This window comes from Bacillus yapensis, from assembly GCF_005280205.1.
In the GTDB taxonomy this organism is placed as follows: Bacteria; Bacillota; Bacilli; order Bacillales; family Cytobacillaceae; genus Robertmurraya; species Robertmurraya yapensis.
In genome coordinates this window covers 1-115343 of record NZ_SUND01000012.1, presented here as the reverse complement: position 1 = coordinate 115343, position 115343 = coordinate 1, and the positions used below count along the sequence as shown (strand labels likewise).

General features: G+C 38.8%; 112 protein-coding genes, 20 tRNA genes, 2 rRNA genes, 1 riboswitch and 2 other annotated features (1 of these 137 running past the window's edge). Of the genes, 31 read left to right on the top strand and 103 right to left on the bottom strand.

Features of this window, described 5'->3' with window-relative positions; translation table 11 throughout:
- Window positions 1–140, top strand: the 3' end of a protein-coding gene (locus FAR12_RS15060; RefSeq protein WP_126409595.1) for a universal stress protein. Its footprint begins 310 nt before the window's first position; the window shows 140 of its 450 coding nt (coding positions 311–450); its start codon lies beyond the left edge, outside the window; the stop codon is at window positions 138–140.
- 52 nt (window positions 141–192) lie between these two features.
- Here FAR12_RS15060 and argH read toward each other — a convergent pair whose 3' ends face one another.
- On the bottom strand, window positions 193–1566 hold the full coding sequence (gene argH, locus FAR12_RS15055) for an argininosuccinate lyase (protein WP_126409594.1): 1374 nt from the start codon (window positions 1564–1566) through the stop codon (window positions 193–195).
- Window positions 1563–2768: an argininosuccinate synthase gene (locus FAR12_RS15050; RefSeq protein WP_126409593.1), complete on the bottom strand. Its 1206-nt coding sequence runs from the start codon at window positions 2766–2768 to the stop codon at window positions 1563–1565. Before FAR12_RS15050 ends, argH begins: the two co-directional genes overlap by 4 nt.
- A 246-nt stretch (window positions 2769–3014) precedes the next feature.
- Between FAR12_RS15050 and FAR12_RS15045 the strand changes: the two genes are divergently transcribed.
- The gene (locus tag FAR12_RS15045) at window positions 3015–3329 is read left to right on the top strand and encodes a hypothetical protein (RefSeq protein WP_126409592.1); all 315 of its coding nucleotides are present in this window, start codon (window positions 3015–3017) and stop codon (window positions 3327–3329) included.
- 54 nt (window positions 3330–3383) lie between these two features.
- Here the strand turns inward: FAR12_RS15045 and FAR12_RS15040 are convergent, their stop codons facing one another.
- The 11 genes from FAR12_RS15040 to sppA all read right to left on the bottom strand — a co-directional run bounded on the left by FAR12_RS15040 (window position 3384) and on the right by sppA (window position 11874).
- Window positions 3384–3896, bottom strand: coding sequence for a MogA/MoaB family molybdenum cofactor biosynthesis protein (locus FAR12_RS15040; RefSeq protein WP_126409591.1), 513 nt, complete (start codon window positions 3894–3896; stop codon window positions 3384–3386).
- Between the two features lie 2 nt (window positions 3897–3898).
- Window positions 3899–4729 (bottom strand): EcsC family protein, encoded by an 831-nt coding sequence (locus FAR12_RS15035; protein ID WP_126409590.1) that lies wholly within the window; start codon window positions 4727–4729, stop codon window positions 3899–3901.
- Between the two features lie 119 nt (window positions 4730–4848).
- On the bottom strand, window positions 4849–5130 hold the full coding sequence (locus FAR12_RS15030) for a hypothetical protein (RefSeq protein ID WP_126409589.1): 282 nt from the start codon (window positions 5128–5130) through the stop codon (window positions 4849–4851).
- 40 nt (window positions 5131–5170) lie between these two features.
- Complete coding sequence (locus FAR12_RS15025; RefSeq protein WP_126409588.1) at window positions 5171–5674, bottom strand: hypothetical protein; 504 nt, start codon at window positions 5672–5674, stop codon at window positions 5171–5173.
- Between the two features lie 154 nt (window positions 5675–5828).
- Window positions 5829–7016, bottom strand: a complete 1188-nt coding sequence (locus tag FAR12_RS15020) for an acetate kinase (RefSeq protein ID WP_126409587.1) — start codon at window positions 7014–7016, stop codon at window positions 5829–5831.
- A gap of 250 nt (window positions 7017–7266) precedes the next feature.
- Entirely contained in the window at window positions 7267–8250 is a 984-nt protein-coding gene (locus tag FAR12_RS15015) for a class I SAM-dependent methyltransferase (protein WP_126409586.1), read from the bottom strand.
- Window positions 8251–8394: 144 nt separating this feature from the next.
- Window positions 8395–8895, bottom strand: a complete 501-nt coding sequence (gene tpx, locus FAR12_RS15010) for a thiol peroxidase (protein ID WP_126409585.1) — start codon at window positions 8893–8895, stop codon at window positions 8395–8397.
- 133 nt (window positions 8896–9028) lie between these two features.
- Window positions 9029–9532 (bottom strand): GerW family sporulation protein, encoded by a 504-nt coding sequence (gene ytfJ / locus FAR12_RS15005; RefSeq protein ID WP_126409584.1) that lies wholly within the window; start codon window positions 9530–9532, stop codon window positions 9029–9031.
- Between the two features lie 14 nt (window positions 9533–9546).
- Window positions 9547–10248 (bottom strand): DUF2953 domain-containing protein, encoded by a 702-nt coding sequence (locus tag FAR12_RS15000; protein WP_126409583.1) that lies wholly within the window; start codon window positions 10246–10248, stop codon window positions 9547–9549.
- Window positions 10249–10365: 117 nt separating this feature from the next.
- Window positions 10366–10815, bottom strand: coding sequence for an RDD family protein (locus tag FAR12_RS14995; protein ID WP_246010407.1), 450 nt, complete (start codon window positions 10813–10815; stop codon window positions 10366–10368).
- Window positions 10816–10863: 48 nt separating this feature from the next.
- Window positions 10864–11874 carry a signal peptide peptidase SppA gene (gene sppA / locus FAR12_RS14990; protein WP_126409581.1) on the bottom strand — a complete coding sequence of 337 codons (1011 nt, stop codon included), beginning with the start codon at window positions 11872–11874 and terminating at the stop codon, window positions 10864–10866.
- Window positions 11875–12275: 401 nt separating this feature from the next.
- On the opposite strand from sppA, the gene FAR12_RS14985 reads away from it, so the two are divergent.
- A complete protein-coding gene (locus tag FAR12_RS14985; RefSeq protein WP_126409580.1) occupies window positions 12276–13076 on the top strand; it encodes an NAD kinase in 801 nt (266 codons plus the stop codon).
- A 41-nt stretch (window positions 13077–13117) separates the two neighbouring features.
- On the opposite strand, the gene rarD is transcribed toward FAR12_RS14985, so the two are convergent.
- The 7 genes from rarD to ezrA all read right to left on the bottom strand — a co-directional run bounded on the left by rarD (window position 13118) and on the right by ezrA (window position 22105).
- On the bottom strand, window positions 13118–14050 hold the full coding sequence (gene rarD / locus FAR12_RS14980) for an EamA family transporter RarD (RefSeq protein WP_126409579.1): 933 nt from the start codon (window positions 14048–14050) through the stop codon (window positions 13118–13120).
- Between the two features lie 110 nt (window positions 14051–14160).
- Complete coding sequence (locus tag FAR12_RS14975; RefSeq protein ID WP_126409578.1) at window positions 14161–15750, bottom strand: amidohydrolase; 1590 nt, start codon at window positions 15748–15750, stop codon at window positions 14161–14163.
- Between the two features lie 76 nt (window positions 15751–15826).
- Window positions 15827–17413, bottom strand: a complete 1587-nt coding sequence (mbcS, locus tag FAR12_RS14970) for an acyl-CoA synthetase MbcS (protein ID WP_126409577.1) — start codon at window positions 17411–17413, stop codon at window positions 15827–15829.
- Window positions 17414–17598: 185 nt separating this feature from the next.
- On the bottom strand, window positions 17599–17802 hold the full coding sequence (locus tag FAR12_RS14965) for an alpha/beta-type small acid-soluble spore protein (protein WP_126409576.1): 204 nt from the start codon (window positions 17800–17802) through the stop codon (window positions 17599–17601).
- Window positions 17803–17942: 140 nt separating this feature from the next.
- Window positions 17943–19145: a tRNA uracil 4-sulfurtransferase ThiI gene (gene thiI, locus FAR12_RS14960; protein WP_126409575.1), complete on the bottom strand. Its 1203-nt coding sequence runs from the start codon at window positions 19143–19145 to the stop codon at window positions 17943–17945.
- A gap of 1 nt (window position 19146) precedes the next feature.
- Window positions 19147–20283: a cysteine desulfurase family protein gene (locus FAR12_RS14955; RefSeq protein WP_126409574.1), complete on the bottom strand. Its 1137-nt coding sequence runs from the start codon at window positions 20281–20283 to the stop codon at window positions 19147–19149.
- Between the two features lie 127 nt (window positions 20284–20410).
- Entirely contained in the window at window positions 20411–22105 is a 1695-nt protein-coding gene (ezrA, locus tag FAR12_RS14950; RefSeq protein WP_126409573.1) for a septation ring formation regulator EzrA, read from the bottom strand.
- 278 nt (window positions 22106–22383) lie between these two features.
- On the opposite strand from ezrA, the gene hisJ reads away from it, so the two are divergent.
- Entirely contained in the window at window positions 22384–23196 is an 813-nt protein-coding gene (gene hisJ / locus FAR12_RS14945; protein ID WP_126409572.1) for a histidinol-phosphatase HisJ, read from the top strand.
- 129 nt (window positions 23197–23325) lie between these two features.
- Here the strand turns inward: hisJ and refZ are convergent, their stop codons facing one another.
- A complete protein-coding gene (refZ, locus tag FAR12_RS14940; RefSeq protein ID WP_126409571.1) occupies window positions 23326–23958 on the bottom strand; it encodes a forespore capture DNA-binding protein RefZ in 633 nt (210 codons plus the stop codon).
- Between the two features lie 143 nt (window positions 23959–24101).
- On the opposite strand from refZ, the gene FAR12_RS14935 reads away from it, so the two are divergent.
- Window positions 24102–24581 (top strand): GAF domain-containing protein, encoded by a 480-nt coding sequence (locus FAR12_RS14935; protein WP_126409570.1) that lies wholly within the window; start codon window positions 24102–24104, stop codon window positions 24579–24581.
- Between the two features lie 109 nt (window positions 24582–24690).
- Here FAR12_RS14935 and FAR12_RS14930 read toward each other — a convergent pair whose 3' ends face one another.
- Window positions 24691–26556 (bottom strand): sensor domain-containing diguanylate cyclase, encoded by a 1866-nt coding sequence (locus FAR12_RS14930; RefSeq protein WP_126409569.1) that lies wholly within the window; start codon window positions 26554–26556, stop codon window positions 24691–24693.
- A gap of 540 nt (window positions 26557–27096) precedes the next feature.
- Here FAR12_RS14930 and rpsD point away from each other — a divergent pair.
- Window positions 27097–27699, top strand: coding sequence for a 30S ribosomal protein S4 (rpsD, locus tag FAR12_RS14925; protein ID WP_126409568.1), 603 nt, complete (start codon window positions 27097–27099; stop codon window positions 27697–27699).
- Window positions 27700–27740: 41 nt separating this feature from the next.
- On the opposite strand, the gene FAR12_RS14920 is transcribed toward rpsD, so the two are convergent.
- The 6 genes from FAR12_RS14920 to tyrS all read right to left on the bottom strand — a co-directional run bounded on the left by FAR12_RS14920 (window position 27741) and on the right by tyrS (window position 33188).
- Entirely contained in the window at window positions 27741–28022 is a 282-nt protein-coding gene (locus FAR12_RS14920) for a hypothetical protein (protein WP_126409567.1), read from the bottom strand.
- A 314-nt stretch (window positions 28023–28336) separates the two neighbouring features.
- Entirely contained in the window at window positions 28337–28534 is a 198-nt protein-coding gene (locus FAR12_RS14915; RefSeq protein WP_126409566.1) for a hypothetical protein, read from the bottom strand.
- Window positions 28535–28570: 36 nt separating this feature from the next.
- A complete protein-coding gene (locus tag FAR12_RS14910; protein ID WP_126409565.1) occupies window positions 28571–29461 on the bottom strand; it encodes a tetratricopeptide repeat protein in 891 nt (296 codons plus the stop codon).
- A 153-nt stretch (window positions 29462–29614) separates the two neighbouring features.
- Window positions 29615–31144: a flotillin lipid rafts scaffold protein FloT gene (gene floT, locus FAR12_RS14905; protein ID WP_126409564.1), complete on the bottom strand. Its 1530-nt coding sequence runs from the start codon at window positions 31142–31144 to the stop codon at window positions 29615–29617.
- Window positions 31145–31212: 68 nt separating this feature from the next.
- The gene (locus FAR12_RS14900) at window positions 31213–31752 is read right to left on the bottom strand and encodes an NfeD family membrane protein (RefSeq protein WP_126409563.1); all 540 of its coding nucleotides are present in this window, start codon (window positions 31750–31752) and stop codon (window positions 31213–31215) included.
- Window positions 31753–31931: 179 nt separating this feature from the next.
- The gene (gene tyrS, locus FAR12_RS14895; RefSeq protein ID WP_126409562.1) at window positions 31932–33188 is read right to left on the bottom strand and encodes a tyrosine--tRNA ligase; all 1257 of its coding nucleotides are present in this window, start codon (window positions 33186–33188) and stop codon (window positions 31932–31934) included.
- Window positions 33189–33238: 50 nt separating this feature from the next.
- Window positions 33239–33469 (bottom strand) — a binding site (T-box leader).
- 135 nt (window positions 33470–33604) lie between these two features.
- On the opposite strand from tyrS, the gene FAR12_RS14890 reads away from it, so the two are divergent.
- On the top strand, window positions 33605–36478 hold the full coding sequence (locus FAR12_RS14890) for a transglycosylase domain-containing protein (protein ID WP_126409561.1): 2874 nt from the start codon (window positions 33605–33607) through the stop codon (window positions 36476–36478).
- A 53-nt stretch (window positions 36479–36531) separates the two neighbouring features.
- Here the strand turns inward: FAR12_RS14890 and FAR12_RS14885 are convergent, their stop codons facing one another.
- The 4 genes from FAR12_RS14885 to FAR12_RS14870 form a co-directional block, all read right to left on the bottom strand.
- The gene (locus tag FAR12_RS14885) at window positions 36532–37374 is read right to left on the bottom strand and encodes a DUF2268 domain-containing putative Zn-dependent protease (RefSeq protein WP_246010406.1); all 843 of its coding nucleotides are present in this window, start codon (window positions 37372–37374) and stop codon (window positions 36532–36534) included.
- A 118-nt stretch (window positions 37375–37492) separates the two neighbouring features.
- Window positions 37493–38665, bottom strand: coding sequence for an acetoin utilization protein AcuC (locus tag FAR12_RS14880; RefSeq protein ID WP_126409559.1), 1173 nt, complete (start codon window positions 38663–38665; stop codon window positions 37493–37495).
- Window positions 38662–39309, bottom strand: a complete 648-nt coding sequence (locus FAR12_RS14875) for an acetoin utilization AcuB family protein (RefSeq protein ID WP_126409558.1) — start codon at window positions 39307–39309, stop codon at window positions 38662–38664. Before FAR12_RS14875 ends, FAR12_RS14880 begins: the two co-directional genes overlap by 4 nt.
- A gap of 40 nt (window positions 39310–39349) precedes the next feature.
- Window positions 39350–39982, bottom strand: a complete 633-nt coding sequence (locus FAR12_RS14870) for a GNAT family N-acetyltransferase (RefSeq protein ID WP_126409557.1) — start codon at window positions 39980–39982, stop codon at window positions 39350–39352.
- A 207-nt stretch (window positions 39983–40189) separates the two neighbouring features.
- Here FAR12_RS14870 and acsA point away from each other — a divergent pair, with 207 nt between their 5' ends.
- Window positions 40190–41908 carry an acetate--CoA ligase gene (gene acsA / locus FAR12_RS14865; RefSeq protein ID WP_126409556.1) on the top strand — a complete coding sequence of 573 codons (1719 nt, stop codon included), beginning with the start codon at window positions 40190–40192 and terminating at the stop codon, window positions 41906–41908.
- A gap of 55 nt (window positions 41909–41963) precedes the next feature.
- Here the strand turns inward: acsA and ccpA are convergent, their stop codons facing one another.
- Window positions 41964–42962, bottom strand: coding sequence for a catabolite control protein A (gene ccpA, locus FAR12_RS14860; RefSeq protein ID WP_126409555.1), 999 nt, complete (start codon window positions 42960–42962; stop codon window positions 41964–41966).
- 398 nt (window positions 42963–43360) lie between these two features.
- Window positions 43361–44437, bottom strand: a complete 1077-nt coding sequence (locus FAR12_RS14855) for a bifunctional 3-deoxy-7-phosphoheptulonate synthase/chorismate mutase (RefSeq protein WP_126409643.1) — start codon at window positions 44435–44437, stop codon at window positions 43361–43363.
- A gap of 232 nt (window positions 44438–44669) precedes the next feature.
- Between FAR12_RS14855 and FAR12_RS14850 the strand changes: the two genes are divergently transcribed.
- Window positions 44670–46832, top strand: coding sequence for a cell division protein FtsA (locus FAR12_RS14850; RefSeq protein WP_126409554.1), 2163 nt, complete (start codon window positions 44670–44672; stop codon window positions 46830–46832).
- 44 nt (window positions 46833–46876) lie between these two features.
- On the opposite strand, the gene ytxJ is transcribed toward FAR12_RS14850, so the two are convergent.
- From ytxJ to FAR12_RS14835, 3 genes are read right to left on the bottom strand one after another with little or no spacing between them, the layout of a single operon-like run.
- Window positions 46877–47200 (bottom strand): bacillithiol system redox-active protein YtxJ, encoded by a 324-nt coding sequence (gene ytxJ / locus FAR12_RS14845; RefSeq protein ID WP_126409553.1) that lies wholly within the window; start codon window positions 47198–47200, stop codon window positions 46877–46879.
- A 28-nt stretch (window positions 47201–47228) separates the two neighbouring features.
- Complete coding sequence (locus tag FAR12_RS14840; protein ID WP_126409552.1) at window positions 47229–47672, bottom strand: YtxH domain-containing protein; 444 nt, start codon at window positions 47670–47672, stop codon at window positions 47229–47231.
- Window positions 47673–47697: 25 nt separating this feature from the next.
- Window positions 47698–48162 (bottom strand): DUF948 domain-containing protein, encoded by a 465-nt coding sequence (locus FAR12_RS14835; protein WP_126409551.1) that lies wholly within the window; start codon window positions 48160–48162, stop codon window positions 47698–47700.
- 203 nt (window positions 48163–48365) lie between these two features.
- On the opposite strand from FAR12_RS14835, the gene FAR12_RS14830 reads away from it, so the two are divergent.
- Window positions 48366–49481: an aminopeptidase gene (locus tag FAR12_RS14830; RefSeq protein ID WP_126409550.1), complete on the top strand. Its 1116-nt coding sequence runs from the start codon at window positions 48366–48368 to the stop codon at window positions 49479–49481.
- A gap of 79 nt (window positions 49482–49560) precedes the next feature.
- Here FAR12_RS14830 and murC read toward each other — a convergent pair whose 3' ends face one another.
- From murC to FAR12_RS14790, 8 genes are all read right to left on the bottom strand, one after another.
- The gene (gene murC, locus FAR12_RS14825; protein WP_126409549.1) at window positions 49561–50868 is read right to left on the bottom strand and encodes a UDP-N-acetylmuramate--L-alanine ligase; all 1308 of its coding nucleotides are present in this window, start codon (window positions 50866–50868) and stop codon (window positions 49561–49563) included.
- A 552-nt stretch (window positions 50869–51420) separates the two neighbouring features.
- The gene (locus FAR12_RS14820) at window positions 51421–54144 is read right to left on the bottom strand and encodes a DNA translocase FtsK (RefSeq protein WP_126409548.1); all 2724 of its coding nucleotides are present in this window, start codon (window positions 54142–54144) and stop codon (window positions 51421–51423) included.
- Between the two features lie 172 nt (window positions 54145–54316).
- Window positions 54317–55111 (bottom strand): DUF1444 domain-containing protein, encoded by a 795-nt coding sequence (locus tag FAR12_RS14815; RefSeq protein WP_126409642.1) that lies wholly within the window; start codon window positions 55109–55111, stop codon window positions 54317–54319.
- A gap of 107 nt (window positions 55112–55218) precedes the next feature.
- Window positions 55219–55530 carry a thioredoxin family protein gene (locus FAR12_RS14810; protein ID WP_126409547.1) on the bottom strand — a complete coding sequence of 104 codons (312 nt, stop codon included), beginning with the start codon at window positions 55528–55530 and terminating at the stop codon, window positions 55219–55221.
- On the bottom strand, window positions 55527–56549 hold the full coding sequence (locus FAR12_RS14805) for a PTS sugar transporter subunit IIC (protein ID WP_126409546.1): 1023 nt from the start codon (window positions 56547–56549) through the stop codon (window positions 55527–55529). The genes FAR12_RS14810 and FAR12_RS14805 overlap by 4 nt, the downstream gene beginning before the upstream one ends.
- A gap of 179 nt (window positions 56550–56728) precedes the next feature.
- Window positions 56729–57238, bottom strand: a complete 510-nt coding sequence (locus FAR12_RS14800) for a hypothetical protein (protein WP_126409545.1) — start codon at window positions 57236–57238, stop codon at window positions 56729–56731.
- A 172-nt stretch (window positions 57239–57410) separates the two neighbouring features.
- Complete coding sequence (locus FAR12_RS14795) at window positions 57411–57917, bottom strand: DUF84 family protein (RefSeq protein ID WP_126409544.1); 507 nt, start codon at window positions 57915–57917, stop codon at window positions 57411–57413.
- 218 nt (window positions 57918–58135) lie between these two features.
- Window positions 58136–59203 carry a M42 family metallopeptidase gene (locus tag FAR12_RS14790; RefSeq protein ID WP_126409543.1) on the bottom strand — a complete coding sequence of 356 codons (1068 nt, stop codon included), beginning with the start codon at window positions 59201–59203 and terminating at the stop codon, window positions 58136–58138.
- A gap of 172 nt (window positions 59204–59375) precedes the next feature.
- Here FAR12_RS14790 and FAR12_RS14785 point away from each other — a divergent pair, with 172 nt between their 5' ends.
- Window positions 59376–59690, top strand: coding sequence for a PepSY domain-containing protein (locus FAR12_RS14785; RefSeq protein WP_126409542.1), 315 nt, complete (start codon window positions 59376–59378; stop codon window positions 59688–59690).
- Between the two features lie 377 nt (window positions 59691–60067).
- Here FAR12_RS14785 and FAR12_RS14780 read toward each other — a convergent pair whose 3' ends face one another.
- Both FAR12_RS14780 and trmB read right to left on the bottom strand, forming a co-directional pair.
- Window positions 60068–60907 carry a YtnP family quorum-quenching lactonase gene (locus tag FAR12_RS14780; protein WP_126409541.1) on the bottom strand — a complete coding sequence of 280 codons (840 nt, stop codon included), beginning with the start codon at window positions 60905–60907 and terminating at the stop codon, window positions 60068–60070.
- Window positions 60908–61179: 272 nt separating this feature from the next.
- Complete coding sequence (gene trmB / locus FAR12_RS14775) at window positions 61180–61818, bottom strand: tRNA (guanosine(46)-N7)-methyltransferase TrmB (protein ID WP_126409540.1); 639 nt, start codon at window positions 61816–61818, stop codon at window positions 61180–61182.
- A gap of 157 nt (window positions 61819–61975) precedes the next feature.
- Here trmB and FAR12_RS14770 point away from each other — a divergent pair, with 157 nt between their 5' ends.
- Complete coding sequence (locus FAR12_RS14770; protein WP_126409539.1) at window positions 61976–62245, top strand: YtzH-like family protein; 270 nt, start codon at window positions 61976–61978, stop codon at window positions 62243–62245.
- Here FAR12_RS14770 and FAR12_RS14765 read toward each other — a convergent pair.
- The 4 genes from FAR12_RS14765 to thpR all read right to left on the bottom strand — a co-directional run bounded on the left by FAR12_RS14765 (window position 62242) and on the right by thpR (window position 65768).
- A complete protein-coding gene (locus tag FAR12_RS14765) occupies window positions 62242–63024 on the bottom strand; it encodes a phosphotransferase family protein (RefSeq protein ID WP_126409538.1) in 783 nt (260 codons plus the stop codon). The two genes, FAR12_RS14770 and FAR12_RS14765, sit on opposite strands and share 4 nt — an antisense overlap.
- 242 nt (window positions 63025–63266) lie before the next feature.
- Window positions 63267–64214 carry a diacylglycerol/lipid kinase family protein gene (locus FAR12_RS14760; protein WP_126409537.1) on the bottom strand — a complete coding sequence of 316 codons (948 nt, stop codon included), beginning with the start codon at window positions 64212–64214 and terminating at the stop codon, window positions 63267–63269.
- 15 nt (window positions 64215–64229) lie between these two features.
- Window positions 64230–65183 (bottom strand): nuclease-related domain-containing protein, encoded by a 954-nt coding sequence (locus tag FAR12_RS14755; RefSeq protein WP_126409536.1) that lies wholly within the window; start codon window positions 65181–65183, stop codon window positions 64230–64232.
- 24 nt (window positions 65184–65207) lie between these two features.
- A complete protein-coding gene (gene thpR, locus FAR12_RS14750; RefSeq protein ID WP_126409535.1) occupies window positions 65208–65768 on the bottom strand; it encodes an RNA 2',3'-cyclic phosphodiesterase in 561 nt (186 codons plus the stop codon).
- A 185-nt stretch (window positions 65769–65953) separates the two neighbouring features.
- Between thpR and cysK the strand changes: the two genes are divergently transcribed.
- Window positions 65954–66889 (top strand): cysteine synthase A, encoded by a 936-nt coding sequence (cysK, locus tag FAR12_RS14745; protein ID WP_126409534.1) that lies wholly within the window; start codon window positions 65954–65956, stop codon window positions 66887–66889.
- Between the two features lie 227 nt (window positions 66890–67116).
- Here the strand turns inward: cysK and FAR12_RS14740 are convergent, their stop codons facing one another.
- From FAR12_RS14740 to FAR12_RS14720, 5 genes are all read right to left on the bottom strand, one after another.
- The gene (locus FAR12_RS14740) at window positions 67117–67893 is read right to left on the bottom strand and encodes a hypothetical protein (protein ID WP_126409533.1); all 777 of its coding nucleotides are present in this window, start codon (window positions 67891–67893) and stop codon (window positions 67117–67119) included.
- A gap of 217 nt (window positions 67894–68110) precedes the next feature.
- Complete coding sequence (pepV, locus tag FAR12_RS14735) at window positions 68111–69508, bottom strand: dipeptidase PepV (protein ID WP_126409532.1); 1398 nt, start codon at window positions 69506–69508, stop codon at window positions 68111–68113.
- Between the two features lie 80 nt (window positions 69509–69588).
- Window positions 69589–70770 carry an ABC transporter permease gene (locus FAR12_RS14730; protein ID WP_170972217.1) on the bottom strand — a complete coding sequence of 394 codons (1182 nt, stop codon included), beginning with the start codon at window positions 70768–70770 and terminating at the stop codon, window positions 69589–69591.
- Window positions 70763–71476 carry an ABC transporter ATP-binding protein gene (locus FAR12_RS14725; protein WP_126409528.1) on the bottom strand — a complete coding sequence of 238 codons (714 nt, stop codon included), beginning with the start codon at window positions 71474–71476 and terminating at the stop codon, window positions 70763–70765. Before FAR12_RS14725 ends, FAR12_RS14730 begins: the two co-directional genes overlap by 8 nt.
- Before the next feature lie 92 nt (window positions 71477–71568).
- Window positions 71569–72846 carry a M48 family metallopeptidase gene (locus tag FAR12_RS14720; RefSeq protein WP_126409526.1) on the bottom strand — a complete coding sequence of 426 codons (1278 nt, stop codon included), beginning with the start codon at window positions 72844–72846 and terminating at the stop codon, window positions 71569–71571.
- A gap of 388 nt (window positions 72847–73234) precedes the next feature.
- Here FAR12_RS14720 and FAR12_RS14715 point away from each other — a divergent pair, with 388 nt between their 5' ends.
- Window positions 73235–73456 (top strand): DeoR family transcriptional regulator, encoded by a 222-nt coding sequence (locus tag FAR12_RS14715; RefSeq protein WP_126409524.1) that lies wholly within the window; start codon window positions 73235–73237, stop codon window positions 73454–73456.
- A 130-nt stretch (window positions 73457–73586) separates the two neighbouring features.
- On the opposite strand, the gene FAR12_RS14710 is transcribed toward FAR12_RS14715, so the two are convergent.
- Window positions 73587–74306: a pseudouridine synthase gene (locus FAR12_RS14710; RefSeq protein ID WP_126409522.1), complete on the bottom strand. Its 720-nt coding sequence runs from the start codon at window positions 74304–74306 to the stop codon at window positions 73587–73589.
- Between the two features lie 149 nt (window positions 74307–74455).
- On the opposite strand from FAR12_RS14710, the gene FAR12_RS14705 reads away from it, so the two are divergent.
- Window positions 74456–74650 (top strand): hypothetical protein, encoded by a 195-nt coding sequence (locus tag FAR12_RS14705; RefSeq protein ID WP_246010404.1) that lies wholly within the window; start codon window positions 74456–74458, stop codon window positions 74648–74650.
- A 45-nt stretch (window positions 74651–74695) separates the two neighbouring features.
- Here FAR12_RS14705 and FAR12_RS14700 read toward each other — a convergent pair whose 3' ends face one another.
- Window positions 74696–76315, bottom strand: a complete 1620-nt coding sequence (locus FAR12_RS14700; protein ID WP_126409518.1) for a putative polysaccharide biosynthesis protein — start codon at window positions 76313–76315, stop codon at window positions 74696–74698.
- A 210-nt stretch (window positions 76316–76525) separates the two neighbouring features.
- Between FAR12_RS14700 and FAR12_RS14695 the strand changes: the two genes are divergently transcribed.
- Window positions 76526–77800, top strand: a complete 1275-nt coding sequence (locus FAR12_RS14695; protein WP_126409516.1) for a BaiN/RdsA family NAD(P)/FAD-dependent oxidoreductase — start codon at window positions 76526–76528, stop codon at window positions 77798–77800.
- Window positions 77801–77817: 17 nt separating this feature from the next.
- Here FAR12_RS14695 and FAR12_RS14690 read toward each other — a convergent pair whose 3' ends face one another.
- The 6 genes from FAR12_RS14690 to FAR12_RS14665 all read right to left on the bottom strand — a co-directional run bounded on the left by FAR12_RS14690 (window position 77818) and on the right by FAR12_RS14665 (window position 83439).
- Window positions 77818–78006: a sporulation protein Cse60 gene (locus FAR12_RS14690; protein ID WP_126409514.1), complete on the bottom strand. Its 189-nt coding sequence runs from the start codon at window positions 78004–78006 to the stop codon at window positions 77818–77820.
- A gap of 255 nt (window positions 78007–78261) precedes the next feature.
- A complete protein-coding gene (locus tag FAR12_RS14685; RefSeq protein WP_126409512.1) occupies window positions 78262–78570 on the bottom strand; it encodes a rhodanese-like domain-containing protein in 309 nt (102 codons plus the stop codon).
- A gap of 162 nt (window positions 78571–78732) precedes the next feature.
- Window positions 78733–81147, bottom strand: coding sequence for a leucine--tRNA ligase (gene leuS / locus FAR12_RS14680; RefSeq protein ID WP_126409510.1), 2415 nt, complete (start codon window positions 81145–81147; stop codon window positions 78733–78735).
- A 104-nt stretch (window positions 81148–81251) separates the two neighbouring features.
- Window positions 81252–81473, bottom strand: a binding site (T-box leader).
- Window positions 81474–81621: 148 nt separating this feature from the next.
- A complete protein-coding gene (locus FAR12_RS14675; RefSeq protein ID WP_126409508.1) occupies window positions 81622–82815 on the bottom strand; it encodes an MDR family MFS transporter in 1194 nt (397 codons plus the stop codon).
- A gap of 168 nt (window positions 82816–82983) precedes the next feature.
- Entirely contained in the window at window positions 82984–83160 is a 177-nt protein-coding gene (locus FAR12_RS14670) for a glycogen biosynthesis protein GlgD (protein ID WP_126409506.1), read from the bottom strand.
- Window positions 83161–83175: 15 nt separating this feature from the next.
- Complete coding sequence (locus FAR12_RS14665) at window positions 83176–83439, bottom strand: YtzC family protein (protein ID WP_126409504.1); 264 nt, start codon at window positions 83437–83439, stop codon at window positions 83176–83178.
- Between the two features lie 173 nt (window positions 83440–83612).
- Between FAR12_RS14665 and mnmL the strand changes: the two genes are divergently transcribed.
- The 4 genes from mnmL (at window position 83613) to FAR12_RS14645 (ending at window position 86710) form a co-directional block, all read left to right on the top strand.
- Window positions 83613–84575, top strand: a complete 963-nt coding sequence (gene mnmL, locus FAR12_RS14660) for a tRNA modification radical SAM protein MnmL/YtqA (protein WP_126409502.1) — start codon at window positions 83613–83615, stop codon at window positions 84573–84575.
- A complete protein-coding gene (gene mnmM, locus FAR12_RS14655; protein ID WP_126409500.1) occupies window positions 84572–85144 on the top strand; it encodes a tRNA 5-(aminomethyl)-2-thiouridylate-methyltransferase MnmM in 573 nt (190 codons plus the stop codon). The genes mnmL and mnmM overlap by 4 nt, the downstream gene beginning before the upstream one ends.
- Window positions 85145–85262: 118 nt before the next feature.
- Window positions 85263–85838 (top strand): phosphoglycerate mutase family protein, encoded by a 576-nt coding sequence (locus FAR12_RS14650; protein WP_126409498.1) that lies wholly within the window; start codon window positions 85263–85265, stop codon window positions 85836–85838.
- Window positions 85839–85915: 77 nt separating this feature from the next.
- Window positions 85916–86710, top strand: a complete 795-nt coding sequence (locus FAR12_RS14645) for a GNAT family N-acetyltransferase (protein WP_126409496.1) — start codon at window positions 85916–85918, stop codon at window positions 86708–86710.
- 27 nt (window positions 86711–86737) lie between these two features.
- Here FAR12_RS14645 and FAR12_RS14640 read toward each other — a convergent pair whose 3' ends face one another.
- Window positions 86738–87814 carry a tetraprenyl-beta-curcumene synthase family protein gene (locus FAR12_RS14640; protein WP_126409494.1) on the bottom strand — a complete coding sequence of 359 codons (1077 nt, stop codon included), beginning with the start codon at window positions 87812–87814 and terminating at the stop codon, window positions 86738–86740.
- Between the two features lie 13 nt (window positions 87815–87827).
- Window positions 87828–88631 (bottom strand): alpha/beta hydrolase, encoded by an 804-nt coding sequence (locus FAR12_RS14635; protein ID WP_126409492.1) that lies wholly within the window; start codon window positions 88629–88631, stop codon window positions 87828–87830.
- Between the two features lie 277 nt (window positions 88632–88908).
- On the opposite strand from FAR12_RS14635, the gene FAR12_RS14630 reads away from it, so the two are divergent.
- Window positions 88909–89424, top strand: a complete 516-nt coding sequence (locus FAR12_RS14630; RefSeq protein ID WP_126409490.1) for a gamma carbonic anhydrase — start codon at window positions 88909–88911, stop codon at window positions 89422–89424.
- Window positions 89425–89461: 37 nt separating this feature from the next.
- Here the strand turns inward: FAR12_RS14630 and metK are convergent, their stop codons facing one another.
- Both metK and FAR12_RS14620 read right to left on the bottom strand, forming a co-directional pair.
- The gene (metK, locus tag FAR12_RS14625) at window positions 89462–90661 is read right to left on the bottom strand and encodes a methionine adenosyltransferase (RefSeq protein WP_126409488.1); all 1200 of its coding nucleotides are present in this window, start codon (window positions 90659–90661) and stop codon (window positions 89462–89464) included.
- Window positions 90662–90842: 181 nt separating this feature from the next.
- Window positions 90843–90988, bottom strand: a riboswitch (SAM riboswitch).
- A 68-nt stretch (window positions 90989–91056) separates the two neighbouring features.
- On the bottom strand, window positions 91057–91431 hold the full coding sequence (locus FAR12_RS14620) for a thiol-disulfide oxidoreductase DCC family protein (RefSeq protein ID WP_126409486.1): 375 nt from the start codon (window positions 91429–91431) through the stop codon (window positions 91057–91059).
- Window positions 91432–91590: 159 nt separating this feature from the next.
- Here FAR12_RS14620 and pckA point away from each other — a divergent pair, with 159 nt between their 5' ends.
- Complete coding sequence (gene pckA, locus FAR12_RS14615; RefSeq protein WP_126409484.1) at window positions 91591–93177, top strand: phosphoenolpyruvate carboxykinase (ATP); 1587 nt, start codon at window positions 91591–91593, stop codon at window positions 93175–93177.
- A 399-nt stretch (window positions 93178–93576) separates the two neighbouring features.
- Here the strand turns inward: pckA and FAR12_RS14610 are convergent, their stop codons facing one another.
- Entirely contained in the window at window positions 93577–93819 is a 243-nt protein-coding gene (locus FAR12_RS14610; RefSeq protein WP_126409482.1) for a DUF2584 domain-containing protein, read from the bottom strand.
- A 52-nt stretch (window positions 93820–93871) separates the two neighbouring features.
- Window positions 93872–94654 (bottom strand): alpha/beta hydrolase family protein, encoded by a 783-nt coding sequence (locus FAR12_RS14605; protein WP_126409480.1) that lies wholly within the window; start codon window positions 94652–94654, stop codon window positions 93872–93874.
- Between the two features lie 129 nt (window positions 94655–94783).
- Between FAR12_RS14605 and FAR12_RS14600 the strand changes: the two genes are divergently transcribed.
- The 3 genes from FAR12_RS14600 to FAR12_RS14590 are packed head-to-tail and all read left to right on the top strand — an operon-like array spanning window position 94784 to window position 97397.
- Complete coding sequence (locus tag FAR12_RS14600) at window positions 94784–95779, top strand: ABC transporter substrate-binding protein (protein WP_126409479.1); 996 nt, start codon at window positions 94784–94786, stop codon at window positions 95777–95779.
- 51 nt (window positions 95780–95830) lie between these two features.
- On the top strand, window positions 95831–96604 hold the full coding sequence (locus FAR12_RS14595) for an ABC transporter ATP-binding protein (protein ID WP_126409477.1): 774 nt from the start codon (window positions 95831–95833) through the stop codon (window positions 96602–96604).
- A complete protein-coding gene (locus FAR12_RS14590; RefSeq protein WP_246010403.1) occupies window positions 96588–97397 on the top strand; it encodes an ABC transporter permease in 810 nt (269 codons plus the stop codon). Before FAR12_RS14595 ends, FAR12_RS14590 begins: the two co-directional genes overlap by 17 nt.
- Window positions 97398–97411: 14 nt before the next feature.
- Here FAR12_RS14590 and ytkD read toward each other — a convergent pair whose 3' ends face one another.
- Complete coding sequence (gene ytkD / locus FAR12_RS14585; RefSeq protein ID WP_126409473.1) at window positions 97412–97888, bottom strand: RNA deprotection pyrophosphohydrolase; 477 nt, start codon at window positions 97886–97888, stop codon at window positions 97412–97414.
- 102 nt (window positions 97889–97990) lie between these two features.
- Window positions 97991–98305, bottom strand: coding sequence for a hydrolase (locus FAR12_RS14580; protein ID WP_126409471.1), 315 nt, complete (start codon window positions 98303–98305; stop codon window positions 97991–97993).
- A 122-nt stretch (window positions 98306–98427) separates the two neighbouring features.
- Between FAR12_RS14580 and FAR12_RS14575 the strand changes: the two genes are divergently transcribed.
- Window positions 98428–98685, top strand: a complete 258-nt coding sequence (locus tag FAR12_RS14575) for a DUF6154 family protein (protein ID WP_126409469.1) — start codon at window positions 98428–98430, stop codon at window positions 98683–98685.
- A 273-nt stretch (window positions 98686–98958) separates the two neighbouring features.
- Here FAR12_RS14575 and FAR12_RS14570 read toward each other — a convergent pair whose 3' ends face one another.
- Complete coding sequence (locus FAR12_RS14570) at window positions 98959–99399, bottom strand: Dps family protein (RefSeq protein ID WP_126409467.1); 441 nt, start codon at window positions 99397–99399, stop codon at window positions 98959–98961.
- Window positions 99400–99534: 135 nt separating this feature from the next.
- Between FAR12_RS14570 and ytzI the strand changes: the two genes are divergently transcribed.
- Together ytzI and cls are read left to right on the top strand one after the other, a co-directional pair.
- The gene (gene ytzI / locus FAR12_RS14565; RefSeq protein ID WP_126409465.1) at window positions 99535–99699 is read left to right on the top strand and encodes a YtzI protein; all 165 of its coding nucleotides are present in this window, start codon (window positions 99535–99537) and stop codon (window positions 99697–99699) included.
- 13 nt (window positions 99700–99712) lie between these two features.
- On the top strand, window positions 99713–101161 hold the full coding sequence (cls, locus tag FAR12_RS14560) for a cardiolipin synthase (protein ID WP_126409463.1): 1449 nt from the start codon (window positions 99713–99715) through the stop codon (window positions 101159–101161).
- Window positions 101162–101254: 93 nt separating this feature from the next.
- Here cls and FAR12_RS14555 read toward each other — a convergent pair whose 3' ends face one another.
- Window positions 101255–101728, bottom strand: coding sequence for an S-ribosylhomocysteine lyase (locus tag FAR12_RS14555; protein WP_126409461.1), 474 nt, complete (start codon window positions 101726–101728; stop codon window positions 101255–101257).
- Window positions 101729–101886: 158 nt separating this feature from the next.
- Between FAR12_RS14555 and yidD the strand changes: the two genes are divergently transcribed.
- The gene (gene yidD / locus FAR12_RS14550) at window positions 101887–102120 is read left to right on the top strand and encodes a membrane protein insertion efficiency factor YidD (RefSeq protein ID WP_126409459.1); all 234 of its coding nucleotides are present in this window, start codon (window positions 101887–101889) and stop codon (window positions 102118–102120) included.
- A 192-nt stretch (window positions 102121–102312) separates the two neighbouring features.
- On the opposite strand, the gene FAR12_RS14545 is transcribed toward yidD, so the two are convergent.
- Window positions 102313–102873 carry a beta-class carbonic anhydrase gene (locus tag FAR12_RS14545; protein ID WP_126409457.1) on the bottom strand — a complete coding sequence of 187 codons (561 nt, stop codon included), beginning with the start codon at window positions 102871–102873 and terminating at the stop codon, window positions 102313–102315.
- Between the two features lie 189 nt (window positions 102874–103062).
- Here FAR12_RS14545 and FAR12_RS14540 point away from each other — a divergent pair, with 189 nt between their 5' ends.
- Complete coding sequence (locus FAR12_RS14540) at window positions 103063–104079, top strand: metal ABC transporter solute-binding protein, Zn/Mn family (protein ID WP_170972215.1); 1017 nt, start codon at window positions 103063–103065, stop codon at window positions 104077–104079.
- 204 nt (window positions 104080–104283) lie between these two features.
- Here the strand turns inward: FAR12_RS14540 and FAR12_RS14535 are convergent, their stop codons facing one another.
- The 5 genes from FAR12_RS14535 to FAR12_RS14515 form a co-directional block, all read right to left on the bottom strand.
- Window positions 104284–105747, bottom strand: coding sequence for an o-succinylbenzoate--CoA ligase (locus FAR12_RS14535; protein ID WP_126409455.1), 1464 nt, complete (start codon window positions 105745–105747; stop codon window positions 104284–104286).
- Between the two features lie 78 nt (window positions 105748–105825).
- Complete coding sequence (gene menB / locus FAR12_RS14530; RefSeq protein WP_126409453.1) at window positions 105826–106644, bottom strand: 1,4-dihydroxy-2-naphthoyl-CoA synthase; 819 nt, start codon at window positions 106642–106644, stop codon at window positions 105826–105828.
- Between the two features lie 34 nt (window positions 106645–106678).
- Window positions 106679–107485 (bottom strand): 2-succinyl-6-hydroxy-2,4-cyclohexadiene-1-carboxylate synthase, encoded by an 807-nt coding sequence (menH, locus tag FAR12_RS14525; RefSeq protein WP_126409451.1) that lies wholly within the window; start codon window positions 107483–107485, stop codon window positions 106679–106681.
- Between the two features lie 6 nt (window positions 107486–107491).
- Complete coding sequence (menD, locus tag FAR12_RS14520; RefSeq protein ID WP_126409449.1) at window positions 107492–109237, bottom strand: 2-succinyl-5-enolpyruvyl-6-hydroxy-3-cyclohexene-1-carboxylic-acid synthase; 1746 nt, start codon at window positions 109235–109237, stop codon at window positions 107492–107494.
- The gene (locus tag FAR12_RS14515; protein ID WP_246010402.1) at window positions 109234–110643 is read right to left on the bottom strand and encodes an isochorismate synthase; all 1410 of its coding nucleotides are present in this window, start codon (window positions 110641–110643) and stop codon (window positions 109234–109236) included. The genes menD and FAR12_RS14515 overlap by 4 nt, the downstream gene beginning before the upstream one ends.
- Window positions 110644–111051: 408 nt before the next feature.
- Here FAR12_RS14515 and FAR12_RS14510 point away from each other — a divergent pair, with 408 nt between their 5' ends.
- Window positions 111052–111987: a 1,4-dihydroxy-2-naphthoate polyprenyltransferase gene (locus FAR12_RS14510; protein ID WP_126409447.1), complete on the top strand. Its 936-nt coding sequence runs from the start codon at window positions 111052–111054 to the stop codon at window positions 111985–111987.
- Window positions 111988–112041: 54 nt separating this feature from the next.
- Here the strand turns inward: FAR12_RS14510 and FAR12_RS14505 are convergent, their stop codons facing one another.
- The 23 genes from FAR12_RS14505 to FAR12_RS14395 all read right to left on the bottom strand — a co-directional run.
- Entirely contained in the window at window positions 112042–112470 is a 429-nt protein-coding gene (locus tag FAR12_RS14505; RefSeq protein WP_126409445.1) for a DUF1801 domain-containing protein, read from the bottom strand.
- 160 nt (window positions 112471–112630) lie between these two features.
- Window positions 112631–112702: transfer RNA gene (locus FAR12_RS14500), tRNA-Glu, on the bottom strand.
- 4 nt (window positions 112703–112706) lie between these two features.
- Window positions 112707–112797 (bottom strand) — tRNA-Ser (locus FAR12_RS14495).
- Between the two features lie 5 nt (window positions 112798–112802).
- Window positions 112803–112877 (bottom strand) — tRNA-Asn (locus FAR12_RS14490).
- A gap of 17 nt (window positions 112878–112894) precedes the next feature.
- Window positions 112895–112971, bottom strand: a tRNA-Ile gene (locus FAR12_RS14485).
- 6 nt (window positions 112972–112977) lie between these two features.
- Window positions 112978–113051: transfer RNA gene (locus tag FAR12_RS14480), tRNA-Gly, on the bottom strand.
- A gap of 81 nt (window positions 113052–113132) precedes the next feature.
- Window positions 113133–113205 (bottom strand) — tRNA-Phe (locus FAR12_RS14475).
- 165 nt (window positions 113206–113370) lie between these two features.
- Window positions 113371–113447, bottom strand: a tRNA-Asp gene (locus tag FAR12_RS14470).
- 64 nt (window positions 113448–113511) lie between these two features.
- Window positions 113512–113585, bottom strand: a tRNA-Met gene (locus tag FAR12_RS14465).
- An 18-nt stretch (window positions 113586–113603) separates the two neighbouring features.
- Window positions 113604–113696, bottom strand: a tRNA-Ser gene (locus tag FAR12_RS14460).
- A 13-nt stretch (window positions 113697–113709) separates the two neighbouring features.
- Window positions 113710–113786: transfer RNA gene (locus FAR12_RS14455), tRNA-Ile, on the bottom strand.
- A gap of 24 nt (window positions 113787–113810) precedes the next feature.
- Window positions 113811–113887 (bottom strand) — tRNA-Met (locus FAR12_RS14450).
- Between the two features lie 28 nt (window positions 113888–113915).
- A tRNA-Ala gene (locus FAR12_RS14445) sits at window positions 113916–113988 on the bottom strand.
- 22 nt (window positions 113989–114010) lie between these two features.
- Window positions 114011–114087 (bottom strand) — tRNA-Pro (locus tag FAR12_RS14440).
- A gap of 8 nt (window positions 114088–114095) precedes the next feature.
- Window positions 114096–114172, bottom strand: a tRNA-Arg gene (locus FAR12_RS14435).
- 68 nt (window positions 114173–114240) lie between these two features.
- Window positions 114241–114329: transfer RNA gene (locus FAR12_RS14430), tRNA-Leu, on the bottom strand.
- A gap of 7 nt (window positions 114330–114336) precedes the next feature.
- Window positions 114337–114411 (bottom strand) — tRNA-Gly (locus FAR12_RS14425).
- Window positions 114412–114430: 19 nt separating this feature from the next.
- Window positions 114431–114515 (bottom strand) — tRNA-Leu (locus FAR12_RS14420).
- A gap of 20 nt (window positions 114516–114535) precedes the next feature.
- Window positions 114536–114611, bottom strand: a tRNA-Lys gene (locus tag FAR12_RS14415).
- A 36-nt stretch (window positions 114612–114647) separates the two neighbouring features.
- Window positions 114648–114723 (bottom strand) — tRNA-Thr (locus tag FAR12_RS14410).
- A gap of 75 nt (window positions 114724–114798) precedes the next feature.
- Window positions 114799–114874: transfer RNA gene (locus FAR12_RS14405), tRNA-Val, on the bottom strand.
- 21 nt (window positions 114875–114895) lie between these two features.
- Window positions 114896–115012 (bottom strand): 5S ribosomal RNA (gene rrf / locus FAR12_RS14400).
- Between the two features lie 211 nt (window positions 115013–115223).
- A 23S ribosomal RNA gene (locus FAR12_RS14395) occupies window positions 115224–115343 on the bottom strand; the annotation flags it as partial.

Genomic DNA, 115343 nt, shown 5'->3' with positions numbered 1-115343 from the left:
AACAAAATATTGATTTGATTATTTGTGGAGCAACAGGACTAAATGCAGTAGAACGGTTCCTGATTGGAAGCGTTTCCGAACACATTGTTCGCTATGCATCCTGTGATGTGATGATAATACGAACAGAAAAAGATGAGTAAATTTTAGTATATAAATAAGCACACTGCAGATTTCTTGCAGTGTGCTTTTTCTCTAGTTCATTTTTGCTTCTGCTTTTTGTAGTGCCAATTTAATTTGCTCAAAACCAGTTCCACCTGCACTATTTCTTCTTTGAACAGCAGTTACTGGATTTAATACTTCGTAAATATCCGCTTCAAAAAGAGGATGCGCCTCTTTAAACTCGTCAAGCGACAAATCCGCTAAATAGCATTGCTTCTTCACGCAAGTTAATACAAGCTGACCCACAATTTCGTGACTTTCACGGAAAGGAATTCCTTTTCCAGATAAATAGTCGGCTAACTCGGTTGCATTCGAAAAATCATTTTTAGTTGCAGTCTCCATCTGGTTTGTATTAACCTTCATCGACTCAATCATCCCAGCAAAAATTTTCAGAGAGCCTGTTACAGTTTTCACTGTATCAAACATACCTTCCTTATCCTCCTGCATGTCCTTATTATAAGCAAGAGGAAGCCCTTTTAAGACGGTAAGGAGTCCCATCAAATTTCCGTACACTCGACCCGTTTTTCCACGGATTAACTCGGCCATATCTGGATTCTTTTTTTGCGGCATGATACTTGAACCGGTGGAAAAAGCATCATCTAACTCGATAAAACGAAATTCCTGCGAAGACCAAAGAATGATTTCTTCACCTAAGCGCGACAAATGCATCATCAACATAGAGCTCGCAGATAAAAATTCCAAGATAAAATCTCGATCACTTACAGCATCCAGGCTATTCTCGTAGATCCCTTGGAAACCAAGAAGTTCCGCTGTTAATTCACGATCAATCGGGAAAGTTGTCCCAGCTAACGCCCCAGCACCCAAAGGGGAAACATTGATACGCTTTTGTGATTCTTGGAATCTTTCCTTATCCCGCTCTAGCATCCAAAAATAGGCCATGAGATGATGAGCGAAGGAGATTGGCTGTGCTCTTTGTAAATGCGTGTATCCTGGCATAATGGTCTCAACGTGAGCTTTTGCTTGTGTAAGCAAAGCATTTTGCATTTCATTTATAAGCTGAATGACTGTAGACGTTTGTTTACGTAAATAGAGATGCATATCGGTTGCAACCTGGTCATTTCGGCTTCGACCTGTGTGAAGTTTCCCTCCCACAGGACCGATCATGTCTGTCAGCTTGCTCTCTAAATTAAGATGAATGTCTTCTAGCTTCACAGAATATTCTAATTCATTGTTATTCGCTTTTTCTTGAAGGGCCAGTAAACCCTTCTTAATTAATTCAGAATCCTCGTTGGAAATAATTCCACATTGTCCGAGCATTGTCACATGGGCGATGCTTCCTTCCAAATCCTCTAACACGAGCTCCTGATCAAATGAGATGGAAGCACCGAATTCATCTACCCATTCTTCTGCTGTTTTGGTGAATCTTCCACCCCAAAGCTTTTTCACACTGTCACCTTCTTGTTTTGCACCATACTTTGAACCTTTGTTGGTAATCCATATAATTGAATGAAGCCAACAGCAGCACTATGATCAAACTCATCCTCTTTTGTATACGTAGCTAATTTTTCATCATATAAGGAGTAAGGAGACTTTCTTCCTTCAACAATCGCATGACCTTTGAAGAACTTCACTCTAACCGTACCCGTCACATATTTTTGCGTATCCTTTAAGAACGCAAGTAGGGCTGACGTTAACGGAGAGAACCATAGAGCTTCATAAATAACCTCAGTGATTTTCTTTTCGATAACTGGTTTAAAATGTGCCACTTCTTTCACAAGTGTTAAATCCTCAAGCTCTTTATGGGCTTTAATAAGAGTCATTGCACCAGGACATTCATAGACCTCACGAGATTTAATCCCTACTAAACGATTTTCTACGTGGTCGATACGTCCGACTCCATGTTTCCCTGCAATAATATTCATTTCTAAAATTAATTCAGAAAGAGGGTAAGACTTTCCGTTGATTTTAACTGGAACGCCTTGCTCAAATTCAATTTCCACAAACTCTGGTGTGTCTGGTGTATATTCTAAGCTAGTTGTTAAGTCATAAGCATCTTCTGGTGGAGCTGCCCAAGGATCCTCTAGCACACCACATTCATTGCTGCGTCCCCATAAATTTTGGTCAATTGAATATGGGCTATCTAAGTTAATTGGAATCGGAATTCCGTTATTTTTTGCATATTCAATTTCTTCTTCACGTGACCAGCTCCACTCACGAACAGGAGCAAGTACCTTTAAATCAGGATTTAATGCATTGATCGAAACTTCAAATCTCACTTGGTCGTTTCCTTTACCTGTACAACCGTGAGCAACCGCGACTGCTCCTTCTTTCTCTGCCACTTCTACAAGCTTTTTTGCAATAAGTGGACGAGATAGAGCGGAAACTAAAGGATATTTTCCTTCGTAAAGTGCATGAGCTTGAAGTGCAACTAATGCATAATCATTAGCAAACTCTTCTTTTACATCAAGAACGTATGAGCTAACTGCTCCAACCTGCAACGCTTTTTCTTTGATGAAGTCTAAGTCCTTTCCTTCTCCCACATCCAGGCAGCATGCTACTACTGCGTATCCTTGTTCCTGTAACCATTTAATTGCAACAGAGGTATCTAAACCTCCAGAGTAAGCTAACACGATTTTTTGATTTGCCATTTTAAAATGTCCTCCCTTAAGTACTAAACTTGTAGCTTTATAGATTCCTTTAGATATGAATAAATATTCATTGAGATATATTTTTATTCTTTTTCCTTGATTACCAATTTAACAAGATTCTTTTCATTTTTCAATACTTATTCGTTATTTTGTATAAAAATTAATTGATGAAGGCATTTTCTAAGTGTAGTAGAATAAAAGCAAATACAACCGGTTTAATCGGGACTTACCTTTGGGGGCATTTTTATGAGTGAACATTTTATCAATGATGAGAGATTAGGAATAGCCATCCCACGCTTACACCTGGATTGGGACGAGTACTCTGAGGAAACACAACAGTCGATTTTATTACGATGGGAAATCATTCGTGGGAGAATTCCTGACCGCATTGCTGAAATAGAGGGAGTAATCAACAAAAAGCAGGATGAACTTTCAGACGAAGCCGATTTTGTGCGCTCTTGTAGACTAAATAGCGAAATTGCCGATTTGGCATCGGTTATAAATGATTTATGGCTTTGGTATCGGACCAATCAAAATATTTCTGGAAAAATGCATCAATGAGGGAAATAAAGGAGGACAGAGATTAATCCAATCTCTGTCCTCTTCCGTTCAATCTTATAAATCTTTCTTCAATTCTCTCACGACATGCCCGATTTCAGGGATAATTAAGCGATTCATCGCAAGCTTTACTGCTCCTGTAGAACCAGGGGTAGAGAACACTGCTTTATCGTTCACAACACCTGCTATGGCACGAGATAAAATTGCGGCCGAGCCGATATCTTCTTGATAACTTAACATGCGAAAGAGTTCACCGAAGCCAGATATCTCTTTATCAAACAAGCTTTGAACGGTTTCGATCGTAACATCTCTTTTCGCTATTCCAGTCCCTCCATTGGTTAATACAACTTCAATTTCGGGATTCTCACAGCCTTTTACGACTGCCTCTCGAATAGCTTCTTTCTCATCCTTCACAATGACATAGTCGCCAATCACATGACCGGCAGCCTCTAATAAAGATATCATTGTCTGACCACTTTTATCCGTTTCCTTTGTTCGGGTATCACTCACTGTGATAACCATACAAGCGACTTGCTGGGGTGCCTCTTTTTTATGTTCTGTTGTACTCACGTCTATTGCTCCTTTTCAAGCAAATATCTCATTTGATAATAATTATGGGCAAATTCCGTTACTTTTCTCGTTAATTGATAGTTCATCCCAGCACCGAGTGCCATACTTACAACAGGGATTCCTTGAATCTTTCTATTTTTGAATAAAAGAATCGTCCACCCTTTAATGATTTGTTTTAAGGGTTGCTCCAGCCAAGATGTATCCGTGAGTTTATCCTCACCATCATAAAAATAAAACTCATCTGTAGCATGTAATTCATCCATTAACTGTTCCCAACCTTGACCGAGTAATCTTTTTGGAAGAGTAGCAGCATGAAAAACCTTCAACGAAGTCATCATTTCAAATGGATTATTCACTTCATAGCCATAAGTCATGGCAATTAATTGGACTACTCGAAGATTGATCACAATGATGGCAGGTATATCTGCACCAAGAACTAGTGGCCCACCAGTACCTGAAAGTCCCCCTTGTGCAAATGAATATAAACGATGGCGAGCGATTTGTTGTTTGGCTATGTATTGAAGCTGATCAATGGATAGGTTTTTTAAATCGTCTAGTTGGCTAATGTCTTCATTAAATACTCGGCCGGCAGCCAGAATTCGTTCTTTTGCATCGTGCTGGAGACTGCTTCCTTGAATTAGAGCATGCAGATGAAAGAGCCATGTATCGAGAACAGATAAGAACTCCTCTTGGGTTTGTTCAGGTAAGAGTGCAAAAGCACGTTCCAAATATTTTTCATATGTCAAAACTAAATCATTGGGCTCGTAGCTATAAAGACTTTGCTCCCAATCTTTAATCTCTAAAAACAGCTTATTTTCTCTATCCGTTAACATTTAACAATCCTCCTCGCAGGACTATACTCTACTGTTTAGTATAGCATATGAAGGAGTTGAATAAGAAAATGTGGAAAGACCTCATATATCTCGTTCAATTAACTCAGGTACTCGGAAGCCTATTTGTATTTACCTTTTAGCAACAATAGAACAATAAGGTCGATGATGCCTATTCCACCCATCGCAATACAATAGTACAATCCCCCTAGCCCTTGACTAATTCCATCTGTTTCCGTCAAAATCCACCAAATACTTCCTAATCCCAGGATAAAAACGGTTAAGAGAAAACTTATTATGAACGCAATCCACAATTTCTTTGTTTTTCTCAGTAAAAACCGTCCAAAAAAAATCGAAACAAATAATGAAATAATCATCAGCCCAAAATATATAACTAATTTCATTTCGCCCACCCATATTCGTTTTAAAGTATATTACTATCTTTCAGTAGTGATAGAACCACTTCGTGGGTAATAAAAAAGTCCATGGTGTTGTAATGATCACAATGGTAAGTGCAACTTTTACCCTCAATGCTTTTTCTACAATTAGTGATCTAAAGGTGAAATGATAATTAAATAAAAAGATAAAAAAAGACGTGATTACCATAGAAATAATGATGATAACTACAGCCATTGAAGAACTAAAGGGATCATAGGCGATTCCTGCTTCGATCTCATAAGGAAGTCCTAGGCCACTCCCAACAATCAAAACCAAGAACAAAAATACTGCACCGATAATATCAGCCAAAAATCCGAACAGCCACACTTTTAGTATGCTTTTTTTATAGAACGTTTTAAGGCCAAGACCTTGATTGGTTAGCTTAAACAAAAAGAAGCAAACGATAATCACTAATGAATCAATTACAAAATTTCCTGCTAAGGCAATAAAAATGACTGGTGGAAAAAACAGCAGCATCCAAATTGGAAAAATAACATTATATACTTTCATACTCTTTTATTTCTCCCCTCTTTTTTTAATAAAAAGTGTAATTTTACACTAATTATAACAAATGATACCTTTATTGCAAATATTTTCTTAAAAACAAAAAAGCAATCTTTCCCCTGCTAATCCATAGCAAGGAAAAGATTGCTTAATAAAATGATTAATGAGCCAATCTCACAACGTCACGAGCAATCATTACTTCTTCGTTTGTTGGAATGACTAATACTTTTACAGGAGAATGTGGGAAGCTGATAAACGCTTCTTCTCCATGCACTTCGTTTAATGCTGGGTCAAAATAAACACCCATGAATTCTAAACCTCTAAGAACTCTTTCACGAATAGCTGAGCTATTTTCACCGATACCAGCTGTGAAGATAATCGCATCTACTCCGTACATGCGCGCTGCATAAGAACCGATGTATTTATGGATACGGTCTCCGAATACTTGTAATGCTAGTTCAGCACGCTCATTTCCTTTTTCGGCTTCTTGCGTAATATCTCTTAAATCACTTGAGAATCCAGAAATCGCAAGCATACCACTTTCCTTATTCAATACATCTAAAACTTCATCAGCCGTTTTATTTGTTTTTTCCATGATATAAGGAATTAACGCTGGGTCAATATTTCCAGAACGAGTTCCCATTGTCACACCTGCAAGTGGCGTGAAGCCCATAGATGTGTCAATTGATTTTCCGCCTTGGATGGCAGCGATACTTGCACCGTTTCCTAGGTGACAAGAAAGTAAACGCAGCTGCTCTAATGGACGACCAAGCATTTCCGCTGCACGTTGGGATACATATTTATGTGAAGTTCCGTGGAAACCATACTTACGAATTCCGTACTTCTCATAATATTCATATGGCAAGCTATATAAGTAAGAGTTCGCTGGCATTGTTTGATGGAACGCAGTATCAAACACAGCTACCGCCGGAACGTTTGGAAGTACTTCCTGGAACGCTTTAATCCCTGTTAAGTTAGCTGGATTATGAAGTGGTGCTAATTCAGATAGAGCTTCAATCTTTTGTAAAACATCTTCTGTAATTAAAACAGAATCTGCGAATTCTTCTCCACCGTGAACCACACGATGACCAATACCTTCGATTTCATCTAAGGATTTGATGATTCCTTCAGTAGTTAATTTATCAAGTAGCATTTTAACTGCTACGCTATGATTCGGAATATCAGTAGTTTCTGTTTTCTTTTCCCCGTTCACAGAAATAGTGAAAATTGAATCCTTTAAGCCAATTCTTTCGATCAAGCCTTTTGTAATAACATCTTCAGAAGGCATTTCAAATAATTGGAATTTCAAAGATGAACTTCCTGCATTAATTGCAATTACTTTTGCCATGATTTCCGCTCCTTTAGACTAACTGAAAATATGTATTGATAATCCTTACTTATTTTGTTCAAGTAAGGCAATTTCTATCTCTCAATTTCTCATTTAATCACTGTCATATCGACAATTCAAGACAAAGGACATTTTGTTACCGTTTTCAGCGCAAAGTAATTATTTTCTGATTTTTAAAGACATGTTCAGAATATCACAATCTTAAGGATTAAAAAACCGCTACTTTGACGTAGCGGAATTATTTAAGAGACTATTTATTCTCAGCCATCCAGACATCAATTTTACTAAGAATACTTTCGACTTGTACTCCATTTGAAAGACTAGGTAGATTAACGAGTAACACCTGCTTAGGAGCTTTTACATCCTCGCCCTTTTTTTGCAAAATCAAGATACTCTTGGCCGCATTTTGCTGGCGGAACATTGACAATGGAAGCTGTAAAATCCCTTGAATATAAGCTGTTTCTTTTAAATATTGATGAAGCTTCGGTGCTTCTTCACTTTCAAAAAGTCCATTCGGAATAATAAAGAATAAATAACCACCGGGTTTTGTATAGTTTAAACTTTGTTCAATAAACAAATGGTGGGCATAGGAGTGACCTTTTTCAGATTTAAGCTGAAAATCATTCGCGCGAACATCATTCGGATAAAATCCAACGGGAAGGTCACTTACTACCGCATCTGCAAGCTCAATAAACAATGGCTCAAGACTATCTTGATTAAATAACTCGACTGGGTGCTGTTGTAAATTCGCGTTGACATACGCCAGTTTAATCAACAAATCATCGATATCGATTCCCATACCATCAATTTCTTTTTCTAGCTGTTGATTCATCACAGTTGTTAATAGATTTCCCGTACCTACAGCTGGGTCAAACAAACGATAGGTAGACTTCGTGACAAATTTATTCACTAAGTAACCTACGAGTAATCCGACCGCATCTGGAGTCATTTGGTGGTTAGGTTGAGCACTTTCCTTCATGCCTTTTAAGATGGCTAATTGAAAGGATTTGCGAATTTCTTCAGCAGTATGCGAGTTAAGCTGAAGGGACTCATAGCTTTTTTTCAACCTTTTCTCCGTTAATTCACTCAAGTCCTCTTGAAGGATGGAATTTTGAAATATATTTTCTCCTGTTTCTGCCAAAGCTTCTAGAAACGTAATGGATAATTCCTCTTGTAAAATTATTGCTGTATCATTAATCACTGAAAATAAATCTTCAACTGGAGATATCTTCACTACACATTCCTCCTCATTCTATTTTTATATTCTAGCGGGATTATTCACCTTGTACAAGTGGAGTGAATCGATTAGAGGGAATTAGAGAAAGGGAAGCATAAAAGAAGAAAGACCCAGGGAATAATCCCAAGGCCTTGTCCGTTCTTATTTCGCTGCTTTTGCTGCTTCAAGAGCTGCTTCGTAATTTGGATGATCTGTACCTTCACCTACATACTCTACATATGTAACTGTATCAGTAGAATCTACAACAAATACGGAACGAGCTAATAATCTTAACTCTTGCATGACAACTCCGTATGCTTCTCCAAATGATAAATCGCGATGATCGGATACAGTCTGAACATTTTCAATGCCAGCTGCTGCACACCAACGTTTTTGTGCAAACGGTAAGTCAACACTTACAGTTAATACCTTCACGTTATCAAGCTTCGCTGCTTCTTCGTTAAAACGACGAGTTTGAGCGTCACATACTCCTGTGTCGATAGAAGGTACGACGCTTATTAGACGTACTTGACCTTTTGTATCCTCAAGTGTTACTGGAGATAAATCATTTGCTAAAACTGTGAAGTTTGGTGCTTTGTCGCCAACCTTCACTTCTGTTCCAACTAGGGTTACAGGGTTTCCTTTAAAAGTTACTGATGCCATCTCAGCTCATCCTCCTTAACATCATATGTACAGTGTAAATCATAACCATTCAACACTTATATTGCAAATATTAAATCTTTTTTCTCCACAAAAAAGTTAGCCCTCGAGATAAAGAGAGCTAACCTTCGATGAGCTACATATCAAGTTCCTCTTTCGCTCCACCATATTCTGGGTTCTGATACTGATTTTGCTTCTGTTGGCCATTGCTTTGGCTGTTTTGATTTTGAGCATTTTTACTAGATAGCATTTGTTGAATCTTTTCAACAGCTTGCGGTGCTAAGTCTAGAATTTTTTCATATAGATGGGTACTTTCATCTAAATGAACCATTTTTACTTCTTTAGAATTAACGATGAGAAAGGCGATTGGCGTGATGGAAACACCGCCACCACTACCACCACCAAAAGGGTGCTTGGACTGATTGTTGCCATCTTTAGAGCTTGATCCACTATTGGAACCACCATCTAAGATGAATTCACTTCCTCCAGCCGCAAAGCCGAAACCCACTTTCGACACGGTTAAGATGACACTACCATCAGGTGTCTCCACTGGATCGCCAATGATCGTGTTCACATCGATCATTTCTTTTAGATTTTCCATTGCAGTTGTCATTAAGCCTTGTATTGGATGCTCAGACACTTTGGTTCCTCCCTTTAAACGGATTTAGTCTTATTGCCAAATATACTAGATAGAGGCTTTGTCTTAAATTGCGGGATGCCACCCTTCCAGTATTTGAATAGTTTAATTCCTGCAAAAATAGCATGCCCGATCCGAAAATGAATCATACATTTTAATGAGGTTTGACTTATTGGCCTGTTAAAATCTGGCGTAATCATAATTTGTGGAATTTCAGGCACCCTCATCATTGAACAAATAAGCCCAATAATACTTCCTTTTACCGTCCAAATAACTCCAGTTATCATCCCGGTATATGCCGCATCTCCTACTCCAACAACCGTATTCCACTCAATTTTAGAGACTGTGACTTTTTTCAGAAAGGAACGAATAATTCTATGTAAACCACCAACATGTTTTAAAAGCACCTTCATATCCTTCAAACTAGCTAACAATTCATCTACTGTGAATTTCTCTTTTCCCTTTTTTTGCTCATTTTCTTGTGGCCCCACTTTCATTTCTACATTTTCCTTCACAACAATGGCAGGGGAGTCCTTATCCATTTTGATGACGGGGATATTGATTTTATATCTAAGGAGTCCAAATAATGCCTTCAATGTAATCTTCAAATGGTCATCATCATTTCCATGGTAATAATCAATGATTACGCTAAGTTTCATAATCAAGACCACTATGATTAGTAAAATTATCGCGACTACTGCGATTGCAACCCACATCATCTAAATTCACTACCTTTCAGCCTATCATTATCGACGAAGGACAAAAAAAATAAACCTGTCTCATCGACAGGTTTATTCAGGCTGTTCCAAAGAAAAAAAACACTCTCCATACAACCCTTATCTTTCATGGATCACCGATGTATCCGAAAATAGATCATGTAATCCTTGTTTTTTCGGTAAAAACGCAACTATTGCATATGAAATCCATACGGTCGTTGAAATAAAGCGACCAATCCATTCTCTAAATAGGATTGTGCCCCAGGATAATTTATTTCCTTTTAACGGCACCACTTTTAAGCCAAATACCATTTTCCCTAATGTTTGACCAAAGTACTTTGTCATAAGAACAAAGTAGGCATAGAACGTAATTGCTGTTGCAATCGTTACAGGCGCGAAAATGCTAAATGCATTTAAATCGATGTCTAGGGCACGAAAGGCTGGGTTAATCAAGAGACGATTGATGCTTCCGATCACAACTAAATCAAGGAGATAAGCCCAAAACCTCATCCAAAATCCAGCAAACTTTAGGTTTTCTTGCTGACTCAGTTGCAGATGAGTCTCTTCCATACTTCTTTCCTGCTCAAATTGAGTTGTATCTTCCATTATGCTCCCTCCTTATTCCGCATACATATACATAAGGCGCGGAGAATGGGTTTGAGATAGTATGTTAATTAAGCTCGAAATTTCTTGATCCCCACCCATAAATTTTTGTGCACCCATGCTTAAGAACGAACCAATGCCAAAGTTTTCTGTGTAACTGACCACTTGAGCATCAGAGATTTTTTGCTCCTTCTTCACTGCCTCAACAACATCTTCAAAGTAGCCAAAATCATCAATTAAGCCAAGTTCTTTTGCCTGTCTTCCATCATAAATTCTTCCATCCGCGATTTTCTTTACTTGTTCCTCTGTCATATCTCTTCCTTCAGCAATAACATCCACAAAGCCTTCATAGGAATTCGAAATCATCGATTGAAGAATTCCTTTTTCTTCCTCAGTCATGTCTCTTGTTGCGCTCATAATGTCTTTGTATGGTCCACTTTTGATTGTGACAAATTCGACGCCATACTTTTCAGCAAGCCCTGCAAAATTATAGCCCTGCATAATAACGCCAAGAGAACCGGTTAATGTTTCAGGACTAGCGAAAATTTTATGAGCCGGTGCAGAAACATAATAGCCTCCAGAAGCTGCCATCGATCCCATTGAAATATACACTGGTTTCTTCGCTTCCGTTTGGATTTCGACGATTTTGTCATGGATTTCCGCACTTTCCACAACCCCACCACCTGGTGTATTCACTCGTATAACAACAGCCTTAACCGTATCGTCTTCTTTCACCTGTTCAAGTTTCTCCATGAATGTACGGTGATTATATCCCTCACTAGCAAATAACGAAGTCACATTCCCTGTATCTTGGATCGTCCCATTTATATCTAAAACGGCAATCCGATTAAAGGCATCTCCTTCCTCAATCACTTCTTCCATAAACAACTCATCGGTAGCACCAAACATTTCATCAAAAGATTTTTCTAAATCACTGAATGCAAATATTGAAAATGTATTCACCGCGATAGAGAAGAATAATAACACAGCTGCTATTCCTAAAGCGGCCCAGCGTTTTCCAGTCAAGTAGTCGTCCTCCTTTTTCTCTAAGCATGTTTTTCGTGAAAATTGTTGTTAAAATCCTAATGCCGATTTTAACGTAGAAATAGCCAGCTTGTGCATCGTATCTAGTTTGCATGTTTTTTTCTATGAAAAAAACTGGCTATTTTCTCAGTGATTTTCGACCAGTTATCATTGAAAACAAAGATAACTTCATTGAACTTTTGCTTCAATAGCAACAAGTTTTTTTCGTAAGAAAATAAACAAAGGTTGAGAAAAGAGCTATCTCTAAAATGGCAATTCCTGCCTTAAAATGGACACAAATTATTTACGGCTTATCTTTAAAAATGTTTCAAATATTTATACACTATAAATATAAGATCTATGTTAGCGTTATCAAGTTTCTTTAGAAATAGGAGGTATCCTTAATGCCTAGTCGAAAAAATGTCTACTTATTCCACAGAAATGATCCTGAAATGCTTGAACATGTTCGTCCCTTATATGAACGTGCAGAAATCTATGGATTTACCATCGTAAAAGATTTTACCAAGGCGAATATTATCGTGAGTATCGGAAGCGATAGTACTTTCTTGCAAGCTGTAAGAAAAACAGGTTTCCGTGAAGATGTTTTGTATGCTGGGATATCTACAGAAGAAAAGCTTAACATTTACTGCGATTTCTATATTGGCGATAAAGGAAAAATTATTGAGGCGGTGTCTAATGAACTAATCGAAGTAAGACGCTATCCAACCATTGAAGTGACGATTGACAATGAATTTTCATTCCAATGCCTCAGTGAATTTAGTGTCCGTTCGTCCATCATCAAGGCAATCGTATTAGAAATAAATATCGATGAATTACCTTTTGAAACCTTCAGAGGAGATGGGATTATCGTTTCAACTCCTACTGGTAGCACAGCTTACAATAAATCTGCTCACGGTGCAATCGTGGATCCGCTCCTTCCGTCCATACAAGTGAGTGAACTAGCCTCTTACAACAATAATCAATATCGGACACTTGGCTCTCCCTTTATTCTAAGTGGGGAACGTGAGCTTGTTATTAGAGTTGTCCAAGATGGAAACGACTATCCAACAATGGGAATGGATAACGAAGCCCTAAGCATCCAGCATGTAGAAAACATTCGCGTGAAATTAACCGATAAAAAAATCAAGACGGTCAAACTCAAAGACAACTCCTTCTGGGAAAAAGTAAAAAGAACGTTTCTATAAATAAAAAATCGAGTGAATCGCTCACTCGATTTTTTTAATCGTTATACTCCAAGCCCGCTGCCTTTTTTCGATTTCAAGCCAAGATTCACAAATAACTTTGTCTTGGACAATGAATAAATTGCTAGGGCTCCCCAAATAAATATGAATGCTAGAAGATGAGCCTTTGAGAACGTCTCATTATAAAGAAATACCCCTAGTATTAAAGTAAGTGTTGGCGCAATATATTGGATGAATCCAAGCATCGACAACGGAATCTTTTGCGCGCCTTTGGCAAAATACAAAAGTGGTAGAGCTGTCGCTAACCCAGAACCGATTAACAATAAGTCTGTCGAAATCGAAACGGATAGAAAAGCTTGGTTTCCTTGCACAAATAAGAAAATAATATAAGCAAGTGCAATTGGCGTAACAACCATGGTTTCCAAGGTTAAACCAATAGAAGAGTCTACCTTAATTAATTTTTTCGCTAAGCCATAGAAGCCAAATGAAAAAGCTAAAGCAAGAGAAATCCACGGAATCTCACCATAAGATATACTCAAGATTACTACCCCAACAATCGCCATGAAAAACGATACATATTGAGCAGGAGAAAGCTTTTCTTTTAAGAATAAAACTCCTAACAATACACTAACTAAAGGATTAATATAATAGCCAAGGCTAGCCTGAATCATTTGGTCATGATTGACTGCCCAAATATAAACGAACCAGTTCCCACTTATTAATAGCGAAGCAATCACCAATGCCCATAGCCGCTTTTGATTATCCTTCAACCCTTTTAAAGTCGTAATGAATGGGGACCATTTTTTTGTGATAAGAAGTAATAAGACCATTAATACAAATGCCCACACAATTCTACTTGCCAAAATTTCATCGGCACTAACTTCACCAAGGAACTTCCAATAAATCGGTAAAAGTCCCCAAATTACATAAGAGATCCCCGCTTGAATCGCCCCTGATTTAATTTCATTATCTTTCATCTAGTTTGCCTCGATTCTTTCTATTCTCGAAATAAATCCATTATAACGAGTCTAGGCTGATTTCTCCATTCCTTTTGCTCGAAAAAGGCAAACTATTTTTTGGCATATTTCTAAGGCCTTGCGAATACGACTTCTCCGCCGATAACCGTCATGTCGACTTGAATGCGTGAAATATCATAAGAATCAATGTTAAAAATATTTTCAGCAAGAATCGTAAAGTCTGCTAAAAAGCCTTCTTTTATCATTCCTCGGTCTTCCTCATGGCATGAAGCCATTGCACTTCCTTTCGTATATAAGCAAACCGCATCATAAACGGAGAGTGCTTCTTCTGGTAGATAGCTTTTTCTTTCCAAGTCAAAAGGATTTGTCCTTGTAACAGCTGCCTGAATACCGAGCAGTGGCGCTATATCTTCGACGGGTGCATCTGAACCACCTGCACAAGGGATATGCTCGTTTAAGGTTTTCCAGGCATAACAGTATTCCATATGGTCTTCACCGACTCGCTCTATTACCCAAGGAAAGTCAGAGGCAACAAAGCTCGGCTGGATATCTAAGATCACTGGAAGCTTTTTTGCCCTCTCAATAAGATCTAATCTTAGTATTTGAGCATGAATCAAGCGGTCTATTCCCGCTCCTTTTAACGGATGTTCTTCAATTGCCTGAAGTGCCATTTCAAATGCCAAATCACCAATCGCATGGATAGCTACCGGCATATTCATTCTTCTCGCTCTTGCCACAAGCTCATTTAGTTCAATTTGCGGAAATATCGCGACTCCATTGGTTGTCAGGTCATCTGCGTAAGGATGGCTAAGCAACGCCGTTCTTCCACCCAATGAACCATCTGTGAAAATCTTGATAGCACCGAACTCTACCCATTTGCTCCCCTTTAAAAAGGCTCCTCCGGACGATTTGAAATCATTCATGACTTCATGGTTAACCAGCAAGTGAGCCCGAAGCTTACTCCCTTCTCCTTCAATTACATGTTGAAAAAGATTGTAGGTATCTTCAAATCCGTTATAATAGGCGAGATCCTCCGTATGTACTCCTGTTAACCCTTTTTGATGAGCATCTGCTATTGCTGTCCGCAATGCTTTTCTTAAATACTCCTCTGAAGAATTTGGCATAGCATTCAACATTAAATCTTGAGCATTTTCCTTGAAGATTCCGTTCAGTTCGCCATCCTTATCCTTTCCAAGCACTCCTCCAGGAGGACATTCTGTATGCTTACCAATGGAAGCTGTCTTTAACGCTACTGAGTTGACCACCATCGCATGACGGCATACCCTTTTTAACAAGACAGGACGATCGGAAACAATTTCATCAAGCTCTTTTCGGACAATTGGAGCTGGCTCGTCCCATTGATTTTCGTTCCAGCCTTCGCCAATAACCCATTCACCATCTTCTAAGTTCACTGCGTATTCTTTAACCGCTTGTAAAACTTCCTGCTTAGAGCGATAGGAAGACAAATCCAGCCGCACCAACTTTTCGCCGTGACCAATTAAATGAATATGGCTATCGACAAAACCTGGGATCATCGTACTTCCATTTAAGTTATGTTTGATTGTGATTTTAAAAGAGTTCCCTAGCTCTTCAATCGAACCAAGCCCAATGATTTTATCTCCTTCGGTTACTATCGCTTCAACGAGATGCCCTTCTTCCTGAAGTGTATAAATAGGACCGCCATACCAAAGTGTAGCCATTTTCGCATTACTCCTTTGTATTCGAAATAAGAAAGAATGCAGACGAAAAATCTCGTCTGCATGTAGGTTTTCTATTTTAATTCTGCTCAGCTAGTTCTAATTCCTTCTGTCTTAATTCAACTCTTCTAATTTTACCTGAAGTCGTTTTCGGTAAGTCTGAGACAAATTCTATTTTTCGAGGATACTTGTAAGGAGCTGTTAAGCTTTTAACATGGTCTTGTAATTCTTGAACAAGATTTGGATTTTCCGTGTCCACTCCGTCTTTTAAAATGATAAAGGCTTTTACTACATTACCCCTTGTTTCGTCCGGACTCGCCACAACCGCGCATTCCTTAACAGACGGATGTTTGACAAGGGCATCTTCTACCTCAAACGGTCCGATTGTATAGCCAGAGCTAATGATAATGTCGTCGCCACGACCTTCAAACCAGAAATAGCCTTCTTCATCCTTCTTCGCTCTATCTCCCGTAATATAGTAGTCGCCACGGAACTGCATCGATGTTCGCTCAGGGTCCTTATAATAATGCTTAAATAATGCTGGAGTTTCGATATGAACTGCAATATCGCCCACTACACCAGGAGCACATGGCTTTCCGGTTTCGTCGATGATTTCCACTGTATTTCCAGGAATCGGTTTGCCCATTGAGCCAGCTTTAAGCTCCATTCCTTTCGTGATCCCGACTAACAATGTATTCTCCGTTTGGCCATAGCCATCTCGAACCTCTAAATTGAAATATTTTTTGAATGTATCAATAACGTTTCTGTTTAAAGGTTCCCCTGCAGATACAGCACTGCGGAGATGCGATAATGTATATTCTTCTAGATTTTCAACTTTTGCCATTAAACGATATTCCGTTGGGGTACAACAAAGGACATTCACCGAATATTTTTCAAGGAGCTGTAAATATTTATTTGGTTCAAATTTTCCATGATAGACAAAGCCAGTTGCTCCCGAACCAAGCACAGATAAGAACGGACTCCAAATCCACTTTTGCCAGCCTGGACCTGCTGTTGCCCAAACCGTATCCCCTTCTTCAATGCAAAGCCAGTTTGGAGCAGCTGCTCTTAAATGAGCATATGCCCAGCCATGCGTGTGAACAACTCCTTTTGGATTCCCAGTCGTTCCAGAAGTATAAGAAAGAAACGCCATATCCTCTTTATCGGTATTAGCAAGTGCTAATTCAGATGACGCCAGTTCCATTTCTTTATCTAAATGAATCCATCCAGGAGCTTGCCCCCCTACTACGAATTTTGGTAGCTGGTCTACTCCATCAATATCCTTCATTTGATCCACATAAAGATGATAGCTTATAATCGCTTTCACATCGCCATGTGTGACCCGATATTGGAGATCCTTTGTCCTTAGCATCTCAGAGCTCGGAATCACAACAAGACCACTTTTCAAAGCTGCTATGTACACTTGGTAAGCCTCAATTAATCTCGGGACTATAATTAAAACGACATCCCCTTTTTCTAGACCACTATTTAAGAAGACATTTCCAATTCGATTGGCATTCTCAATCAACTGTTTGTAAGTTATTTCTTGTGTAGCCCCTTCTTCCGATTCCCATTTTAGAGCAAGGCGATTTGGATCCTCTGCAAACTTTTCCATTTCTGAGACGAGATTATAATTACTGGGTGCTAAAAGGTCTTCTCTCTTCATCATGATTCCCCCGTTCATTTTGAATTAAGTAGGCTAAACAATTATTATCTAGTCATAATAGTTAGTTGTAATACTATCTTACATTTTTTTAAATAGATTTTCTATAATTAATTTTCTGAATATAGAGGGTTTAAAAAAAGAAGCGGGACGAAACCCGCTTCTTGTAGCCATTTTATTTATTTGTATTATTTGAAGCCTCCACCTAATTGTGATTCAGCCATTGAAACAAGACGCTTTGTAATTTCTCCCCCAACTGAACCGTTAGCACGAGAAGTTGTGTCAGCTCCAAGACTTACGCCGAATTCAGAAGCAATCTCATACTTCATTTGGTCAAGAGCTTGTTGAGCACCAGCAACTACTAATTGATTTGAGCTTGAGCTGTTTGCCATAGGATATCACCTCCTTGTGAATATAGAATGTGTTATCCGTATGACCTTCATTCAATTTGAACGTTGGTAATTGTTCACAAAAAAGGTTTTTATTTATTGCATAGTTTTTTATAGTGCTGGACTTCTCTCAAATCCTCTTTTTAAAAGAGATCTTCTATCTCTTCCTTCACTTTTGGACTAATATGAATCGTTTCTGTTCCTTCGACTGCGTCCTTAATAAGTGGTTCAAAATCAACAAAGCTTTCGTAAAACTCAACCTTTTCCTTTTTCGGTTTCGTTTTTGGTGAAGCTGGAACAAATACCGTACAGCAGTCCTCAAATGGTTGGATCGAAATATCATGTGTATCGATATCCTGCGCAATTTTGATGATGTCCGTTTTATCCATCATAATCAACGGACGTAAAATCGGCGTTGCGGTCACATCATTAATCGTAAACATGCTTTCTAACGTCTGACTAGCCACCTGACCTAAGCTTTCTCCTGTGACAATTGCTAGAGCCTCATGTCTTTCTCGCAAAGCGTCTGTGATACGCAACATTAATCTTCTAGTTGTCGTCATTGTGTAATTTTCAGGGACTTGCTTATGAATTAATTGCTGTGTCGCCGTAAATGGGACAACATGGAGGGTAAAATAGCCTCCGTTTGCTTTCGCCAATTTTTCAGCTAGTTCAACAACCTTTTGTTTGGAACGTTCACTTGTAAAAGGCGGGCTAAAGAAATGAACCGCTTCAATCTCTAATCCTCGCTTCATTGCTAAAAATCCTGCAACCGGGCTATCGATTCCACCTGAAAGCATAAGCATTGCCTTTCCACTTGAACCAATTGGAAGTCCGCCAGCTCCAGGGATATTTTCGCAAGATAAATAGGTCGCTTCTTCCCTAACTTCCACACGAAGATCGATATCTGGATTTTTCACATCCACTTTCAAATTCGGAATATTTTTTAGCAAATGAGCACCAAATTCTCTATTCAACTCATTTGTATCAAGCGCATAGGTTTTATCCGCTCTTCTTGCAGAAATTTTGAAGGTTTTACCTTCTTCATACACGTCTCGAAATAATTGAAGAGCCGCTTCCTTCATTTCCTCCATATCCTTACTTGTTTTTACTGCCGGACTGAAGGATGAAATTCCGAATATCCCTTTGATTCGCTCGATAATTTCCTCGCCATTATCACCATTCAAGACGATATACATTCGTTCGCGCTGACCTTGGACCTTCGCATTTGGAAAATCACTAATGGCCCTCTGAATGCTTTTTTTCATTTTATCGACAAAATGATTTCGATTTCTTCCTTTTGTGGAAATTTCACCGTAACGTATTAAAATCCGATCATAGTTCATCTTAATTCATAACCTCTTTCAACTTATTTACCGTTTCTTTAATGGCCTTCACAACAAAGATTGCTTCCTCGATCGTATTTTCATACGTCAGGCTGATTCTTATCGCACTTTTAGCTATTTCTTCAGGTACGCCCATCGAGAGTAACGTACTGCTCGTTGTATGTTTTTTGGAGGAGCAAGCACTTGTTGTAGAGACGTATATGTCCTTCTCCTCAAGGGCATGTAAGAATACCTCCGCCTTAAACCCTTTAATTGAAAAATTAACAATATGTGGTGCTGAACCACGTGCTGGTGTATGAATTGTGATCTCTTCCAATTCATTAATACCCTGGATAATTGTTTCTTTTATTTTCACGATATTACCAAGAAACTTTTTCTCGTTTTCCAAAGTCATACGTAGGGCTTTTGCGAGTGCAACAAATCCTGCCACATTCTCCGTTCCACTACGATATTTTCTTTCCTGTCCTCCTCCTGTTAGTAAAGGAGAAATTTGAATTCCTTCATGAATATACAAGAGGCCGGTTCCTTTTAGACCATGAAATTTATGAGCTGAGAATGAACATAAATCAACAAGATTCAAGTCTAATGGAACTTTCCCAACTCCTTGGACGTGGTCCACATGGAAAAGAACTTTCGGATAGTTTTTAAGAAGACGACCTATTTCCTCAATCGGCTGAATGGTCCCTACCTCATTATTGACATGCATCACAGAAACTAAGATCGTATTTCGTGAAATAGCTTTCTCCATGTCAGCAACATTAATTCTGCCTTCCTCATCAACAGGGAGATATGTAACTTCAAAGCCTAACTCCTCAAGCTGCTCGAATGTTTCACGAACCGATGGATGTTCAATGTCTGTCGTAATAATATGTTTTCCTCGGTTTTTATACATAAGGGCTGCACCCTTAATAGCTAGGTTATTGCTTTCTGTTCCACCAGAAGTGAAAATAATTTCATTCGCTTTGATATTTAGAAGGTCAGCAATTTGCTTTCTTGCTTTCATCAGTAGTTTATCTGCTTCCCCACCGATACGATGTAGGGAAGAGGGGTTTCCGAAAAAATCAGTGGTCACTTTTACAAAGGAATCAACCACTTCTTTATACGGTTTGGTGGTCGCGCTGTTATCGAAATAAATCATTTCAAAATCCCCCTAGGAAAATCACTTTCGCTAACAGTAAATGTTAACATATATCGAATCAATTGAAAATGAACGAGGTTTTTGACAAAACGAAAGGCTCGCAAATTTGATTGCGAGCCTCTTCTCTTTATAGCACTTGTTCTTCTAGCATTGCCTCGATTCGTTTTAGAGCGCCTGGCTCTATTTCCTCAATAGCGGTAGCTGCTTGCTCTAATGCAGCTTGGTAGTCATAGCCTCTGAAGGATTTCTCTGCTTCTCTTAAGCCTCTATCTACTGAAGCGTAACGACTACGATAACGATTTCCATACTGGATGACCTTTTCAACCAACATGACCGTTTCGATCATATCATTCGTTATATCGTAAGTTTTTTCAACATTTATTACCGCCAACTCAAGTGCATTTTGCACAGTTGGGATATCTAATGGCTTTTCTTCAAGTCTTTCCTTGACTTCACTGATGCTTTCCTTTGATTCTTGGATCATCACCAAGTAGTCTTCTGGTACACCAGGAATATTATTTTTAGATGCAAGCTTAATCGTTTCCGCCATTTTCCGAGCTAGCTCCTGCACCTTTTCTCTCGCTGCAAGTTCATCTTTTCTTAACATTTGTAGCATTTCAAAGAATGTAGCAAATTCACTGTTTACCTGTTCAAGCTCTGCCTTAAGATTGCTTAACTCAATTTTTAAAAGTGAATGCGCCGTCTCATCATTTTCAATTCTCGTTTCTAAAAGCTCATAACGCTTCATCAATTGCTGCAACAGCTTCTCTAGCTTACTTTGCTCTTCCAACTTACTTTCCGATAAATGATAGCTATGCTTGATTTCTTCAATTTCAGACTTAAGTGTTTCATCTGCTTGTTGAGTGAGTTCAAGCAATTGCTTAGTTTGGTCCTGATTCTCTTTTAGGAACTGCTTCGCATTGACTTCCTCTTCTAATAAATCATAGAGAAGCTCAATACCTTCCTTTAATTCCACAAGTCCGTTTTCTACTTCTTCTGTTTCTGTTTTTTCGAGGAATTGTTTATATGTATCGAGTACAGTTTCAATTCTCTCTATTTCTTTATCCAGTTGGATATGATCTAAAATGTATCCCTGTTTGACCATTTCATCATGTCCTTCTTTTAGCTCCTGAAGCTGTGAAGGAATCTTGGACTGGCACTCTAGCAGAAGTTCCGGAATAATCTCTAGTTTATTACTTATTTCCTCGAGCTTTGCTTTAATCGATAGGACAATCTCTCTTGCATTTAAATAATTCCCATTGCTCGTTAGCTCATCGAATTGTTGAAAGTTTACAATGATTTCATCAAGCTGTAATTCTAAATTTTTCTCCGCAATGCCATAGTTATGGTGATGAGTGAGGAGTTTCTTTTTACTCACTCGATATAAATCTTTTAATTCATCAATTTCGTTACGGCTTTTTTCTTCACTTCCAACTAGGTCTTTAATTTCATCAATCAAAGCTTGAACATTCTCTTCTGTTTCGGTCAAATCTTTTTCAATCGCGTTCAAGATTTGTTTTGCTTTATTGAATCGATATTTATCAATATATTCCTCTGCGTCAAAAAGATATTCTTCCACATCAGGAAGACCCTTCGTGACAATCTCGTCCCATTCTCTACGCCATTTTTCAAAAAGCTCTTCTGTCTGTCCGGTCATATTTAATTTCTTGACCTTAGACATCTCATCCAATACAGGACGATTCATCACATCAATTTTCCATGCTTCCAACCGGTCAATGTCTTTATAATATTTTTTCTTCATTACATAACCGGTTATATATAAAATAAGAATTAAAACTAATCCGACGATAATAAATTCCATTTTTAAGCCCCCTGTCCAGCTCCAATAACTTTAGTTTTTTAGTGAACTAAATTTCATTATTGTGCCTCAACCGAACATACATATTTTATAGTAATATATCATTTATAAATTCTAGTATTTTTTCTCTTTGTTAAAACCGTTTTATAATGTGCATTTCAATGTTTTTATGATACCATGTAAACGACATTTTTTGACTATTAATTTCAAAATTTTTGTATTCCAACCAGTATTTTTTCTTTTTTCGAACGGAAATTCGACTGTACGGGGAGGGACTATAGGTGAAAAAGGATGGGCATATCCATACCCCATTTTGTCCTCATGGTACAAAGGATGCATTTGAAGAATATATCGAAAAAGCAATTCAGCTAGGTTTTTCGGAAATATCCTTTACTGAACATGCACCATTACCAGAAGGCTTTGTCGATACGACTCCAAATCAGGATAGTAGTATGAAGCTTGAGGAACTAGATACGTATTTTGAGCAGATCAACCAATTAAAGCTGATTTATGAGGATAAAATTCGCATCAACTGTGGACTAGAAGTGGATTATATCGAAGGGTTCGAAGCACAAACGAAGGATTTCCTCAATCATTACGGGAGTAAGCTCGATGACGCAGTACTCTCTGTTCATTTCTTGAAGCATGAGGATACTTACGCTTGTCTTGATTATAGTCCGAATGTATTTGAACAAATGATCGAAAAATACGGTTCCCTTGAAAACGTCTATGAGAATTATTTTCGGACTCTTCTAAAATCGATTCATGCTGATTTAGGACTATTTAAACCAAGACGAATCGGCCACATGACCTTAGTAAAGAAGTTTCAAAAAAAATTCCCAATGACACATGACTTTCGGAGTGAAATTTTACAAATTCTACAAGCGATTAAAAAGGGAAGTTTGGAGCTTGATTATAACGGAGCCGGCATATCAAAACCGTTGTGTGGGGAAACGTATCCTCCGAAATGGGTTGCAATAGAAGCCTCGAAGCTGAAAATTCCCCTCATTTATGGCTCGGATGCACATCAAGTGAAAGAATTGAAGCAAGGATATACTGCCCTTATAGATAGCAGTTACTTTCAGGCTGATTGAAAACGTTTGTCGCATCACAGCGTGAAGCTTTGGGAGGAGCGGAGTTACCATTATAGGTAATGAGCACCAAGAAAGCGAGCGTTTGTCAACAGCATGAAGCTGTCCCATTATCGCTTGGGACAGCTTTTCTTAAGTACTTACCAGTGCTAGCTTTTGCTGCTCATGATTGCACACTACATTCTCTAACCACACATTGACTTCTTTTACATACTTTTTAATAAAGTAAGCTTCATTCGTGAACACTTGCAGTACCTCAGCTAAATAATACGTATTTAAGAACGGCATTGCTAACAAGCTTTTATATTGAATAATCATGTAATTGATCGAAAATGATTGGAACTCCTTTGTACGAATCCCTTCTTCAAAAGCTTTCTTAAAGAAGTACCGTTCTTTTACGCAATAAGTCGACATAATCTCTCTAATCATTTGCGAATCGATAGAGATTTCACGTAAGACAAGCCTTGTTAAATGGATATTCTCACATTGAAACTGAAGAATCTTCTCTGTAATTTTCTTAATTCGACCTAAAGCTCCTTCTTCCGTAAAGTTAAAGCCTGATTCAATTTGATGTAAATAGGCCTCAAAATACTCCGTAAAGCAATGCTCGAGAAGTCCTCTTTTATTTTCAAAATAATAGGCGATATTAGAGACATTCACATTCGCTTTCTTGGCAATATCTCTAATGGAGGTACCGTTAAAACCGTGTTCATTGAATAATAAAATTGCGGCTTCCACTATTGCATCCTTTGTACTCTGCACCATGATTGGACCTCCTTTTTCTTTCTCTCTTAATACTTCTTTTCATTCCTTCGTTTTCCTCTATAAAAAAGTAGACAAAGTCTCCTATTTTTCTTCTTAATTTGATACAATACTAAGTACCATTTAGAAAAGTCAGGTGAAAAAACATGTTTAAAGTCGAATCATATGGTGAAAATCGACAAGACCAATACAATATGCTTCGTAAACAGCTTGTTGCGTTGCTAGAAGATGAAACAAACCAAATCGCTAATTTAAGCAATGCTTCTGCATTATTGAATCAGTTTTTCGATAGAGTGAACTGGGTAGGATTTTATTTATCAGAAGGAAATGAACTTGTTCTAGGGCCATTCCAAGGACTCCCTGCATGCGTAAGAATTCCGTATGGAAAAGGGGTTTGCGGAACAAGTGCCAGCGAAAAGAAGACGCTTCGTGTTGAAGATGTTCATCAATTTCCTGGACATATTGCCTGTGATGCTGCTTCACAATCTGAAATAGTCGTTCCGATGATAAAGAATGGCGAAGTTATCGGGGTCCTTGATATCGATTCTCCAGAGAAAAATCGCTTTGATGAAATCGATCAAGAAAATCTCGAAGAATTTGTTCGAGAATTAATGCGGTTTATATAAATTATATAAATATTAAAGGCGTGAGATTTTGATCTCACGCCTTTTTTATCAATAATTGCGAGAAGGCCTCCTCACTCAAAAATCCATTAGGATTTTAGGTGGGGGGAGGTCAACCAATTACCTCTTGAACGATCACTCTGTTTTTACCTGTTTCTTTCGCCACGTAAAGGGCCTGGTCCGCTCTTTTAAACAACTTCGTGAAGTTATCATCATCATGCTCTTTCGTCCAATTGGATACCCCACACGAAATCGTAATAGGCGGATGTGTTAATTCACTTACTTTTCGAACCAAACGTTCCGCGATAACCACCGCAACATCAAGCTGAATTTTCGGAAGGTACAACGCTAATTCTTCTCCTCCCCATCTAGCTCCGATATCCGCATCTCGAATATTATCCTGAAGAACGGAAGATACTTGAACAAGGACCTCGTCACCTACCTGGTGCCCATACGAATCATTAATTTGTTTAAAATTGTCAATATCAATTAAAATGAACGTTCCAAAGGCATCTTCAGACATGGAACGTTGAATTTTTTCTGTCAGGAAATTACGTGAATGCAATTTTGTTAAATGATCCGTTATAACCATTTTTTCTAATTCTTCTCGAAGCATTGAATTCGTAAAAGCTAATGTTGAATGATGAATTAACGATTGCATCAATTTAAATGTTTCAAAGGAAAAATGATACGGCAAACGATGCATGACCAATGCAAAGCCCATTATTTTTTCCGTTTGTACCATTGGCACAGCCATGACTGATTTGAACTTAGTAAGAAGATATTCAATGTTTAAATCTCCCAAAAAGATGGAGTCTCTCTCATTTTTAATTTTATTTGAAATATACTGTAGATAGGCTGAGGCTCCTTCAGAATAGAAAAATGAGGTGCTCCCTTTGATGACCTTCCATTGTTCAAAATCGTCAGATACAAGAACGAATCCTACTTCTTCTGCATCGAAAGAAGACTGAAAATGCTCTGTCATAAAGCTGATCGTATCCGAAAGTCGAAGATTTGAATTTAATCGATGAGATGTTTCATTGATCAATTGGAGATCTGAAATCAGCTTTCGCGATTGTTGGTATAACTGAGCATTTTCCATAGCAGTACCCGCCGTATTGGCAAGTAAGGTAATAAATTCTATTTCTCTGTTAGGGAAGGTCATGGCATTTGGTGCAATTACCTGAAGAACACCATAGACACCTTGCTTCCCTTTTAAAGGTGCATAAAGTATCGATCTTTTCTCTTGTATAGAATCCTCTAATTGAATCGTTCCTGTCAGGTATGCTTGCATTGCCGAAATATTCTCGTTGTCGTATTCCAAATCCTTGATCGGCAAATTTTTATGACTATTATTATCATGCGATAGCATCAAATAATAGGTAAAGGTTGGATAAACTTCTTGCAAAGTATCAATAATTTCTTCGAGGACGGCGTCCATGTCCATCGAAGAATGAAATTTTTCCGTGACACGAAATAATTGTTTATAGCGTTTTTCTTCAAAAATGACATCACATAGTCCTCGTGCCTTATGGAGAAAACTGCAGCATTCCTTAGCAATTTCCACAAGTAAGGCATCAGAACAATTACAATTGGCTATTCCTCTAAAAGCTAGGTAACCAAATACTTCTTGATTTCTTTTTAAAGGAATTAATAGTTCATACTGTTCAAAGTTCTTAAAAGGAATGGGCTGATGGATGATAGACTTACTTGAAACATAGTCCTGAAACTCGTCATATAACAATGTGAATTGTTTGTTCGTATTAAGCTCCTCATTCGTCGAAGCTTCAATAAACAGTTCTCTACTCCAATGATTGCAATTGAAAGTAGTCAATTCATCTACTCCGATGAAGCTTTTCACCGCATAGAGCATTTCCTTTAAAAACTGTTCATAGTATAATAAGCCTTTCTCTGTATCTATTAGATCAAAGAAGCGACTTTTGAGGTTTGCTATTAATTGTTTCTCGAGCACTTCCATTGCCATCATCACCTATTATCATCACGTTTTCTTAGACGAGCTATTATATTTTAATTATATAATAATGTGTATAAAAAGTTTGTCGAAACTTTGTATATTTCGTTTCAAGGATGTAAACTTATTTACGAATAGATACTTTTTATCCAAATAGTTTCATTTATTCCATTTATCTGACATTTTAAGTCTTAACTCTGCCTCGATGCCATGTATAATCAGTGTTTTTTCGACACATACAAACGTACACCTCATTAAAACAACCATTGTCTATTATATCACATTCCTTTTATAAAGCTTCATTAATTTTTCTCTTTTTTATAGAATTTCTTGACTTTATTTCTCTAATATAGTTATAATAGTCTTTGTGTAAAATATCGCAGCTTATGTGAACATCTTTTGTGTTTCATTTTGTTCCTCAACTTGATGGGGTACTGCGTAACCCTCTGCTGCGAGGGCGAAGGTACATGAAAACAAAATGATCATAATTGTTCTGTCACGTCTGTTTTTATTTTACCCAAATAAAAACACAAGGAGGAGTCATCAATGGCTCGTTATACAGGTCCAAGCTGGAAATTATCTCGCCGTCTTGGTATTTCATTAAGCGGTACAGGTAAAGAATTAGAGAAGCGTCCTTACGCTCCAGGACAACATGGTCCAAACCAACGTAAAAAATTATCAGAATACGGTTTACAATTACAAGAGAAGCAAAAGCTTCGTCATATGTATGGCGTAAACGAGCGTCAATTCCGTAACCTATTCGACAAAGCTGGCAAAATGTCAGGTGTACATGGTGAAAACTTCATGGCTCTACTTGAGTCACGTTTAGATAACGTTGTTTACCGTTTAGGTTTAGCACGTACTCGTCGTCAAGCTCGTCAGCTTGTAAACCATGGTCATATCCTAGTTGATGGTAAGCGTGTAGATATCCCATCTTACCGCGTAGCTGCTGGTCAAACAATCGGCGTTCGCGAAAAGTCACGTAACCTAGACATCATCAAAGAAGCTATTGAAGTAAACAACTTCGTACCTGACTTCTTAACTTTCGATGCTGATAAGCTAGAAGGTACATTCACTCGTCTTCCAGAGCGTTCTGAACTTCCTGCTGAAGTTAACGAATCTCTAATCGTCGAGTTCTACTCTCGTTAATAGTTTAACGATAAAAACCCTAGAGAAATTCTCTAGGGTTTTTATTTTGTCTTTTCATAGGGGTACTCAACCTTAGTTTGATTCTTAAGGAACAGTTTTGGATGCAGAAAAATCTGATCATTGCTAGACGGTAAAATCAAAGTAAAAATACGTTCATCCTCTACCTTCTTCTCCAAATAGACACCCTCATCACTTGAGTTAATAACCACTTTGTCCACATCTGGATTTTGGACTACACCTAAGAAAAGCACATTATTATCGTTTAGATTTACTACACGGTAGTCAAAGTATAATCTAGGATTATTAGAGTATACTGGGCTCATCTGGACTTTTTTATCCCATAATAGCAAGCGTTTTTTTACTAAAGTAGGAGAATAAGTATCCTCATTTCCGTATAAATTTAATGAGAATCCAGGAACAATGTTAAAAACAAAGGCAGGTTCTTTCTTATTTGTAAACGAGAGCAAAAACAATAGAAAAAATAAAACTAGTATTCCTCCAAGCAGTATTTGCTTCTTTATAGTCTCACCTTCTTTTTTAATTCATTCTATTGATATCAGGACTATTTTAACTGCTAGAATATCTTTCCTTTATAATAAAAAGAGAGCGGTGTGATTTATTCACCGCTCTCACTTTATTAATGTTCAGAAGGAATTCCAAAAGGTTTAATTGTAATTGGAGCAGAGTGTTCAGAAGGAATACCCGCTAATTCATATGTACGCTTTGCTGGACTATGCTCTGAAGGGATACCAGCGTAATCATTCACACTTGCAAACGCAAAACCTAGACCTAGTAATGATACTGCTAATAAAGTTTTAGACAATAAATTTTTCACAATCATCTACCTCCTAATGTACTGAATAGCTACATTTTACCACTCTTGTAGTAATTTGTCTTTTTCATTTTCTATAATTTTGATAAATTTTTTATTTTCTTGCACTTTCAGTATGTAAATAGCACTATTTATATACTGAATTCCTTCTTCCTTACGAGAAAGTTTTATGAGATTTTCACCTGATTGATAATATAAACTAGATAGTAAATATATCAATTCGTGAGTAATGCAGTACTCAATTCCTTTCTTACAATATTCTAATGACTCTTCGAATTTTCCTACCTCGGTAAGTGCTTGAGACAATCCAAAATAAACACGAATCTTCCCTCTAGGATCAAGGATATCTGGAAGATTTTCTAAGTAATTTAATGATTCTTTAAAAAGCGTAATAGCTTCCTCAAAGTTACCAGATTCTTTATGCAAAATTGCAATACTTGTTAATATTTCAGTTTCTCTTTCATTAAAATCATTTCTACTTTTATTTGTAATATCTATGGACTCATAAAGTAATTCTAGAGCTTTTGAAAGATCCTTATCTAAATAAAACTTACATATACCCTGATGCCAAATAAGAAATTGTTTCAACTGATCTGTCTGAAATATTGGATTCTCCAATTCTTTTTCTATTATTTCTTGTATGCGATCATAGTCCCAATCCCTTTTATATCGATTAATCAACCTAATAACCGCATTTGCATAATTAATCGATGATCTCGAAGCCACATTAAAAAAATACGATAAATCCACATTTAACTTCTTTAACAATAAATTCAATGTTTCGAGGTCAGGATAGGAAACTTCCTTTTCAAATTCGATTAACTCTTCCTCTGTACACACACCTTCTGATAACTCTTCTATTGTTAGTTTTTTGTATTCACGAAACGACTTTATTGTATCCCCAATCAGATATGCGCTTAGATTATTCAATTTTATCCCTTCTATCTTCTTTATTTAAGTAGAGACTATTAACTATATTATAAATCTACTAGAAATTTATTAAAAGCAATAATTGTTCGATTATTTCAATACCCCTAAATATTTAAAAGAAACCTGTCAATTTTCGACAGGTTTCTACTTTCACTATTCATTTTCAACCGTTTTCTCCGTTTTTGACAATTCATGCGTCAACTCTTCAATACTCTCCCTCACGTTTCCTTTTCCTGAAAAGTTCTCTAAAAGATTTTTCACATCGATTCCAGAAGATGCTTTCAATGATTCCTGCAAGGTCGACATTAAGTTGGTTGCGTAGCCTGTTACTTTGTTAGCACCGCTATTTTCCCCATTACCGCCAGTGTCCACCACTGTGATCTTTTCAATGTTTCCTAGTGGGCTCGCTACTTGCTTCGCGTATTCAGGCAACATTTGAACAACCATATCTAGAACAGCCGCATTGCCATACTGCTCGAATGCTTCGGCAATCTTTCTCTTTGCCTCGGCTTCCGCAAGACCTTTGAGACGAATGACATCCGCTTCTGTAGTACCTTTCGCACGCTCTGCTTCTGCTTTTGCAAGACCATCTAAACGTACCTTTTCTGCTTCGGCTTTCGCTAATGATTCAATACGATACTGGTTAGCATCTGCTTCTGCTAGTTGCTTCGCTTTATCTGCAGCAGCTGCCTGCTCAACTGAATAACGATCCGCATCTGCTTTTTTCTTCACTTCTGAATCGTATTGCTTTTCACGACGTTGAATCTCTTTTTCTTCTAGCTCGATTTGCTTTTGACGTTCAATGATGCGAATTTGCATTTCTTGCTCTGTTACTTCCTGCTTAGCACGAGCAGTTTCCAGATCATACGCCTGGTCAGCACGGGCTTTAGCGATATCCTGATCACGACGATAATCGGCCATTTTCATTTGATTTTCTTTTTCTGCTTCAGCAATTTCAGTTGCTCTTTCAAGTTCAGCTTTTTTCGCATCCTTATCTGCTTCTGCACGCTTGATTCGCGTTTCCTTTTCAGCCTCTGCAGTTGCAATATCAGCATCACGCTTTACTTGAGCGATTCTTGGTTTTCCTAGAGATTCAAGGTAGCCATTTTTATCTCTTACATCCTTAATCGTAAAAGAAACGATCATTAGACCCATTTTCGCTAAATCTTGTGAGGCAACACGTTGAACCTCTTGCGAGAACTTATCTCGATTTTTATAAATTTCCTCTACTGTCATCGAACCTAAAATAGAACGAAGATGACCTTCAAGTACTTCTCTTGCTTCATTTTCTCTGTCTGCTTTCGGCTTGCCAAGAAATTGTTCCGCTGCCGTTGCAATCTCTTCAATAGAACTACCGATTTTGATAATGGCTGTACCATCGGCCATTACTGGAACACCTTGTTCCGTATACACTTCTGGAGTTGTCACTTCAAGCTTGCTAGACAATAAGCTGAGTGGTTCCGCTTGCTGGAAGACTGGTAAAATAAATGCACCGCCACCACGAATAATCTTGATTCGATTACCTGATTCGTCCACATTTACGTTTTTACTTCCTAAATAACTCCCTGTAACGATTAAAGCTTCATCTGGACCAGCTGTCCGATATTTTGTAATAAAAACTAGTAATAAGGCGATTAGTAAAAATGCAACTACACCAATAACAATCATAACTTCCATTGACATCATAATTCCCCCTCAAACAATTTTTTCTATAGGACGTATCAACAACAAAATTTGCGAACAGAGCCCTTCTAAAAGTAGAAATCATCTGGGCTTTCATGTGGAACTACGTAGAGTACCCCACTTTTAACTTCAACCACTAAAACATTCTTTCCTTCTTCAATCGCTTCCCCTTTAAAGCTCACAGCGGATTTCGCAACAGAACCACTTGCACTCTTCAAAAGAACTTCCCCATAGCCACCAGCTGGAATAGGAAGGATGACCTTTCCCACTCTTCCTCGCAAGGAATTTGTTGAATACACGAGCGATTCCTCTGCTGAGGACAAAGGTACAAGCACAAAAATATGAAGTAAAGTATCAAGAATAAGAGCTATTAAGATGGAGAAGGCAACTATTATATAAGAATTAAAGGAAGTCAGTAATTCAAATAAATATCCACTAGCTGAAAAAAAGGTTATGAAGGCAAGAATAAGAGCTGGATTTAAAAACGGAATCATTTCCGCAAATCCATCTAGGAGGTCATTGAATAGAATGTATAGGATTGTTAATGCACCAGCAATAATGAGAGTTGTTAAATAAATGGATTGTAGGGAGCTCCCGAACAATTCCATGCGTATCACCCTCTTTCATTCATTATAGAAGAAACAGTACATCCTCCTTCCATAAAGTTTTATATGTAATTTTGTGGCTCATCTTAAATACGGATGAATTTGTAAAAAGTTTCAAAATTATACAAACTTACGACAAAAAAGAGCAAAGATGAAATGAATCACCCTTGCTCTCATATCAATTAGTACTTGATTAAGAAGTATTTTTTCTTTCCTCGGCGTATCACCGTAAATTGATTTTCGATACGATCATTATCAGAAAGCACATATTCCACTTCTGTAATTCTTTCTCCATTTACATAAATTGCACCATTCGCTACATCTTCACGCGCCTGACGCTTTGATGGAGAAATTTTTGCATTTACTAAAAGGTCGACAATGCCAAGTTTTTCTCCTTCTTTATGTTCATAAGAAGGAACATCCTTAAAGCCTTCCTTGATTTCAGAAGCAGTTAAGTTACGAATATCTCCGCTAAATAAAGCCTCTGTAATTTTGATTGCTTGCTGAAGTGCTACTTCTCCATGAATCATGCGAGTCAATTCTTCAGCCAAAGCTTTTTGCGCTTTACGTAGATGCGCTTCCTCCTGAACAGATTGTTCTAACACTTCAATTTGTTCTTTAGATAGGAACGTAAAGTACTTCAAGTATTTCACAACATCTGCATCAGCTGTGTTAATCCAGAACTGGTAGAACTCGTATGGAGACGTCTTTTCTGGGTCTAACCAAACAGCACCGCTTTCTGTCTTTCCAAATTTCGTTCCATCTGCTTTCGTTACCAACGGAATTGTTAGTCCAAATGCCTTTGAATCTTCGTCTGTCATTTTACGAATAAGCTCTAGACCTGTTGTAATATTGCCCCATTGGTCGCTTCCGCCAATTTGGAGCTTACAGTTATGCTGCTCGTATAAATGTTTAAAGTCCATGCCTTGCAGGATGGTATATGCGAATTCCGTAAATGAAATCCCTGTTTCTAAACGAGTCGCAATCGTATCCTTTGCAAGCATGTAGTTGATTCCAATATGTTTACCGTAATCACGAAGGAAAGTAATGACATTCATTGGGGCTGTCCAATCATAGTTGTTCACCATGATCGCTCCGTTTTCGCCTTCAAAATTAAAGATCGTCTTTAATTGTTCCGTTAAAGCTTCAACATTTTTCTGCACTGTTTCCACCGTTTGCAGCACTCGTTCTTCTGTCGCTTTCGGATCTCCGATTAATCCGGTTGCCCCACCAACAAGTACGATTGGACGATGTCCAGCATTTTGAAAGCGTCTTAATGTTAAAAAGGGCAGCAAATGTCCGATATGCATGCTGTCTCCAGTTGGATCCATTCCACAATATAAAGAAATTTTTTCTTTCTCTAATAACTCTGTTAGCCCTTCTTCATCGGTTTGCTGATAAACAATCCCACGCCACTGTAAGTCTTGTAATAAATTCATGACTATTCCTCCAACAATTTTTTTACATAAAAAAGCCCCTTCGAATAAATCGAAGGGACGTGTTATACGCGGTACCACCCAACTTGAGAACCATAAAGTTCTCCACTTAAAATTGATAACGGACATGCCGTTTACTGCTACTACATATAGGTTCACAGTAAAAGCTCAGGGAGGTAATTCATGCGTTCTATGTGTACTGACTTGCAGCAACCGTCAGCTTTCTGAAACAGAGATAGAAGCACTACTATTGAATGATGTTTCATTCCCATCATAGCTCGATTATAAAAATTGATTTAAGGAATTTTTATCATAAAACAATGCATCTTGTCAAACGCATTACAGGATTGTTAGAAAATTGACGTTATCTTAATACTTGTCTTACGCTTTATGCTATAATGTATGTGATTCTAGGGGGAATGATACGATTGAGAGAAAAATTAAATTGGAAGCAACTTATCCAGTCTTGCCAAGCTTTTTTCACAAGCAAAAAAACTAAAAAAAGCGCAAGCATTACTTATCATGTGGTTTGGAATTTAGTGCTTATCTTTTTTGTTGTTATCATCCTTGGCGGTGCATTTGCAGGTGGCGTAGGTGCTGGTTACTTTGCCTCAATGGTTAAAGACGAACCAATCCGCTCCTACGATAGTATGAAAAAGGATATTTACAACTATGAAGAAACATCAGATTTATACTTTGCTGATGATGTCTATCTAGGAAAGCTTCGTACTGATTTAGAACGAGAGGAAGTTAAACTAGAGGACGTATCAGATTATCTTATAAAAGCGGTTGTCGCAACTGAGGATGAATATTTTTATGAGCATGATGGAGTCGTCCCAAAAGCAATCCTGCGAGCACTATTTCAAGAAGTAACGAACTCCGCTGTGCAAACAGGTGGAAGTACGTTAACACAGCAATTAATCAAGAATCAAATTCTAACAAATGAAGTCTCATTTGAACGGAAAGCAAAAGAAATTTTACTAGCCCTTAGGCTAGAACAATTTTTTGACAAAAAAGAAATCTTAGAAGCCTATTTAAATGTTTCAACCTTTGGAAGAAATTCAACAGGTCGAAACATTGGCGGAGTTCAGGCGGCAGCAAAAGGGGTATTTGGAGTGACTGCAAAGGAATTAACACTTCCACAAGCAGCATTTATTGCCGGTCTTCCACAAAGTCCATTTGGTTACACTCCTTTTACGAATAAAGGAGAAATCAAGAACAACCTCGAGCCTGGCATAACTCGAATGAAGACTGTATTAGAGAGAATGTACGATAAAGGCTCTATTACGAAAGAACAGTACGATGAAGCCATCAACTATGATATAACTCAAGATTTCATCCCACCAAGTACTAGTCCTCAAGAAGAATACCCATGGCTCACCTTTGAAATTGAAAAACGAGCAATTGATATTTTATCTACGATATTAGCTGAAAAAGATGGCTATACGGCTGAGGACTTACAAAATGATGAAGATTTAAAAAATGAATACTTAACATTGGCTGATCGAGATTTACGTCAAAATGGATATCAGATTCATTCAACAATTAAGAAGGATATCTTTGACGCGATGCAAAAAGTGAAAGATGAATTCACTTATTATGGCAGTGACATTCAAGTAACTGAAACTGACCCTGAAACAAATGAAGAGGTTACTGTTAATAAGCCTGTTCAAGTTGGGGCGATGATGATTGAAAACAAAACTGGAAAAATTCTAAGTTTTGTAGGCGGTCGCGATTTTAGTCAAGAGCAATTAAACCATTCAACAAGTGGAAAACGTTCAAATGGTTCTACGATGAAACCATTGCTTGTTTATGCTCCTGCCATTGAGCTAGGGAAACTTTCTCCAGGATCTATTTTGCCTGACTTGCCATTGAGATTAGATCCAAAAAACCCTAACCCTTGGCCACGGAACTACGGTGGAGGCTATAGTGGTTTAGTTTCCGCTCGATATGCACTAGCTAAATCTTATAATGTTCCAGCTGTCAAAGCTTATTTAGATATTATAGGACAGCGCCCGGCTGAATATTTAACGAAAATGGGTGTCACCTCTTTAACTCCCGGTGATTACGAAAACCCTTCTACTGCGATTGGTGGATTAACCAACGGCATCACTGTTGAAGAAAACGTCAATGCCTTTGGTACATTCGCGAATAACGGACAATTTATTGATGCTTATTTAATCGAAAAGATTGTTGATAAGGAAGGAAATATAGTTTATCAGCATGAAGTACAACCAGTGGATGTATTTAGTCCACAAACCGCTTATTTAACCTATGACATGATGCGTGATGTTATTAAATCTGGTACAGCCGCTTCGTTAAATAGTCGATTAAAATTTAGTTCGGACTGGGCCGGAAAAACGGGAACTGCCCAAGAATATAAAGATGCTTGGTTTGTCGCTACAAATCCTAATATCTCTTTCGGTACTTGGCTCGGTTACGATACGCCAAAGCCTTTAGAGCTGAATTATAAAGGGCTTTCCTACTCGAACCGAAATATTTACTTATGGGCTCAAATGATGAACGCAGCCTATGACGTAGCACCAGAATTAGTCGATCCAGCAGAAACCATTAAGATGCCTGGCGGAATTGTAAGACGTTCCTTCTGTGCCGTTTCTGGTTTATTGCCTTCAGATGCATGTTCAAAAGCTGGTCTCGTTGAAACGGATCTATTTAATGCAAAGTATGTACCTAGCAAGGTCGATGATAGTCTCGTCGAAGGTAAGTATGTTCAAATTGGAGATAAAAAATATCTTGCCTTAGATTCAACACCAGAAGAATTCGCAGAGGTCGGATTAATCCTTAATCCAGATTATATTGAACAACTATTCGGTGTAAATATAAATCCACAACAGTTAATTCCGAAAAAGGATCGCTGGTCAAAGATCCTCTTACCTGATGATAAAATGGAGGATAACGGAAAAGCTCCTGCTCCTCTATCTGCAAAGGTTTCAGGTACGACAATCACTTGGGCAAACCACCCAGAAAAGGATATCGTCGGATACCGCGTCTATAAAGATGGAAGCAAAGTCGCTTCTATTAAAACAGGTGGTAATCTATCCTATACAGGTGGCAATGGCTTATACTATGTAACAGCAGTTGATATTGCCGGAAAAGAGTCAGCACCATCACCTGAAGTTAGAATAGGACCTGAGGAAGTACCAGTAGTAGAACAACCTGGGAAGGAAGAGCCTGGAAAGGGAAACCCGGAACAACCCGGACAACCAACCGTTCCTAATCCTCCACCTACAACCCCACCAGGAGAAGGAACTACTGAAAATAACGGTGGATAACGCTATAAGCTAAGCAGCACAAACCCGCATGGAAAATTCCATGCGGGTTTTCTTTACTTGCTTGTACTATCTAATAAGAGAGGAAGAATTTCGCGTATAAAATTCGGAATATCCTTTTCTTTTATGTTTGCAATTTCTTTAAAGGTTACTCCATTTTCTAATAAGGATTGGACAATTTCCCATCCAACGAAGTACGCTTCTCTTTCAGTATCAGTAGTTCCATCCCCAAAAGTAAACATAGATACCGTTTCAGAAGACGAATCATCTAAGAACGGCAGTATCCCCTTAATAATAGCTGCTTTATTTTCTTTACACGACTTAAGCCATCCCATCTTATGTTCAATATAAGACTCATCAGGCTCTCCAAGCACTAAAAATTTGCTGACATGAATGGCTAGTCCTTCCTGTAAAATAGTCGAAGCAATGGTTCTCTCCCATTCTCCCGTTAAATTAGCAGTATGCGAGTGGACGATATGCGTTAATTCATGTGATAAAAATATATCAGATTCCCCATTTTCAATAGGAAGACAAAGCGCAAACCGTTCAGCGTCAAATGGAGCAACAAAAGGATTGTTTTCAAATCCACCAACATAATAGATGACAACCAAATGAATAGGTTGGTCATGTCCGAGCATTGATTTAACTTTTGATAAATAATACTCAATTTTCTTTTGCTTTGGTTCCCATGTCATTAAGAATGGCAGACGCTCAGCATATTCTTCCCAAGCGTCATCTAATAACCTTCTTGCCAGTACCGTTCCATCTTCTCCAGGAGGAACAGCGGCAAAGTTATAATGTTCCTTCCAAAGCAGCCAGCGTTTTTCGTGATCTATTTCAAATCGATTAGACCTTCGGTAAAAATCCAAAAACTTAGGTACTAAATTTATGACTTCCACGCTATCCAAACATCGTCACTCCTAAATCTATTACTCTATTAGACCATTTAAATTGTATTCTCGTCACATACGAAGAAAAGACCAAATCATCCGACGATTTGGCCATATAAGTGCTATATCAATTCGATTCACTTTTCTTCTTGCTTCTAATTGGATACAAAGCATTTTGTACAGTCTGAGCATTTTTCTCCGTAATCTCGGGTTTTCTAGGGATTGGACGATATAAGTTCTCCGGGTCATCCCACTGTAAAGGCAATTTTACAGGCGATTCCTCCTGCCACTGTTTTACCCATTCCACTGGTAAATTTCCATAACAATTCCTATTTTCAGTCATTTCTAACCAGATGAGGCTCCATGCTCGTGGGACGACACGCCATATATCATAGCCTCCACCACCTACTGCAATCCACTTTCCATCGCAATACTGATGTGCAAGTTCATGAGCAAGCTTTGGAATCTCACGATAAATTTTCATTGTTGAGGACAAATGGGTGAGCGGGTCAAAATAATGAGCATCCGTACCATTTTGCGTTAAAATGACATCTGGTTTAAAGAACGCAGCGATCTCCCGAACAGATGTAGTGTAAGCATCTAACCAAGAGTCATCCTCTGTAAAAGCATCAACCGGAATATTAAAAGAATATCCGTATCCTTTTCCTTGCCCTCTCTCATTCACATTTCCTGTACCCGGAAATAAATATCTTCCCGTCTCATGAATGGAAAAAGTACAAACATCAGGGTCATCATAGAAAGCCCATTGCACGCCATCCCCATGATGAGCATCCGTATCAATATAGAGCACTCTTGCCCCATATTTCTCCTGCATATATTTGATGGCTACTGAACTATCGTTGTAAATACAAAACCCTGATGCCTTTCCTCTAAAGCCATGGTGTAAGCCTCCACCTAAATTAACGGCATGCTTTGCTTTTCCCTCCATCACATAATCAACCGCAGTTAAGGTTCCTCCTACTAACAAGGCACTTGCTTCATGCATTCCTGGAAAAATGGGTGTATCCTCCGTTCCCAATCCATAGCCTTCTGCAACATCCTCCGATAGCTCACCATTCCCCGCTTTCTTAACAGCATTTACGTAGTTTGGATCATGAACCAGTTGGAGCTCCTCATCAGTTGCCATTCTAGGTGGGATGATATCCACATCGGAAATGGCTTTCATCTCTTGAAGCAAACTTAAAGTAAGCTTTAACCTCAACTGATTAAAAGGGTGGTCCTTGTTAAACTTATACTTTAATTGTTCCTCTGAAAAAATGAATTTAGCGTCCTGTATCATGCTTCCATCCCCGGAAGATTCGGCCAAAGAACCTGATGCCCCGATTTTTCAAGTTCTTCAATTAACCGTAAAGGATTCATCGTTTGAATGCGTAAAGCAATAATCTTAAAATCCTCATCTTTTTTATCAGGATAAACGAGCACACTCAATATATTAACCTTACAATTTTGAATATCGGAAAATAGTCGAAAAAGCATGCCCATTTTGTTACGAACACGAATTTCAATTTGAGAACCAGGCTGATGAGCTCCAGTTAACTCTACTAGAGTATGTAGCAAATCTGTTTGTGTAATGATGCCTACCAATCTATGATCCTTGATAATTGGTAAACACCCAATTTTATTCTCATAAAAGATGGCTGCGACATCTTCCACGAAATCAAGAGGATGCCCTGTAATCAGATCAGTCTTCATAATCTCAGCCAATGGCATCTTCAGTGCTTCCATACGCCCTTCATCGAAAAAAATCGAAGGTGTGTATTCTTTAATATCTCTATCGGTGACAATTCCAATTAGACGCTGTTCTCCATCAACAATGGGAATATGCTTGATTCTTTTTTCGGCCATTAATTGAATAGCGTCTCCAATCGTATTTTCACTCGCCAATGTACAAACATCAGCGATCATAATTTCCTCAACAATCATGTGTAACCCTCCTAAAAATACCGCTTAAGGGATTGGCCGCCTAATACATAAAGCGATTCATAAAACGCAGTTGATCGAATTTTTGAATCGACTCCTGGTCGACTCTTTGTCCGATTTTTACCATAAGACAATTCGCTGGATGTGAGCTTATTTCAGGATCGTCGGTCGCATACCATTCCAGTCCGCCCGCATTCATCATTTTCTCCATTACTTTACGATATTCCCAAACGTTCAAGCCCGTTCCTTTTAAATCCCAATGCCAATAGTACTCTGTCGTGATCGTAATATAATTCTCCATCCAATCGTCCATCATCGAAACGATCAGCAAATTCTTCCCTACTTTACTGCCACGAAATTTCGGAATGACTTCAATCGCACCTAATTCAATTAGGTTCTCCATTTTTCCTTCAGACCATCTTTCAAGGGGATCTGGATATAAATAGGTCACGTAACCTACGATGGTATGGTGGTGTCTTGCAATAATGATTCTCCCCTCAGGTAACCCTGCGATTTCAATCAAAGCTTTATGTTGCTGCGCCGGAGGACGAAAAGCTACTAAATCCTCATGAAATTCTAGCTGCTCCAAAGTTTCTGACGTAATCGGTCCTTCAATCATTAACTCTCCATGCGTAGTCATTAGTTTTTTAGCATTATACGTTTTCTTATGTTCCATCGATCCACCACCTAATAAATCTTGCAAAAAGTTACTTCTATTATACATGAAAGTCACAATTAATAAGCGATTTCACAAAATTTTCAGTATTATAAAAGAAAGCTCAAATTGCGTCCACCTATTTAAAGAAATATTTTTAAAATTGTGAAAAGTAATTATTTGTACTATAATAATAACATCATTACCAAAAAGGGGGATACTTAAGGAATGAAATTGGAAACGCTATCAGTTGTTCTAGGGGATTACAACTTGCAGAATTACGAAGAAACGTACGAGAATTTCGATTGGAAGGAAGTCGAAAAGCAATTCTCTTGGTCTGAAACTGGACTTGTAAATATGGCGTATGAAGCAATTGACCGACATGCGAACTCCTATCGAAAAAATAAAGTCGCTCTATATTACCGCGACGGTGATCGGAATGAAAAGTATACTTTTAAAGAAATGAAGGAGCTTTCCAATAAGGCCGGAAATATCCTCAAAACCTATGGGGATGTCGAGAAAGGCGATCGTGTCTTTGTCTTTATGCCACGCTCTCCAGAGCTTTATTTCACGGTTTTAGGTGCGATTAAGCTAGGTGCAATCGTTGGTCCATTATTTGAAGCCTTTATGGAAGGGGCTGTACGTGACCGCTTAGAGGATAGTGAAGCAAAGGTCCTTGTGACAACTCCTGAATTACTTGATCGTGTTCCAATCGATGATCTACCTGCATTGAAATCTATTTTCCTTGTTGGAGACAGTGTGGAAGAAACAGAGAAGTTAATCGATTTTAATAAAAAACTAAAAGATGCTAGCAAGGATTTGCAGATTGAATGGGTGGAACGTACAGATGGATTAATCCTACATTATACGTCTGGCTCAACAGGCAAACCAAAGGGTGTTCTTCACGTTCATAACGCGATGCTTCAGCATTATCAAACCGCTAAATGGGTGCTTGATTTAAAAGAAGACGATGTGTACTGGTGTACCGCTGATCCAGGCTGGGTAACCGGAACGTCTTACGGCATCTTTGGACCATGGTTGACAGGAACGTCGAATGTTATTGTGGGAGGTCGTTTTTCTCCTCAATCCTGGTACCAAATGCTAGAAGAGTTCGGTGTTACGGTTTGGTATAGTGCTCCTACCGCTTTCCGGATGTTAATGGGTGCTGGTGATGAAATCATTAAAAACTATGATTTAAGTGCATTACGCCATGTTTTGAGCGTTGGCGAACCGTTAAATCCAGAGGTTGTCCGCTGGGGTATGAAAGTGTTCAACCGTCGTATTCATGATAACTGGTGGATGACCGAAACGGGCGCTCAATTGATTTCTAATTATCCATGTATGGAAATTCGTCCAGGGTCAATGGGGAAACCGATCCCGGGTGTTAAAGCTGCCATTGTCGACAATCAAGGAAATGAGCTTCCTCCAAATCGTATGGGGAATCTAGCAATTAAAAAAGGATGGCCTTCTATGATGAAAACGATTTGGAACAATGAAGAAAAATATCAATCCTACTTTATGCCAGGAGATTGGTATGTTTCTGGAGATTCAGCTTATATGGATGAAGATGGCTACTTCTGGTTCCAAGGACGCGTCGATGATGTTATCATGACGTCTGGGGAACGCGTTGGTCCATTTGAAGTTGAAAGCAAGCTTGTAGAGCATCCTGCTGTTGCAGAAGCTGGAGTTATCGGAAAACCAGATCCTGTACGTGGCGAAATCATTAAGGCGTTCGTTGCCCTACGTGATGGATATGAAGCAACTGATGAACTGAAGGATGAGATTCGTTTATTTGTGAAAAAAGGGCTGGCAGCTCATGCAGCTCCACGTGAAATTGAATTCCGTGACAAGCTTCCAAAAACACGCTCAGGTAAAATCATGCGTCGTGTCCTAAAGGCATGGGAACTTGATTTACCAACTGGCGACTTGTCTACAATGGAAGACTAATAAAAAACGAAAGAACCTCTGCTCAAGACAGCAGAGGTTCTTTTCTAAGCTATTCTTATTTCGTTGAATTACGTAATTCGATACGATGTGGAAGAAGAACTGTTTGCTCAGACACTGTTTCTTTGTTCATCAGCTTTGTTAATAAACGCATCGCAACAGCACCGATATCATATAGTGGTTGGACAACAGCAGTAAGCTGAGGGCGAACCATCACTGCAAGTCTAGTATTATCAGAAGAGATCACTTCGAAATCCTCTGGAATTGCAAATCCTTTATCCTGTGCGCCATGAACAACTCCAAGAGCCATTTCATCTGCTCCCACAAAAATGGCAGTTGGCTTATTATCAAGCTCAGCCAATTTATCGAATGCCTCAATACCAGAATCATACGTATAATCTCCCTCAACAACGAGGTCTTCATTATATTCGATTCCAGCTTCACTTAAAGCACGCTTATAACCATTTAGCTTGTTCTTTTCGTTCATTGGTTCATGTAATGGTCCAATGACAAAAGCGATTTCCTTATGTCCTTTTTCAATAAAGGAAGTAATTGCATCATATGTAGCTTGCTCATAATCAATATTTACAGAAGGTACTTGACCAGTCTCTTCAACAGAACCAGCTAATACGATTGGTACTGGAGACTTTTCAAATTCTTCTACATGCTCTTGAGAAATATTTCCGCCCATAAACACGATTCCATCTACTTGCTTTCCGAGCATTGTATTTAATAAGTGCAATTCCTTATCTTTGTTTTGATCTGAGTTACTTAAAATGATATTGTACTTGTACATTGTCGCAATGTCTTCAATTCCTCGTGCAAGCTCTGCATAGAACGTGCTAGAAATATCAGGGATGATAACTCCAACGGTCGTTGTCTTTTTACTTGCAAGTCCACGCGCAACGGCATTTGGACGGTAGCCTAAACGGCTGATTACTTCTAAAACCTTTTTTCGTGTGGCAGGCTTTACATTCGGATTTCCGTTCACTACCCGTGAAACTGTAGCCATAGACACATTTGCTTCACGTGCCACATCGTATATTGTGATATTCAATTCAATCGACTCCTTATTCTAAAACGGTTAATTATCTACTATTTTATCCTATCATAACACACTTTAGTTTATTATTATGTACATAATCATACTTCACTCCGCCATCTCTCGCAAATGTCAAGTTAACTTTTTTCACAAAAAAGTTGAAAATTCGACCCTCAGAGGCAAGAACAAAAGCGCAAGCGCCTTGATCAGACCCGACAAGCGCTGGAGGACCAGATGGGGAAGTTTGTTCTTCAACTTCATCATCTGGTCTGAAGCGACCTCGAGGGGCTAGGCGCTGGAGCTAAACGTAGATACACTTTATAACAAACTTATCCACAACAGCGAAATCTATAATTTCCTAAACAACCAAAAAACCTTCTGCCTACCGCAGAAGGTTTTTCACGCAGAAATTATTAAACGCGAACAAGTTGTGAAGCAAGTAATTGCTCCATGAAATCGTCGAACTGGTTTAGATCCATCTGCTGTGCAGAATCAGAAAGAGCAACAGCTGGGTCTGGATGTACCTCTGCCATTACACCGTCAGCACCAATTGCTAGAGCTGCCTTCGCTGTCGGAAGCAATAGATCTCTTCTACCTGTTGAGTGAGTAACGTCAACAAGGACAGGTAAGTGTGTCTCTTGCTTTAGGATTGGAACAGCTGAAATATCTAATGTGTTACGTGTTGCCTTTTCATATGTGCGGATTCCACGTTCACAAAGTATAATTTGTCCATTTCCTTGAGCCATAATATACTCTGCAGCATTAATGAATTCTTCAATTGTTGCTGCTAAACCACGCTTCAATAGGATTGGTTTATTAATTGCTCCTGCCGCTTTTAACAGCTCGAAGTTTTGCATATTACGAGCTCCAATTTGAATCACATCTATATATTGTGCAGCCATTTCAATATCTGCTGGGCTGACAATCTCACTAATGACACCTAGATCGTATTCATCAGCAACACGTTTTAAAATTTTCAAACCTTCAACACCAAGTCCCTGGAAATCGTACGGTGAAGTTCTTGGCTTATAAGCACCACCACGTAAAAGCTTTAATCCTTTTGCTTTAACAGCAGCTGCCACAGTTGCTACTTGCTCATAGGATTCAACCGCGCAAGGTCCAAAAATAAGTTGCTGAGCTCCTGCTCCAACCTTTGTTCCTTTTACGTCCACAATTGTGTTTTCTGGATGCTTTTTACGTGAAACAAGAAGTGCCTTACGATGGTCATCCTCTTGTAATTCAAGTCCTGCTTTAAAAATTTCTTTAAACAAATGTTGTAAAGTTGATTTCTCAAAAGGACCATCATTTTTTTCTAAGATCGAATCTAACATTTTACGTTCACGAACTGGATCATATCGATTGACACCTTGTGTTTCTTTTACTCGTCCAATTTCTTGTACAAGGCGTGCTCTCTCATTAATAAGATTTAATAGCTGTCCGTTTAGTTCGTCAACACGATCACGGAGTTCTTCTAGCTTCATATTGCTCATCTTTTTCCCGTCCTTTCGAATCATAGTATATGCTTCCTTTCGAATCTGCATTTGAATTTTTCACAGATTGTCATGGAATCTCTGTTGAAATATGAAACATTTCTGTATAATTAGAGTTATTATATATGAATTCTATTTCAATGTCACGTATTTTTCTTTAATAATTAAACGCTTTTAAGCGATAAAGTATTTTTAGAATTTTCTGATCATAAATTGAAGAAGGTGTATCCTTTTGCTAGATAAAAAGAAATTGTTTGCCTTAGATATCGGTACTCGTTCAGTCGTTGGAATCATTTTGGAAGAGCATGATCAACAATATCATGTTGTAGATATGCTCGCGATTGAGCATTCGGAGCGCGCGATGCTTGATGGTCAAATTCATGATGTTCTATCTGTCTCGAAAATCATTACCGAAATCAAACAAAAGCTTGAAAAAAAGCATGGTCCATTACATAAAGTAAGTGTAGCTGCAGCAGGTAGAGCCTTACGAACGGAAAGAGCCGAAGTTACTATTGATATTAAAGGAAAGCCGAGGATTCAAAAGGAAGATATTCTTCATATTGAATTAAGTGCTGTCCAAAAAGCGCAAAGTAGCGTAGCAGAAAAGCATGATGAAGAACGGAGCCACTATTATTACTGTGTCGGCTATTCTGTCCTCTATTATCGACTAGATGGTGAGGAAATCGGGAATTTAATTGACCAACAAGGTGATGAGGCATCTGTTGAGATTATCGCGACATTTTTACCAAAAGTCGTCGTAGAATCGTTAATCTCAGCCCTCCATCGGGCAAATCTCGAAATGGAAGCCCTGACTCTTGAGCCTATTGCAGCGATCAATGTCTTGATTCCACCAACGATGAGAAGATTGAATGTAGCCCTTGTCGATATTGGTGCAGGAACTTCAGATATTGCTCTAACAGATTCTGGAACGGTTATTGCCTATGGAATGGTTCCTGTTGCCGGAGACGAAATCACAGAAGCAATCAGTGACCAGCTTTTATTAGATTTCCCACTTGCGGAAAAAGCAAAACGAGAGCTCCATACAAATGAAAGTATTACTGTTACTGACATCCTAGGATTTGAAACAGAGTTGTCGAAGTCAGATGTCATCGCACAAATCTCAACTGCCATTGATCGCTTAGCGGAATCAATTTGTGAAGAGATCTATAATTTAAATGGACATAAACCACCTAAGGCCGTCATGCTCGTAGGTGGAGGAAGTCAAACTCCAGAGTTACCAAAACGGATTGCAGAAAAGCTAAATCTTCCTGAAAATCGTGTCGCTATTCGAGGAATTGATGCCATACAATCCTTAACAATCGACGAACAGATTACAAAAGGTCCTGAGCTCGTGACTCCAATTGGAATTGCCATTGCCGCTCAAAAAACACCAGTTCATTATGTAACAGTGTATGTCAATGAACAGCCAGTGCGATTGTTTGAGGTGAAAAAATTAACAGTTGGGGATTGCCTATTAGCTGCTGGAATTAAAATGAATAAGCTTTATGGAAAACCAGGATTAGCGATGATCGTGACCTTGAATGGCCAACAAATTACGATTCCGGGCGAACATGGCGGTCCACCTAAGCTATTAAAAAATGAGTCTATCTGCTCGCTAGATGACGAGGTTCATAATGGCGATCAACTGACCGTCGTTAGAGGTTCGGATGGGGAAAAGAACACCCTCCAAATCAAAGAATTGCTTGATGAAGTTCCTAGTAAAACAATCTCGATAAACGGCGAAGAGTATCAAATTACACCAACGATTACGCAAAATGGGAAAGTCGTATCTCCTGATGTCTTGATCGAGGACCGCGACAGCATTGAATGTAAAATACCTGAAACAATTGAAGAAGTCCTTATTTCTTTGAATTTAAGAGACTTAGTCCACTCACTCAAGCCTTTTCGAATCACACTAGACCACAAGGAGACCTTTCTTCCAACCTTCTCAGGAAGGCTGTTCCGAAATGGAATGGAAGTGAAGCTACATAGTAGCTTTGAACATTTGGATGAGATTGTGATTGAAAAGAAACGGCCGATCACCGTGAGAGAATTAGCAGAGAAAAAGCAAATGATGCTGAATCACACGCTCCCTGTTTTCTTTAACGGACAGGAACTCGAACTAAAGAAAACTATTACAGAGTTTAGAAGAAAAGATCAGATTCTTTCAGATGAAGACACCATCCAAGACGGTGATGTGCTAACGCATCAACAAAGACGATTCAAGCCTTTTATCTTCCAAGACTTGTTCAATTTTGTAGAAGTGGAAATGCCAGCAAGAGCAGAAGGGAATTTCCGTCTTCTAAAAAATAATCAACAAACAACCTTCTATGACCAAATTGATGCAGGTGACCACCTTCAAATCGTTTGGGAAAATAGGAAAAGTGAAGCTTAAGATGAAGAAAACCTCCATTCATGTCATGGAGGTTTTCTTGTTTCCTATTCTTCAGTAGCTTGAGTCAATGACTTATTTGTGATTTTCCAATGAGATGCATGCCAGGCCACATTTTCTTTATTAAATAAAAATGCTTGCGGAGATTCATGCTTGACCTGAAACGTCTCAGCAATATGATTTGACAATGGTCTTGCCTCTTGCACTGCCAAATAGTAATGTTTTGTCTCACCATGGCTATTTTCATGGCTTTCGTATTCCTCAAAAGCTTCCTGACTAATCGGGCATGTCAATGAATGCTTCAAGAAATAGAATTGCTCATTCTCTTTTAAAATCTGATTAAATTCCTCAATCGACTCTATTTTTATCACTTGTAGTTCCTCCCAAAGGGTGAAATGATTAATGATTTAGCTGTTGCTCGGTTTCATCAAAAGCTCTTTTTGTTTCTTCTAGTTTTCTTTGAATGTCAGAATCACCACTCGCCGAAGCTACTCCTGTGTCACCGCTTACTTCATCTGTCTGAGGACGTAGGGCTTTTACTTTACTCACCAATTCGTTTGATTGCTTCGATACGGTTTGTCCTAGGGAAATGGTTCTTTCCTTTGCCACTTCCGCTAATTCTGTACCTTTGTTCAATGCCGTTTCACGGATATGGCCTGTTTTTTCTTTTAAAGTAATGGCTTGCTGAGATAGTTCATCACGAATGTCTTTTCCTGATTTCGGTGTCAGGAACAATGCAGTAGCCGCTCCAACAATTCCTCCAATTAAGGCGCCAAGTAAAAAATCCTTCGTATTTAATTGGTTTTCTTCCTTTTCATTTAATTGGTTTTCACGGTTTCCCATTTTACATCCTCCTTTGAATATTTTATTAATGTCCTCTTTCTCTTACTCTTTCCACTTTCTTCTCATCCATTTCCTTCGATTGCTTCTTTGCTGCCCATTTTTCCTTAAGCTCTAGAAATACATTCGTCCATTGAATGATTTGAGATACCTTGTCCTTATTTTGCTCAACCTGTCGATCGACAGAAGAAGTAACCGTTTGAATGGTCCCGTTGAACTTTCTAATACTTGTACCTACATCCTTCACAGCCTCTACAACCGTATTTAAGCTATTTGATTTGTTTTGTATATCTTCAGCTAAAGCATTCGTTTTATGTAATAACTCTGTCGTTTCTCGTGTCACACCGTCAAGCTGTTTTTCTAGCCCAACCAAAGTTTTAGAAACACTATCTAAAGTCACTTGGACAGACTTTAATGTTCTCCCAATAAAAAGGACTAATACAAAAAATGCAACGGCAGCTACAGCTGCGCTTAAGTAAAGAATTATTTCCAAAATGTGCACCTCCGCGGACTATCTATTCTATGTTTTCCCTCTATATACAAATCTTAACACAAATCAAATCTAGTTTCCTCTTTCGATTTAAGAGATTATATTTCAACAATTTGCCTGTATTCGGTTACAATAAAAAAAGGACGGATTAATTTCACAACATATGCTGTCTATTTTTATAAAAATGATCATCGGAGGGAAAAATTGTGCGAGATCCTCGAATTGAGACTTTAGCCAAAAACTTAATAAACTATTCAGTAAAACTACAAAAGGGAGAGAAAGTTTTAATTGAAAACTTTGGCCTACAGCGTGAGCTTGTGACTGCTCTTGTCAATGAAGCATATAAAGCTGGCGGTTATCCTTTCGTTTTATTAAAAGATAACATCGTAGATCGTGCTCTATTACTTGGAGCTGAGGAAGAGCAATTCAACATGATGGCAGAGTTTGAAGCGAATGTCATGAGCAATATGGATGCATACATAGGTCTTCGTACTGGAGACAACATTAATGAACACGCTGATGTTCCAGACGACAAAATGAAAATCAACGGGTCTACAATCGGGAAAAAAGTTCACCGAGACATCCGTGTTCCGAAAACAAGATGGGTTGTCCTACGCTACCCTAATTCCTCAATGGCACAGCTCGCAAAAATGAGCACAGAAGGCTTTGAGGACTTCTATTTCCAAGTTTGTAATTTAGATTATGGGAAAATGGACAAGGCTATGGACAGTCTAGTCGAATTGATGAACAAAACAGATAAGGTTCGTCTTACAGGACCAGGAACTGATTTAACCTTCTCTATTAAGGATATTCCAGCCATTAAATGCTCTGGTCAGATGAACATCCCTGATGGTGAAGTGTATACGGCTCCTGTTCGTGATTCGATTAATGGGGTTATCTCGTACAATACACCTTCACCATATCAAGGCTTCACTTTCGAAAACGTCAAGCTAACGTTTAAGGACGGAAAAATTGTTGAAGCAGAGTCCAATGACACTGAAAGAATTAACAAAATTTTCGATACAGACGAAGGGGCTCGTTACGTTGGGGAATTTGCGATTGGGGTAAACCCTTATATTTCTCACCCAATGCAAGACATTTTATTTGATGAGAAAATTGATGGAAGCTTCCACTTCACACCAGGACAATGCTATGATGATGCCTTTAACGGCAACCATTCCAATATCCACTGGGATTTGGTAAACATCCAAAGACCTGAATACGGTGGCGGAGAAATCTATTTTGATGATGTATTGATTCGTAAGGATGGAAGATTCGTCATCGCTGAGCTTGAATCTTTAAATCCTGAAAACCTGAAGTAAGTGTTTGTTTTGAGTCCTCATGGCTGAGCCGTGAGGACTTTTTTGAGATGATTTTTCCCCCACCAAAAAACCACAGTCATTAAGACTGTGGCTCTAAGCTTTTTTCATATGCATTTTGGAATTTTTGAATATCGCCCGCACCCATAAAGAGAATTACACTATTTTCATGCTCTCTTAAGCTAGCTGTTTCATCCTCTTTAATAATACTTGAATTAGGAACAAGCTTTTGTAAATCTTCGATCGAAAGCTGTCCATGATTCTCACGAGCAGAACCGAAAATTTCACACAAATAAGTTTTGTCTGCAAGCTTCAAGCTCTCCGCAAATTCTCCTAAGAAGGTTTGCGTTCTCGTAAAAGTATGTGGTTGAAACACTGCGATAATATTTTTATCTGGGTACTTCTGTCTTGCTGCATTAATAGTTGCTTTAATTTCCGTTGGATGGTGTGCATAATCATCAATTAGAATTTGAGATCCTACACTTTTTTCAGTAAAACGTCTTTTCACACCCTTGAAGGTTAAAAGCTGCTCCTTCACAATAGAAGAATCAATTTCTTCATAGTGGCAAATAGCAATAATCGCTAGGGCATTCAATACATTGTGATCGCCATAGGTTGGAATCGCAAATGTATCATAAAAAGTATTGCGCACAAATACATCAAACTTTGTACCCTCAGCTGTTCTTTCCACATTTCGCGCTTGAAAATCATTTTCTTCTCCAAAGCCGTAGAAAAGAACTGGTACCTTCGCCTGAATTTTTTGTAGCTTCTCATCATCACCGCAAGCAATAATGCCTTTTTTAACTTGAAGGGCCATCTCTTGAAAGGCAGAGAACACGTCCTCCACATTCGCAAAATAGTCAGGATGATCAAAATCGATATTGGTCATGATGCAGTAGTCAGGGAAATATGATAAGAAATGTCTGCGATATTCACATGCTTCAAAAACGAAAAACTCAGCTTCCTTATCTCCCTTTCCGGTACCATCTCCAATTAAATAAGAAGTAGGTTTTGCCCCCTTCATGACATGGGCTAATAGACCAGTTGTCGATGTTTTACCATGAGCACCTGTAATTCCGATACTCGTAAAGCGCTCCATAAACTGGCCCAAGAAACGATGATAACGCACAACTGGCAATCCTAATTCCATCGCACGAACAATTTCTTCATGTGTATCAGGAAAAGCATTTCCCGCAATAATTGTCATGCCAGGCTGTATATTTTCTTTTTGGAAAGGGAGGATTTTGATGCCAGCCTCTTCAAGTGCTATTTGCGTAAAGAAACGCTTGTCATAATCAGAGCCCTGAACCTCGTATCCCATATCGTGAAGAATTTGTGCAAGTGCACTCATTCCTGAACCCTTTATCCCTACAAAGTGGTAAATCGTCATAATAGAACCTCCAACCATCTTCTATCTGCAAGGCTGAAATTTCATCAACTTTTGCTGTTGCCAACTCCATCAAGAAATTCTCAAAAGAAAATCATCACTACGAATGGAATCTGCCTTTGAAGATTAATTTTCTAAATAGAAAACAGTAAAGCTATTTACTTATCTTTATAATCATGCTTTCAGCACTTTTATACATAAGCCAGTAAACTGTTTTCGTTACATTGTTGTTTTCACTATTGGCATTTTCATTGGAACAGTGAAGAGAGTCATCTGTAAAACAGTATATGAGTTATAATCAATTTTGCTCATTTTTGGAAAAACCAAAACTATTCTTGAATCATACGATTCCCCGGGTTAACTAACTGTTTGTATGTATGTCGTATGGACTCATGTTCAACCATTATAGCACCATTTCATTTTAAAAACTATGGTACAAGGTTGGATTCCTGTTGAAATACCAATCCGATCATACTCATGAATAACCATCTTTAGAACTATTTCTTAGTATAAAACAAATCTTAGATACCATGTCATGAACCTGCATGCAAAATCTTATTCATCGTGAAAAGATTCTAATTCAGATTCCGTAATTAACACATCACGTGGTTTACTGCCTCGTGCTTCAGAAATAAACCCTTGATCTTCCATCATATCAATCAGTCGAGCCGCACGATTGTAGCCAATCTTAAATTTCCTTTGAAGACTGGATGTTGAGGCTCCACCTTGTTCAATAATAAACTCACAAGCTTCATAAAATAGCTCGTCCTCTTCTTCCGAAACAATTGCTTTTTTCAACAGCTCTTCCTGCTCAAATAAATACTGAGGACTTTGCTCCCTGCGAACATGGTTCACAATTGCATCAATTTCTTCATCGGTTACATATGTCCCTTGAAGTCTTACAGGCTTCGAAGAGCCATTTTCTAAAAATAGCATGTCTCCTCGACCAAGCAATCGTTCTGCACCGCTTATATCAATAATCGTTCTAGAGTCAATTTGTGATGATACAGAAAAAGCAATTCTTGTCGGTACGTTTGCTTTGATTAGACCAGTAATGACGTCTACAGATGGACGCTGTGTCGCGATAATTAAATGAATTCCACATGCGCGAGCCTTTTGAGCAATTCGACAAATGGCCTCTTCTACATCAGCAGGAGACATCATCATCAAATCGGCTAACTCATCAATTACAATCACGATATAAGGGAGCTTCACAGAATACCTTTTTTCCTGCTCAGCAATATCATTAAAACGGGAAATATCCCGAACTCCAGCATGCGCAAACAGCTCATAACGTCGTTCCATTTCATCAACGGCCCATTTAAGCGCAGCAGTCGCTGCTTTCACATCAGTGATAACTGGACTTACCAAATGCGGGATTTGGTTATATGGTGCAAGCTCAACCATTTTTGGATCGATAAGCAAAAGCTTAACTTCATTTGGATTTGCCTTATAAAGCAAACTGACAAGGATCGAATTGATACAAACGCTTTTTCCTGAACCTGTTGCCCCTGCGATAAGTCCGTGGGGCATTTTTCTTAAATCGGTTACAATCGGTTCCCCTGAAATATCTAAACCGAGTACAGCTGTTAAAGGCGATTGCGACTCAATAAATTCTTGGCTCTTAATGATTTCACTAATGAACACAGGACGACTTGATTCATTTGGTACCTCGATTCCAATCATATGCGTACCAGGAATCGGTGCTTCCATACGAATATCTTTTGCAGCAAGGCTCAATTTAATATCATCTGATAAGTTCGTGATTTTATTAACCTTAACCCCTGGCTCAGGACGAACTTCAAAGCGTGTAACAGATGGTCCTTGCGTCACATTGGCTACACTAGCTCGAACATTAAAGTTAAATAATGTTTCATTCAACTGATGTTCCTGTAATTCAAGCCATTCCTTGTCCACACTTTTAAAAACAGGAGGCTTCAATAAGTTGACCGATGGGAAAACGTAGTAAGCTTCTTCTGAGCTTTGCTCGCTGTATTCTGTATTATTTTCTACTACATTCGATTCCACAAGGTTTTCTACTCGTTTGACTTCCGTAACAACTTCTTCTGGTTTCGTTTCTTCTAATGTCACACTTACTTCAGACATAGCAGGAGCAAAAGTTTCTTTTACTTTGTTTTCAAGCTTGCGCTTATCTTGTGAAAGCATGAGGACATTGAATGGAATGTGAGATCGTTTTTTCTCAACAGGTGGTTCTGATTCCAAGTTCTCCACTTGTTCATACTGCTCATCAGACTCTGACTTAGGTTGTAAATCCTCCAGAGTGGCTTCGGTAGGTTGAATAGGAGTCTCCTCTGCTTCATAAACGAATGCAGTTTCGAGTTCAGCTTCATCCTCAAATTCTAGTAATTCTGCTTCCTCATCTTCTTCAGTAAAAGTCTCTATCTCATCATAATCTTCAAAAATTTCTTCTACTAGATCGATTGCTTTATTTTCTAAGTCGCCTACTTCAGATACAATATCATTCTCGTTGTACGTAGTTAGCTCAGGCTTAGCTTCAATTTCAACAGCTGGAGCTGGAGAAAATTCATTAAATGGAATTGATTCGCGCCCGAAATCTTTTATGTTCTCTTGCTCAAACGATATCTGGGGCTCCTTATCAATTTTGGACTCAATTTTTTCAAACCTGTTGTTCAGCTCAAAATCAACTTTTGGCTCAACTTTTTCGAATATATTGTTAGCCTCAAAATCATTTGTTGGCTCAATAACAGTTCGAGATGGTGCTACAGTTTCTTGTTGCATTCTATCCACAGGCTTAAATACAGACCCGATGATTGGATTTGACACTGGTACGACTGGCTCTACTTCCCTCTTATTACTAGTAAATCCATCTAGCTCAACTTCTACCGGTTTCGTCCTTCTTGGTGGCCTTTCAAATCCATAGATAGGAGAAGGAATTTCCGTTGGACGAAACGGTCCATTCGAATAGTTCTTTTTTTGAACTGGCTTCGCTGTAGGAGTCTCAACAACTTTTTTCACATTCGGCTGAACTTTTTCCACAGAAGGCCGTTTTGGACGTTCTGGTCTTTTCGGTACAGCAGAAGGAGCAGGCGTACGCTTTCTCTCTCCAGTTGGTCTAGTTCTCTTCCCCCCTCGCTCCTCATCAGGAATTAAAGGAAAGCGAAACTGTCCTTTCGGATATTGATAGATGACTCTAGCATCTACATCAGAACGTCCTTCCTTATTTTCTGGGCGAGCCTCTTCTATGTAATCATCTTCTTCACTGTTTTGGGATTGAAATAGTTTTTTAAACCAACTCAAAATAAATCACTCTTTCTAAAATACAATTCTCTAGTTTCTCTTTATACTTTATTTTAGCAATAATTATAGAAATTTCGAGATAAATATGAAGGAACAGGGCTATTTACCTGTTTTTACTAATTTTTCACTATAAAAAGAAGAAGGGCCCACCACAATAGGTGGAACCTCCTCATCATCTCTTTTTATTTTTCCCTAAAATAAAGATTGGCTCTAATTCGCCGTTTTCATATATAAATGACAGAGCTGTGATTGGAACCCTTCCACTCGCGAAGAAGCTCATCATCATTTGAGCAAGGATGTCATAGCCTGTGTCATTTTGAATATCAACAATAATGAGTACATCTTGATGGGGAACGCCAACAGCCATTGTTCCAGTAATTTTTTGTTCCATTTCCTTGAGGAAAGATTCGTTTAGAATCCGACTCGCATCATAGCCATCATTTTTGTTCAAAAAGTAAAATGTGTTGCCAGCTACTTGATCGATTTTCGTTTCTGTAGATAGCGAACGAACATTGAAGAGGGCAATCTCCTTAATCCTATTGCGATCCCATCCTTCTTTTGCAAGTAGCTGTTCGTCAATCAATCGATACGTTTTATCTAAATCAAGAGCATAGTAGATTCTAGTCTCTGCCGTGTGATCATCGTATAAAAGTTCAACATTCTCTTGAGAACTTGTCGGAAAAGAAGTAGAACGAATAACAGGAAAAATCCTTTTTTCGTGTCCATCAAGCTTCAAAGGCTCAACCATCGCTTGAAGTCCTTCTTCTACATAATAGACGACTGAATCAATTGCTTTTTCCTTTTGCTCTTCCCATTTTCCAACAATTCCTGGAAGAGAAATGGTGATTCCTTTGCCAGTCTCTTCATTTACAATTCGAAGCTGGTCATTCTTTTTATCATAAGTAAAAGTCCGTCCTGGACGTTGTAATCGCTTTTCAAGCTCTCGTTTCATCTTCATGCTATCCATTTTCATGTTTGTTCCTCCTCACGATTAGGAGATTCTCCAATCCTATTTATATTACAACAAAAAACCCTCTATCTCAAAGAATCAAGATAAAGGGCTCCATATATTTATTAAAGGCTTTCGATAAACTTCTCTACTTCTTCTTTCGTCTTACGATCTTTACTTACAAAACGGCCAAGCTCTTTTCCGTTTTCATAAGCAAGGAAGCTCGGAATTCCAAAGACATCCACTTGTCCACATAAATCAATGAAATCGTCACGGTCCACGTAAACAAACGTAAACTCTTGGTACTTTTCTTGAATTTCTGGTAAAAACGGATCGATGAAACGGCAATCCGGACACCAGTCAGCTGAAAACATAAAAATATGCTTTCCATCATTTTTCAATTGCTCAAACTGTTCCATACTTTCTAATTTTTTCATTCTCTTGCTCCTTCTATTTGGATCAACATATCACCTGATTTGATCCAACCTTTTTTCCTCATATATTCTGATAATAACAGGCTAATTACAGCAGGTCCAACAAAAAGCAACAAGATTACTTTAATCCATACATCTGGTCCGAATCCCATTGTTGTAAAAGTCATCATTGGGCCAACCAATCCACTCGTCCCCATGCCTGCGCCTGCTGCATTGTTATGAAAATCGAGCAAAGTTGTCCCAATCGGAGCGAGAATAATACCGGCCACTGTTGGCGGGATAATAATCCACGGATTTCGTATCGAATTTGGGGCTAACAGGCTCGATGTACCAACGCCAAGTGATATAAGTCCAGAAATTTTATTTTCACGATAACTACTTGCAGCAAAGCCAATCATTTGAGCTGCACATCCGATGACAGCAGCTCCAGCAGCTATGCCATTTAAATCCAACATCATGGCAATCGCTGCACTTGAAATAGGATAGGTTAACGCAAGTCCCATCGCAACAGAAATAACAATTCCCATTAAGATTGGTTGTTGATCCGTACTCCATACAATGAGATCACCGACTGCTTTCATTGCATAATCAACAGCAGGACCGACGACTTTAGCTACAGCAAATCCTGTTAAAATCGTCACTAAAGGTGTGACAATAATATCAATGCGCGTTTCTTTACTAACTATCTTACCGAGTTCAACAGAGATAAGAGCAGCGACAAAGGCTCCTGCCTCTCCACCTAAATTTCCACCGGCTGCCCCACTAAAAATGGCAGCAAACAAAACAAGAGGAGGTGCTTTAAGGCTATAAGCCACCGCCACACCAATAGCTGGTCCCATTAAGCCCATCGCCATCGTACCAATTTCTACTAAAAAAGCTATATCTAGTTGTTCTCCGATTGTTTTAATAATTAACCCTATGATTAAGGATGAAAATAGACCAAGCGCCATACCATTTAATGAGTCGATAACATAAGCCTTTAGGGAAAGACTTACCCCCTTCTTCTCTAAAAAATTCTTCATCTCTCATTGTTCCTCTCTACTAAATTTACAGGTGTCTTGACACATGTGGCAAGATTCATTGTATAACGGCTCTTGTAAAAATGGAACACTTTTTTAGTATTTCTAGTAATTTCTTATAGTATGAAAAAAGGTGTCAAAGATTTTCTAGGGTTCTCCTAACAAATCTTGACACCTTTTTTTCATTTATTCGCTTTTACTGATTTCACAATTCTCATCATGGTTTCTGCTTCTGACTTTAGGCTAGATGTTTTTACCTCACTTGTAATTTTCACTCCACCTATCCCTACGACAACCTCATTCTCTTTATCATTGCTCTTGTTCACGAGAACATAACTGAGCTTGTTATCCTGTTGAAAGCGTTCCGTAATATCATAGTTTTTTTGCTGTAAAGTAGCATTTAACACAACTTCACTCTTCGGCTCCTCTTGGAGATTATAAAAAAGAATATAAGTCTTCGAGCCATTTTTCAAAATTATATTGTTCGGTGTCTCTTCTTCTACTTCAAACCCGAATGGTAAATAAAATTTTATATCATCATTTTTATTATTCGTATCTTTTGGTGTTTCCTTAAAGGTTTCCTCAACTGCAACCAATGCTTCATCCCTCGCTTCATCAAATGAAGCCGAACAGCCACTCATTAATCCAAATGCAATCACACTTACTACTAACGCCTTCGCTTTAAGTTTCATTGTTATTTCCTCCTTGCACGAAAAAGCACATGTTGTTTTACAATCATGAATCAATTGTTTAAACACATTGGTTTCTATCATACCCTTCTATTTCAAGTTCTGGCAACCGTGCCCATTTTCCTATATATCGAAAAAAAATACACCTGATCGCAAATGATCAGGTGCAAAATAACTAGTTTTTAAGTTTATATTCGTACTGTCCAACTAAAAGCTTCATGACATGGGAAAACATTTCTGCTCGATCAACTCGCCCGTTAGAAAAAACGCCAACTGCCCCTTCTTGCTTGCGAATATTCTCTTTCTGAGCATATTCATCCATCACAGGTCCAAGCTCCTTGCCAGAACGTAATTTAGAAGCGATTTCCTCCGGTAACGGGATCCTTGCACCACCTGCAATAAAAGGAGCTTCTCCTTTTACAGCAAGTGCTCCCCAATTACAAAGAAAGAGTCCACTTTCGTGTTCGTGTACACCACCTTCTAAGCCAATCCCCACATCGCCTACTTCCAAGGCCGCTAATGCACGATTTACGGCACCTTTAATCGTTTCTTCATCGGAAAAAGGCTGTTCATTTACCCCTGAAGCTACGTTCACGGAGACGAATTCTGCTACATAGCCTTCAAAAGCAGCTTCAACTGCTTTGATTTTGGCAGGATTTTTTGTACCTATTACAACTTTCATCTTTGTTAAGCCCTTCCTTTTTCACATAGACTGATTTCTTTTTGACTATTTTTTTGTAAATGTCCTAAAGCCGACATTTACACCTACAAGGTGGTTTAGTGCTTCACATTATTTTTGCACGGCACTTTTCGCTAACTACTTACTGTTTTGAAAAGAAATATTGCTATTAATTTTATTACTTTCTAAAAAACAGTATCCTTTGCGAAAAGAGCCTTCTATTATGAATTCTGTCTAATTGTTTCTACAGTTGTACGGTCACAAGCTTTAACTAATTTTACGATTAATTCCTTTGCTGCTGCATAGTCATCCAAGTGAACAATTGACGCATGTGTATGAATATAGCGTGAACAAATTCCAACAACAGCACTTGGAACACCTTCGTTCGTCATATGAACGCGACCTGCATCCGTTCCTCCTGGAGAAACGAAATACTGATAAGGAATGTCATGTTTTTCAGCCGTATCAAGAACAAATTCTCTCATGCCACGATGAGTAACCATAGAACGGTCCAAAATTCTTAATAAAGTACCCTTTCCTAGATGACCAAATTCTTTTTTATCCCCTGTCATATCATTGGCAGGGCTCGCATCTAATGCAAAGAAAATATCTGGCTTAATCATGGTTGCTGCCGTTTGTGCACCTCTCAAGCCAACCTCTTCTTGTACAGTAGCACCTGAATAAAGTGTATTTGGAAGCTTCTCATCCTTAACAGCCTCTAATAATTCAATCGCTAACCCGCAACCGTAACGATTGTCCCATGATTTTGCTAAAATTTTCTTTTCATTTGCCATTGGTGTAAATGGACAAATAGGTACGATTTGTTGACCAGGCTTGATCCCGATTTTAATAGCATCCTCCCGATCATCTGCGCCAATATCAATAAGCATATTTGAAATTTCCATTGGTTTCTTTCTTTTTTCCTCATCTAATAAATGAGGAGGGATTGAACCGATTACTCCGATAACAGGACCATTATCCGTAATAATTTGAACGCGTTGAGCCAAAAGAACCTGACTCCACCAACCACCTAGAGTTTGAAAACGAAGCATACCATTTTCTGTAATGGCCGTTACCATGAATCCAACTTCGTCCATATGACCAGCAACCATTACCGTTGGACCTTCACCTTTACGCACTCCAAAGATGCCACCTAGCTTGTCTTGAACGATTTCGTCACTATACTTCGCTAGCTCTTCACGCATGAATTTTCGAACCAAATGTTCATTTCCAGGTGCCCCAGGTAATTCTGTTAATGTTTTAAACAGTTCTCTTGTTTTTTCGTTCATGGTCTCGTCTCCTTGCCAATATGTATTATCAATTTTGTCATTATGGAATTGATTGATTTGTATGAACTTTATTTTACAGAAGTTTGTTTCAACTTGCCACCTTCGATGTTGTAACTGTGATAAAATATGTTCATACTAGAAGACAATTCATTCTTGATGAGGGGGCATTTAGTTGAATTGGAAATCATTCTTTTTAGGATTAAGTGTTGGGCTTGTTAGCGGATTTGTCGCAAAAGAATTATTAGATACAAATTCAAACGTTTCACCTGAGAAAGCATTGGCCAATGCCAAATCGTTGTTTAAACAATCTGGACCTATTAGTGGCTCTTGGATTCATATGAAAACAGAATCCTATGAAAAACAAGGCTTAACTTATGATGTATATCGTGGTGGCATATCAAGGACCGTTGGCCATGAAATCTCACAATATGAATTTATCGCTGATGCAAAAACAGGAGCGATTATAGATACTGTGAGGCTTTTATAAAGATACTTTATAGAGGCATGGAGGGGTTGTTTGACACAATTCACTGATGTCGAGCTATTTTTGTCAGTCATTTACCTTTTGATTGACAGAATTCTCCGATGGCATGCTATTTTTGTCAGTCATTTACCTTTTGGTTGACAAAATTCACTGAAGTCGAGCTATTTTTGTCAGTCATTTACCTTTTGGTTGACAGAATTCTCCGATGGCGAGTCATTTTTGTCAATCATTTACCTTTTGGTTGACAGAATTCGCCGATCCAGAGCAATTTTTGGCAATCAAGACGGTTTGTTTCCAGAAACTCCTTGTCCCACTATCACTAACCAAAAACAAAACAGTCTAGCCAAGGGCCAATACCGCCCCAAAGCTAGACTGTTTTTTTATCTTTCCCGCTTCACCACTTGATCCAACTGATTGTCTGCATCCCACTTCACAGCACGATAATAGGCGTCGTGGTAAAAAGTGAACCAAGCATTTTTCGAAAGCCCGTATTCTAACCACTTTTGCTTTGCCGCAATAGATTGCATTGGGTAATCATCATAGGCCATGACCCATAGCACATTCTGATGAGCATGGGTTGGCATAATATCAGCCATATGAACGGCTATGTCTCCATCATCTTCGATAACAAAAATCGAATGACCATCGCTATGCCCACCAGTGTAAAACATTTTAATCGGACCGATCGAGTATTCCTGACCAAATGTCTGCACCTGTTCGATAATCGGCTCCCAATTTTCTTTCCAATATGTATTGTGGGAACGGATGTTGGGATTTCTCATTTCATCCCATTCCACTTGAGAGATAATAATTTTACTATTAGGAAAAACCGAGACATACTTTCCATCGATAAGCTTTGTCAGTCCGTTGGCATGATCATAATGAAGATGCGTCATAATGACAAAATCAATATCACTTGGCGTCAATCCAAGTTCGCTTAAAGATTGCTCCACTTGAGATTCCTCTAGGACACCGAAATTTCTTTTTTGCTTATCTGTTAACTTTCCATTTCCAATCCCTGATTCCACAAGAATGTTCATGTCATTCCCTTGAATGAGGATAGGGTCCGTTCTGAGTTCAATCTGGTTGTTTTCATTGGAAGGATATTTTTTTGACCACAAAGGCTTAGGAACCACTCCAAACATGGCACCTCCGTCTAGATGGGTCACTCCTCCCCTTAACCAAGTCAGTGAATATTGCCCGATTTGCAAAGTTTCCATGGTAAAATCCCCCTTTTGAGTTATTTTACCATACGTCGTTTTCTTATTGATTATTGTTTTTTCCGTAAATGTCCTAAAGCCGACATTTACACCTCCTACATGGTTTAGTGCTACATATTGTTTTTGCACAGCACTTTTCGCTACCTATACTGATTTTAAGAGGGAAATATTGCTAAATATTTTAATCATTTTTGCCCAAAGGCAAAAATCTTCGCGAAAAGAGCCTTATCATACAAAAAAGCTTACCCATACAAAATGGATAAGCTCTATACTTATTGATATTGAACCTCACAGCGATAAATGCGAAAGCCTTTATTAGAGAATTTCTCTTCATATTCCGTCATAATGTTTCCTTCAAAATCGCTATTGTGTAAATCAAGGCTAATGAATTTTAGCAACATACCATATTCTGAAAAACTCATTAATGAATATTCAAATAACCCTTGGTTGTCTGTTTTAAAATGGATTTCTCCTTTATCAATCAGGATTTCCTCATATAGCTTTAAAAAGGTCTTATATGTTAAACGACGTTTCGCATGACGCGTTTTTGGCCATGGATCAGAAAAGTTTAAATAAACTCGACTGACATCGCCCTTTGCGAAGTACTCTGTTAATTTTTCTCCATTTACATTTAACAGTCTAAGATTCGGTAAATCCGCTTCTATCAAACGGTCAAGTGCAGTTACAATCACACTTTCAAATAATTCAATCCCAATATAATTAACATGTGGATTGGCTTTGGCCATTTCTGTAATAAAACGACCTTTCCCCGTACCAACCTCAATATGAAGCGGCTGGTCTTTTTCAAAAACCGCTTTCCAATTGCCTTTATATTGTTCAGGAGAAGAGACAACATACTGTGGATGTGACTCCAGCATTTCTCTTGCCCATGGCTTATGTCTTACACGCATTTGTACACCCCTAAAAAAATATTCATACAAAACAACATATCATGTGTATAAAAAAAGCGCAAGCACCGTTATGACACGATGCATAATCAAGAAAAGGAATCCACATGCTAGATGTGAATTCCTTTTAAAATCTGTCCGTATCGAAAGGGTGGTACCGATGCCTCTCAATCAACAAAATCAAGTTGAACTATTAAAAGATATTTTGAGCAATCATCAAGTGGATTGCTGCGGGTCTGTCTCCGAACTGGAACAACTAGAACGACTTGTCCAATCTTTAAAAGACGAATCTAATCTCAATCCAAATGTATTAGAACAAATCCACAATTATAGTCAGAACGGGATACAATCTAATAATTTGGACCAGCATATTGAATCTCATCAACAGCAATTGTCCCAATGGGTCAGTGACGTTGACCAGTTTTCTTAGAAAAGAAGAAGTTCTTCGATAACATGGAGTGACTTCTCCATTTCTTCTATTCGCTCTTTATCTTTTAACCATTGAATCGAATTTAACGTCTGAGCAACAAAATACCATTTCATGCGTAGACGTAGATGGTCGGTTAGTTCAATGCCGTAAAGACGAACCCAATCAACCCATTTTTCCTGTGGGATATACCAATACAGCATCATTCCTAAATCAATTGCTGGGTCACCAATCATGGCACCATCCCAATCGATTAAATACAACTGGTCATCTTCCTCAGTCAAGAGCCAATTGTTATGATTGACGTCCCCGTGGCACACAACCTGAAGATCCGTTGGGATATTCGCAAGTTCATTTTTCAAAAACTGTATGGATGACGTGACTGTTGGATGAGCAAGTAACTCTTGATCCAATGTTTCCTCAATTGAATAAAGGAGATAATTTGGTTGTAATGGGGCTTTCCCCATTCTTTTTAACATGCTTAGGAGTGGGTCTGAACAATGGATTTTGTGAAGAAGCTTGGCTACCCTCTCATGATTCATTTCAGGGGGCTTAAGCTCTCTTCCCTCTAGCCATTGCTGCGCTGTAATTACATCTCCACTCTCTAATCTCTTTGTCCAAATAAGCTTTGGAACAATTCCTTCTGCTGATAAAACGGCAAGGAACGGAGAGGAATTTCGCTTTAAGAAAAGTCTTTGTCCATTATGCTGTGCAAAAAATGCTTCTCCAGTTGCCCCTCCAGCAGGGACAATTTCCCATTCTTGTCCAAATAAGTGTTCCAAAATTGTTCACCTTCATTTGATGCAATTCAGCTTTGCAAAGTAGAGTGCTAAAATCACAAAATACGTAGTAAGAATAAAAAAGACAGCTACTGAAGCAAGAACCCAACAATAGCTATCTTGTGTAAACTTCATAATAAAGATACCTAATCAAAAATCGAATCATTTTTTAAATACATATAAGTGCAACTGCATTCATTAATCTTTTAAATTTTATCTCCAAATACCATTTATCGTCAAGTACCCTATTTATCTATTTCCCTAGTTACTAAAGGTAGAACTTGCGGACAAGCTTGGATACTAACTGGCGTTTCCCCGATAAATTCTCCATCGGCATGAACAAAAAGTGGATCCTTGGATTCTATTAAAATCTCTTTTCCAAGAAAATTTTTCACTTCTTTCATTCGCTCATGTCCACCCCAAAATACTGTAATAAAGACAAATAGAAACTTCATTCTTGAAAGATTTTGGACGACCGTGACATTTAATAATCCATCACGAACCGATGCCTTCGGAGAAATTTTCATTCCTCCACCGTAGTACGGTTGATTCGAAACAGTCACAAACCACGTCTGTTCAAATTTATATTTTTTCCCATCAATGGTCATATTTACTACAGTACGTTTAAACGTAAAAAGCTTTTTCAGAACAAAATAAGCGTAAATTAAATTCCCAAGGGAAAAACGATTCATCACTTTTTTTAGTTTTGAATGGTTCGCTTCTTTTGTAATTAGGGCATCAAAGCCGGCCCCCATATTATTCACAAAATAGGTCGTTTTTTCTTCGCTATGTACAATTTCACCTACATCTACTAATATCGGCTGCAAATCGATTTGTTTTAATAAAAGGTTCAAAGCCGAGAGGTGATTTTTCGGAATGCCATAGCCTCTGCTGAAATCATTACCAGAGCCTCCTGGTATAAAACCGACAGAGACATTTTTTGCACCTACAGTTCCATTGATTACTTCATGTAAGGTGCCATCGCCACCAATCACAACAATTACCACTTTATCCTCATGCTTGGTTTCCTTGCAAATGGACCTCGCTAGTTCTGTTGCATGTCCAGGATATTCTGTATTAAAAGCCGTATAAGGAATCTGCCTTGATTGTAACTCCTTTTCGACATCTAACCAGACCTTTTTTGAGTACCCATTTTTCGCTTGAGGATTAATGATTACATATAAATTTCTCATTCAATCAACCTACATTTATTCAGATTCTTGTTCAGATTCCGACGCCCATTCAACTCGACGAACACTCGTTGTAAGACAATATTGAAGAAGAGACTGAGCGGCTTTAAGCTGTACATGCTTCAATGGTGAGCGATGTGCTCTCATCTGTTGGAACCACTGTTCATAATTTCGTTTCTCGATCAGTTTTATATCATAAGGTACTGCTGGAAAATCAATATATCCGTTCCGAGATAAAACCACTTTATGAACCGGAAGCTCAATTTCGTACATTTTTAAGACTTGTTTCACAATTTTTTCCGTTCTATTTAAGCCTAGTAAAGGGTTTAATACCTTTTCTTCCTGCTTTTGATTGCGTTTGGTCCAAAAATGGTCATTGGAACCAACAAATACTGCTGACTCCTCTTGCTCTAAGAAAGAAATACACCAAATATCCGTTGGCGTAATCACAATCGGCTCGACCTCAACTGGAGCTTTTTTCAACAGAAAAATCGGATGATACAACACAAGGAAAGTGTCAGGAAACCTTTGTAAAAAATACTTCAGCCGGTCATCGTAATAATACTTTTTATTGACATAGGTTTTCTCTGCTAAAGTTGTACTCGCCCACTTCATTTGAAAATGAAACAACTGTTCTAAGAAATGGCGCTTTAGTTCATCGACAGTGGTTGGTCGATGAGTGAAAGTTGGCGCAAAGGGAGATTCTTCTGTCTTAACAACTTCCTCTTGTTCACTTTCTTGCTTTCCTTTTCTCAAGAGCCCTTTGATTTTATGTAAAAAAGGTTCCTTCTCTTCTTCAAACCATTCTTGTGTTTGTGGTTCTTCTACAGCTTGTGGAAATTCCCCTTCTTCCCAAGCCTGATGAAGCTTGTCCCATTGCTGCTTTTTTAATCTCACAAAACGAGACGGATATAGAAAAATATCCTGTTCGTACCGCGAAACATAATCCTGCAATTTTATTAACTGTCCCATTTATTATCCATCCTTAAAGAACTACTAGTTTAATCTAAATGACTCTACTACCTCATATTTCGGCACTTTTACTAAGTCTGTCTTATATAAAACAACTTCATTTGCTTGAAAGTTAATTGTATCTTGCACAAAGGGATTCTTTTGAGTGAGTATACTATCTGAAAAAGGAATATCTCCCGTCCACTTTCTCGCTAACGTTATATGAGGATGAAAGGGTCTTGTTTCAAGTTGAAATTCAGCTTTATGACATGCATTATAGACTAATTTTCTCAATTTCGATAAACGTTCTTCAGGTTCTGTTCCTGCCCAGAAAATACGTGGTGAGTCCTTTTTTCCAAAAACCCCTAAGTGATCGATTGTTAACGGAAAAGAATGGCTTTCAGCGAGCATTTCTCTCACAAAATGGAGTGAGGCTTGAAGCTGCTCCTTATTAGCATAGCCTAAGAAAGCCAAGGTAATATGGTAATCCTCCTGGTGAACCCAACGGTCGAAAGGAAACTGAAGCTGGTTGCATATCTTCGCTAATTGAAGCTTCACTTCATGAGGCAATTTCAACGCATAAAAATAATGTGTCTTCTTTTCCATTATATCGTCCTTTCTGAGAATCATTTACATTATTTTAACAGATATTTTGTTGTAAAGGGATTCGAGTAAATCTTTTCTAGTCCGAATAGTTGCCCAGAATAGTTTATTTTCGATATGATAATAATGAAGAACAACGAAATGGAGGCATATGTAAATGCCTCATGGAATAAAGAGAGGAAGATTTTATGAAAGTCGTTCAAAATATCTCTGATTTAATTGGAGATACTCCACTCGTAAAGCTAAACCGCTTGGCTCCTGAAAATGGCGCTTCCGTTTATTTAAAGTTGGAATATTTTAATCCAAGTCGCAGTGTCAAAGACCGTGCAGCTTACAATATGATTATTGAAGCGGAAAAACAGGGACTTTTAAAAGAAGGCTCCACAATCATCGAGCCAACGAGCGGCAACACTGGAATCGGACTTGCCATGAACGCCGCAGCTCGTGGATATAAAGCTATTTTAGTAATGCCTGACACGATGTCACAAGAAAGAATCAATATTTTAAAAGCATATGGTGCAGATGTAGTGTTAACCCCTGGGGATGAAAAAATGCCAGGCTCAATCAAAAAAGCAGAAGAATTAGCGAAGGAAATTCCGAATAGCTTTATTCCGATGCAGTTTGAAAACGCAGCAAACCCTGATGCTCACCGTCAAACAACAGCGGTCGAGATTATCGAAGCGATGAAGGAAATTGGCAAAGAGCTAAAGGCATTTGTTGCAACATCAGGTACAGGTGGTACTATCACAGGAACTGGTGAAGTCTTAAAGGAACACTATGAGGATATTAAAGTACACGTCGTTGAGCCTGCTGGTTCACCTGTATTGTCAGGAGGTCAGCCTGGTAAGCATAAGCTCGTTGGGACAAGCCCTGGATTTGTACCAGACACCTTAAATCCAAATGTGTACGACGAAATTCACTTAGTTACCGATGAGGATGCTTACGACATTACGCGTCGCCTAGCAAGTGAAGAAGGGATACTAGTGGGTCCATCTTCTGGTGCAGCTTGCTACACAGCCCTTCAAGTAGCAAAAACATTAGGACCGAATGACGCTGTTGTTTGTATGACAGCAGACACCGGTGAGAGATACTTATCTACAGATGTTTTTCAATTTCACTCATAAAAAAGAAATCGGCCGTCTGATGACGTAGTTCCGTTTTATGGAGAAAAAAGCATAGTAAGTAGCAGACCAAATCTTATTGATTTGGTCTGTATTTTTTTGAATGAAGTATTAATATAACTATTACTTCCCAACGGTTGGTGATAGTCTCAAAAGGATTACTGCCTTTTTTGAGGAAGTTATTGAACTAAAGAAGCTGGTTAGTTTTATGATAAGATTCAACGCCTTTGTTAACGGCAAGATATTTGGGCTAAACGTCGTATTTCATCGCTTAGTTTTCGATTAACGGGATACACTTCTTCTATGAAGCTTAAAATTCGAAGTGCCGATTCGGGTACCTGCTCATATCCCTGTATCATATCAGCAATGATTTCCGCGAAACGAGGGAATCTTTGTTCCAAGCGTCTCTCGTTCCCGAAAGGATCGGGAAAGTAATCCTGCTCTTGTTCCAGCAAATGAAGTACAGATAAGATCCTGTCGACAGCATAACCTTGTATGAACCTCGTCGCTGATAGACGCTCTCCCCTGGCAAAACGGCCGAGTCCCACATAGAGATTCGTTAAAGCTTCGTTCAAAGGATAGTCTAATGAATCTTTTTTGGGGCTAGGTATCGGGTTGGAAGGTTTTGAAATTCCCGGGTTGTTGTACGAGGGATCCTTCCAAACGACTCTCCCTTCCGTATAAGAACTATTAATCAGCTCCGATTCCTCAAATACTGCATATTCACCATAAATGCCGTCCTCGAACAAAATTTTATATCCTATTTCCGAATTCTTAAAAGAATAGGCTAAAGGCTGAACTTCTTCTAGCCAATCCAAATGGTCGATATATCTGCTTTTCTGCTCTGGCTTTACAATAACAAAGAAATCCAAATCTGAATAATCGTCCAGTCTAGCAGTCTCAATTCCAACAGAACCCACACCCAATAATAATAGGGCACCCCCTTTTCTTTCGAGCGATTTTCCAATCTCGTCCAGCCGATGCAATAGCTTTTCTGTTCTTAACATTAACTGTCCTCCTTTAATTTTAAGAATGCAAAAAAGGGTCCAACCCACTTTTCAGCGAGGTTGAACCCATAGGTTACATTGCCTTCATTTTCCTAATGTGATATTACCATAAACCCTGATTTCCTTCTACCGAAGATCATTTATTTTAGCAGTAATGTTCAAAGTACGATTCACAGGAGGAATTATATCATTTTGTCCAAGCCTTCTTGTTTGTTATCTATTTCGCCAACTCATAAATTGCTTGAGCATATATGGCTGTTGCTTTAAGTAGATCATCAATAATCATATACTCATCTTTTTGGTGAGCGATGTCTTCTCTTCCTGGGAATAGAGGGCCAAATGCAACACCTGATTTTAATGAGCGGGCATAGGTGCCGCCACCGATGGACAGTAATTCTGCTTTTTCACCTGTTTGCTCCTCATAGACTTTCTTTAGAGTTTGCACGAGGAAGTCGTTCTCATCCACATGGTGTGGCTTGGAATTCGAGAAGTTCTCAATAGTGAAACCTTCACCAGTAATCTTGTCCTCAAGCTTTGCCTTTGTTTCTTCTAAATTTGTTGTGACAGGGTAACGCATGTTAAGTCCAAGCTTTCCTCCAAGCTCTTTGCTATAAAAAAGCTTCCCAACATTAATCGTTAAATCACCTGTAATATCGTCCGTATAAGCAATTCCTAATCCTTTTCCACGTGAATCCTCAAAAAAGAAGTTTTTCACAAACTGAAAATATTGTGCAGCCTTTGCATCAATTTCTTCCTGTGACAGGAAGAGGGCTAAAAATATTCCAGCATTTTTCCCTTTATTCGGCTCCATCCCGTGAGCAGAAACACCTTCAACCTCTAAAGTTACTCGTCCGTCTTGCTCTTCAAGTTTCCCTACAAGACCTTTTTCATTCAAAAAGCTTTCAAAACGTGTATGTAAATCTTTTATTTCCCCTGTTAACACCGCTTTTGCATAATCAGGAACCATATTGTATCGTCTTCCAGATTCGAACGATTCCACCACAATTGGTGCATTTAAATCAAAAGTATTAGCAGTTTGCACTAAATCATAATCCGCAATTCCCTTTTCTGCATAAATAATTGGGAAATCGGCATCTGGAGCAAACCCGAATGATGGCATTTCTTCATTCTCAAAATAATGATCAACACAACGCCAATCGCTTTCTTCATCAGTTCCAATAATCATGCGCACACGACGATTCAATGGCAAACCAAGGTCCTTTACAATTTTCATTGCATAATATGCAGCCATTGTCGGCCCCTTGTCATCGATCGCGCCACGAGCAAATATTTTCCCATCACGAATCTCAGCAGCATAAGGATCGCTTGTCCAGCCATCTCCCTCAGGAACAACATCGACATGGCAAAGAATGCCCACGAGCTCTTCTCCCTGCCCAAACTCCAAATGCCCGGCTAAATTGCCTACATTTTTCGCTGTAAATCCATCTTTCTCGCCTAAATCAAGCATGAACTGCAATGCTTCCTTAACACCTTCTCCAAGCGGAGCCTCTGGTGTCGTATTTTCTTCATCTAAAAGACTCTTAATTTTCAATAACTCCTGAGTATCTTTGATTAAGGATTCTTTTCTAGCTTCAACTTCCTTCATCCAATCCATCGTGATTCCTCCATACATCAATCTATATTTATAATATGGCATATTTTAGACGAAAAATCGAACTTTGCTTTTCGTCCCCCCTATACTTGTGGAAACGAAATTTGATTGACCAAAAAATATCCGCTCCCCGCAAGCAATCCTACTACTAAAATTGCACAGATGAACAATACTCCTACTGCCCAATTACGTGCAGAAAAATAGGCATCATAGCCTTGATATTTTTTCGTAAAAGGATGTGAAAGAACAACACGCTCCCAAGTAATCCCTAACCAAATCCACATCATTAGTAGAAACCCTATGAAAATGATCACCTTCATCCAAATAGGGGGAATGATGATTAGAGCAGCCACAGTCGCCGAGCAGATTTGTAAGTAAGTTAATATGTATGAGCTGTTGCGAATAAATACTTTGATGAATAACTCTAGAAAGCCACTTCTCGCAGTTCTCTTTTTAAAAATCCGTTTAGAATTTCGAAATAACCATGGCTTTTTTCTTGAATATACTTTCGTTTTTTCAATATCAAACGACATTTGGTGGATAGCACTAACAAGCTTTAGCTTTTCTGCTTGTTCGATTGCTAGCTCTATATTAAACAACGATTTCTTCTTTACAATAGGATAATAGAGTAACGTGCCAACAAAACCAACAATCACCGCTATACATAATACAATCCAAAAGTTCCCGCTTGTCCAATGGATTGAAATAGCTTGAGCACACCAGCTTAACAAAAGAAACGCTAGTACTGTCAAGATGATCCTTTTCATTTTACTTTGGATTTTCTTGAGATGGAATTTCAAGTACATCACAAAATACTTCATCGCCAGTAAAAAGACAAAATAATAGATTGCATGCTCCCATGTTAGCTGAAAATGCTGAATTAAGAATGGAAGTAGTGCAATGACAACGACAAGGGTATTTACTGCTTGAAAGATCAACGAGAAGAAAAAACCCCATTTTCTCAGGCCAATAAATAATGAGTCCTTCTTAATGAGAAACACCATGTCAGCTTCATCCGTATAAAAACGATACGCTCCCGTCCATGAAAAGAAATAACCTAAAAGAAAAAAGATACTTGCCGGCATCCATTCCATCCATGTTGGTGCCCCATCAATCCACCATGAGCGATAAATAAAAATAGAAATAACAATGGTGGGGATAATCATATATAACCAAATTGTCCAATCTGCAATGGAACGAAACGTCCTTAACTGATACAACCAATCCTGCGTCAAACGGCGACGAAACAACTGAAAACTAGTCATTTTTCTGCCCCTCAGAAATATGGTAGAAACAGTCGAATAACGATGCATTCCCCAATCCACACTGTTGTTGTATTTCTTCCAATGTACCTGAAGCAGCTAATTCCCCCTCATTCACTAGCAAAAATCGATCACATACTTTCTCTGCCGTATCTAGGACGTGAGTAGACATAATGATCCCGACACCACGTTTTCTTTCTTCCTCAATCGATGTTAAGAGTAACTTAACTGCACTTGGATCAAGCCCAATGAACGGTTCATCAATTATGTATACAGACGGCTTAGTGATTAACGCTAAAATTAACATCGCCTTTTGCTGCATTCCCTTTGAGTACGTTGAAGGTAGCTGATGAGCAACATCATATAACTTAAATTGATGGAGAAGTTCCTCTACATGTTGTTGATACTCCTTTTGCTCTAGTTGCTCCACAGCTGCAACAAAATCTAAATGCTCCCATAAGGTTAGTTCATCATAAAATATCGGCCTTTCTGGAATGTACGCATATTTTTCTTCATGTAGAAAAACAGCTTCCCCTTCCACAAATCCCATTAATCCTAAAATGGTCTTAATTGTTGTGCTCTTGCCAGCCCCGTTTGGGCCAATTAAGCCGATCAATTCTCCTTTTTCTAATGAGAAATGAATATCTTGTATGACTATCTTCTCTTTTTCGTATCCTGCTTGCTTAATATCTACGGTTAGTAAACTCATAGCGACATCCCTCCCATTTTTTATATACGAATTTAAATAGAAAAAGTTTGCTTTTTTAAAGAAAAAAGCCATCCCTAAGGACGGCCTTACGCCTATTGATATGATTCTAATAGTTTTATTAATTCTTCATTCTCATAATCAACAGCATAGTCATAAGCAGTCGAACCATATGAATCTTTAATACTTACGTCTGCCCCGTACTCGAGTAAAATTCTAGCCATATCTAAATCATCATAAAACACTGCTTCCATTAGAGGAGTCGTGTCATAAACATTAATCGTATTTGGATCTGCTCCATGATCCAGGAGCAATTCTGCAGCCTCATAGGAAAAGTTTGTAACTGTCAAATGAAGAGCTGTATAGCCATCTACATTCGTTGCATTGATGTCTTCTCCCTCTTCAAGCAGCGTACTAAGTTGTGCTACGTCATTATCCACAGCCGCATTCATAAGAGGCGTGGTGCCTTCCACTTCCATCATAATTTGAGAAAAAAGGTCTAAATTCTTTACAGCCTTGACTGCAAAAAATGCACCCGTAATCACAATAACAATAGAAAGAAGTCCAATCCCTATGCCCAGCCAGACTCGTCCCTTAGGCTCTTTTATCACTTCTGTTGTATCCGGACTGAAGCATTTTGACAGCTCGTACACTCTTTTTGGTAAATGCGGGTGAGTCGACATTTTTTCATTGAACCATACAAAAAATCCAGATTCTGTTTTCAGCTGTCTCATATACGCCTCATGATTCACTCTTGCATAAAGCTCTTTTCCAATTGCCAGCATTAACAAACCATTCGTCGCAGCCTCTAACGATTGTATATAGTAAGCTGCATAACGGTCACACGTATACTCACAAGCTCTTAAATAAGCGTTCCCTAAAAAAGGTACCCATAGTGCTGGCAAAATTAATAGACTAATAAGTACATGCTTACGTTTTAAGTGGGCAAATTCATGAGCTAGAACAAAGAGAACTTCTTTTTCCCCATGTCTTTCAATCAGATCAAAAATACCTGAATATAGAACAACCATGTCCTTCATGAAAAATCTTGTAGCAAAGGCATTCAGTACACCTTCCGATTCCATCACATATATGTCAGGAATTTTCGATAAGCCCATATCTTTTGCGACGGCAACAGCCTTCTGATACAGCTCTGGAAACTGTTCTTCACTCAGCTTGACGCCATTCCGTCTAACCCCTCCCATGTAAAAACCATTGAGAATAAGAGAAAAAAACAAAATAAGTGCAATAATGATTAAACCTACGATTGAAAATGCTAAAAATAAATACGCAAGGATACTAAATAGCATAACGAAACCCAAATAAATATTTTCTTTTCTATGAACAAGTTGATTTTCTAATGCCTGCTCCAAACTCACACTTCCTTTCCTATAAATGACAAATATGACATGTATTATATCTTAGGAAATGAAATTAGGATAGTAGGAAAAATGATAAATTAAATTATGAGAATATTCAATTTTTGTTCATATTTAGCCTGTCTCGAACCATATGTATTATTGAGCCTAACGCAAAGGGGGGAATTTTCAGATTTAACAAAATGTAAAATTTTCATAATAAAGTAGAAATTATTTGAAAATAAGTTTAGAATTGTTGTTAAGGGTTTAACCTATTAGTAGAAATGAATAAAGGGGTTGTCTAGGGAGAAGAAGATTACATATGTATGAGAAGTATTTCTCATAATAAGCTGTCAACTGTAGGAACTGCCACTGGTTTGAAAAAAGGATAGGGAGTGGTTTTTTGAAACCTTCAACTAACCGGATGATAAACCGAATCAAATCCGTCTACATGTTTATTAATCAGCAGGGAATTGTCACAACACAAGAGCTTGTAGAAGAATTTGGTACAACTCCTCGGACGATCCAACGAGATTTGAATGTTTTGGCTTACAATGACTTAGTAAAAAGTCCTAGCCGAGGCAAGTGGACAACGACACAGAAGAAAGTAAAAATTACCTCTTAATGACCTCTATTGATACTTCTAAAATATAAATCGCCTACTCAATATGGTAGGCGATTTTTTTGGTTTTTCAACTGAATTCCGGAACTTCCCTAAGTAAATCTGGAACTTTTAACATTAATTCCAGAAATCTCTACTTCACTTCATACTCCATCAAACTTTCAATCTCCTCATCGGTTAACTCACGATACTCGCCAAGCTCCAGTGATTCATCCAACTCAAGTGGTCCCATTGTTAAGCGTTTCAAATACACAACACGTTTCCCCACTGCTTCAAACATTCTTTTTACCTGATGGAACTTTCCTTCTGTAATCGTTAACTCAATATCAGAACGAGTACCAGACTTCAATATTTTCAGTTCACCTGGCTTCGTTTCATACCCATCGTCTAAAACGACTCCGTGTTTAAAAGCCTCCACATCCTCTTCCGTTACCTCTTGATCAATTACCGCAAAATATGTTTTCGGCACATGTTTTTTCGGAGATAACAGGCGATGAGATAACTGCCCATCATTTGTGATAAGCAACAACCCTTCTGTATCCTTATCCAATCGACCTACTGGAAAAGGCGAAAAGACGGCGTCCTCCATCTCTAATAAATCAATCACTGTTTGATCGTGATTGTCTTCCGTCGCAGAGATGACACCAGGAGGCTTGTTCATCATCAGATAAATAAACTCCTTATATTCTACAGCCTCACCATGTAAGGTAACTGTATCTTTCTCAGGGTCCACATGCTCCTTGGCATCCTTTATGACTCGGTCATTGACCTTAACCGCTCCATCTTTTAAAAGCTTTTTCACTTCTTTTCGACTGCCAAAACCAAGGTTGGCCAACATTTTATCAATTCTCATAACGAGCCCTCATTTCATTCTTATATCATGGGCATGAGCCCTTACAATCAAATCTGCTTTTCATAGACTATTATCACGACTAAGCGTATTTTTAGTCATCCTAAAAACGAAATCCCTAACCTAAATCCCCCACTTAGGAGGTGTGCAATTTGTACTATCGACAACAGGGACAACAATTTATCCCAGGATTTCCTGGGTTTCCAGGAGGTGGCGGCGGAAATATCGAGCGCCGTCTTAATCAATTAGAACGTCAAAACGAAAGGTTCGAACGTCAATTAGAACGTCTTGAGCGACGAGTGGAGCGAATCGAAAGAAGACTAGGAATTTACAGTGATAATTACTAGTGAAAAAACAGGTCTCCACTTCAAGTGGGGACCTGCAAAAGTTTGCTACACTTTTATTCGTAATTTTGCTAAAATCCGATCGACTCGCGAACCAAATAAGAAATTCACTAGCTTCGTCTTTAAGCCTAAGTAAAAATAAATTCCAGCTCCAACTGCCGCACAAATAATGATCATCACTAGTGCTTCCCATTTTACTTCAGGAGATAAGAACATAGAAAGTAGTCTGTACACAAGCATTGTCACAACATACATAATGACAGTGAAAATAACGATTAACATGCCCCTTCTAAATACAAGACGGTATCGATACTTCGAAAATGCTTTGATGACAAATAAATTGATTAAAATCGCCGCTCCGTATCCAAGCGCAGTCGCTAGAATCGCGCCCTTCGTCTCCATTAATTTGATCAACGGAATATTCAAGCTTAGCTTAATGAGAATACCAACTAATAAACTGAGAATGTTAAATTTTTGAGCGTCAATTCCTTGTAAAATCGCTGCAGTGACCGCGTATAGAGCAAACAATATCGCAATAGGTGCATACGCCTGTAGTACTTCCGTTCCTAACGCATCAGCCGCATAAAACACCGTGTAAAACGGTTCTGCTAATAAAGAAAGTCCTAGAGTAGCTGGCAATGTCAAATACATAAGTACTTGGAACGTTTGATTTAATTGACGATTCAAGCCCTGCTGGTCTTGCTCCGTAAAGGATCTTGTAACTGCCGGCACTAATGTTAGAGAAAAGGCAGTTGCAAGTGAAACAGGAATGATCACGAGCTTCTGTGCTTGGAAGTTTAAAATCGAAAATGCATATTCTGCATCCTTAAAATCATAGCCAATGGCAACCATCGTTTTATTAAAAGTTAACTGATCAATAAATTGAAATAGTGGATTAGCAATTCCCACTAAGACAAACGGGATTGAATACAGGAGAATTTCTTTGTAAATCTCTTTGACCGAGATATCAACCGTTCTTTTATCATTTAGTAAAAGAGCATCGTATTCTGGCTTCTTCTTATACCAATACCATAATAAAACCACGAGCCCCCCTAATCCTCCAATAAAGGCCGCAAAAACGGAGACACTGACTGCAGTAACAAGGGTTCCATTAAGGAGGTGTAAAACGGCAAATGCCCCCACAAGAACGAATACAATCCGCACAATTTGTTCAACAACCTGAGAGATCGCAGTCGGCTCCATCGATTGGTGCCCTTGAAAATATCCTCGGATAATGGACATTAAAGGAATGATAATTAAAGCAAAGCTTACCGCTCTAATAACCGTTGTTACATCATCCTTATGAGCTAAAAATTCAGGATCTGTGATGACCGTGCCAGCTAAGCTTGGGGCAGCCGCATATAAAATAAGAAAGGAGATGATGCCGGTAATCCCCATCAAAACTAGTCCGGTCTTAAATAACTTTCTTCCAACTTCATATTCTTCAATTGCATTATATTTTGAAATAAATTTAGAAACTGATGCCGGAATCCCTCCGGTGGCAATACTAATAAAAATCGTATAAGGAATATAAGCATAATTATAAAGGGCTGTTCCTTCCTCGCCGACTAAAGCAAAAAATGGAATTACATAGAACAAACCTAGAAATTTTGATATAAAAGTACCTAAGGTTAAGATAAAAGTTCCTCTTAACAGCTTTGAAGACATAACATCCCATCCTAATTAGAAATCAGCTAGAATCAAAATAAATTATACAACTAAACAGTTTACACTTCTTTAAGAATAACTGCTACTAAAATTAGAGCTAGTTGTATTCTTTTCATAATAATCGTCCATGTTCTATAATATACTGATTGGCTTTATTTTCATAAAGTTTTAATGGAATTTCTATATAAAATTTTTTAAGGAGACAAAAACATGCAATATGATGTGATAGTAATCGGTGGTGGTCCTTCTGGTCTAATGGCGGCCATCGCTGCGGGCGAACAAGGCGCACGTGTACTTTTAGTCGATAAAGGAGACAAGCTCGGCCGCAAATTAGCGATATCAGGTGGAGGAAGATGCAACGTTACTAATCGACTTCCGATTGATGAAATCATCAAGCATATTCCTGGGAATGGTCGCTTTTTACACAGTGCATTTTCGATTTTTAATAACGAAGATATTATCGCTTTCTTTGAAAAGCTAGGAGTACAGCTTAAGGAAGAGGACCATGGAAGAATGTTTCCCGTTTCAAATAAAGCTCAGTCTGTTGTCGATGCACTGCTGAATCGCCTGAAGGACTTAAGGGTACATATTAAAACGAATTCTCCTGTTGCTGATGTTAAATATCAAGATGACCACACGGCCTCTGTCCATTTTAGAGATGGAGACAGCTATGAGACAAAAGCGATTGTTATTGCCGTTGGTGGCAAATCAGTCCCACACACTGGTTCAACAGGTGACGGATATGCTTGGGCGAGGAAAGCTGGTCACACGATCACCGATTTATATCCGACGGAGGTTCCGATTACTTCCTCAGAGCCATTTATCCAAGAAAAGGTATTACAAGGATTATCTTTGCGAGATGTAGCTTTAAGTGTTTTAAACCCAAAAGGAAAAGCACTTATTACCCATCAAATGGATATGATTTTTACTCATTTTGGCGTGAGCGGTCCAGCGGTCCTTCGCTGTAGTCAGTTTGTCGTGAAAGCGAAGAAAAAATGGGACCTCAAAGAAGTGACAATGAGCTTAGATGTCATTCCTGATAAAAAGCAGGAGCCTCTTTTTCAAGAGTTCATGGCTCTAGTCAAAGCCGAACCGAAAAAAAGCATCAAGAATATTTTAAAAGGCTTAGTCCCTGAACGGTATTTGCTATTTCTTTTAGAGAGAAACGGCATTGACCCGGCTGCTCAAGGAGCCAATATTTCCGCTGAGAAAATTCGTGCCTTTACGCATAGCTGTAAGCAGTTTGAATTTAAGGTAGATGGTACGCTCCCAATCGAAAAGGCCTTTGTTACAGGTGGTGGTGTTTCTGTCAAAGAGATCGAGCCACAAACAATGGCTTCTAAGAAAATGAATGGACTGTATTTTTGCGGTGAAATCCTCGATATCCACGGGTATACAGGCGGATACAATATTACTTCTGCACTTGTAACTGGAAGATTAGCTGGAACGAATGCCGCTATTTTTGCTAAAACGAAAGGAGTTTGACAATAATGTCAAACTCCTTATTTTCTGTAGATGACCATCGCAGAAAAACAATAAATCTGTTCTGGCGATTCATCATCCTCAGGTAATGCTGCAATGTTGTATTTAATATCGAGTAGTTTTTTTTCATCTAGTTTTTCTAAAAAACGATTCATTACTTTTTCTAAGTCTTTCTCATGTTCCTGATCAAATAATTTAACCTGGATCATTGTTCTTCTCTCCCAATAAGGCTCTTTTCGCAAAAGCTTGTTGCCTTTAGATAAAAATTCATTAAATGAATTGCAATTTTTCCTCTTAAAAACAGCAAACGGTAGCGAAAAGTGCTGTGCAAAAATAATTTGTAGCACTAAACCGCGTAAGAGGTGTAAATGTCGGCTTTAGGACATTTACAAAAAAACACAACAAGCAACACGAAAAAAGCGTTTTTTACCATTATGGACAGATTAGAAGAGTTCTAAAACCTCTTAGAATACAATTTCGCCTTTCCAGTCAAGCATACCGCCAACCATGTTGCGAACTTTATATCCTTGGTCTTGCAAGTAGTAGCAAACATTTTCGCTTCGTCTACTTGAACGACAAATGAAGATATACTCTTTGTCTTTATCAAGTTCATCTATGCGAGCAGGGATATCATTCATACGAATATGCTTTGCCCCAGGAATCATGCCTTCTGCAACTTCCTCGTCTTCACGAACATCGATCAGGTTCAACTCTTCGCCATTTTCGATTTTCTTTTCTAGTTCTTCTGTTGTAATAATATTAATTGGTTCCATTTATTTATAAGCTCCTTTTATTTTCTAATCTTTTCACCTTGTAAACGGTAGGATTATTTTATCACATAGTGTCGAATGGAAAAAAATCATACGCTTTAGTGACTTTCTTCTTCCTGACATCTTCAAAAAAATGCAGCCCTACTTGGACTGCATTTTTGACTATTAGTTCGCTACGATATTAACAAGCTTGCCTGGGACCGCAATTACTTTACGGACTGTTTTTCCGTCAATTTGCTCTTTCACATTGACATCGCCCATGGCAATTTCTTCAAGAGCTTCTCTATTAGCATCGGCTGGAACCATCAACTTCGCTTTTACCTTGCCGTTGATTTGGACAACAATTTCAACCTCATCATCTACAAGCTTCGCTTCATCAAAAGCTGGCCATGCTTCATAAGAAATTGTTTCAGTTCCACCTAGTTTCGACCAAAGCTCTTCAGCAATATGAGGAGCGATTGGAGCAAGCATCTTCACAAAGCCTTCCACATAACGTTTTGGCAATACTGGCGCTTTGTAAGCATCATTAATGAAGACCATAAGCTGTGAAATCGCTGTGTTAAAGCGTAGGCCTTCAAAATCTTCGGTTACCTTTTTCACCGTTTGGTGATAAACCTTTTCTAAAAGGGTATCTTCACTGTCTTGAACCTTCGGACTTAAACTGCCATCCTCTTCCACTAATAAACGCCAAATTCGGTCTAAGAAACGACGTGAGCCATCAAGACCATTCGTTGACCATGCAATCGACGCATCTAGTGGGCCCATGAACATTTCATAAAGGCGTAACGTATCGGCACCGTGGCTTTCGATAATATCATCAGGGTTAACAACATTACCTTTTGATTTACTCATTTTTTCATTGCCTTCACCTAGGATCATCCCTTGGTTGAATAGCTTTTGGAATGGCTCTTTTGTTGAAACCACACCAAGATCATAAAGAACCTTATGCCAGAATCGAGCATATAGAAGGTGAAGTACCGCATGTTCTGCTCCACCAATATAAATATCAACTGGTAACCATTCTGCTAATTTCTCTTTATCCGCTAATGCTTGATCGTTTTTCGGATCAATATAACGTAAGTAGTACCAGCAGCTACCTGCCCATTGTGGCATTGTGTTTGTTTCTCTACGACCCTTTTTACCTGTTTTCGGATCTACTACATTAACCCAGTCAGCGATATTCGCTAAAGGAGACTCTCCTGTTCCAGAAGGCTTAATTTCTTTTGTAACAGGAAGTGTTAATGGAAGCTCTTCTTCAGGAACTGCTGACATTGTGCCATCTTCCCAATGAATAATTGGAATTGGCTCACCCCAGTAACGTTGACGGCTAAATAACCAATCGCGTAGACGGTATGTTACCTTTTTCGTACCAATGCCCTTTTCTTCAAGCCATGCAATCATCTTCGCAATGGCATCTTCTTTATTTAATCCATTTAAGAAATCAGAGTTTACGTGCTCTCCGTCACCAGTATACGCTTCTGTTGTAACGTCTCCACCAGCAACAACCTCAATAATTGGCAAATCAAATTTTTGTGCGAATTCAAAATCACGCTCGTCATGAGCTGGAACCGCCATAATCGCACCCGTACCATAGCTTACAAGAACATAATCTGCGATCCAGATCGGCATTTTTTCGCCATTAGCTGGATTAATCGCGTAAGCGCCTGTGAATACCCCTGTTTTATCCTTCGCTAAGTCAGTACGCTCTAAATCACTCTTTGTTTTTACTTGATCTAAGTATGTGTCTACGGCTACTTTTTGGTCTGCCGTTGTAATTTTACCAACTAATTCATGCTCAGGCGCAATAACAGCGTAAGTTGCACCGAATAATGTATCAGGGCGTGTTGTGAATACCGTGAATGTCTCATCATGACCTTCAATTTGGAAAGTCACTTCTGCACCTTCAGAACGTCCAATCCAATTACGTTGCATTTCTTTTAAGCTATCTGGCCAATCTAATTCTTCTAAGTCTTCAAGTAAACGATCAGCGTAAGCCGTAATTTTTAGCATCCATTGCTTCATCGGGCGGCGTTCAACTGGATGTCCACCGCGCTCACTTTTACCATCAATGACTTCTTCGTTCGCTAGAACTGTCCCAAGAGCTGGACACCAGTTCACCGCAACCTCATCAATATAAGCAAGACCTTTTTCATATAGCTTTAAAAAGATCCATTGTGTCCACTTGTAATATTCCGGATCTGTCGTATTCACTTCACGATCCCAATCATAAGAAAAGCCTAACGCTTTAATTTGGCGCTTAAACGTTTCAATGTTGTGCTTTGTAAAATCAGCTGGGTCATTTCCTGTATCTAAAGCATATTGCTCCGCTGGAAGACCGAATGCATCCCAACCCATTGGATGAAGAACATTATAGCCTTGGGCACGCTTCATTCTTGAAAGGATATCAGTTGCTGTGTACCCTTCAGGGTGACCAACGTGAAGACCTGCACCAGATGGATACGGGAACATATCAAGGGCATAGAATTTTCTTTTCCCTTTTTCTTCGCTCGTTTTGAATGTTTTATTGTTTTCCCAGTAGCTTTGCCACTTCTTTTCAATTTCTTGATGATGAAAACTCATCTTTCGTTCCTCCTAAAAATAAATAAAATATATTGCCGTATGTACTGACGAGACAGGATGTGGTCGACTACAAGAATTTTTTATACAAAAAAACCCCTCATCCCAAAAGGGACGAGAGGAATATATATTCTCCCGCGGTACCACCCACATTAGTGACCAAGTCACTCGCTTCATTCACCCTTAACGCGGGCAACGGCAAGCACTACTTACCTTTCGCACTTGCGACTCAAAGGCGAGTTCATGATGGTCCCGATTGACTTTCACCAGCCGTCAACTCTCTAACACGGGTTTCTTACACCATTACTATTCCTTATCACTGTCATTAAAATTGATTTAAAAATATTGTATTAAATTTCCGTTACATATGCAAGTCGTTACATAATGTATGTCGCAATCTTCTAGAATGTTCTTGCCTTGTTATCTTTTTAGCAAGAATTTCGGAAAAATATACACGAATTCAGGAAAAAAAACGAATTAATTCCGGAAACTGACTGGTTCTTCCTGTGGAATTACCTTGAGCTTCCGATCATAAAGAAGAGTGGTCACGATTGAAATACCAATCAAGAATAACAACACAGTGAACAGCATTGGCATTCCATATAAGTCGACCAACAAACCACCAAGTACAGGCCCAATCATTCTTCCACCAGTTGCCGTACTATTAACAATTCCTTGATAAAAGCCATCTCTTCCTTTCGGAGCAAGCTTAGATGCAATTGTTGGGACTGCTGGCCATATTAACATTTCCCCGATTGTTAAAATCACCATCGCCGTCATAAAACCTGAAAAGGCTTCTGCTTTTGCAGCAACTAAGAATGAGCCAATAAAAATCAACATCCCAATAACCATTTGTAACTTGATGTTTTTCTCAAACGATTTTAATGCACGATTTAAAATCGGCTGACCTAGAACAATCAAAGCACCATTAACCGTCCACAAAAAGCTGTATTGCTTTAAAGAAATATTCAACTCCTGCGTATACGTAGAAATGGTCGCTTGCCACTGAACATATCCAACCCAACATAATAAATAACCTATACAAAGAGTTAACAATGCATACAACTTCGTATAATCTTTGATAGGTTGTTTTTCTGAAAGAACGGTTGGCTGCATGTGGGAATCTGACTTAATGCTTCGATATCCAAACAATGCAATGAATAAGAAAATAAAATACATGAGTGTATTGGCTAAAAAGATCCATTGGAAGGAATAGGATGCTACGAATCCACCTAGGGTTGATCCTACAGCAACACCTAAATTTTGCGCAACATATATCGCATTAAAGGCTTTCCTTCCGCCTTCTTTCCAAACAGAACCGGCCATCGCGTACATAGAAGGAAAGATGATTCCTGAGCCGAAACCGATAATTGTAAGAAAAATGACGTATGGCAACCAGTCATGCCAAATCGTTAAGCCAGTTAAGGCAGTAACCGTTATCCCAATTCCCAAAAGAATGGATTTGTAGCCTCCAATTTTGTCAAAAAGACTGCCACCAATTAAATTCCCAATGACAGATGCTCCTGAATTTAGCATCAGAACAAATCCTGCAATGGAAAGTGATTTTCCTAAGTGATCATGAATGTAAATTGCATTTAATGGCCATAAAAAAGAAGATCCTGTAACATTAACAGCCATCCCAATTATTAAAAGCCAGAGAGAACGAGGCATACCCATCGCTCCTTTCCGGTTAATTCTCCAAAGTCTCAAGATTATATATTATTCCTTTTTCAGAAGGAGTTCAATGAATAAGTTTTGACAAATATTGAGGTTGATTTAGAAACAGAAAAGCTGTCCGCAAAAGGTCATGAAAACCCTTCGGGACAGCTTCTTTTCTACTTATCGGGATTGCTCCGGCTCAGGATGGAACTTCGACTTAACCGGTTGCCCTTTTTTCTCGTATTTCTTTTTGGCTTGTTTTACTTGATCAAAATCCTGACCCAATTCAATATCCTGGTTGTTGATGCCATTTCTTGTTTTTTGTTCAGGATTATTTTGTTTGGACCGTTTTTTCACGAGGCATTCCTCTCCTTAATGTTCGTGTAAAATCATGTTATTTTGGACCTGCTGTAGCTGAAGTCGCATGCGATGGAGCTGCTCCCGTTGCTGACCATTCGCACTATGTGCCATTTTCGCTAAATCATTATAAGCCGTCTCAACTTGCTGCATGGCTTCGGTAAATTCACCTTCATTGTAATTTTCTTGTCTCGTATGCTCCTGGTATTGTTCATGGGCGTTACGAATTGCATCCTCACATTGTTGAAGAAGGTTTTCTACTGATTGACGTGTCGCCATCCCTTTTAACCTCCCGACCATTTTTCATGAGAAAATGAAGCAATGAATGCTTCCCTGTTAGTTTGTTCACAACAAGTTTCCCTTACACCTTAATTTGAAATATACTCCATTATGAAAATTACGCATTTCATGTTAAAATTTTTCTTATGAATTTCAGAGGAGGGGAAACTGAATTGAATCAGACAAACCCATTTCCATATGCTATAGATGAAAAACGATATCATACATGGAATTACCATTTACGCCAACAATTTGGCCATAAAGTATTTAAGATCGCCCTAGATGGTGGCTTTGATTGTCCGAACCGAGACGGCACTGTTGCTCACGGCGGATGTACTTTTTGTAGTGCTGCTGGTTCCGGTGACTTTGCCGGCAATCGCGTTGATGATTTAGAAGTACAATTTAAAGAAATTAAGGACAAAATGCATGAGAAATGGAAAGACGGCAAATATATGGCGTATTTCCAAGCATTTACGAATACTCATGCACCTGTTGCCGAGCTTCGTGAAAAATACGAAAAGGTTTTAGCACAAGAAGGTGTCGTAGGACTTTCGATCGCCACACGACCAGACTGTCTTCCAGATGATGTGGTCGAGTATTTAGCTGAACTTAACGAAAGAACCTATTTATGGGTTGAGCTTGGCCTACAAACAGTTCACGAACGAACAGCTCTTTTAATTAATCGTGCCCATGATTACGAAAGTTATGTTCAGGGTGTTGAAAAGCTTCGCAAACACGGAATTCGCGTGTGTACGCACATCATTAATGGCTTACCATTAGAAAACTATGACATGATGATGGAAACGGCTCGTGAGGTTGCCAAACTAGATGTTCAAGGGATTAAGATCCACCTTCTTCACTTGTTAAAAGGAACACCAATGGTGAAACAGTATGAAAAGGGTATTCTTGAGTTTCTTACAAAAGAAGATTACGTAAGTCTAGTTTGCGATCAATTAGAAATCATCCCACCGGAAATGATTGTTCACCGTATTACTGGTGATGGGCCGATTGATTTAATGATTGGACCAATGTGGAGTGTCAACAAGTGGGAAGTTTTAAACGCGATTGATACAGAGTTAAAACGCCGTGGTAGCTGGCAAGGTAAGTTTTATAATCAGGTTGAGGTAAAGCAATGAAGCTAGAAGGCATTTTACCTTTTGCCCGGACCTTGCTACAAAAAGCGGTTAAATCAGGCGATATCGTCGTAGATGCTACACTTGGAAACGGTCATGATACACTTTTTCTGGCCAAACTCGTCGGAGAACAAGGACATGTATTTGGCTATGATATTCAAGCAGAAGCAATCACGAGTACCGAGAAGAAGCTACTTGAGCAAGATCTTGCAAAAAGGGTAACTCTTTTTCATAAAGGTCATGAGGAAATTCTATCAACGGTGCCTGCTTCCATGCATGGGAAAGTAACTGGGGCTATTTTCAACTTAGGTTATTTACCTGGTGGTGACAAATCGATTGTGACGCAAGCGAACACGACCATTGCCGCCATCGAACAATTGATTGAAATCCTTGCTCCTGAAGGCATCATTGTATTGGTCATTTACCATGGTCATGAAGAAGGAGCAGTAGAGCGTGATACAGTCGTTCCTTTTGTCCAACAGCTCGATCAAAAAATAGTTCATGTACTTCAATACCAATTCATTAACCAAGAAAACAATCCGCCTTTTATTGTGGCGATTGAGAAAAGATAACTACGTTCAGTAGACCAAATCCTATGATTTGGTCTTTATTTTTTGTGTTTACCGAGGAATTTCCTAAAAGAATAGCGAATTAAAAGATTAACATAACTTTCAAGGAAGTGATGATTAGGTGGAAATAATATTTATTCGACATGGCCAAGGGGAACATACTTTAGATATACCAAAAAGTTTTCAAATCAAGCATCCTTCGTTAACCTCTAATGGTATAAAACAAGTGAAATTATTAAAAAATACACTCCCTTTAACCAACACAGATATTATTTTTATCAGTCCTCTCAGAAGAACTCTTCAAACAGCTTATATTTGGAGCAGAAATGTCGATTGCCAAAAGATTGTTAGCCCATTAGTCTCTCCACGCATGTTTCCACTACTACCAAACAAAAACACATTACCTTGTGATAAATTACTTGGTATTGAAACAATCAAAAAAGAGTTTCCGACTTTTGAATTGGATATGAATGCTTCTCTTGATTTATGGGCAAATGGCATAAATATTTTGCCTGAAAATAAGTTCATAGATGCGGGAAAGGAATTTATTGCGGCTTGTAAGTTATTACATAAAGAAAAAATATATATCGTTTCCCATGACGGAACGATAACCTCTTATCGTCAGTTAATTTCAGGAGAAAAATTAACTAGAGCAGATTTTCCACCTGAAACAGGATGGGTTCAAGTCAGTTGTTAAGCATGGGTTTAATAGGATTAGCAGTGATATATGTTGAATTAATAATCATACCAACGTTTTAGGATGTGAAATAGAAAATGGTTGTGAATAAAGAATTAGCACATGTTTTAGAAATGTCAGAGGTAGATTGTCTGCACTCACGCCTTACTGCCATAAAAGAATTAGAAGGAAATCCAATGGGGGTCGACATACAAACCTTCGGGAGTGCAACAGCATTTTCTGTAAAGAATATTCCAGGACCATCGTTCAATACAGTAAAAGGGTTAAAAGATGGTGATGAAAAGTACATAGATAGAATAATCGACTTTTACAATGAGAAAAGTATTCCGTTGCGATTCGAGCTAGCTCCTGGACACGTTTCTTCGACGCTCCTCACATATTTATCGGAGAAAGGATTTTATCAAAATGATTTTCACACTACTCTCTACGCAAATAGTCTTGTAGCTAAAGGGGAAAATGAATTGGCTATTCGAGAATTACGAAGTGACGAATTCGATACTTTTGCGGAAATATACACACGAGGATTCCAGATGCCTTCCTTTCTAAAAAATGGAGTAGCTCAAAATAATGAAGTACTTCATGATAAAGAAGAATGGACATTCTACCTTGCCTGTATTGAAGATGAACCTGCTGGAATTGGGGTCCTATTTATAAAAGATAACGTGGCCACTCTCGCAGCGGCCGCTACAACCCCACAATTTAGAAAGAAAGGAATTCAGAGATCCTTAATTAAACATCGAATTTATCAAGCTTTCCAAAAAGGATGCATCTTACTTGTCAGTCAAGCAAGATTCGGCTCCACAAGTCAAAATAATCTGGAGAGAGCAGGTTTTAATATAGGTTATACAAAATCAATCTGGATTAAAAAATAGACGCATGGATTCGAAATCCATGCGTTCTTATCTCATTGAAGGTATCCACTTCTGAACCTTCCGATATGCCCGTCCATTTATATAGAAAAAGAAACTAATTAACCCACTGCTGCGAATCATTTCTTTTGCTAAAAGTCGAACCGATTTTTGGCTACGAACTTTCTCATCTGAAAGGTAAATCCCCACTAGGCCCCGATTAATCAACTGATGAAAACGGCGATTTGGAAGGCCTTCCGTATGTTTATCTGCTTCTTCCACAAAATGCTTCAAACGTTCAAATAAGCTCTCTTCATTTTTATAGTAAAAACAGAAATTCAAATCTCCACCTATTTTGTCTTCTTCCTGATCGATAAAATAATCCAATAAAATATGGAGACCTTGAATATAAGGAAAATACCCATTTCGAATTTTTTCAGCATGCTCTTCTTCAAAATCAGTGCTCATGCCAAAAGAAGCTAGGCAAAATATCCCTAAGGTTGAGCCAGAGCAAGCGGAAAATTCATACCATTCCATCTCAGGAATATCTTCTTTATGCTCTTGAAACCAATTTTGCAAACGTGGAACTCGTTCGTCCACCTTCACATGCTTATGTATTTGTAAGTCACAATAATACTGACAAAGCTCTAAAAGATAATCCTTAATGAGATGATAATTGGGATTATTTTTCAAGACATTTTGACAAGTCTCAACAAGCTCGCTTAAATAACCGCCATCCTCTTTTTCTTGACGATATCGATAATAATCTTGTTGGTCTTTTCCGATTGTTAATGCAGCTGCCATGGACTCATGTAATGCAGAAAAGTCATCTGGATCAAGTGAAGTACTTCTATCACAAAGATTATCCAAGTAGTCACTGATCGTTTGATAGGCAACAATAAACTTAATTGCCTCTTCATAACACTCTCCAGCCATAATAGCTAAGATCGAGCCACCCTCACAATGAAAAGTTTTACTTTCAATGCTTGCAAGTGCCTGTTTCCTAAGCTCCTCATCTGGAATTTCCCCTGCTCTCTTCTTCCAATAGGCAAGCTCCTTGTGAGCAGTTGGCAATATTTTTCTGTACACTTTCGTCATTAGGGAAAGTGGTTCAGATGGTATAGTCATTAAAAAACCTCCGTCAAACGATGTAGCCAATTGCTTTTAACTGACTATAAACGAAATCCTTTGCATATTCAAATACTTCATCCCGTTCAGGATCATTAAAAATTTCATGGTAACTTTTCGGCCATTCCTTATATCTTTTTTCAGACAAAGGAGACTGATTAAACCATTCTTTTACAGCCAATTTATTCACAATCTTATCGTCTCCACCCTGCATTACGAGCATCGGTACGTCTTTCGTCTTCGCAAGTTCTTCAAAAGCAAGCTTCATGGAATCAGCTAATTCCCGATACCATCTCACTGTCACTTTATCTATATACAGTGTGTCATTCATATCCGCTTCTAAAACATCTTTATTTCGTGTTGCGATATTAACTGTTATCCCTGGGTTCACTCTTAATTCGGGAGTGACGACATTCAAAATGTGCGTAATCCCATTTATAATTTTGGCTGGTTTTTTCACAAGATCTAAGCAAGGTGAAGAAAGAATAACACCAGCTAAATTCAATTCCTCTTCTTGAAGCAAACGAATCGTTATCAAACCACCCATACTATGTCCAAATAAAAACACAGGCAAGTCAAATTGGTAAGCAGTCTCAACCCATTCCTTCACTTCGGTGACGTATTCATCAAAAGAATCGATATGCCCTCTTCTAGACCTTGTCGTAAGACCATGCCCAGGCAGGTCACCCATTATTACTTGAAAGCCAGCTGTACGCCACATTTCAATCAACCACCCGTAGCGACGATGATGCTCTAATGCACCGTGCACCATCACTATGACTCCTTTTGCCTCCCCATCAGGTTCCCATTTCCACATGAACATTCCTCCTACAAAGCCCATAAGAAAACCGTTAGCGCGTTCGAAAGAACAGTTTGTTCCTGCGAAGATCATTCTAAGAAAATAATCTTAGTGTTTAGTCTAAACAGCTGCTTGCGCTAGACAATTCTCATATTTAAAAATGTACTTTTTCATCTATAAAATATACCCCATTTTACCATAAAAATAGGCTCAACTCAGTGTTTTAAATGTTATTTCACACTTCAAACGGAAATTTCGGTAAAATTGGATTATATCACACAAGGAGGGATTGCCCATGATATATCCATTTCATAACAAATCACCGAAAATTGCATCCACTGCCTTCATTGCCGATTATGTCACGATTACTGGTGACGTAGAAATCGGAGACGAATCAAGCATTTGGTTTAATACTGTTATCAGAGGAGATGTCGCTCCAACGATTATTGGGAATAAAGTGAATGTACAAGATAATAGCGTTTTACACCAAAGTCCCAACAATCCACTTATCTTAGAAGACGAAGTAACAGTTGGCCACCAAGTCATTTTACATAGCTGTATCATTCGGAAAAAAGCCCTAATTGGGATGGGCTCCATTGTTCTAGACGGAGCCGAGATTGGAGAAGGAGCATTTATCGGGGCAGGAAGTCTTGTTCCACAGGGTAAAAAAATCCCTCCAAACACACTCGCTTTTGGAAGGCCAGCTAAGGTTATCCGGGAACTAACTGAGGAAGACATCAAAGACATGGAAAGAATCTCAAGAGAATATGCGGAAAAAGGGCAATATTATAAGGCGTTGCAGGCTAGATAAAAAGAGGTGCGGATTTAAACCGCACCTCTTCTTTATACTATTTTAATGCTTCTGCACGTAGTACATCCGCTTTATCTGTACGTTCCCATGGAAGTTCGATATCTGTACGACCGAAATGTCCGTAGGCAGCTGTTTGCTTGTAAATTGGACGACGTAGGTCAAGCATCTTAATAATGCCGGCTGGACGTAGATCGAAGTTATTGCGAACAACTTCAACTAAAACATCCTCTCCTACTTTACCAGTTCCAAATGTATCGACAGAGATGGAAACAGGTTGAGCCACTCCAATAGCGTAAGCAAGCTGTACTTCTACCTTATCAGCTAGTCCTGCAGCAACAAGGTTCTTCGCTACATAACGTGCCGCGTATGCTGCAGAACGGTCAACTTTTGTTGGATCCTTACCAGAGAATGCACCGCCACCATGACGTGCATAACCACCATAGGTATCAACAATAATTTTACGACCAGTAAGACCAGCATCCCCTTGAGGACCACCAATAACAAAACGTCCTGTTGGGTTGATGAAATACTTCGTATTCTCATCAATTAATTCCTTTGGAACAACTGGATTGATAACATGTTCCTTAAGATTACGTTGAATTTGCTCTAAGCTAATCTCAGGATGGTGCTGAGTTGAAATAACAATCGTATCAATGCGGACCGGCTTGTTATTTTCATCATATTCCACTGTAACCTGTGTCTTTCCGTCTGGACGAAGGTAAGGAAGAATCTCTTCTTTACGAACTTCTGTAAGACGACGAGATAGTTTATGTGCTAAAGAAATTGGAAGAGGCATAAGTTCCTTTGTTTCATTACATGCAAATCCGAACATTAAACCTTGGTCTCCTGCTCCAATTGCTTCGATTTCTTCATCAGTCATACTACCTTCACGTGCTTCTAGAGCTTGGTCAACTCCCATCGCAATATCAGCAGATTGCTCATCAATAGAAGTTAACACCGCACAGGTTTCCGAATCAAATCCATACTTCGCTCGATTATAGCCAATCTCCTTAATCGTTTCCCGTACAATTTTTGGAATATCCACATATGTAGATGTAGTGATTTCACCTGCAACTAAAACAAGACCTGTAGTTACAGATGTTTCAGCAGCAACACGAGCGTTAGCATCCTTTGCTAAAATGGCATCTAAAATCGCATCAGAAATTTGGTCACAAATTTTATCCGGATGACCTTCAGTAACTGACTCAGAAGTGAACAAACGCGCGTTTCTTGACATCTGACTTCCTCCTCATATCATTATGGACGAGGGAACCCTCGACTTTGATACGGTACTCATTCCCTATGTAGTATGAAATAAACATGGAGATATTATTAGTATTTGATAAAAGCAGAGATAAATATAAAAAAACCTTCCCTAAAAATGAGGAAAGGTTGAAGTTTACAAATCTCGCCTTTCACTCTTATCGTTCAAGGACTAAATCCTTGCTTCAGGTTAGCACCTTTGCTTTTGTCACAGAGGCTGTTTTACACACCTCGTCGTTCAAAACATAGCTGGTTGCTGGGTTTCATAGGGCCCTGTCCCTCCACCTACTCGGGATAAGAGAGTATCCGTTTCAAATTAAAATCATATCGAACCAATGCACCAGTGTCAACAGAAAAGCATGATTTCTATCAATTTTTTTCCTCTATTGAACAGCTTCCGTCCGTGCATGTCTTTTTCAAAAACCTATATCTATTCTTGGCAATCCAACGATAAATCGGATGTCCAATCAGAGGGATGAATGGAAGATATAAAAGTAATCCTAATAACACTGTCGGCGGACTTTTTACTAAGAGCTTTCTTACCGCATCAAATCCCTTAAGAACATCTCCATTTGGAAGGATAATATGAAGCTCCCTTCTTAGTTCAAGTGCACTGAATTGGCTTCCTTCATATTCTTGTAGAGAAATCCATTCAATTTTTTGATTCCAATCAAGTTTTTGAAAAGTTCTCTTTGTCCTCTGACAAAGACTACATTTCCTATCATATAAGGCAATAATATTCATTTTCATCATCCTCAAAGGAAATTATAGTTTATTTTAACATACTTTCTGTTTATGATTTAATATTCCGAATAATTAGCTATTAGTATAGATTAATATCACAAATGTGTTATACTATTCGTGAGTTGTAAAAATATCATGCTGAAGGAAGGTTTTCATCAGATGAACTCAGTTAGTGTTTCGAACGAGTTAAATGAATTATTAAACCAGGATAACGTGCACGTTCAGCTATCTGTTCCACAACTAGTAGAAAAAGTGTTAAAGCGTAATGAAGGCGTTTTAACTTCCACTGGCGCTGTTTGTGCAACTACAGGAAAGTATACTGGACGCTCACCTAAAGATAAATACATCGTGGAAGAAAGTACTTCAAAGGATAAAATTGATTGGGGCCCGCTCAATCAACCATTCCCAGAGGAAGCTTTTGACCTTCTCTATAATAAGGTGATTAACTATCTAAAAAATAAAGAAGAAGTTTTTGTTTTTAAAGGATTTGCAGGAGCAGATAAACAAACACAGCTTCCGATTCAAGTTATCAATGAGTATGCTTGGCATAATCTTTTTTCACATCAACTATTCATTCGCCCGACTGAAGAAGAGTTGTTAAATCATGAAGCACAGTTTACCGTGATTTCTGCTCCAGACTTCAAAGCAGATCCGAAGGTAGATGGAACGAAGTCAGAAACATTTATCATTATCTCCTTTGAACGTAGCACCGTTTTAATTGGTGGTACGGAATACGCAGGTGAAATCAAAAAATCGATTTTCTCTGTCATGAATTATTTACTTCCTGAAAATCAGATTTTATCTATGCACTGCTCAGCCAATGTTGGGCTTGAAGGTGACGTAGCGCTATTCTTTGGCTTGTCTGGTACAGGGAAAACAACGCTTTCTGCTGATCCACATCGACGTTTAATTGGTGATGACGAACATGGCTGGTCCTCCAATGGCGTCTTCAATATTGAGGGTGGCTGCTACGCGAAATGCATCAATCTTACTCGTGAGAAAGAACCACAGATTTTTGATGCCATTCGTTTTGGTTCTGTACTAGAAAATGTTGTTCTGAACAAGGAAACACGTGTGGCCGATTATGATGATGGCACATTAACTGAAAATACGCGCGCAGCTTATACGATTCAATCGATTGATAATATTGTTGACCCAAGTATTGCCGGTCATCCAAATACGATTGTCTTTTTAACAGCTGATGCTTTTGGTGTATTACCTCCGATCTCGAAGCTAACGAAGGAACAGGCAATGTATCATTTCTTAAGCGGATATACTTCAAAGCTAGCTGGAACGGAGCGTGGAATTACATCACCAGAAGCGACGTTCTCGACATGTTTTGGTTCGCCTTTCTTACCACTTCCAGCAACACGTTATGCGGAAATGCTTGGGGAAAAAATTGATGAGCATAACTCACAGGTCTACCTTGTGAACACAGGCTGGACTGGTGGAGAGTATGGTGTAGGAAGTCGAATGAAGCTAAGTTACACTCGTGCGATGATTCAAGCAGCTCTTGAAGGCGAATTGAATCATGTGGAAACTGTGAAGGATAGCATTTTTGGTCTTCATATTCCACTTCATGTACCAGGTGTTCCTGATGCTGTTCTTCAACCAAATAAGACGTGGAATGATCAAGCTGCCTACGAAAAGAAGGCAAAGGAATTGGCCGAGAAGTTCAAAGTCAATTTTGAAAAGTTCTCTAAAGTTCCTGCGGCTATTCGTGAAAAAGGCGGTCCAATCGCCTAAAAATAAAGAAGCTGTTTACCATCAGGTCTCGCTGGGTGCGGGCCTTGGTAAACAGCTTTTTTGTGGTTTGGTGTGGCATCTTCTTTTGAATGACAACTCTGTTCTGTTTCTGTGGTATTCTGTCAATCATTTACCTTTTATCTGACAGACTTGCTCTGGTTCTACAAAATTTTGTCATTCATTTACCTTTTGTCTGACAGATTTGCTCTGGCTCTACTACATTTTGTCATTCATTTACCTTTTATCTGACAGATTTTCTCTTGTTCTACAGCATTTTGTCAGTCATTAACCTTTTATCTGACAGATTTGCTCTGGTTCCACTTCATTCTGTCAATCAGTTACTTTTTATTGACAACTTTGCTCTGTTCCGCAACATACTGAGAGGAAGAATGACACTCTTTAATTCGTCGAATTCAACGAGACCAACTGATAATGGATGGTCGTTTGCTTGTTCTCCCACTCCACTTTCTTGATCTCCCCGATTCCAATTAGATCGCCTTCTATTGTTCTTTTCACTTCAATCGGAATTTCCAGTGGATATAAACGGTACCCATCCTTCACTAATGTAAAAAGATTATCCTTGTAACGTTTTTCTTTTCCTTTTGTGACGATCATTGTGTTTAATTCCATAGGCATACCCATTTTAAACACTCCTTTAAAAACTTCCTATTCTACCCCTATCTTACCATTATCCCTATTGATTTTTCATCCATTTCGTTAAATCCCTCACCACTTCACGATTGATTAAGGGAGGAAAATAATGCGTAAATGAATCAAAATACCAAGTCTCCACCTTTTTATCCAAAACCTTCAGCCTTTTTTCTAAGCGATACGCATGATCAATCGACACATTCTGATCCTTCACACCGTGGATAATTAATGTAGGTACCTCTAATTTTTCTAAATGAAACAACGGAGTTCGATACCTATATCGATCTGGAAATTTCGTAGGTGTGCCACCAATAACCCGCTTCATCATTCGCCTTAAGTCTTTTCGTTCCACATAGGTTAGGAACATATCCGTCACTCCCCCCCATGTCACAACAGAGGCCGCTTCAGGAAAATGAATCGCAGTCAAAAGAGCCATGACCCCTCCCCTCGAAAATCCAAATATATGTATCTTGCTAACTCTAGGATGAGTACGGAGCAACTCGAAGGCCGAAAACGCATCCTTCCGATCCTCTCCAGCAAAGTCCTCATTTCCTTCTCCACCCTGATTGCCTCTATAAAAAGGAGCGAAAACAATAAATCCTTCCGAGGCAAATTGCACAAGCCTTCCAGGACGAACTTTTCCAACGTTCTTAATGCCTCCACGGAGATACAAAAATCCGTCATACGTTCCTTCCCCTTTTGGTTCTGCTAGCATTCCTTTAACCTTCAAGCCATCTGAATAATAAGTGACGATCGATAATTCAATAGTAGGATTCGGTGATGGGAATTTCTGCTTCATCATAATTTGACCGTCATCGTGTGTCATATGTTCAACCCCTAAAAATAGTTCATCTTTTTCATATAGGCATTCACACATTTTTTGACCACTTCATACGATAAGTTAGGCTCACAAACCTTTTATATAGATTCATTTAACCATGAAGGAGGTCAAAGCATGAAAAAATGGTTAAAAATAAGTGTCACTTGTTTTTTAGCCGCTATCCTTATTATAACGCTAGCCGCTTGTAATAATGAAAAAGTGCAAAAAGTAACGGTCGCTGAAGTGACTCACTCCATCTTTTATGCACCACAATACGTAGCGCTCGAAAAAGGATTTTTTGAAGAAGAAGGGTTGGATGTTGAATTAACCTTGACTGCAGGTGGAGACAAAGTCATGACTGCCCTCCTGTCTGATGGAGCAGATATCGGGCTAGTTGGGTCAGAAACATCCATCTATGTAGCTGCACAAGGTTCTAGCGATCCCGTCATTAATTTCGCGCAGCTTACACAAACAGATGGTACATTCTTAGTTTCTCGTGAGAAAATTGATAATTTCTCATGGGATCAATTGAAGGGTAGTACGTTCCTTGGGCAACGTAAAGGCGGAATGCCTCAGATGGTTGGAGAATTTGTTTTAAAGAAGCATGGTATCGACCCTCATGCTGATTTAGAGCTAATCCAAAATATCGACTTTGCAAATATTACCAGTGCTTTTGCCTCAGGAACTGGAGACTTCGTTCAATTGTTCGAACCACAAGCAAGTGTATTTGAGCAAGAGGGCAGAGGCCATATTGTTGCCTCTTTTGGAGAAGAGTCTGGTCATGTTCCTTACACATCCTTCATGGCAAAAGAAAGCTATATGGATGAAAACAAAGAAGTCATTGAAAAATTCACTCGAGCTATTTATAAGGCACAGCAATGGGTGGAAGAGCACAGTGCGAAAGAAGTAGCCGAAGCTATCCAACCTCAGTTTGAGGATACAGATCTAGAACTGATTGAAATGGTTGTCGAACGCTATAAGGGGCAAGGCTCTTTTTCGACCGACCCAATTCTTGAGGAAGATGAATGGAACAATCTTCAGGACATTATGGATGAAGCAGGCGAATTACCAGAACGTATTAATCACAGTGACCTCGTTAACACAGAGATAGCTGAAAGTGTTATGAAATAGAATTAATGTTTACGAGTACCACCAATTATGAAAGAGGAGGCCGAGAAGGAAATGGGATTTTTAAAGATAGATGAAATACACCATACTTATTTCACAAAAACCTCTGCAACAACGGCCCTCTCCAATATCTCACTAGAGGTTAAAGAAGGAGAATTCGTCTCCTTTCTTGGACCAAGTGGGTGCGGCAAAACTACATTACTCTCAATCATTGCAGGGTTACTGAAGCCAACTGAAGGAAAAGTAACCTTGGAAGGTCAACCAATAGAAAAGCTTGATAATCAAATTGGCTACATGCTGCAACAGGATTATTTATTTCCTTGGAAAACCATCGAAGAAAATATCCTGTTGGGACTGAAGCTCAACAACCAATTAACTGCTGAGAAAAAGAGCTACACTTATAAGCTTCTAGAACAAATGGGACTTGGTGGAGTTGAAAAGCAATATCCTAGTCAACTATCAGGCGGAATGAGACAACGGGTTGCCCTTGTTCGCACTCTCGCTACTGAACCGAAGCTATTAATGCTAGATGAACCTTTTTCAGCATTAGATTACCAGACCAAACTACGACTAGAGGATCTCGTCTCTGATACGCTGAAATCCTTTGGGAAAACGGCCATTTTAGTAACACATGATATTGGCGAAGCCATCGCCATGAGTGATCGTATCTATCTCTTTTCTCCGAAACCTGGTCAAATCTATAAAATTATTCACGTTCCGGATGAGTTAAGATCACTTCCTCCTTTTCAGGCGAGAAATCATGAACTTTACTCAGAAATCTTTCAAACCATATGGAAGGAGGTCGAGCAAGTTGAAACAGAACAGTAAACTCGAATTCCTTCACAACGAATATATCCAATCTCTAAAACGCGAAAGTCGCTGGGTTCGTCTATATCAATTGATTATCTTCGTCGTATTTTTTGCAGGATGGGAACTATTTAGCCGAAACGAATGGATAGACCCGCTCATTTTTAGTGCTCCATCAAAAATATGGAACCTTTTTATCGATAAAATTGCAGATGGGTCGCTGTTCCTAGACCTTGGCTATACGGTAAGTGAAACGGTACTTGGCTTTATTTTAGGAACGCTCCTTGGAACGATTCTTGCTGCAATTCTGTGGTGGTCACCCTTTCTATCTAAAGTTCTAGATCCCTATTTGGTCGTTTTAAATTCCATGCCAAAGGTTGCTTTAGGGCCAATCCTAATTGTTGCTCTCGGACCAAGTATGACCTCCATTGTTGCCATGGGTGCGATCATTTCGGTCATTATTACGACGATTGTGGTGTACACCTCTTTTCGCGAAGTGGATCCTAATTACTTAAAGGTCCTACAAACATTTGGGGCAACACGTTTTCAATCCTTTCGCGAAGCAATTTTACCAGCGTGCTTCCCAACGATCATTTCCACTTTAAAGGTAAATGTGGGTCTATCATGGGTCGGCGTCATTGTTGGAGAATTTCTCGTTTCCAAAAGAGGGCTCGGCTACATGATCATTTACGGTTTCCAGGTATTTAATTTTACCCTTGTTTTGTTATCTCTCCTCGTCATTGCGGTCTTTGCCACCATTATGTATCAACTCGTCGATTTATTAGAAAAAAAGCTGATCAAAAATGGATCTTAAAAAGCGGCCATCTATCATCTGCCGCTTTTTTGCTTTTCTATGTAAAGTAAGACTTGTTTAATTACTTCATCCTTCATGATAAAGCTATATTCTTCTCCAAATCTTTGTGTTAAAAGGTTCTCCTTTATTAAAACAGGTCCTGCGGTTTCGTAATAATTATCGCTCTCTTCCAGACCATCAACTTCTCCATAAAAGATCGCTTTAACAAATGAATCACTACCATTATCCACTTCATATTCTCCAATAAATTGAAGCTCCTTCACAGTTGCACCTGTTTCCTCATAAACTTCACGGCGAGCAGCATCCTCTAACATTTCCCCTGCTTCAACCTTTCCACCAGGAAATTCTAAACCACGTAATTTGTGTTTTGTTAAAAGCCAAGCATCCACATATCGGCAAATCGTTAGCACATGCTGAGGCTCCTTCGATAATTGATTTCGGGCAAATGCCAACCGAACCGTAGCTCCATTATAATCCTTAAAAGTCTCCATAGTTCCTCCACGTCTATCTATTCATATCCTTATTATAATGGAAAACAGCTCGTTACTTAAGCAATTAGAAAATGCCGCTCCAAATAAAGCGGCACTCGCCTTCTATTCCAATATCCCCATCGTTTCAATATGATTCTTTGCCTCTTGATCACCTAACTCATAGATCATTTTATAAACTTCCACAATCGTCTCGTCGTACGCGTCATTTTCACGGTCGTGATGATACTGCACATATGGAACATGAGCGCGAAAAAAGTTACGCCACTCTGTTGAATAGTTTTGGTCGAATAATTCTCTTAATCGAATGATTTCATCATCTGTTGCCTCAATTTTAAAATTCCAAGCCGAGTCTGTACTGCTCTGTGAAATCTCACCTGAACCGACAGTAATATAATACGTCTTTTTCTCTTGGTCCACATTAGAACCCCCTTTTTCACTAGCATGCCTCATTGACCCATTTTTGTTTCGGGAGAAATTCAATTTTTCAGGATTATTTTTTCAAAATGAGGGTATTGTATAAGAAAATGGGGGTGGAATCCGTGAAACTGGTTGATGAAATCTATGAATTTTACCGCGATAAGCTTTCCGGAGATGAAGAAGATATCGATATATTAACCTTCGCATTATTGGAAGAAATGTCGTACGATGATTTGCTCAATCTAATCAAAGAGTTGGATAAGCAAGAGCTTTACAACCTAGTTGGCATTTACTTAATAGAATCATTAAAGGGGAAATTCGCAAGTGAAGATTACGGTCAACAACGCGCTCCTTCTTTACAGCAAAGAAATATTCATTAATACATAAGTCTGTTTTCGTATAGAGCGTTGTTAAAATCCTACTGCCATTGGCCAGCGGCCGATTTTAACGTAGAATTAGCCATTTGAGCCATCGTACCTAGTTTCCCTGTTTTTTTACAAAAAAACTTGCTCTTTTCTCAATGAATTATGATCAATTATCACTGTTAACAAAGACTAATTCATTGATTTTTTTCTCCAATAGCGACAAGGTTTGAGAAAAGCTCCCTACATAACAAAGCTGGCTCAACATTAAGCCAGCTTTTTATATTATGATTACGCGGATTTTCCCAAGAACGCTTTTAACATCCAAACATTCTTTTCAAGCTCAGAATGAATAGCAAGCAACATATCACTTGTCGTCTCGTCTTGCAATTCCTCCGCAATCCCCATGCCGTTCTTAACTTCCTCAATAATGATGGAAAAATCATCAACTAACGTTGCCACCATTTCTGTTGCACTTTCGCGAGTAGAAGCCTCTTTAATCGACGACTTTTCAAGATACTCCTTCATCGTCGCAACCGGTTGTCCACCAATTGCTAAAAGCCTTTCAGCTAATTCATCAATATGTATAGCTGCACTGTTATAATATTCTTCAAATTTTTCATGAAGCGTGAAAAATTCAGTCCCTTTTACATACCAATGAAAATTATGAAGTTTGACATAGAGCACACTCCAATTTGAAATTTGTTTATTTAATACTTCATTTAACTCCATATGAATCAGCCTCCTTGCCCTATTTTGTCCTAGATTTAAAATTCCAATTACTATAAAAAGGGATTTTCATGTTAGAATAACTGTTGTAATCAAATAATAATTTTCTTCATTGATTTGTAACAGAGGAGGAATACTATGTTATTAAGTGTCTTAATTATTTGTATCGTCATCGTGATTGTTGTCTTACTTTTAGCTGTCTTAACGACAAGTAAAGCATATTCTTATAAGCATTCCGTGGATCCAATCGAAAATAATCCTCACGTCGAAAAGGATGAAGAAAAAGATAAATCTAGCGAATGAGCGAGGAAATTGAATGAGTGTAACATCTATCTTAGTTGGTCTTATTTTTATACTAAATATGTTTTTAGCGACTATTGTCATTTTTCTAGAACGAAAAGATGCCGGAGCAACTTGGGCTTGGATCTTAGTCCTCTTCTTTGTTCCTGGGGTAGGCTTCTTAACTTATCTCTTGTTTGGTCAAAGTCTTTCTCGTAAAAAATTGTTCCAATGGGATGAACAGAAAAAGGTCGGAATTGCACAGCAAATATCTGGTCAGCTCTTCGATATTGGGACCGGAAGATTTGCTTATCGCAATGATGTTGAACGAAACCATCAAGATTTAATATATATGCATTTACGAAACAATGACGCTGTTTTAACGCAAGATAATCATGTTGATATTTTTACAGATGGAAATGAAAAATTTAAATCCCTCTTCACAGATATTAGAAACGCCACCGATCATATTCACCTACAATATTACATCTTAAAAAGAGATCAAATTGGCAAAAAGCTTTTAGCTGCGCTAATTGAAAAAGCCAAGGAAGGCGTTAAGGTCCGAGTCCTTTATGATGATCTTGGTTCGAGGCGAATGACGAAACGATTTTTTAAAGAACTACGGCTTGCTGGTGGAGAGGTAGAAGCCTTTTTCCCATCTTGGTTTCCGCTTATGAATCTACGGATGAATTTCAGAAATCATCGTAAGTTAGCGATTATTGATGGAAAAATAGGTTATGTGGGAGGATTCAACGTGGGCGATGAGTACTTAGGAATGAACCCACGGTTTGGCTATTGGCGGGACACCCATCTTCGCATTATTGGGAGTGCGGTACAATCGATACAAACTCGATTTATCTTGGATTGGAACCAAGCATCCCACAGATACAATATCCATTATTCATCATCTCTCTTTCCAATAACCGATTCGGATGGTGATGTAGGAATTCAAGTCGTAACCTCCGGACCAGATTCTGAATGGGAACAAATCAAGAATGGATATATCAAAATGATTACTTCAGCGAAGAAATCGATTTGGATTCAAACGCCATATTTCATTCCCGATACAAGTCTACTCGATGCGCTTCGAATTGCTGCCTTATCAGGGGTGGATGTGCGAATCATGGTTCCGAACAAACCTGACCACATGTTTGTCTATTGGGCCACATATTCCTATATTGGTGAAATGCTCAAAGCAGGAGCAAAGGTCTATATTTATGACAATGGCTTCATCCATGCTAAGACGATTACCGTCGATGATGAAATCTCATCGGTCGGCACAGCAAACATTGATTATCGAAGCTTCCGTTTGAACTTTGAAGTAAATGCATTTATTTATGATAAAAATATTTCCCATCAGCTAACCAAAAGCTTTCTAGATGATATGCAATTATCATGGGAGATGACAGAAGACATTTACCAGAAACGTTCCATCATAATCCGCTTCAAAGAATCTGTATCGAGATTACTGTCCCCTATACTATAATAAAAAGTCGGCGAGGTTTCGCCGACTTTTTTTATGCACAATTTTGTCTGTAATATGCTCTTTCAAAAACAACAATGTTTGAGAAAAGTACTTTTATGCAAATACTTGTTTTAAGTCTTCTTTTGATTGTTGGAGCCAGAAACGCATTAATTTCTTTGCGCCTTCTAAATCATGAAGCTTTGCTTGGCCACATTGTTTTTCATTCGCAGCTGGAATGTCTACAATTTCTACAGCAGTTTTCATTGTATCTTCAAGCAAATCGATGATTTCCTCAACCGTTGGTTCCCCACTAACGACTAAATAGTAGCCTGTTTGACAGCCCATAGGAGAAATATCGATAATATCAAAATGATCATACTTCTCTGCATGCTCACGAATATTAAATGCAAGAAGATGCTCTAATGTATGAATCGAGTCTGGCTTCATCGCTTGTTTATTCGGTTGGCAAAAACGGATATCAAACTTATTAACAACACCGTCTGTACCTACTTTATGAACACCACAATGTCTTACATAAGGTGCTTTTACGGCATTATGATCTAATTCAAAGCTTTCTACTGATGGCATATTCTTCACTCCTCATCTGTAAAGAAACTCTAAAACCGAGTATTCTTATCAATTTAATCTAAAATTCAATTCATAGACTAAATATAGCACAATATGATATCTTTTTGAAGAGTTGTAACTCTTGAGTCATAAAAAGTTCTGAAAGCGAGAAGATTCCTATGTTAAAGAAAATCATGATTGGCTTTATCCGTTTTTATCAAACAGTGATCTCACCAATCAAGCCCCCAACCTGTAGATTTTACCCAACCTGCTCTCATTATGGCATTGAGGCAATAAGCCGTTTTGGACCACTAAAAGGTGGTTGGTTAACGATTAAGCGAATCTTGAAATGCCATCCTTTTCATCCAGGTGGTGTGGATCTCGTTCCAGAAAAAAAGGAGCCAAAGGCTTAATTATATAGGGTGTTTTCGTATAGATTGTTGTTAAAATCTTAATGCCGATTTTAACGTACAAACAACCATTTGGTGCTTCTTAACTAAGTTTACATATTTTTTCTCATTGATTTAAGACTAGTTATCATTGAAAACATAGTCTAATTCATTAATTTTTTGTTCCAAAAGCAACAAAGTTTGAGAAAAAAACCATTACTTTTCATAACCACTGGCAACTAAATCCAGCTTCCCTGTTTCTGGATTAATGACAAGTCCATGTACAGGAATATCCTTAGCAATAAGCGGATGCTTTCGGATCATATCAACACTGTGTCTCACACTGTCTGAGACGTTATGGAACCCTTGGAGCCATTTCGTTACGTCAATCCCTGAATATGTAAGCATCTCTAAAGTTTCTTCGGTGATTCCTCGTTCCTTCATACTATCGATCATGTCTTCAGCTTTCATACCTGACATGCCACAATCATGATGGCCAATAACAAATATTTCATCTGCCTGAAGCTGATAAACCGCTACAAGGATACTTCTCATAATACTTCCAAAAGGATGTGATACAAGAGCCCCTGCATTTTTGATCAGCTTAACATCGCCATTCCCGATATTTAATGCTTTCGGAAGAAGCTCAGTCAACCTTGTATCCATACAAGTTAAAATCACCATTCTCTTGTTAGGAAATTTGTTCGTGGAATATTCTTCATATTTTTTTTCTGCCACAAATTCCTCATTGTATTGCAAAATTTCATCTAATAACATATTGTTTGTCCTCCTAACTTTACGAAATATGTTTTACCCATACTTCACATACTAAAAACATCATACCACAATTTTTTTCTTGCAATTATAACACAGATATTATAAGATACTTAAGTAAATCGTAATCGTTACGGATTAATCACTTATCATAAATCGTAATTATTCTTGTTTATTAAAGGAGAGGAAATCATGAGAAAAATTATAATAACAGTCCTTCTTCTTGTCTCTATCGCATTAACTGGCTGTGATACAGGAAACTCAGCGGACAACCCAAAAGATTCGGACGGTAAACTACATATTTCTACAACTGTTTACCCACTACAATATTTTGCAGAAGAAATCGGAAAAGAATACGTCACAGTAGATACGATTTATCCTCCTGGTTCAGATGAACATACGTATGAGCCATCCCAGAAGGATATGATCAATCTAGCTGATTCAGACTTATTTATTTATGTCGGATTAGGCTTAGAGGGCTTTGTTGAAAATGCCAAAGAAACCCTTGAAAACGAGGATGTCATTCTTTTAGAAGCTGGAAAAGATCTAGATATTGCGACAGATGAGCACGAAGACGAAGAGCACGCAGCTGATGAGCATGAACATGATGAAGAAGAGCACGCTGCTGATGAGCATGAACATGATGAAGAAGCCGAACACTCTCATGATGGACACGACCATGGCGATATCGACCCTCATGTATGGATAGACCCAGTTTATGCAAAGGGCCTAGCTGAAGCAATCAAGAATGAACTAGTTGCTCAACTACCAGAGCATAAAAAAGAACTTGAGAAAAATTATATGGATCTATTTAATAAGCTAGATGACATAAATCGTCAATTTGCAAACCTTGCTCAAAAAGCCAAAGTAAAAGAGATCATCGTTTCTCATGCTGCATATGGCTATTGGGAAAAACGTTATGGGATTGAGCAGCTAAGCATTTCTGGAATGTCTTCATCAGATGAGCCGACTCAGAAAGAATTGAAAGAAATCATCTCAACTGCAAAGGAACATAATCTTAGATATATCTTTTTCGAACAAAATGTAAGCTCCAAATTAGCTGACATTGTTCAGGAAGAAATGGATGCAGAGCCTTTAGTACTCCATAACTTATCTGTTTTAACAGAAGATGATATCCAGAAGGAGCGCACCTATTTCTCTATTATGGAGGATAACCTTAAAGCGTTAGAAACGGGATTGTCTAAATAATTGTACTTACAAAAAAGAAGCCCTAATTGGGCTTCTTTTTCGCGTTCTGGCCTTCAATTGAGGTTTTGCCTGAGGACTCTTGTCCACATGAAATACAGCAGGTTCTAGATTCTAAAAACCCCTTGTTCTGTGACCAACCAAAGCGAACTATTCATTCTCTTTCCCGAAATTCGCTACTTTAAACTACTTCTACATGCAAATGTACTATTGCAATTCCTCATACATTTTTCGTAGTTCTCTTCGTAACAATTTTCGTGACGCATTTCGAGGAATTTCTTCGACAAAATAGAATTTCTTTGGGAGTTTATATTTCGCTAATTTTTTCGTACAAAATTCGATAATATCTTTTTCGCGTAATGGTTCCTTACTTACGATAAAGGCAGCGGGCACCTGGCCCCATTCTTCATCATCCACCCCTATAACTCCTGCGTCTAAAATATCGGAATACGCGGTTAAAATTCCTTCAATCTCAGCTGGATAAATATTCTCTCCACCTGAAATAATCAAATCAGAACGGCGGTCCTGGACATAAAGGAAGCCTTCTTCATCTACATAACCGATATCTCCAGTTTTAAGCCATCCATCGCTCAGTACTTCATCTCGATTAAGATAACCTGGTGTAACATTCGGGCCTTTGACAACAATTTCCCCTGACTCTAGAGCACCCACATCATTTCCTACAGCATCAACAATCTTTAACTGAGACGGAAACAATGGCTTCCCGGCAGAACCAAGTTTCTTAATGCTAAATTCAGGAGATAAGGTGACAATTTGCGAAGACGTTTCTGTCATTCCATATGTTTGATAGACCGGAACATTCTTCTCTACACACTTTTCTAATAAAGGTATTGGAACAGGTCCTCCACCGGATAGCATGCAGCGGAAAGATGCCCCTAAGCTATTCTCTCCCAATTCCTCTATCACTCTCGTTAACATGGTCGTAACAATCGACATAATCGTTACTTTTTCTTCATTTATAACTTTGATTGTCTCTTTAGCATCAAAGTTTTGTTGAAGAATCATGCGCATTCCATAAATAATGCTTTTCATAAGAATAGAGTAGCCACTAATATGAAACATCGGGACAGAGCATAACCAGCAATCTTCTTCTAAAAGTCCCAAATTCAACGCAGAACCAGTTGCACTCCACCAATGATTACCGTACGTTTGTAAGACACCTTTTGGGTTCCCTGTTGTTCCAGACGTATACATCACCGTACAAATATCATCTAAAGCAATTTCTTTCACAAGATGTGGCTCATCAAAAGGAGTATTTTCCATACTTTCCTTCCGTACAATCGAAACCACCTTTTCCAAATCTTCCACCTTTTCCATAAAGCTATCTTCTGTAATTAAAAGCATAGATTTGGAATCATCTATTTGAAAAGCAAGTTCTTCTGAAGTTAAACGATTATTTAAGATAACAGCTATACCACCTAGTAGCTGTAAAGAAAGCAGTACAACCGCAGTATCAATATGATTTCTTAATAATACCGAAACATAAGAACCTTTCTTAACACCTAGACCTTGCAGGTGCCCTGCCATCTGAAAAGAGAGCTCGTAAATCTCTTGAAAGGTATATGTCCGATTTTCAAATTGAATCGCCGAACGATGTGGCGTTAATGAAACACGCTTTAGCAGTGGATTCGGGATCGTTTGATTGTTCATTTTATTCACCAGCTGTTCTTATAAAAGTAAACAGCTTGATGACTTCATCAAGCTGTCGTAAGCATATATGTGTTTAAATCAAGGGAAACGAGGGAATTGTCCAAAGTCCGGCTTACGCTTTTCTTTAAACGCATCTCTTCCTTCTTTCGCTTCATCAGATGTGTAGTAAAGAAGAGTTGCATCTCCAGCGAACTGTTGAAGTCCAGCGAGTCCATCTGTATCAGCATTCATTGCTGCCTTTAAGAAGCGAAGTGCTGTTGGAGACTTTTCAAGGATTTCATTACACCACTGAATCGTTTCCTCTTCCACTTTTTCTAATGGTACAACAGTGTTAACTAATCCCATGTCCAATGCTTCTTGAGCATTATATTGACGACATAAGAACCAAATTTCACGAGCTTTTTTATGACCAACAATTCTCGCTAAATAGCCAGAACCGTAACCAGCATCGAAGCTTCCTACATTTGGACCTGTTTGACCAAACACTGCATTATCTGCCGCAATTGTTAAGTCACATACGATATGTAAGACATGACCTCCACCAATTGCATATCCTTTAACCATAGCGATAACTGGTTTTGGAATGACACGAATTAAGCGTTGAAGATCAAGAACATTTAAGCGTGGAATTTGGTCATCACCTACGTAGCCACCATGACCACGAACCTTTTGGTCTCCTCCAGAACAGAATGCTTTATCTCCAGCACCTGTTAAAACGATTACTCCAACGTTAGAATCGTCACGTGCATTCGCGAACGCATCCATCAATTCCATAACCGTTTTTGGTGTAAAAGCATTATGTACATGTGGACGGTTAATCGTGATTTTTGCAATTCCGTTATATGTTTCATACATAATTTCTTCATACTGACGTCCTGCAACCCATTCTACTGACATTTTAGAACCTCCCTAAGTAATATGCTTGTATTTATCAATTTGACAAATATCTACTTACTATTGTACCAAATTTTTCACTATTCTCCACATGAATTGCATGGCCGCTTCCCTGTACTGTTATCCATTGAGAATTTTCAAGACTTTCTTTCATTCGTTCCGCAATCTGACAAAACTTTCGATCTAAGGAGCCGGTAAGTAGAAGCGTGTCCACCTTAAGGTCCGATAGTTCTTGCCACCATGATGGCTGAGCACCGGTCCCCATCCCGATAAGACTATTCGACAAACCTATGATAGAGTTTGTTAACCTTTGTTCTCTTATACTATTTTGTACTTCCTTTGGAAGTTCCTTCTGACTTTCAAATAAAGGAATGTTCTCCCAATAATCGACAAAGTTCTCCATTCCATTTTCCTCAATGAAGGCGGCAAGCCTGGTGTCTTGTTCGATCCGTTTTTTCCGCTCCTCATCAGAGTGTAATCCGGGAGACGAACTTTCTAATACCAGTTTCCGAACCTTTGTCGGATATTTTGCAGCGAAGGAAAGAGCAAGTCTTCCCCCCATCGAATATCCGACAATATCAGCCTTTGCGATCTTTAATTTCTCCATTAAAAGAAACAAATCATCTACAACAGACAGCATTTTATATCTTTCAACATCATCTGGAGCTTCCGTCTTTCCATGACCTATTAAGTCCACAGCGATCACTTTCGAGTGTTCTCCCCATGTTTCGAAAAAAGGCCTCCATGTCGACACATCTCCTGTAAATCCATGTAGCAAAATTACGGGAAACCCGTCACCAAATGTTTCGACGTTATAGCGAATGCCGTCTATTACATGTCTCATGATCTGTCACCCTTTCAAAAGTCGACTTATTTCCTGGGAAACAAAATTCCACAAATCTCGATGTTCTTTTAAATTCGTGTCACGATTTGTCGTAATCTCCATAACTGATAAGCCATCATTCTCCAAATTTTGCACAAAAGAGGAAGTAAAGTGGTTCCAATCTGTGATCAAGTCATAAGTACCATTATACATATGAATGGCATGCTCAAATTTCAAATCAAGCGGGGTACCAAAGAGCTTTTCAAAATTTTTCGGATGATTAGACTGTGGTAGGAAGGAGAAAATGCCACCACCATTATTATTAATCACGATAATTTTGATGTTTAAGTTATACAGCTTTGCCGCCATCAACCCATTGAGATCATGGAAAAAGGTTAAATCTCCGACAACTAGGTAAAGAGGTTGAAGAACGGTTGAAGCTCCTAAAGCTGTTGAAATCGTTCCGTCTATACCATTAGCACCACGATTTGCCATAATTTTTATCGACTTTTCATTAAAATGAAAGAAAGAATCTACGTCACGGATGGGCATACTATTTCCAACAAATAATGTTGCACCTTCTGGGAGCATGTCTGAAAGGAGATGAAAAAGTCTTCCTTCACTCAGCTCAGACGTTTCTCTGATTTTCATTAAGTTTTCTTTCGTAAAGGCATTAACTTCTCGCCATTTATTTAGATAATCACTAACAGGACGCACGCCAACATGGGACGAAATCGCATCACAAAAGCTCTTTTCATTACAATAAATCATGGAGGTAGAAAGCAAAGATGGGTCTCTCCAACCAGCACCACCATCAATGATCCATTGTTCAGCATCCTGATTTTCTTTCATAAAGATTGTCAGGGCTTTGGAAATCGGCATCGCACCGAAACGAATGATAACCTCTGGTTTTAAGGCCTTCTTTGCATCTTCATTTCTTAAGAACGTATCATATGTATCAATTATATTCGTACCATCATGCTTGCCACTTCGTAATTGTGATAATGGATCAGCGATAATCGGAAACTGTAAATGATTTGATAGCGCTACGACTGCATCAGCAAAGCCGTCTTCCTCTAAAGAACCACAAACAATGATCCCATTTTGATGTCTCTTTAATTGTTCCCCTATTTTTTCAATTTGAGTAGTATGTAAAGTAGGAACGCCTTGCTCAATCGCAACATAGCCAGCCTCACGGGACTTCAGTGTAAAAAGATCCTCTTTTTCCAGATTCGGAACTAATGGTTCCCTGAACGGAAAATTCAAATGGACAGGTCCCGCAGGAGCTGCTTGAGCAGTTGCAGCTGCCCTTGCACATACACTGCGAACATAGCGTTCCATTTCATCAGACTTCTCTGGAATTGGCATTTCCACAAACCATTTCGCATGTTTTCCATATAAATGAATTTGGTCAATCGCTTGAGGTGCCCCTACGTCTCGTAATTCATGTGGCCTGTCCGCAGTTAAGACTATTAGAGGAACTCGTGAATAATAAGCCTCAACAACCGCTGGATAGTAATTGGCTGCCGCTGTTCCTGATGTACATAGAAGGGCAACCGGGTGGCCAGATGCCTTTGCCATACCTAATGCAAAAAAAGCGGCTGAGCGCTCATCTACGTTAATATGAACGTTAAGGTCAGGATGCTCAGCCATTACCATCGCCATTGGGGTTGATCTAGAACCGGGACTAACGACTACATCAGTAATTCCTGTTTGTACTAACTCAGCAACAAATGCTGCAATATAAGAAGTTAATGCTTCTTGATGATTCATCTCTTCAAACCTCCAAGAGCAGAAAGCATAGGACGAAACTTGATTTTTGTTTCTACGTATTCACTTTCCGCATCCGAATCCTGAACAATACCACACCCTGCAAAAAGGGATGCTTCATTTCCTTGTATAAGAGCAGAACGAATTGCTACAGCGAACTCTCCATTCCCCTCATAATCCAACCAGCCCACTGGTGCAGCGTAATAACCACGATCGAGATTTTCGATTTCTCTTATTTTTTCCACAGCCTGTCTTTGGGGAAGACCTCCAAGCGCTGGTGTTGGATGTAAAAAGTCAACTACCTGAAGAACTGAACTCTCATCCTTTGAGAACCCAACAACCGGTGTATATAAATGTTGAATATCTCTCATTTTCATTAATGACGGTCGACTAGGAAGCTTGACCGCATCACAAACTTTCTCCATTGCTTCCTTAATCATTTCAACTACATATAAATGCTCTTTTAAATTTTTCGCGTCATTTAAAAGTTGATCGCCTAATTGTTTATCTTCCTTCTCCGTTTTTCCTCTCGCTATTGAACCGGCTAAGCAAGTAGAAAAAAGCTGATTTCCATCTTTTTTGACAAGTCTCTCTGGAGAAGCACCTACAAAACAATCTCCATTTGATTCAAAAGCAAAAGTAAAGCTTTCTTTCTGCTCCTGAAGCAATTGCTCAAGAACGCTTTCTACTAGTACTGCATCCTGAAAAATTAGACGAAGCTCTCGAGCCAAAACAGCCTTCTTTAACTCGCCATTTTTTAAATCACGAACAAGGTCACGAACGGTTTGTTTCCATTCTTCTGGATCGACCACTTCTTGTTCCTCGACAAGCATCGAAGCATGGGATTTAATAGCCTTTGAAGCCTTTGAAACAAGTGCTTGCCTTTCAACGATTGTCTGTTCGAAAATGGAGGAATCATCATACTGTGTACAAACAATGTTTGTTGTCAAAAACGTTTTTCCTTCCACAATTGACAGTAGGTACTTAGGTACATGAAATAGCGAATCAGCATATTTTGACCATAAAGACGTTTTCTTTTTTAACGGATCAAAGGAAAAGCCCCCAAACATGATAGGACCTGTAGCTTTTTGCTCTTCATCTTTTATAATGATTGCTTCTTTCAATAACTGATTCCATTGGTCTTCCACTTGATTGAAACGGTTATCCACTTCCCCAGATTGAATCTGATGGCATACTCCTATGCCAACAAGAAACATTGTGTCCGTTGGATCCTTCCAAAAAAAACGTTCACCTAAATAATTCTCTTTTCCCACTGCAAAAAAAGATAGAGGCTCTATATGATCTATTTTTTGAACTTCACTGACTAAAACGGGCATCAAGCTCTTTTTCGATTTCTCTATCGCTTCTTTGATCCCTTTTTTCAGCTCTGTTTCCATGATGGTAACCAAAAAATCCCCTCCATTAAAAAGGCCCTTATCATTCACAAGTTGAGATAGTGCCAAATGACTAACATCTATTTAAAGAAGTCTATAGAAACAATTCTCATACATAAAAATAATAACAGTCTTTACCCTTAATATCTAGTTTACAAACTTCTTCTAAAATACACCTCAATGGATTGAAATGTCAATGACTCCAGTCACAGTAACACTAGTATTTTCCTTATTATATTATCGATGACATTTAGCTATTCAAGATGCATTCCCCATAGATGGTAATTCTGTCCTGTAATAACTGTAAAAAGACATTGACACCCTTTCTTTGTTTGCCTAAACTGGTATTTGGAGTTATCCACGATGTTATGATATATCTTATTACTATAGAGATATTTATTGTTTATGGAGGGGGAGAAATATATGCAACCAGAGACAAGTTCAAGTTATTCACCTCTAGCTCAAAATAAAGGCTGGAAAGTATGGTGGAAACTTACTCGACCGCATACATTAACTGCTGCGTTTGTTCCAGTATTGCTTGGAACGGCATTAGCGATACACGAAACAACTATCCATTTCGGATTGTTTTTTGCAATGCTATTAGCTAGCTTACTGATTCAAGCTGCTACAAACATGTTCAATGAGTACTACGATTATAAACGAGGCTTAGACAACGAAGAATCCGTTGGAATAGGCGGGACAATTGTACGAGACGGTGTTAAACCACGTACAATAATGCAGAGTGCACTTGGCCTCTACGGTATTTCCATTTTGATTGGTGTCTATATTTGCATGCAATCATCTTGGTGGCTAGCCGCGATCGGATTATTCTGTATGATTATCGGCTATCTTTACACCGGTGGTCCACTTCCAATTGCATATACACCATTTGGAGAAATCTTTGCAGGCTTCTTTATGGGTATGGGAATCATTTTGATTAGTTTTTATATTCAAGTTGGTACCGTAACAACTACAAGTGTATTGGTCTCTGTTCCGATTTTTATCCTTGTCGGTGCAATCCTCTTATCTAATAATATTCGTGATTTAGATGGGGATAAAGAATTCGGACGCAAAACGCTTGCTATTCTCTTAGGTAGAAAAAATGCTATCTATTTATTAGCTGGAATGTTCATCGTTTCATATGCTTGGATTTTCAGTTTAATGTTACTTGGTTATTCTTCAGCATGGTTAGCAATTGTCGTCCTAAGTATTCCAAAAGCTATTAAGGCAACGAAAGGCTTTGTCGGAAAAACCGTGCCAATTCAAATGATGCCAGCAATGAAAGCAACGGCTCAAACAAATACCATCTTCGGTTTCTTATTATCGATTGGTTTGTTCTTGGATTATTTTATTAAGTAATGAAAAGAGGTGGATCCCAAATTGGATCCACCTCTTTTTGTTACTGTCATAAACTTATATGTCTGTAGAAGGATACAATTCCCTTAAATATTTTACCGATTGAATAATTAATTCTTTTAAAACATCCACATCAATATCTGCTACTTTGTTGATGTACACACAAGCTTTGCCTGTTGTATACTTTCCAAATCTCTCAAGCAGCTCTTCTCTTTGTGTATCACCTGGTGCAAAGTATAAACTAATCTTCGCCTTGCGAGGAGAAAAACCAACTAATGGAGCGTCGCCCTCATGACCTGAAGCATATTTATAATGATATGTTCCAAAACCTATAATAGTTGGTCCCCACATTTTCGCCTCATAGCCAGTTACTTCCGTAAAAATATCCAATAAGCGATAAGCATCTTCTTTCTTTTTTAGGTTTTCAACATTCTCGATAAATTCCAAAACACTATTATCAGTTTCTTTTGTTTTTAATTCATACATACTCTTCGCCCCTTATGTACGTACTGATTTCCTCACCATTCTATACGAAATCATCTGAATTTATAAGTTCCTATCATTAGTTCTATATCTATCTTAAAGTTTCCTTCTTAATTTTAGACAATAAAAAAAACTGCTGACTTATTGTCAACAGCTTTTTTTATGACCCCTACGGGATTCGAACCCGTGTTACCGCCGTGAAAGGGCGGTGTCTTAACCGCTTGACCAAGGGGCCTACATGGCGGAGAAGGAGGGATTTGAACCCTCGCGCCGGTTACCCGACCTACACCCTTAGCAGGGGCGCCTCTTCAGCCTCTTGAGTACTTCCCCATGTATGGCTCCGCGGGTAGGACTCGAACCTACGACCGATCGGTTAACAGCCGATTGCTCTACCACTGAGCTACCGCGGAATAATAAAAACAAAATATGGTGGGCCTAAATGGACTCGAACCATCGACCTCACGCTTATCAGGCGTGCGCTCTAACCAGCTGAGCTATAGGCCCATATTTTGGAGCGGGTGATGGGAATCGAACCCACGACAACAGCTTGGAAGGCTGTGGTTTTACCATTAAACTACACCCGCATACAGCTATTTTACTTCGCTTCGCTTGTAAAAGATAAGTTGAAACCTATTTTACTTTGCTTTGCTCGTAAAAAGCTTGGATGGCTCAGGACGGAATCGAACCGCCGACACAAGGATTTTCAGTCCTTTGCTCTACCGACTGAGCTACTGAGCCATATAAATTTTTTTCCTAAACATACATACTGCTTGTCCTTCATCCTCATCTCAGAAAGCTTATTCAAGATGCATTTCGATGAGTATGCTGGATGCATTTTCACAGTAGCTGATTCATCGTGCTCTACCGACTGAGCTACTGAGCCATATATGTATTAAAAGAAAATGGCGGTCCGGACGGGACTCGAACCCGCGACCTCCTGCGTGACAGGCAGGCATTCTAACCAACTGAACTACCGGACCAAAGTTTTTTCGACGTAAGAAGAAAATAACTTACCTCTGTTTTTTCGACTTAAAGAAAAATCGATTGCGGGGACAGGATTTGAACCTGCGACCTTCGGGTTATGAGCCCGACGAGCTACCAGACTGCTCCACCCCGCGATAATATTATTTAAAAAATGGAGGAGGAAAGGGGATTCGAACCCCTGCGCGGTTTGACCCGCCTGTCGGTTTTCAAGACCGATCCCTTCAGCCGGACTTGGGTATTCCTCCGTATTAAAAATCATGGTGGACCTTGTAGGACTCGAACCTACGACCGGACGGTTATGAGCCGTCTGCTCTAACCAGCTGAGCTAAAGGTCCAGGTACCTAAACCTATAATAAAAATGGTAGCGGCGGAGGGAGTCGAACCCACGACCTTTCGGGTATGAACCGAATGCTCTAGCCAGCTGAGCTACACCGCCAAATATGTTTAAGATATTAAAAAATAAGTGGAGCCTAGCGGGATCGAACCGCTGACCTCCTGCGTGCAAGGCAGGCGCTCTCCCAGCTGAGCTAAGGCCCCATATTGTGAACTACTGAGAAAATGGTCGGGAAGACAGGATTCGAACCTGCGACCCCTTGGTCCCAAACCAAGTGCTCTACCAAGCTGAGCTACTTCCCGAAATAATATGGCGCGCCCGAGAGGAGTCGAACCCCTAACCTTTTGATCCGTAGTCAAACGCTCTATCCAATTGAGCTACGGGCGCATGATTTATAATTTTGGTAATGCAAATTAAAATTAAGGAAGTTTATTTTCGCTAGCGCGAAAAAAACTTGGTGCCGAGGACCGGAATCGAACCGGTACGGTAGTCACCTACCGCAGGATTTTAAGTCCTGTGCGTCTGCCAGTTCCGCCACCCCGGCTAACTGTTGGAGCGGAAGACGGGATTCGAACCCGCGACCCCCACCTTGGCAAGGTGGTGTTCTACCACTGAACTACTTCCGCAACATGGCATAAAAAAACTTGGTGCGGGTGAAGGGAGTCGAACCCCCACGCCTTGCGGCGCTAGATCCTAAGTCTAGTGCGTCTGCCAATTCCGCCACACCCGCATATAAGTTTTATAAAAAAATGGTGAGCCATGAAGGACTCGAACCTTCGACCCTCTGATTAAAAGTCAGATGCTCTACCGACTGAGCTAATGGCTCGTACAAGGATTTTTTTTCGTGATTACGAAAAAAATCTGGTGCCGGCCAGAGGACTTGAACCCCCAACCTACTGATTACAAGTCAGTTGCTCTACCAATTGAGCTAGGCCGGCAAATAAGGAGAAATATTTTCGCTAGCGCGAAATTAAGGAAAGCTATTTTACCTCACTACGTTCGGTAAAAAGCATTGGTGGAGGATGACGGGATCGAACCGCCGACCCCCTGCTTGTAAGGCAGGTGCTCTCCCAGCTGAGCTAATCCTCCATATTTAAAATTTATCTTAAAGCCCGGCAACGTCCTACTCTCACAAGGGGACAGCCCCTAACTACCATTGGCGCTGAGAAGCTTAACTTCCGTGTTCGGTATGGGAACGGGTGTGACCTTCTCGCTATCGTCACCGGACCTATTAAATTATCAAGACAAATTCTATTATAACGGTTTATTGTATTTTTTCAAGAGAGATTTTGAAGATATTTTTACAATCGTAAAAATATAATAGAAACCTATTTCTCTTACGCAAAATACTAAGGACAGTTATTTTCACTGTCGTGAAAAAGCTTTATTCCTTCAAAACTAGATAATGCTGAAGAAGAAGAATTACGTTGTAATCTATTTGGTTAAGTCCTCGAACGATTAGTATCAGTCAGCTCCACACGTCACCGCGCTTCCACCTCTGACCTATCAACCTGATCATCTTTCAGGGTTCTTACTAGCTTACGCTATGGGAAATCTC

Excerpts from the sequence above, each read along its gene's own strand:
- rpsD (WP_126409568.1), top strand. The coding sequence starts at position 27,097 with ATGGCTCGTTATACAGGTCCAAGCTGGAAATTATCTCGCCGTCTTGGT.
- pepV (WP_126409532.1), bottom strand. The coding sequence starts at position 69,508 with ATGGATTGGATGAAGGAAGTTGAAGCTAGAAAAGAATCCTTAATCAAA.
- FAR12_RS14840 (WP_126409552.1), bottom strand. The coding sequence starts at position 47,672 with ATGGGAAACCGTGAAAACCAATTAAATGAAAAGGAAGAAAACCAATTA.
- floT (WP_126409564.1), bottom strand. The coding sequence starts at position 31,144 with ATGTCAATGGAAGTTATGATTGTTATTGGTGTAGTTGCATTTTTACTA.
- FAR12_RS15045 (WP_126409592.1), top strand. The coding sequence starts at position 3,015 with ATGAGTGAACATTTTATCAATGATGAGAGATTAGGAATAGCCATCCCA.
- FAR12_RS14870 (WP_126409557.1), bottom strand. The coding sequence starts at position 39,982 with ATGGAACATAAGAAAACGTATAATGCTAAAAAACTAATGACTACGCAT.
- FAR12_RS14805 (WP_126409546.1), bottom strand. The coding sequence starts at position 56,549 with ATGAAGAATTTTTTAGAGAAGAAGGGGGTAAGTCTTTCCCTAAAGGCT.
- FAR12_RS14760 (WP_126409537.1), bottom strand. The coding sequence starts at position 64,214 with ATGAGAAATTTATATGTAATCATTAATCCTCAAGCGAAAAATGGGTAC.
- FAR12_RS14635 (WP_126409492.1), bottom strand. The coding sequence starts at position 88,631 with ATGTGGAAATGGGAACCTGATGGGGAGGCAAAAGGAGTCATAGTGATG.
- FAR12_RS14755 (WP_126409536.1), bottom strand. The coding sequence starts at position 65,183 with ATGGGACAGTTAATAAAATTGCAGGATTATGTTTCGCGGTACGAACAG.
- FAR12_RS14875 (WP_126409558.1), bottom strand. The coding sequence starts at position 39,309 with ATGATTGTTGAGGAAATTATGATCGCTGATGTTTGTACATTGGCGAGT.
- FAR12_RS14730 (WP_170972217.1), bottom strand. The coding sequence starts at position 70,770 with ATGACTAGTTTTCAGTTGTTTCGTCGCCGTTTGACGCAGGATTGGTTG.
- FAR12_RS14510 (WP_126409447.1), top strand. The coding sequence starts at position 111,052 with ATGCAACCAGAGACAAGTTCAAGTTATTCACCTCTAGCTCAAAATAAA.
- FAR12_RS14800 (WP_126409545.1), bottom strand. The coding sequence starts at position 57,238 with ATGAAACTTAAAGCGAAGGCGTTAGTAGTAAGTGTGATTGCATTTGGA.
- FAR12_RS14685 (WP_126409512.1), bottom strand. The coding sequence starts at position 78,570 with ATGGAACCAATTAATATTATTACAACAGAAGAACTAGAAAAGAAAATC.
- FAR12_RS14555 (WP_126409461.1), bottom strand. The coding sequence starts at position 101,728 with ATGCCATCAGTAGAAAGCTTTGAATTAGATCATAATGCCGTAAAAGCA.
- cls (WP_126409463.1), top strand. The coding sequence starts at position 99,713 with ATGAGTGTAACATCTATCTTAGTTGGTCTTATTTTTATACTAAATATG.
- FAR12_RS15000 (WP_126409583.1), bottom strand. The coding sequence starts at position 10,248 with ATGATGTGGGTTGCAATCGCAGTAGTCGCGATAATTTTACTAATCATA.
- FAR12_RS14665 (WP_126409504.1), bottom strand. The coding sequence starts at position 83,439 with ATGGCGACACGTCAATCAGTAGAAAACCTTCTTCAACAATGTGAGGAT.
- tpx (WP_126409585.1), bottom strand. The coding sequence starts at position 8,895 with ATGGCATCAGTAACTTTTAAAGGAAACCCTGTAACCCTAGTTGGAACA.
- FAR12_RS14595 (WP_126409477.1), top strand. The coding sequence starts at position 95,831 with ATGGGATTTTTAAAGATAGATGAAATACACCATACTTATTTCACAAAA.
- FAR12_RS14725 (WP_126409528.1), bottom strand. The coding sequence starts at position 71,476 with ATGAGTTTACTAACCGTAGATATTAAGCAAGCAGGATACGAAAAAGAG.
- FAR12_RS14810 (WP_126409547.1), bottom strand. The coding sequence starts at position 55,530 with ATGAAAAAATTAGAAAGTATGGAACAGTTTGAGCAATTGAAAAATGAT.
- FAR12_RS14570 (WP_126409467.1), bottom strand. The coding sequence starts at position 99,399 with ATGGAGTTAAATGAAGTATTAAATAAACAAATTTCAAATTGGAGTGTG.
- cysK (WP_126409534.1), top strand. The coding sequence starts at position 65,954 with ATGAAAGTCGTTCAAAATATCTCTGATTTAATTGGAGATACTCCACTC.
- FAR12_RS14630 (WP_126409490.1), top strand. The coding sequence starts at position 88,909 with ATGATATATCCATTTCATAACAAATCACCGAAAATTGCATCCACTGCC.
- trmB (WP_126409540.1), bottom strand. The coding sequence starts at position 61,818 with ATGCGTGTAAGACATAAGCCATGGGCAAGAGAAATGCTGGAGTCACAT.
- FAR12_RS14920 (WP_126409567.1), bottom strand. The coding sequence starts at position 28,022 with ATGAGCCCAGTATACTCTAATAATCCTAGATTATACTTTGACTACCGT.
- FAR12_RS14540 (WP_170972215.1), top strand. The coding sequence starts at position 103,063 with ATGAGAAAAATTATAATAACAGTCCTTCTTCTTGTCTCTATCGCATTA.
- FAR12_RS14975 (WP_126409578.1), bottom strand. The coding sequence starts at position 15,750 with ATGGCTACACTTTGGTATGGCGGTCCTATTTATACACTTCAGGAAGAA.
- mnmM (WP_126409500.1), top strand. The coding sequence starts at position 84,572 with ATGAAGCTAGAAGGCATTTTACCTTTTGCCCGGACCTTGCTACAAAAA.
- FAR12_RS14710 (WP_126409522.1), bottom strand. The coding sequence starts at position 74,306 with ATGAGAATTGATAAAATGTTGGCCAACCTTGGTTTTGGCAGTCGAAAA.
- thiI (WP_126409575.1), bottom strand. The coding sequence starts at position 19,145 with ATGAACTATGATCGGATTTTAATACGTTACGGTGAAATTTCCACAAAA.
- FAR12_RS14700 (WP_126409518.1), bottom strand. The coding sequence starts at position 76,315 with ATGTCTTCAAAGCTGTTAAGAGGAACTTTTATCTTAACCTTAGGTACT.
- FAR12_RS15050 (WP_126409593.1), bottom strand. The coding sequence starts at position 2,768 with ATGGCAAATCAAAAAATCGTGTTAGCTTACTCTGGAGGTTTAGATACC.
- ytkD (WP_126409473.1), bottom strand. The coding sequence starts at position 97,888 with ATGGAGACTTTTAAGGATTATAATGGAGCTACGGTTCGGTTGGCATTT.
- FAR12_RS14790 (WP_126409543.1), bottom strand. The coding sequence starts at position 59,203 with ATGAACGAAAAAACAAGAGAACTGTTTAAAACATTAACAGAATTACCT.
- FAR12_RS14545 (WP_126409457.1), bottom strand. The coding sequence starts at position 102,873 with ATGTTATTAGATGAAATTTTGCAATACAATGAGGAATTTGTGGCAGAA.
- FAR12_RS14935 (WP_126409570.1), top strand. The coding sequence starts at position 24,102 with ATGTTTAAAGTCGAATCATATGGTGAAAATCGACAAGACCAATACAAT.
- FAR12_RS14605 (WP_126409480.1), bottom strand. The coding sequence starts at position 94,654 with ATGACACACGATGACGGTCAAATTATGATGAAGCAGAAATTCCCATCA.
- FAR12_RS14675 (WP_126409508.1), bottom strand. The coding sequence starts at position 82,815 with ATGCCTCGTTCTCTCTGGCTTTTAATAATTGGGATGGCTGTTAATGTT.
- FAR12_RS14770 (WP_126409539.1), top strand. The coding sequence starts at position 61,976 with ATGCCTCTCAATCAACAAAATCAAGTTGAACTATTAAAAGATATTTTG.
- FAR12_RS15020 (WP_126409587.1), bottom strand. The coding sequence starts at position 7,016 with ATGGCAAAAGTAATTGCAATTAATGCAGGAAGTTCATCTTTGAAATTC.
- FAR12_RS14780 (WP_126409541.1), bottom strand. The coding sequence starts at position 60,907 with ATGGAAACTTTGCAAATCGGGCAATATTCACTGACTTGGTTAAGGGGA.
- FAR12_RS14695 (WP_126409516.1), top strand. The coding sequence starts at position 76,526 with ATGCAATATGATGTGATAGTAATCGGTGGTGGTCCTTCTGGTCTAATG.
- mbcS (WP_126409577.1), bottom strand. The coding sequence starts at position 17,413 with ATGAAGAGAGAAGACCTTTTAGCACCCAGTAATTATAATCTCGTCTCA.
- FAR12_RS15030 (WP_126409589.1), bottom strand. The coding sequence starts at position 5,130 with ATGAAATTAGTTATATATTTTGGGCTGATGATTATTTCATTATTTGTT.
- thpR (WP_126409535.1), bottom strand. The coding sequence starts at position 65,768 with ATGGAAAAGAAGACACATTATTTTTATGCGTTGAAATTGCCTCATGAA.
- FAR12_RS14535 (WP_126409455.1), bottom strand. The coding sequence starts at position 105,747 with ATGAACAATCAAACGATCCCGAATCCACTGCTAAAGCGTGTTTCATTA.
- menH (WP_126409451.1), bottom strand. The coding sequence starts at position 107,485 with ATGAGACATGTAATAGACGGCATTCGCTATAACGTCGAAACATTTGGT.
- FAR12_RS14995 (WP_246010407.1), bottom strand. The coding sequence starts at position 10,815 with ATGGAAGAGACTCATCTGCAACTGAGTCAGCAAGAAAACCTAAAGTTT.
- FAR12_RS14955 (WP_126409574.1), bottom strand. The coding sequence starts at position 20,283 with ATGATTTATTTCGATAACAGCGCGACCACCAAACCGTATAAAGAAGTG.
- FAR12_RS14985 (WP_126409580.1), top strand. The coding sequence starts at position 12,276 with ATGCCTAGTCGAAAAAATGTCTACTTATTCCACAGAAATGATCCTGAA.
- FAR12_RS14795 (WP_126409544.1), bottom strand. The coding sequence starts at position 57,917 with ATGAAAGTTGTAATAGGTACAAAAAATCCTGCCAAAATCAAAGCAGTT.
- tyrS (WP_126409562.1), bottom strand. The coding sequence starts at position 33,188 with ATGAATTTATTACAAGACTTACAGTGGCGTGGGATTGTTTATCAGCAA.
- FAR12_RS14965 (WP_126409576.1), bottom strand. The coding sequence starts at position 17,802 with ATGGCAAACAGCTCAAGCTCAAATCAATTAGTAGTTGCTGGTGCTCAA.
- FAR12_RS14740 (WP_126409533.1), bottom strand. The coding sequence starts at position 67,893 with ATGTTAAGAACAGAAAAGCTATTGCATCGGCTGGACGAGATTGGAAAA.
- FAR12_RS15025 (WP_126409588.1), bottom strand. The coding sequence starts at position 5,674 with ATGAAAGTATATAATGTTATTTTTCCAATTTGGATGCTGCTGTTTTTT.
- FAR12_RS14610 (WP_126409482.1), bottom strand. The coding sequence starts at position 93,819 with ATGGGTATGCCTATGGAATTAAACACAATGATCGTCACAAAAGGAAAA.
- ytzI (WP_126409465.1), top strand. The coding sequence starts at position 99,535 with ATGTTATTAAGTGTCTTAATTATTTGTATCGTCATCGTGATTGTTGTC.
- refZ (WP_126409571.1), bottom strand. The coding sequence starts at position 23,958 with ATGGTGCAGAGTACAAAGGATGCAATAGTGGAAGCCGCAATTTTATTA.
- FAR12_RS14690 (WP_126409514.1), bottom strand. The coding sequence starts at position 78,006 with ATGATCCAGGTTAAATTATTTGATCAGGAACATGAGAAAGACTTAGAA.
- FAR12_RS14880 (WP_126409559.1), bottom strand. The coding sequence starts at position 38,665 with ATGATACAGGACGCTAAATTCATTTTTTCAGAGGAACAATTAAAGTAT.
- menD (WP_126409449.1), bottom strand. The coding sequence starts at position 109,237 with ATGAATCATCAAGAAGCATTAACTTCTTATATTGCAGCATTTGTTGCT.
- FAR12_RS14855 (WP_126409643.1), bottom strand. The coding sequence starts at position 44,437 with ATGAGCAATATGAAGCTAGAAGAACTCCGTGATCGTGTTGACGAACTA.
- yidD (WP_126409459.1), top strand. The coding sequence starts at position 101,887 with ATGTTAAAGAAAATCATGATTGGCTTTATCCGTTTTTATCAAACAGTG.
- metK (WP_126409488.1), bottom strand. The coding sequence starts at position 90,661 with ATGTCAAGAAACGCGCGTTTGTTCACTTCTGAGTCAGTTACTGAAGGT.
- ezrA (WP_126409573.1), bottom strand. The coding sequence starts at position 22,105 with ATGGAATTTATTATCGTCGGATTAGTTTTAATTCTTATTTTATATATA.
- FAR12_RS14640 (WP_126409494.1), bottom strand. The coding sequence starts at position 87,814 with ATGACTATACCATCTGAACCACTTTCCCTAATGACGAAAGTGTACAGA.
- FAR12_RS14890 (WP_126409561.1), top strand. The coding sequence starts at position 33,605 with ATGATACGATTGAGAGAAAAATTAAATTGGAAGCAACTTATCCAGTCT.
- acsA (WP_126409556.1), top strand. The coding sequence starts at position 40,190 with ATGAAATTGGAAACGCTATCAGTTGTTCTAGGGGATTACAACTTGCAG.
- FAR12_RS14645 (WP_126409496.1), top strand. The coding sequence starts at position 85,916 with ATGGTTGTGAATAAAGAATTAGCACATGTTTTAGAAATGTCAGAGGTA.
- FAR12_RS14620 (WP_126409486.1), bottom strand. The coding sequence starts at position 91,431 with ATGAATATTATTGCCTTATATGATAGGAAATGTAGTCTTTGTCAGAGG.
- FAR12_RS14930 (WP_126409569.1), bottom strand. The coding sequence starts at position 26,556 with ATGGAAGTGCTCGAGAAACAATTAATAGCAAACCTCAAAAGTCGCTTC.
- FAR12_RS14900 (WP_126409563.1), bottom strand. The coding sequence starts at position 31,752 with ATGGAATTGTTCGGGAGCTCCCTACAATCCATTTATTTAACAACTCTC.
- pckA (WP_126409484.1), top strand. The coding sequence starts at position 91,591 with ATGAACTCAGTTAGTGTTTCGAACGAGTTAAATGAATTATTAAACCAG.
- FAR12_RS14600 (WP_126409479.1), top strand. The coding sequence starts at position 94,784 with ATGAAAAAATGGTTAAAAATAAGTGTCACTTGTTTTTTAGCCGCTATC.
- rarD (WP_126409579.1), bottom strand. The coding sequence starts at position 14,050 with ATGAAAGATAATGAAATTAAATCAGGGGCGATTCAAGCGGGGATCTCT.
- murC (WP_126409549.1), bottom strand. The coding sequence starts at position 50,868 with ATGACGATTTACCACTTTGTAGGGATAAAGGGTTCAGGAATGAGTGCA.
- menB (WP_126409453.1), bottom strand. The coding sequence starts at position 106,644 with ATGTCAGTAGAATGGGTTGCAGGACGTCAGTATGAAGAAATTATGTAT.
- FAR12_RS14505 (WP_126409445.1), bottom strand. The coding sequence starts at position 112,470 with ATGTATGAATTAAAAACAAAAGAAACTGATAATAGTGTTTTGGAATTT.
- leuS (WP_126409510.1), bottom strand. The coding sequence starts at position 81,147 with ATGAGTTTTCATCATCAAGAAATTGAAAAGAAGTGGCAAAGCTACTGG.
- FAR12_RS14815 (WP_126409642.1), bottom strand. The coding sequence starts at position 55,111 with ATGGATAGCATGAAGATGAAACGAGAGCTTGAAAAGCGATTACAACGT.
- FAR12_RS15035 (WP_126409590.1), bottom strand. The coding sequence starts at position 4,729 with ATGTTAACGGATAGAGAAAATAAGCTGTTTTTAGAGATTAAAGATTGG.